Raw genomic sequence first — 115343 nt, forward strand, 5'->3', positions numbered from 1 at the left:
AAGGTTAAGAGGAGAGGTGCAAGCTTTGAATCGAAGCCCCAGTAAACGGCGGCCGTAACTATAACGGTCCTAAGGTAGCGAAATTCCTTGTCGGGTAAGTTCCGACCTGCACGAATGGCGTAACGACTTCCCCGCTGTCTCCAACATAGACTCAGTGAAATTGAATTCCCCGTGAAGATGCGGGGTTCCTGCGGTCAGACGGAAAGACCCCGTGCACCTTTACTATAGCTTTACACTGGCATTCGTGTCGGCATGTGTAGGATAGGTGGTAGGCTTTGAAGCAGGGACGCCAGTTTCTGTGGAGCCATCCTTGAAATACCACCCTTATCGTCATGGATGTCTAACCGCGGCCCGTTATCCGGGTCCGGGACAGTGTATGGTGGGTAGTTTGACTGGGGCGGTCGCCTCCGAAAGAGTAACGGAGGCGCGCGATGGTGGGCTCAGACCGGTCGGAAATCGGTCGTCGAGTGCAATGGCATAAGCCCGCCTGACTGCGAGACTGACAAGTCGAGCAGAGACGAAAGTCGGTCATAGTGATCCGGTGGTCCCGCGTGGAAGGGCCATCGCTCAACGGATAAAAGGTACGCCGGGGATAACAGGCTGATGACCCCCAAGAGTCCATATCGACGGGGTTGTTTGGCACCTCGATGTCGGCTCATCGCATCCTGGGGCTGGAGCAGGTCCCAAGGGTTTGGCTGTTCGCCAATTAAAGCGGTACGTGAGCTGGGTTCAGAACGTCGTGAGACAGTTCGGTCCCTATCTGCCGTGGGTGTAGGAATATTGACAGGATCTGTCCCTAGTACGAGAGGACCGGGATGGACATATCTCTGGTGGACCTGTTGTCCTGCCAAGGGCATAGCAGGGTAGCTATATATGGACGGGATAACCGCTGAAGGCATCTAAGCGGGAAACCCACCTGGAAACGAGTGTTCCCTATCAGAGCCGTGGAAGACGACCACGTTGATAGGCCGGGTGTGGAAGTGCGGCAACGCATGAAGCTTACCGGTACTAATAGCTCGATTGGCTTGATCGTTCTCATTGACTATGCTCATCGCCCGGCGAATGCACCGCATTCGTCCGGTAGTTCGATGAGCCTGACCTTCTGTCCTCACGCGCCATAGGCGCTGCGGACGGCGCGCCGGACAACCGGCGACGCGCTTTGCGCTTGCGGAGCTTTGCTCCGACGGTGCCTCGCGAAAGGTAAGACGTGTTCAAAACCAATCACTGACGACTACTTATTAGTCGCTCAGTGAACCAGCTTCTCACACAAGTTGCGCTTCGCTGACCTGGTGGTTATGGCGGGGTGGCTGCACCCGTTCCCTTTCCGAACACGGCCGTGAAACGCCCCAGCGCCTATGGTACTTCGTCTTAAGACGCGGGAGAGTCGGTCGCTGCCAGGTCTGCTAAACGCAACTCGTGAAAAACGCATGTGCCCGAAGCTGAACAAGCTTCGGAAAGCAACATGCGCAAAATCGACAACAATCTTCTCTGAACGAAACCAACGGCCCAAAGCCGATACAAAGGGCCGCTTCCAAAGCGGCCTTTCGTCTTTAGCGCCCTATATCATGAACACGAGACAAATTGCTTCGCAATTTGCTCGGCAACAATCCGCAAAGCGCAAGCGCTTTGCGTAGCCGCGACAAATCCTACGGATTTGCGCAATCGGTCTTTTGCCAACAGGCAAAAGACCTGGACGGACGACACAAGTGTCGCCTGGATAACGCGGGGTGGAGCAGCCCGTTCGGCCTAAGATCGATCCACCGGATCGATCTCTTAACGGCCTCACCTCGTCAGGCTACGCCTGACATCGCTCCCGGGCACAACGTCCGGAATGAAATATCGCGGGGTGGAGCAGCCCGGTAGCTCGTCAGGCTCATAACCTGAAGGCCGCAGGTTCAAATCCTGCCCCCGCAACCAACGATCCCTGCGATCCACAAAAGCCCCCTCCGCGGGGCTTTTTGCGTTTTTGGGCTTCACCGCTGGCTGCCTGTCCCACCAGTCACATAGTCAAAGCTCACAGGCCCTCGGAAAAATCGCAGCCAGACGGAATAAGTCGGCAGCTCTGTTGTCTACGTTCGTGAAACCGCTCTGCACAACAAGGAGCCCGCATGAACGTCTTTCCTCGAAAAAGATTCCTTCCGCTGTCAGCGTCGATCTTCGTGATCCTGTCCGTTTCCGCGTTGGCCGACGATTCGGCATCGCATCAACACATCACCTCCGCGGTGACCGACGAGACGCCGTTCCTGGCGGAAAACGATGCCGCCATGACGAAGATGATGAACGACATGGCGGTCAGGCCGACAGGTGACGTCAGCAGGGATTTCGTCGAGATGATGATCCCCCATCATCAGGGCGCGATCGATATGGCGCAGGCCTATCTGCGTTATGGCAGCAATGAGCAGCTCAAGCGCATTGCCCAGGAAATCATCGTCGATCAGCAGCAGGAAATCGCCGCGATGCGGCTGGCTCTCGGCGATCCGCTTCCGCCTTCGGAGCCGGCGCCGACACAAGTTTCCCCGCAGAACTCCGTCTCGTCCGGCGTCGGTATGTCGATGACGCCAACGATGGATCCGAACATGAGAATGGGTAACTGAAAGGACCCCGTCATGAAGTCTAGCTTTCTCGCCCTCAGCCTGTTTGCCGGCGCCATGCTGGCACCTTTAACAAGCTCTGCCGGCCAGGCGCCGGGTTCCGCCTCCGATCCGGATATCCCCGTCAGCAGCAAGGATCGCGTCTATGCGGCCGAACAATTCTCCAACACGGTGTCGGTCACCGATCCATCCACCAATAAACTGCTCGGCGTCATCCGTCTCGGGGATCCGCAACCCGGCAATCTGAGCCCGCTCTATCGGGGGCAGGTCCTGGTCCACGGTATGGGCTTTTCGCCTGATCACAAAACACTGGCTGTCGTTTCGATCGGTTCGAATTCGGTGACTTTCATCGACACAGCAACCAATGCCGTAAGGCATACCACCTATGTAGGCCGCTCGCCGCATGAAGCATTCTTTACACCCGATGGCAACGAAGTCTGGGTCACGGTTCGCGGCGAGGATTACATTTCCGTCATCGATGCGCATACCTATGAAGAGAAGCTGCAGATCAAGGTGCCGGCCGGCCCGGGCATGCAGATTTTCTCACCGGATGGCAAATACGGCTACATCTGCTCCTCGTTCAACCCCGAGACCGTTGTCGTTTCCGTCGCCGATCACCAGATCGTCGGTCACATCAAGCAGGAAAGCCCCTTCTGCCCGAACATTGCGGCGACGCCTGATGGCAGGCAAGTCTGGCTCACTCTGAAGGATATCGGCAAGACGCAGGTCTTCGACGCGAAGGCACCCTTTGATCTCATCAAGACGATCGATACCGGGCCGATTACCAATCACGTCAACATCGTGCACAACGCCAATGGCGACTTTGCCTATGTCACCGTTGGTGGCCTCAACCAAGTGAAGGTATACCGCACGGACAATTTCGAACAGGTCGCAACGATATCAGTCGGCAATCTTCCGCACGGCGTCTGGCCGTCCGGCGATGGCACGCGCGTCTATGTAGGCCTCGAAAACGCCGATGCGCTCGCAGCGATCGACACGCTGACGAACAAGGTGATCGCCACCATACCGATCGGCCAGGCGCCGCAGGCCGTCAACTATGTCCCCAACGCAGTCCCCGAGGGCGATGGCATGCAGAACCTCCAACCGCTCGGCGTTGCCGGCCAGGCGGCGCATCTTGCCCTGCGCGCGCTCAAGGCAAAGCAGGGTGGTGTTGCTCCGACCAGTATCTCTCTCTTCGATCAGGGCCTGTCGCAAGTGCTGCAGGCATCGGTGACGGGGCTGGAGCCCAAGAAGCCTTACATTCTTGCGCTCTCCACGCGGGCTGATGGTTCGGGCGATCTTCAGCCGCTGGCTTCGTTCATGACGAACCCGGCCGGTTCGGCGATCGTCAACGCCGTCGGTCCCATCCGGCAGATCGTCCAGAGCAACGAGAAGGCCGAGCGCCGCTATCTTGTTGTCGCCGCAACGGACGAAAAGGGACCCGGTGAAGTCGTCCAGATCGAAGCGAAGTAAATCCCTTCCGCCCGCTGCCTGTGATAGGGTGGCGGGCGAAAGCTCCTGAAGGTAAGCCTCTCATGGGTGACATTCTGCAGCTTGTCGAACCGATGATACCGGCGCTCCGCCGCTATGCCCGCGGATTGCTGAAAGATGCGACGGCGGCCGACGATCTCGTCCAGGATTGTCTGGAGCGGGTTATCGCTCATTGGCACCATCGACGAAACGACGATCCGCGCACCTGGGTCTTCGCGATTCTTCATAATCTGGCTGTCAACCGGTTGAAACAGATGTCGCGTCGTGGCGAGCATCTGCCCTTTGAAAAGCTGGACGAAAGTGCCTTTGCCAGGCAGCCGACGCAGGAAGATAATCTGATGCGCCGCGATATAATTCAGGCGCTGGAGCAGCTTCCGGAAGAGCAGCGCAGCGTCCTGCTACTGGTATCCGTTGAGGATCTGTCCTATTCGCAGACAGCGGCAGTCCTGGCGATCCCGATCGGCACCGTCATGTCGCGCCTGTCGCGGGCGCGCGAGCGGCTGCGGCAGATATTGGAGAATCCGGGGCAGACGGCACAGGGGCCAGTCTCCCATCTTCGGAGAGTAAAATGAGCGTAAAACCGATCACCGAGGATGATCTTCACGGTTTTGTGGATGGTGCACTCGACGAGGCGCGTGAAGCCGAGGTTTCTGTCTATCTCGAAACCCATCCCGAAATCGCCGCGCGGATCGACAGCTACGGCAGCCAGCGGCTTGATTTAAGGGCCGTGCTCAACCCCGTGGCGGAAGAACCGGTTCCAAGCCGCCTGAATCTGGGTCACCTCGTGGAGATGCGTAAGCAAAGCCGACCATCTATCTGGCGCATGGCCGCCGCGGCCGTCGTTCTTCTCGCCGCTGGCGGTTCGGGTGGCTGGATGCTGCATGGCATGTACAGGCAATCGAGTGAGGGCATGGTGGCGCTGGCCGATGAGGCAGTAGACAGCTTCGCGACCTATGCGCCCGACAGGACAAGACCCGTCGAGCTTCGCGCCGACAATACGGCCGAGCTCGTCGACTGGGCGACCGAGCGTATGGGCCGCAAACCGGTGCTGCCGGATCTTTCCAAGTCGGGCTATCGCCTGATGGGCGGCCGAATGATTTCGACATCACATGGCGCTGGACTGATGCTGATGTATGACGATGACCGCGGCACACGTCTTGTCATGCTGACGCGCCCGATGGTCGCCGATCAGAACAAACCCATGGCACCGCATGCGCAGGGCAATGTCGAGGGTTGGAGCTGGGCGTCCGGCGGCATGGGCTATAGCCTCGTCGGTGCCTTGCCGGCCGATACCTTGCATCCGCTAGCCGACGATATCAGGCATCAGACCGAAACCGGTGCCTGAGTTCTGTCATGCCTGAAGCAGGTCGCGCGAAAGTGCGCAGCGGTTGTCTAATCGCGTTTGGTTTTGCGATAACGACATGTATCAAACAAAGACTTAGTGCATGCGTGGGCCGCGTTTCTCGCCGCCGCGCTTTAGAGGCAATCCCATCATGCCTTCGGGTATCTGTTCATCGGCTGCCGGCGCTGCATTATGCAGGCGTAGACGCTCGAGCGCCATGCGAGCAAGCTGGGCATAGGGGATGGCGGCCGGATCGTCAGTGTGGATATCCTGGATCGCGGTCAGAACTGTCTCGGCTTCGGCGAGGCGGCGTGCGGCGATAAGGGCGACACCCTCCTTGTAACGGGCCTGCACCACATGGGGCGCCTGGTCGCCGATGCGGCGGAAGGTCACGACGGCATTCTCATAGAGTTTCAACGCCAATTGTGTATCTCCAAGGCGAAGTGCAATCGGCAGCGGCTCGGCGGTGCGCTCCAGCAATGCCTGATAGGCGGTAAGGGCTTCGGTCAGCTTTCCCCGGTCGAAGAGCAGGTTGGCAAGGCCGAATTCGGCGCCGACATGACCCGGCGAGGATTGCAGGATCTGCGTGAAGACCGTTTCCGCTTTTGCCTTTTCGCCGTTTCGATACATTTCGAGCGCCCGCTCATAAACATATTTGACGCTGCGCGGATGCAGCACGCCGCCCAGATTGCGCCCGTCGCGTGTCCGGAAAAGTGTATAGCTGATCCGCCGCTCGTCAGCGCCGAAGACATATTTGTAGGGTTCGTTTCCGCGCAGGAAATCATAGAACTTGAAGCCGTCCTTGATCGCTCGGCGAATGCAATATCCATGCAGAACGAGGCCTGGAGACGGTGTCTTCCAGTTCTCGTCCCGGCCGGTTATATAGAAGAGGATCGTCTTTTTGGGCCGGTCTACCATGTTGGCGAGAGCGCCGAGCGGCTGTTCGCGGAACCAGAAGACCGGGACATCGAGCGTGCCGCTCCTGAAGCAGTCCATCAGCATTTCACGCGTGGAATTGATGAGCCGCTCCGTCCGCTCCGGCCCTTTGCGCTCCGTCCATCGCGTGCGCCAGAAATCGAAGAGAATGGTGAGGTCCCGGTCAATGGTCTCGGGCGTTGCCATGGTCATCCGGTAGCCCTCATCGCCATCGAGCTTGCGCAGGAAGCGGCGCAGCTTCTGGCGTGTCTGGCTGCTCATCTTGCGGTCCAGATAGTCGTCCCAGCTTGCAGGCAGCGAGACGACCGGGCAGATCGTATTGTCGATATTGTCATGGCTGCTCGGCGCGTTGTCGCGAAACATGACGAGGGGCCCCTGCAGCGCCAGGATCATCTTCTCCCGCCGTTCCGGTGGCCCGCTGAAATGCTCCAGCCTGAGATGCGTCCAGTTCTGCTGTTTGAGGTAAGCGGCGAAGCCGGCGATAGCTTTTTGCTCGTAACCCGGCATGACGATGAGGCCTGTATAATCGGCCGAATAATTCCCGCCCATGACGATTTCATCGTAGAAAAGCCCGCTCTGCTCATCGAGTTTCGTGAGCAACCTCAGTGGCAAAAAGGCGACATAGGGAGCATCCGTCTCCCGCTGGCGCAGTGCGAGGACGAACCACCGGCCGCGGTGCCGCAGAAAGTCTCTCAGCCATGTCCAGGAAAGGAAATGTTGGGCGTCCGGATCGTCTCGATAGACTTGATCCCAGTTGTCGCGAACGGCGTCAAAACCGGCGACGGTATCAATGACATCGATGCGCATGCCCCCTCCCAATACGCCATACCTAATTCGGGAGATTCCAGTCTAATGAGAAACATGGATCTTCAAATAAACCGTCCGGGTGATTCCTTGAGACGAAATGGGATTAGCCCAAGGCAGCCGCTTTAGACAGACAATGTTAGAGCGCTACAATGCGTGGGCTGGCATGGATGAAGGCCCACAGCGCCTTGCTGATATTGACGATCTCGGCAATCGATTTCTCCAGAAGCTCCATCTCTCGGTCATCCATCTGTTCGATCTTGCCGTAGCGGATTTCCTTGTCGTCCTCGACGAGGCGCATGAGTTGCGTGCTGGAGATTTCGCCCTTCTCGTCGAAGGAATAGATGCAGTGATTGTATTTGTTGCGCATCTTCGATTCCTTCTTCAGCCTGGACATGGCAGACAGAACCGCCTTGCGATCCGTGGCAGGCGTCGAAGAGAGCTTTGCGAGGCGCTCGACGAGATCTATGCGCGCGCGCGTCGTGTTGAGTGTCAGGAAGACCACGATCGCCGCCTCCTTCTCCACATTGAGAAGATGGGCGATAATATAGATCAGCAGGCTTTCTGTATTCGTCCAGACATAGTTTAACCGGCCAACACTCAATAAGACATCTGACATAGCCGGCATGCTAAAATCCCTCGGATGAACGCTTATTATACGTAGATCATATCAGATAATTTCTCTAAGTGCTTCGACCATTTCTACGCTTAACGCTCCTTGAATGCGCGTGACATGCTGTCGGCGATCGGCTTGCTCAGATATTCGAAGAAGGTGCGCTCCGAGGTCTGGAGCAGTACCTCCGCCGGCATGCCGGGAACCGGATGGAAGTTGTGAACGCGGGCAATTTCCGAGTCCGGGATCTGTACGCGCACGATGTACACGTCCTTCACGGACATGCCGGCATTTTCCTCAATGGAGTCGGCCGAAACATAGAAGACCTTGCCTTCCAGAACCGGCGTAGTGCGCCTGTTGAGGGCGGTCAGGCGGATTGCCGCCGTCTGCCCTTCGTGAAGCTGATCGATGGAGGTACGCAATACCTGCGCCTCCAGGATCAGCGGCACATGGGCCGGCAGGATTTCCATGATCGGTTTTCCGGTGGTGATGACGCCGCCGGCGGTGTGGTAGTAGGAGCGCACAACCGTACCAGTCACCGGCGAACGGATGACCGTACGCTCCAGAACGCCGGCAGCTTCGTGCAGCTGTTGACGCACGCTGTCGAGGTCGGATTCGGCGGTCTCCAGCGCGTCAAGCGCTGCCTGCTTGTTGGAGTTGACAGCGATGACCGCTTCCTGACGGAATTTGGCGATTTCCGCCTCGCTCTCGTTGAGCTCTCCGTTCAGGCGCGAAATATCGCCCATCGCATCGGCAATGGCGCGCTCGATGGCCAGAAGGTCGGTCTTGCGCATATAGCCGACCTTGACGAGCCGTGCCTTGGAATCCCGCTCGTCCGAGAGCAGCGCCAGTTGCCGTTCGAAGGACTCGCGCTGGCCCTTGTAGCCTTCGAAGCGGTATTCCAGCGACTTGATGTTCTTCTCGATGAGGTTGAGCTGCTCCTCGAGCTTGACCTGCTTGCTGTGGAAGACGACGTTTTGGCTCTGGATGATGGCGTTGATATCGGGGTCGCTCGCCTTTGCCATGACGATGTCAGGAAGCTTGAACTCACGCGATCCCTGTGCTTCGGCCCTGAGGCGTCCAACAACTGCCTCCAGACGCAGCCGCCTCAGCGTCAGCATTCGCTCGTTGGTCAAGGCGGCTGTTTGGTCGAGAGTCACCAGGACGTCGCCCTCCTTGACGATTTCACCTTCGCTGACGAGCATTTCCTTGATGATACCGCCTTCAAGGTGCTGGACGACCTTGTTGTTGCCGGTCGCCACGAAGCTGCCCTGGGCGATGATGGCGGAGGCAAGTGGCGCGGTTGCCCCCCAGTATCCGAAACCGCCGAACGAGCAGAAAAGGACCGTCAGGCCGACAAAGCTGTGCAAACGGATGGAGCGCGGCACGTCGCCATACCATTCGAGCTGCACCGGGCCGGTGGATTCCTGCTTCTTATTTCCCATGGCCGTTACCCTTCGACACGCGGTGTCTGCTGGCCGTTGCGGCCATTGCCCTTGGAGAGTGCCTGGAGGACTTCCATGCGTTCGCCGAACATGGCGACGGTGCCGTCCTTGAGGACCATGATCTTGTCCACGCATTGCAGAAGTGCCGGGCGCTGCGTAATCGTAACTGTCGTGATGCCCTGTTTCTTGGCGTGGATCAGCGCCTTTGCGAGAGCGGCTTCACCCTGTGTGTCAAGATTGGAGTTGGGCTCGTCGAGCACCACGAATTTGGGATCCCCGAAGAACGCGCGTGCCAGCGCGATGCGCTGCTTCTGGCCACCCGAGAGCGGTGCACCATCGGCGGCGACGACGGTCTCATAACCCTGCGGAAAGCCGGCGATCAGCTCATGCACGTCGGCGAGGACGGCCGCTTCATAGATCTGCCGGTCTTCGATGTCGTCGCGCATGCGGCAGATATTGGCCTTGATCGTTCCGGGGAAGAGCTGAACGTCCTGCGGCAGATAGCCGATACTTTCGCCGAACTGTCGCTGGTCCCAGTTGCGCAGATCCATGAGGTCGAGGCGCACATTGCCCGAGGTCGGCAGGATTGAGCCTACCAGCATCTTGCCGAGCGTCGTCTTGCCGGAACCGGAATTGCCGATGATCGCCAGCGATTCGCCTTTCCTCAGTGAGAAGGAGATGCCGTTCAGGATCACCTTCTTCTGTGGCGGCGGAACGAAGAGGATCCGCTCCACATCGAGCCGACCTTCCGGATTGGGGAGGCGCAGGCGCGGGAAGTTGAGCGGCGAGGTGAGCAGCAGGTTCTTGATACGGCCATAGGCGGCAGCCGATCGGTTGAACTGGTGCCAGCCTTCGATTGCCCCTTCGATCGGCGCCAGCGCACGGCCGGAAATGATCGAAGCTGCAATGACCATGCCGCCGGTCAACTCTCCTGACAGCGACAGATGCGCGCCCCAGCCGAGAAGTCCGACCTGCGTGATCATACGGCAAGCCTTGGAAACGCCGGTGAAGATGATGTTTCGATCCTGCGCTTCGACGTGGGATTTCAGCGAGCCGGCGGTTTCCCGGCCCCACATCTTCACCGCCTCGGGGATCATCGCGAGCGCGTTGATGATCTGCGAATTGCGCGACATGGAATCGAGGTGGAAATTCGCGCGGCTGAGATAGCTGTTGGATTCGGCGAACTGTTTTGCCGTGAATTTCTGGTTCAGGTAGGCGATCAGGAACAGCACGGCGCAGCAGACCATGATGATGATGCCGAGATGCGGATGCACCAGATAGACGACGATCACGAAGAGCGGCATCAGCGGCGCATCGAGGAAGGCAATCAGCGTTCCTGACGTCAGGAAGCTGCGCAGAAGCTGAAGGTCCTGCAGGATCTGGTAATCCTTGCCGTTTCCATGCAGCGAGGCGCGGGCGGCCGCACTGAGGATCGGCGCGCCCAACTGGACTTCCAGTTCCACGGCAGTCCGCATCAGGATGAAGCGCCGGACGGAGTCCAGGAAAGCCTGTATGAGGACGGCTCCCAACACCACGATCGAAAGCATCACCAATGTGTCGATGGAACGGCTTGTCAGCACGCGGTCGGAAATCTGGAAGAGGTAGAGCGGTATCGCCAGCAGGAGCACGTTGATGGCGACGGTGAAGACCATCACGATTGCCAGGTTGCGCCTGATGACCGCGATGCCGCGCGCAAGGCTCAAGGCGAAATTTACCGGCTCGCTGCGTTTGTGGAAACCGTTGTTTCCGCCGCCGCCACTACCACCACCGCCGCCGAAATCCGGGTTCCTGCCGCCCCCGCCGCTGCCGGCACGCAGCCGGCGCTCATTTTCTTTCACCGGCCCAGTGTTGCCATCGATCGTCTTGGCGAAGGGAATATCCGGCTTGGCCTTGAACTCGTCGGTTTCACCGGGTGCACGCCGCGCCTCGATACCGGACGTTGCCCGCAGTTCTTCAGCCGGCTGCGGCTTTGTTTCCCGCCCTACGGCATGGACGGATATGTCGTCGCCGGAAAGCCGCCTCTCAGATCGTTCGGTCGGCATCACGGCTTGCGCTTCATCCACTTTCTCTTCAGCAAAAGTCTCGCCAGCCTCGACTTCATGGGGATAGGAAGGCACCTCCCGAGTCAGCTTGCGAAGATGGTCCACTGCATCGTCGATCGCCGAAACGCAGGTCTTGGTCAGAAAATCCTGAGGATTTGCGGCTGTCGAGGATGGCTTGTCGCCACGCAGGTCGAGTGCGCTGGCATTGGCAAAGATCTGTTTTGAGATTTGATTCATCGCCGTCTCTCCCAGGATACGCAGGTCACGCGACCACGGCTTGCATTACATCTGAGGGCTGGGTGGAGGACCATGAAAGGTCATGCCCGCCGTTGATGATGCCATCGCCGCTGTCCGCGCCTTGGGGGCTATCGTCATCGAGAAAGGCGATGACCTCATTGGCAAGTCTCTCGCCAGCCGTCTCGGGCTGGGTGGCATCGTGTTCTATGATCCCGCCCTGGATGAGAATGGCGTCGGAATAGAGCTGACCGGCAACATAGGTGGTCCCGCCGAAGCTGTCATAATCGACGATTTCAGCGATATTGGCGACGATATTGCTGCCTGTATCGATCGTGACCACGGCGTCCTGGTTGTTCTTCAGGAGCTCGGCTGCCGCCCGGGTCACATCGTCGGAATCTCCAAGCACCGCGACCTGCTTGATGATCGTCGTGTCGAAGAGATTGCCGGTGATGTAGAGAACGTTCAGGCCGATATAGCCCTGAAAATTGGGATCGAAGGACAAGCCCTCGGGCATTGTCGGATCACGTTCCTGGATCCCCTTCTCCGCCTCGTGCATATAGTCGGGCATGGTCTCGAAACGATCATTGGCGCCGACATTGTGGATCGCCGCAAGATTCCAGATGAGATCGTTACCGGACTGGATGGTGGCACCATCGTCTACGCCGTCCTCGGCGCGGACCCAGTCGTTGTCGTAGAGAAGTGAAATCTGCGTGATGCTGTTGATATCGTAGACATTTCCGCCGACGATCACCAGATCGTACTGCAGCCCCATTTGGAAGAAGGACGAAAAATTCAGCGTCGTGTTGCCGCCCGTCAGAACCGTCGTTTCCGAGCCGCTCGTCATGACGGTCATGGTGTCGTTGTCACTGACGAAATGATACTGTTCGATCCAGTTTACGAAGGAGACGTCGCCCTCGATGACGCTGACCCGCCAGGCGCCCGGAAAGATGGGGTCGCCATCTGCATCGACCGCCGCTTGCGGCTGCTCGTGTTGGAAAGTGCTGCGTTCGAAGCCTGCAATATTGTAGGCGGCGACACCGGCATTCTCGGCCGCATCGGCTGAGGAATGGAATACCGAGGCGATGTCATCATTGTTGCTGTAGGCATAGACTTGGGTGATAGCGTCGATCTGGTGGTAGTCGCCCATTGCGGCCGTCACGGAAGAGATCACAGCAGTGTTGATGACGGAAACGATGTTCGCGACGAGGTTAGCACCCGCCGTAACCTCCAGGCTGCTTGAGGCAGGATCGTGCTGCTCGATGGATGTCTGGGTTTCGTCGGGTTCCTCCGGTAGTTTGGCCAGCCCCCGGTCCGGCAGCAGATCATCCAGCGCCGGGACCTCCGAAACGAGCTTGCTGTTCATATAGGTTCCGGTGATCTCGTCACTCGCCAGCACGAAATTATGTGCCTGATCATTGGAGCTATCTGCGGGACTGTCGGCCGGCGTTTCGCCCGTTCCGACCGACGTCTGGCCGGAATCCTTCACGGCCCGGATATAGGCCTCCATATCATCGGCGATTTGCTTGACACCCTCGAAGCTGTCGGTCCGTTGCAGGCTGGCAAAGGGAGTGAAGATCGCTGTCTGAGCGCTGAACTCGGCCAGCCGTTCGGTGACGAAGCTCGTATCGCGCGGGGCATGGTTGCCATCCGTCATGTCGAGATAATCGTCGTCAAAGAGAACGTTGATCTGCGTGGCATATCCGACCGCCGATCCGGGACCATTGAAAACGTCCAGCTTTTCCCCGGCCTCGACATCAATGTCCTGCGGGTTGCCGAACCTCGGCAAAGGCACGTCGCGATGGGCGATTTCGGAGAGCTTCTCGATGCTCTCCTCGAAAGGGCGGCCGAACCGGCGGCCCCCGCCATAGACGATCTCATAGCTGACGTTTCTGTAATTGACGTCGGGATCGTAGTCTTTGAGCATGAGATCGGAGGCGAAGGTGGGCGTGGCGGCGACCAGATCGTCAAGCGTCGGATCATTTTCGGCAGGGCCTGTACCCTCCGTCAGTTCCGCGCGCAGCCTCATCTCTTCGGTCGTCGTTTCGAATATGCCGATGAAATGGGCGATGATCTCTGAGAATTTCTCAATTTGCATTGCCTTGGCCCTCCCTATCGAAGAGACGACCGGCCGCGCGGCACCCTTCTGTCGGAGCCGCGCTGTTCGTCAATTCGCACGCAAGCATTTAAACTGCACCGGCCAAAGCCGGTGCAGCCCTTTCTTGTCTTGGAGGTTAGTTTCCGCTGGTATCTTCGCCGACGTCGGAGACATGCGAGTTGCCGCCAATGACGCTGGAGTCCACAGCATTGCTGAGCATGTTCGCGCCCTGGACGAGTTCCAGATGGAAGCCCGAGTTGGCGAGGATTGCGGAAGCATCTGCCGTCGAAGCGCCTGCGACGTCGTCGCCTGTCTTGAGGTCCCAGCCCTTGCCGTCCATATCGACACCGTCAGCACCATGGGCAGTGCCGGCATCCGCACTCAGGTGGTTCTGAGCATCGCTGTTGTTCTGCGCGATGTTCCAGGCCTGATCCTGATCTGCGAGGTGGTTTGCCTGGACAGTGCTAAACACGGAATCGGCGCCCCCGCCGGACAGTGAACCGTTGAGGATATTGTCGATATTGAGGGTGAAGGAGAAGTCATCCCCGATGTCAAAGGTAAGATCATGGCCGGCAACGCCGAGGTTTCCGAAGTCCTTGACATCATCGATGACGGCAAAATCCGTATCCGTCTTGTTGAAGCTGTCACTGGTGTTGAGGCTGTCGGTGGTCGTCTTGGTGTCGGTATCCGTGATCGTCTTGATGTCAGTGTCGATATCCGTCTTCGTGTCGTTATCGCTAACCGCTGTCGTATCGTTATCATTGTAAGACTTGGAATCGTAGCTCCAGTCGTAGTCCGACTTCGTGGTAGTGGTTGTGTCATTGTCGTTGATAGTGGTCGTCTTGGTGTTCGTGTCGTCGTCGGACTTGTAGGACCAGTCGTATTCGTTGTCGCGGTTGTCGCCGTTGTCGGTTTTCACGTCGACGTCAGCCTTGACGTTGATATCTGTGCTGTTGTCGGTGTTGTCGCGATTGTCGCCGTTAGCGATTCCGCCGACGTAACCCGTTGAATCATCATCGATTTCTGTCGAGTTAATGGCGCTGGAAAGGCCGTCGGCCAAGGCGCCCACCTTCACGGTGTCGTCGTCGGAGCCCTGTCCGGGCTTCGGATCATAGGGCATTTCAGTTCCTCCAGGAAAAAAACCGGAGCAGCTTTCGAAATCCCTCTCATCTCAAATGGGATTTTGCTCGCGCTTGCTCCGAGCGTTAACATTGGCAGATGTACTCGATACCTTGTCACCTGCAGTTTCATCGCGATTTGTTGGCCAAATTCTGTATTAGGATCGTGCTTATTCAGTACAAAGACGCACAGATCCGTTCCCGGACTCGATGTGAGCGCGAGCAAAGCAGTCGAACTTCTTTTTGAGTTCCCTCGAAAGAAGACCAAGTATCAAAAACACATGCCGATACTTGATTTTCACGTCGCCGCTTTGGCGACCATTACAAATTGATGGAAAAAAGTGGGTCCCGATAGATATCAATTCGGGCTAAGGCATCTGAAGCCGGTTCATTACTCCAGCTAAGCCAGTGCCGGATCGCAGGCCCGGCGAAAGCTATGTGCGTATTCAGGACGATGTTCCATACCTCGGAATCGGGCGCGTTCGACTGATTGGGATAACGTGAAGTTAAGCTCGAAAGGTTCTCCGTCTTATTTTGAAATATCGTCTGCCCATTATCGCTTTGCTTTCGTATGTCTCGAACTAATACATGGTGCTTTATACCGTGATCTAGTTGAAATACCGCCCGCTAGTATGTTTCTTGTCCGAAATGCAACCACAAAGTAGCAAAAATAAATATAACTTCGTGGTAACTAACCCATTTGGGCCATTTCTTTCCTTTGAAATCCATATTACCATAATTAAGAAATGCCTAAAAGATAAGGCGGCCACATGCCTAGGGGCAATGTTCGTCGGCATGTAATACCGCCATCGCGCCAATGGGAGTAGATGCTCCGAGTTTGAGTATAGTGTAGCGCTAGGGGAGGCGTATATGTTCATGGTTGGGTCGGAAGTAGGAGATTCGGATCAGGCAAGAAGACTGGGTCCGAATGGAGAAACAATTCTGGTAATCGCCAAGGCGGACTTGTTCTCCGAATGCATGGTTGAAGCATTGGCGAAGAAATTCCCGAATTTCGATGTCATAAGCATACAGAGCGCGCAGTCCATATCCGAGAAGGATATCCACGACATGCGGCTTGTCCTGTTCTATCATGTCGCCGGCGCCGAGTTGCACGACGCGATGCAGACCGTTCGAGAAAACCGTCCGGACGCATCCATCGGCCTTGTCGTCGAAGCCATCGACATGATGGAGCCCTATATCAGCCGCCTTGTCGAGGCGCGCGTCATCGATGGCGTCCTGCCGCTCAATCTGCGCCTGGACGTTTTCATGGCGGCGATCGATCTGCTGATGAAGGGTGGCGAGCATTTTCCGTCCGCGCTCCTTGGCCGTCTGTCCAACCGGGCAACGACACAGCTTGAGTCCTCGCTGTACCAGACGAAGTCCGTCGACGCAGCGCGCGCCAATGTGCTGAAGCTTCGCCGCAACAGCATGGCGGCTCTGACGACGCGCGAGGTGCAGATACTCGACCTCATCTGCAAGGGCACGCAGAACAAGATCATCGCCGATAAGCTTCACCTGTCCGAAAACACGGTGAAGGTCCACGTTCGCAATATCTATAAGAAGATGAATGTGAGAAATCGCACGGAAGCAGCCTCACGTTTCTTCAATGACACTTCGGACAGCGGTGATATCTCTGGCAAGTGGCCGCACTAGAGCGCCGTGCGTCCATTCGGACGCACAATGGACGCTCTAACTCTTTGAATCTACACATCAGGCTTCCGAAAATCGGAAGCGATTTTCGGGCCGATGCTGTAGGCCATCAATTCATCAGGGATGAGCGGGCGAAGCAACGCGATTTCTGGCCGAAGCCGCTCGGTGAGCAGATATAGGGTGCAGAGCCGGGATATTCTGTGGCGTTGGCCCCTGTCGGAGTGATAATCTTCCGTTCGACACCATAGGCCAAGGCTTTCGTGGCGTGCGGAACACGCACCACTACGACATTCTTCTCCGTACTTCCGACTGTGGTCGCATCGACGACCGCGCAGGATATAGGCCCGATAGCCGACAGAATAATCGTTGCTGCCAAAGCCAGCGAATTAAGTCTGCATGGCGATGGGCCATGCACTTGGTCATGAGCTGTCATTAGGCACCCCCATTATTTGGGCAATAGTGACGGGCCCTTACAAACCAGTAGCTGGCGGCTCCTCTACATCAGCTCCGTGGCTGAGGCTAGGGCAGCCGGATGAAAAGCTTCGCAGAATAGTCCTTTAAAAAGGATTAATCAAAGGAACGCCAGGGTTTTCTGCAATAGCTATTTGGAATTGTACCCATGTTTTTAAATTGACCTTGGTTGATATCCTCCTATCATTTTGAACATGACTACAATCATCTGAAGAATAACTGGAAGCTTATTCAATCGATACAACTTCATGTTGAAGTTATCCAAGCAGATGAAAGGAAGCCAAAGGATAGAAGGGTCTAGAAAGGCCACACCGCATGGGAAGGAGTTTGTAGTGCGTAGTTTCATTCCCACCGAAGCTTATCAGGAACCTCCATCCGCATCGACATCGTCGCGGCCAAAGACGATACTGGTCAATGGAGGCGCTGGTTTCCTGGGGTCCCATCTTTGTGAGCGGCTTCTCGAGCGTGGTCATCAGGTCATCTGTCTCGATAATTTCTACACTGGCCGCCGCGTCAATATCGAGCATCTGCTGCAGAATACCCGTTTCCGGCTTCTCGAACATGACGTGCGGCAGCCCTATGATGTGGAAGCGTCCGTCATCTTCAACTTTGCTTCACCAGCCTCGCCGCCGGATTATCAGCGCGATCCCGTCGGCACCTTGCTGACGAACGTGCTTGGAGCCGTCAACACGCTGGATGCGGCCCGCCGTAGCGGTGCAACGGTCGTCCAGTCCTCGACATCGGAAGTTTACGGGGATCCACATCAAAATCCGCAGCGCGAAACCTATTTCGGCAACGTCAACCCGATCGGTCCGCGCGGCTGTTATGACGAGGGCAAGCGGTCTGCCGAAACCCTGTTTTTCGATTATCATCGCAAGTATGGCCTCGATATCAAGGTTGGCCGGATCTTCAATACCTATGGTCCGCGCATGCGCCTCGATGACGGACGGGTCGTGTCCAACTTCATCGTTCAGGCGCTCTCCAACACCGACATAACGATCTACGGTGATGGCCGGCAGACCCGTTCCTTCTGCTATGTCGATGATCTCATCGACGGTTTCCTGCGTTTCGCCGATGCTGGCGAAAACTGCGTCGGTCCGATCAATCTCGGCAACCCAGCGGAGATCACCGTGCGGGATCTTGCCGAGATCATTCTCGATCTGACCAATTCACGCTCACGCCTCGTTTACCTGCCGGCCGTCGCGGACGATCCGCAACAGCGCCGGCCGGATATTGCCAGAGCAAGGGAAGATCTGAACAGGTGGCCGACGACGGAGCTGAAGACCGGGCTGAAGCGTACGATAGCCTATTTCGATGCGCTGCTCACCCACAGGCAAGTGGTGGAGGCCGTATGAGATGCCCGGCTACATCCTGGTTACGGGTGGCGCCGGCTTCATCGGCAGCCACATCTGCAAGGCACTTGCGCGCGCCGGTATGGTTCCGGTCACCTATGATAATCTCTCGACCGGACACATTGATAGTGTCCGGTGGGGGCCGCTGATCCAGGCGGACATCGCCGATGGTGCAAGGCTGCGACAGGTCATGGCGGAGTACGCGCCGGATTGTGTCATCCATTGCGGTGCCAACGCCTATGTCGGTGAATCCGTCGAAAAGCCGAGCATCTATTTTCGCAACAACGTCATCGGCAGCCTGACGCTGCTGGACGCCTGCCTCGATCGCAATATCGACAGGATTGTTTTTTCCAGCAGTTGCGCGACCTACGGCATACCGGAGCTGCTGCCAATCAGCGAGAAAACGCCGCAACATCCGGTCAATCCCTATGGCAGAACCAAGCTGATCTTCGAAATGGCGCTGGAGGATTATGCCGCAGCCTACGGCATCCGCTTTGTCGCCCTTCGTTACTTCAATGCCGCCGGCGCCGATCCGGAGGGCCAGCTTGCTGAACAGCACTATCCCGAAACTCATCTGATCCCGCGTGCTCTTCTCGCTGCCAGCGGCCGGATCGGCAACCTCGACATTTTCGGCACGGATTATGAGACCGAAGACGGCACCTGCGTCAGGGATTACATCCATGTCAGCGATCTCTCAGAGGCGCATCTCGCCGCCGTTCGCCATCTCCTGGCCGGCGGCAACTCGCTGAGCGTCAATCTGGGCTCCGGCCGCGGCACGTCGATCGGCGAGATCCTCGATGCCGTCAAACGAAAGACCGGCCACAAGGTGCCGGTGCGCTATCAGCCGCGCCGTGCAGGCGATCCGCCGGCTCTTTTTGCTGATACGAAAAAGGCCCGCTTGGCGCTGGATTTCACACCGGCGCCTTCGGATATCGATACGATCATCCGCACGGCCGGCCCGACTTTCGGACTGGAGGTGATTGCGTGAGCATCAGAGCCGAAACAGACCGCGTATATAGGTCTTCTGCCGCCAAGGCCGAGATGTTCGAGCCTGTCCTTTCCGGCTGGAATCGTGCTGCTTATGGGCTTGGCATCCTCTGCTGGCTGGCGGCGCTCGGCTATTTCTGGCTTTGGTGGGCTCAGCCCATCCACATCGTATCGTGGCCTACATTCCTCCTCGTCACTCTCATTCTTGCATGGGTCACGCTGCTGTCGGCCTACTTCATCCTGATCTTCCTGGATGCAAGACAGGTCAGATCATCTGCAGGCCTGCCGAAGGGCCGCGTCGCGATGGTCGTCACCAAAGCGCCATCGGAACCTTTCACCGTCGTGCGCAAGTCGCTCCTTGCCATGCTCGATCAGAAAGACGTCGAGTTCGATGTCTGGCTCGCCGATGAAGATCCATCCGAAGAGACGAAGAGGTGGTGCGGGCAGCATGGCGTCATGATCTCCACACGCAAGAGCGTGAGCGAGTATCACCGCCCCGTCTGGCCGCGCCGCACGCGCTGCAAGGAAGGCAATCTCGCCTATTTCTATGATCACTTCGGCTATGAGCGCTATGACTTCGTCGCTCAGTTCGATGCCGATCATGTGCCTACGCCGACCTATCTTCGTGAAGTTTTGCGGTCTTTCCGCGATCCCGAAGTCGCTATGTCTCGGCACCCAGCATCTGCGATGCCAATGCGTCCGAGAGCTGGGCTGCCCGCGGCGGACTTTATGCGGAAGCGAGCCTGCATGGCTCGTTGCAGATAGGATATAACAATGGCTGGGCGCCGCTCTGCATCGGCTCCCATTATGCCGTGCGCACGGCCGCACTGCGGGAGCAAGCCGTGGATGGATACGGCTACGATGAAACAGAGCGATTTTCCGGAGTTTCAGGACGTCGTCTATTTCAATGACCGTGATGTACATGCCTGGCCGTTCGAGCTCGGGCGGCCCGATTGGAGGGTTATCGACGACGCAAGCAACTAGAGCAGATCCTGCGATCGATGAATCGATTGTGAGGTGACGCGGCGCAGCGAAGCTGATTCAACATCCACAACGAAGAGGTGGATGATGGCACGAGCACTGAGCGACGATCTTCGATTACGCGTATTGAAAGCGTCTGCGGCTGGCATGTCAGCGCGGCAGGCGGCTGTCCGGTTCGGGGTTGGGATTTCGACGGCAATCCGGTGGATCGCGAGAGCGAAAGACGGCGAGCCGACCCCCCGGCCGCAAGGTTGGAGACGACCGTCGGCTCTCGACGCACACGCGGCTTTCGTTGTCGAGATGATCGACGATCGCAAGGACGTGACGCTGGATGAAATGGTCGAGCGTCTGTGCGTTGAGCGGCAGGTCGGCATCAGCCGGAGTGCGCTCGGTGCTTGGCTGCGAAGCCGCGGGTGGACGTTTAAAAAAAGTCCGCACATGCATTGGAGCAGGATCGACCAGATGTCTTGAAGCGGCGGCGAGCCTGGTTTGATGGCCAGCTCGATCTCGATCCAGAAAAGCTGATCTTTATAGACGAGACCGGTCTGTCGACCAAAATGGCGCGCCTGCGCGGACGCGCAATGCGAGGCGAGCGTTGTCGAGCAGGTGTGCCGCATGGCCATTGGAAGACTATGACTTTCACTGGAGCGTTGCGCCTCAGCGGAATGACCGCCCCCTTCGTCTACGATGGCGCGATGAACGGCAACGTCTTCCTTGCTTATGTCGAACAGGTGCTGCTGCCCACCCTGAAAATCGGCGACGTGGTTATTATGGATAACCTGCCTGCGCACAAAACAGCCGGTGTCCGCGATGCCATCGAGCGCGCCGGCGCCAAACTCATGTTCCTGCCGCCCTACAGTCCTGACTTCAATCCCATTGAGAACGCATTCTCCAAATTGAAAGCCATGTTGCGGGCTCGGGCGGAGCGAAAGATCGACGCTTTGTGGGATGCGGTGGGCGCCTTGATGCCTCGCTTCACGACGGCAGAATGCGCCAACTACTTCAAGGCCGCGGGATATGACCCAGATTAAACAGGATCTGCTCTAGTACTACAGTTGCGGTTTACCGGAAGTCATGATTCACTTCCCGCATTTGGCGGGAGGGAAGTTCAATGTCGGTTGCGGGTTGGTCCGGGTCGGTTCTGGCGTGGCATCGTGAGCTCGATGCCTTGAAGGTGCGGTTGGGCTCGGTCTTTGGTCGCCGAGAATTGCGCGCATCGTGCGGTGCCTTTCTGGATGGGTTGTTGTCGGGAGTAGAGCGCAAGACTGGCTGGCTGATGGCGGAACAGGCAGGACTGGAGCGCCCTTATCGGATGCAATCGCTGCTGGGGCGCAGCCATTGGGATGCTGACGCATTGCGCGATACGGTTCGCGCTTATGCAATAGAGTCTCTCGGTGACGCGGACGGCGTTCTTGTGGTCGATGAGACCGGCTTCCTGAAGAAAGGCGCCCATTCAGTCGGTGTCGCACGACAATATTCCGGCACGGCCGGCCGGATCGAGAACTGTCAGATCGGTGTTTTCCTTGCCTATGCAAGCCGCTACGGTCAGACCCTGATCGATCGGCAACTTTATCTACCGAAGGAGTGGGCCGAGGATGAAGCCCGCCGTGCTTCGGCTCACGTCCCCCAGTCCCAAGCCTTCGCGACCAAACCGGCCATTGCAGCCAAGCTCATTGCCGATGCGCTGGATGCCGGCGTGCCTTGTGCCTGGGTATTGGCGGATGCGCTTTATGGTTCGGATTCCAAGCTGCGCCGGATGCTGGAAAGCCGTGGCCAGCCTTATGTTCTGGCAGTGCGCTCCAATCAATGCCTGCGCTTTGTGCGTGAGCAAGGGATCGAGCAGACCGATCCCGAAACGATGGCTGATGAGTTGAAACCGGAGGTTTGGCAGAGCCATGCAGCAGGCGAAGGTGCCAAGGGTCTTCGGCTTTATGATTGGGCCCGTATTCCTCTCAGCTCTCGCCCGGATCCACAATGGGAGCGCTGGCTTCTGATCCGGCGCAGCCGACGCGAACCCGATGCGCGCGCCTATTACTTTGTCTTTGCGCCCGCCGGTACCGAATTGAGCGAATTGGCGGGCGCTGCCGGGCTGCGTTGGACCGTGGAAGAATGCTTCCAGCGTGCGAAGGACGATCTCGGCCTGGATCATTGCGAAGCGCGATCCTGGCATGCTTGGAAGCGGCACATGACGCTCGTCATGGCAGCCGCTGCATTCCTCGCCAAACTCGGCGCCGATCTACGCCGCACCGCTGCTGGCAAACCGAACGAAACGAGTCCAAACCCGCCAATCGCCGCCTGACCAACACCATGGCCTTCGTGCCCAGCGTCGCAGAGATCCGCTATCTGATCAAACGCCTCCTGCTACAGCCCCCGATTAGAGTTCGCCTCATCTTGGCATGGTCACTCTGGCGACGCAGGCATCAAGCATCCGCAATGCTTTCTCACTACAAAGCAAGGCATCAAACGCAACTGTAGTACTAGGCTTGGGTTACCGAAAAAGACAAGCCCGCCGATGGCGGGCCTCTGCTCCTTCATATGGGTTAGGGTTAACCCTTGATCGTTGCCTTACCCTCTTCGACGAGCTTGGCCGCGGCGTCGGCTACCGAAATGCGCTCGAAGGCGAGCTCGTCGCAAGTTGGACGAAGGACACGCTGGTCGAATTGGGTTGCGCCCATCGGCACCGGCGGCGGATATTCACCGACCTGATCCTTGAGCAGATTCACGTACTTGACCGTTTCCTGCTCGGTCGGATTGAGTTGTGGCAGGATGGCTTCGCGAACCGCCGGCGACATCGGCACCCCGCGTTCCACGCCGAGGATCTTGCCGGCTTCGAGATCGTTGACGAAGAAGCTGATGAACTTCGCGGCAGCTTCGCCCTGCTTGGTCGTGGCGCCCACGCTCCAGATCAGAGCCGGACGGTAGTAATGGCCTGATGGACCGCCCTTCTTCTCGCGCGGCAGCATGGTGATGCCGAGCTTGTTCTTGATGATCAGCTGGTAGCCGATCATCTGGTTGGAATAAGCCATGCCGATGACCGATTTGCCGAGGCCGAGGCAGTTGGTGTCGATGGTGTTCTGGTCGAGCGTCTGCACATCGGCGGCGACGGTACCGCCAGCCTTGCGCAGCTTTTCCCAATAATCGAACCATTCCTTGGCATCGTCGACCGTGAAGCCGAGGCCGACACCTTCCTTGGCGAAAACGCTCTTGCCGCGCTGGCGCAGCCAGGCATCGAACACGTAGTTGTAGCGTGCCGCATAGGGGCCGCCGCCCTTGCCCGAGGACTTGGCGAGTTCAACGGCGAGCTTGGCATACTCATCCCAGGTAAGATCGGGAGTCGGCAGAGGAATGCCTGCCTTTTCGAATTCGACAGTGTCGAAGAACATCGAGAAGGAGTTCAGGCCAAGGCCGACGCCATAAAGCTTGCCATCCACGGTGGTCAGTTTCAGCATGTCGGCGCCGAAGCTGTCGACCTTCAGTGCCGAGGGAACGAATTCATCGAGCGGCAGGCAGGCGCCGCGCTTGGAATAGTCGGAGATCGTACCCGGCTCGAGCTGGAAAACGTCGGCAATCGCGCGGCCGGCCATCTGCGTTGCAAGCTTCGTCCAGTAACCGTCGCCCGAAAGCGATTCACCGACGATGGTGACGCCAGGCGTCTTCGACTGATAGAGCTTGGCGACGTCGAGCGTGCGCTTGGCACGGTCGTTGGAGCCCCACCACATTGCGCGCAGCGAAGCGTCCTCGGCGAATGCGGGGATCGAGCTGCCGGCGCCGAAGGCGAGGCCGGCCGCGGCACCTGCGGTTCCCATCAAGAATGAACGGCGATTGACCTGCATGATTTCCTCCTAATATCCAATGCCCGGTGCCATCCTCCAATGGTCTTTCCGAGCGCTCCGGCCGGTAGAGTACGCAAAAAATTTCTCTTTGCAAGAAATTATGATTATCTTGCAAATTTGCGTAATTTGCATAATCTCTGCCGCTATGAATGAGATCAAAATGACCGAGAGCAAAACCAGACGGCCGCGCCAGGCCGATATTGCCAGCCTGGCCGGGGTTTCCGTTTCCACGGTATCGCGGGTGCTCGCCAATGAGCCCGGTATCAGCGAAAGTGTGCGGCGGCACATATTGAAGGTCGCTGCCGAGCATGGCTATCCCGTGAAAGCCGCTTCGGAAAGTACTCCCGGCGGACTTACTCTGATTGCAAGCGATGGGGCGACCGGCGGCCTCAGTGTCTTCTACGAGTCGATCGTCGAGGGCCTTCGTGCGGGTGCTGCCGATGCCGGCATGTCCTTCGAGGTGCGTCTCGTGCGGGAGGACCGCACGACTCCTGACGTGGTCGGCGAATATCTGCAGACGGCAGAAGCAGAAGGGCTTTTCCTCGTCGGCATCGATCCTAGTGATACGCTGCGGGCTTGGCTCGAAGCGACTGGGGTACCAACTGTTCTCGTCAACGGCACCGATCCGCGTCTGCGCCTCGATGGCGTGTCGCCCTCCAATTTCTTCGGTGCTTTCGAGGCGACAAGCCGGCTCACGAAAGCCGGCCATCGTCGCATTCTGCATCTGACCGGCTCGCATCGTCACACGATCCGCGAACGTGTGCGCGGCTTTGAAGCGGCGATTGCTGCGGTTCCTGGTGCCGAAGGCCGGCTCGTGCCGCTAACCTTCCAGGGTAGCGCCAGCCGCGAGGCGCATGAACGCACGGTCGCGATACTTGCGGAAGATCCAGGTTATACGGCCGCTTTCTGCATGAATGATTTCATCGCTGTCGGCGTTCTTGAAGCTGTCACCGAAGCAGGGCTTCGTGTTCCCGAGGATTTCGCGATCGTCGGTTTCGATGATCTTCCCTGCGCTGTGATGACCAATCCCCGGCTTTCCACCATGCGCGTCGATCGCGCCGCCCTCGGCCGCGAGGCCGTGTCCCTGATGATTTCCCGCTACCGCGACAGGACCGCGCCGGCCCGCCATATCTGCCAGGCGGTCGTTCCCGTTGCCGGAGGCACCGTTCCCGATACCGACAAGCTGTGAGTGATGCCGATGACCTATGATCCCGCCAGCGCCAACCCGCTTGCAGGCAACCCGCTGAAGACACGTACCGACATGATCCGTGCCGTCAACGATCTCTTCGATCCACTGCTGCCCTTCTTCTCCAATGGCAATGCTCGCGTCCGCCTCGATGGCACTGGCGCTCATTTCGACCGAGCCGCTGCCGACCTCGAAGGGTTCGCCCGTCCGCTCTGGGGGCTTGCTCCGCTTGGTGCCGGCAAGAATGATTTCGCCCATTGGCAGCGCTTTGCCGAAGGCTTGGCGAATGGCTGCGATCCCGCCCATCCCGAATATTGGGGCACGGTCAATGCCCGTGACCAGCGCATGGTGGAATTGGCCGCCCTTGGTTTTGCTCTGGCGCTGGTGCCTGAAAAGATCTGGGAACCACTCGACAAGCGCGCCCGCGACAATATCATCGCCTATTTCAAGCATGTCCGGCAGTTCGACTATGCCGACAATAACTGGAAATTCTTCCGCATCTTCGTCGATATCGCCCTCGATCGCCTCGGCGCCGATTTCGACCGCAGCCTGACCAAGCAATATCTTGAAGAACTGGAAGGTTTCTATATCGGCGATGGGTGGTATCGCGACGGCAATATCCGCCGCATCGACCATTACATTCCCTTCGCCATGCATTTCTACGGCCTGATCTATTCCAAACTGGTCGATGACGAATATGCCAAGCGCTACCGCGAGCGCGCCGTACTCTTCGCGAAAGATTTCCGCCACTGGTTTGCACCTGACGGTGCGACCATTCCCTTCGGCCGCAGCCTGACCTATCGTTTCGCCTGCGCCGGCTTCTGGTCGGCGCTCGCCTTTGCCGATCTGGAGGCGCTGCCCTGGGGCGAGGTCAAGCATCTCTGCCTCGCGCATCTGCGCTGGTGGCGGGACAAGCCGATCGCCAGCCATGATGGCGTGCTGACCATCGGCTTCGGCTATCCGAACTTGTTGATGTCGGAAAGTTACAACTCCGCCGGCTCGCCCTATTGGGCCTTCAAGGCCTTCTTGCCGCTCGCTATTCCGGAGGATCACCCCTTCTGGACCGCGGAAGAAAAGCTGCCCGATCAGGCGCCGGAAGTGGTTCCGCAGCGTCATCCGGGCATGGTGATGATGCGTGCCGGCAATGATGTCGTGGCGCTCTCTTCCGGCCAGGAAAACTTGCAGATGCGTTTCGGCACGGAGAAATACGCAAAATTTGCCTATTCGGCCCGCTACGGCTTCAGCGTCGAGGCCGACGAGCGCGCCTTCGCGCTTTCTGCGTTCGACTCCGCACTCGCTTTCAGCGACGACGGCCTGCACTACCGGGTCCGCGAAACGAATGAAGAGGCAAGGATCGCCGGCGATGTTCTCTATTCCCGCTGGTCGGCCTTCAAGGACGTTACGGTCGAAACCTGGCTCGTGCCGTCGGCTCCGTGGCATATCCGCGTTCACCGCATCAGGACGCCGCGCCCGCTGCAGACGGCCGAAGGCGGCTTCGCGATTGCCAGGCGCGATCTCGATGCCGATACGCTTTCTGCCGCGCAGGGCTCGGCCTACGCGATCGGCGAGGCGGATTTTTCCGGCATCGTTGACCTTGGTTCATCGATCAAGCGAAGCGGCCTTGCCCAGAAGGCGCTGCCGAATACCAACATGATCGTTGCCAAGACGCTCGTGCCGCAGCTGCGTGGTGAAATCCCTGCTGGGGAAACAGTCCTGATGACGGCTGTGGTCGCGCTGAACGATCCGGCGGCTGTTTCCGGCGCATGGACCGCGCCGCCGAAAGCGCCCGATATCGCCGTTCTGGAAAAGCTGGTCAAAGACAAGGGTGTCACCGTCAGCGCCATCGAAGCGCCGGGACATATGGCATGAACAAGCCAGCCATCGTCCTTGCCATGCAGCCCTCCCGCACGGAACATATCCTGCCGGAAAAGACCCTTCGCCGGCTGGATCGCATGGGACGTCTTCTCGATGCCGAACCGCTCCAGCGCTTCGATGATGAACGGGCAAAACGCCTGCTGTCCGAGGCGGAAATCCTGATCACCGGTTGGGGTGCGCCCTATGTCGGTCGCGAGGTTCTGGCACTTGCTCCAAAGCTGAAGCTCGTCGTTCATGCGGCAGGAACGGTAAAAGGCATCGTCGACCCCTGCATTTTTGAAGCCGGCATCGCGGTCAGCCATGCGGCCGAGGCCAATGCGGTGCCGGTCGCCGAATTCACGCTGGCCGCGATCATTTTCGCCGGCAAACATGTCTTCCGCTTTCGCGACCTCTATGTTGCCGACCGGCATCGCGACCGGACCTATCCCATGCAGCGCGAGGCCATCGGCAATTATTGCCGCACGGTCGGCATCATCGGTGCTTCACGTATCGGTCGCCGCGTCATCGATCTGTTGAAGCCTTTCGATTATCAGGTGCTGCTATCAGATCCGACCATCGACGCCGATCAGGCGCGCGGGATGGACGTTCAGAAGGTCGAGCTCGACGATCTCATGCGCCGGTCGGATATCGTTTCCGTCCATGCGCCTTCGCTGCCCTCCACCCATCATATGATCAATGCCACGAAGCTGGCGCTGATGAAGGACGGCGCCACGCTGATCAATACCGCGCGCGGTGCGTTGATCGATGAGGTTGCCTTGCTGGCTGTGCTGAAAACCGGTCGTATCGACGCCGTCATCGACGTGACCGATCCCGAAATACCGGGACCGAATTCGGCTTTCTATGATCTGCCCAACGTCTTCCTGACGCCGCATATTGCCGGTGCGGTCGGCCTGGAGCGCGCCCGTCTCGGTGAAATGGCAGCGGATGAGGCTGAACGCTTCGTCAAGGGCGAGCCACTGCTTCACGGGCTCACCCTCGAAAGCCTGGAAAATACTGCCTGAGGCCTCTTACGACGCCTTTAGGGAGTTCGGCGAACCGTCATTGGCAAGCTCCGGCATAAGGTCGGAAATGTTGACGACCTTGCCGCTGCGCGAGCTCGTCAGCGCTGCGATGCCGCAAAGCACGGACATGGCGCCGGCGCGCGTACCGGCCCGCTGCGCGAGTTTGTCCTGCATGTCGGGCTTGAAGATCATGTTGCGCATCCGGTCGTCGCCGCCATAGTGGCCGCCCGAGGAATGCGGCACCTTGATGCGTTCGACCGCTTCCTTGCCATGCGGGAAGTTGCGAATCAGCAGGATCGTGTCTTCCCTCGGCTCTTCCCAGGGCTGCGCCTCATACTGGCGGATCTCGATGCGACCTTTGGTGCCGTTGAAAGCCAGATGATGACCTTCGATCGGCTGGAACGTGTTCAGAGAATAGGAAACATGGACATTGTTGCGATAGCGGATGGAAACGGCCATCGTATCGGGAATGTCGATGTCTTCGCGGAAAACGCAGCCATCGCGGAAATAGCCATCGATCTTCGAGGGATCTTCATAGAGCGTGTCGAGGAAGGGATCCCCTTCGAGATCGAGATAGTAGTCGCAGTCCTGCGTGTGCGAACAGAGCTTGCAGCGCGGGCCGCTGAAGGGTCCCTTGCGGCCGTAATTCTGCAAGTCGGCAAAGGAGGTCACGGCGTCAGGATCGCTATCGAGGTACCAGTTCAAAAGGTCGAAATGATGCGTCGCCTTGTGAACGAAGAGACTGCCGGAATTTTCCGTATAGGCATGCCAGCGGCGGAAATAATCGGCGCCATGCTTGGTGTTGAGGTACCAATGGAAATCGACCGAGGTGACGCGGCCAATCTCGCCGGAATTCAGGAGTTCCTTGATCTTGGCTGCCGTTGGCGCATAGCGATAGTTGAAGGAAACGTCGACCCGGCGGCCGGTACGCTTTTCGGCATCCAGGATTCGGCGAATCTTTTCGACCGTAGTGGTCATCGGCTTCTCGGTGATCACGTCGATACCGGATTCCAAGGCACGCACGATGATATCGTCATGCGTATGGTCGGGCGTGCAGACGATCACCAGATCCGGCTTCTGCTCCGTCAGCATCGCATCGATGTTTTCATAAAGCGGCGCATTGCTGCCGATCATGGTGCGGGCACGCTCGCCGCGCAGCGAATTCTTCTCGACGATCGCAGTCAGGTCGACATGCTCGCGCCAGCCAGCCAAAAGGTCCTTGCCCCACATTGTGGTGCCACGGTTACCGGTGCCGATCAGGGCAAAACGGCGCTTCTCCATCGAATGATTCCTCCTTCATACGTGATGAAACGGATTGGATTTAAAACTAGATCTGGCAGCAGTTCCTGAAGCGCTCGACGCAGGTGGCGATCACCTCGTCGGCGGGACGCTTCCACCAGTTCTCGGCAGAGAAGATTTCGACCTCCTGCGCGCCGAAGAAGCCGGCGGCCTCCACCATCCGTCTTATGCCTTTGAGATCGATCACGCCATCGCCCATCATGCCGCGGTCGAGCAGCATGTCCTTGGTCGGTGCCAGCCAGTCGCAGATATGGTGGGCAAAGATGCGGTTCATGCGTCCGGCGCGGGCAATCTGGTTGGCAAGATCGGGATCCCACCAGACGTGGTAGACATCGACGGCAACGCCGACATCCTCGCCGAGTTGCTCGCACATGTCGAGGGCCTGGCCAAGCGTGTTCACGCAGGCGCGATCGGCGGCATACATCGGATGCAGCGGCTCGATTGCGAGTTTCACGCCCGCAGCCTGTGCATGCGGCAGCACGGCAGCGATGCCGTCAAACACCATCTGTCGGGCAGCGGCGATATCCTTCGAACTGCCTGGCAGACCGCCGACGACGAGCACCAGGCAATCAGCTGAAAACGCTGCCGCCTCATCGATGGCGCGCCTGTTGTCGTCGAGGTTCTTCTGCCAGTCGGCCTCGTTCGCGGCCGGAAAGAAACCGCCACGGCAAAACCCGGTCAGCCTGATGCCGTTCGACTTGACGATCCTCACTGCCTCGTCGAGACCGGCCTTGGCGACCTGATCGCGCCATGGCGCGATCGAGGTGATGCCATGTTTCAGGCAAATATCGACGGCTTCGGCAAAACCGCATTGCTCACGGATCGTCGCAAGGTTGATCGAAAGTCCTTCGACCTGCATGTCATTCTCCTCCCATTGCCGTGCCGGCGATCAGTGAACGCCGTTGACAGCAAGCACGTGTTTCATGCGCGCGGTTGCCATTTCCGGATCGGCGAGAACGCGGGCCTTGTCGGCCAGGCGGAAAAGCTCCGCCAGATGCGTCATAGAACGCGTGCTCTGCTGGCCGCCGATCATCGTGAAATGATCCTGCAGGCCGTTGAGATAGGCGAGGAAGACGACGCCGGTCTTGTAGAAGCGGGTGGGGGTCTTGAAGATGTGGCGCGACAGCGGAACGGTCGGCTCGAGCAGGTCGAAGAACTCGTGGTTGCTCTTGCGGCCGAGTGCCTCGAGCGCAGCGGAAGCCGCCGGTGCGATGGCGTCGAAAATGCCGAGCAGCGCGTCCGAATGTCCCTGCTCGTCGCCGGCGATCAGTTCGGCGTAGTTGAAGTCGTCGCCGGTATACATGCGCACGCCCTTCGGCAGTTGCCGGCGCATCGTCACTTCCTTCTCCTTGGAAAGAAGCGAGATTTTGATGCCGTCGACTTTGGCGGCATTGGCCTCAATCACCTGCAGGCAGGTTTCCATCGCCTTCAGGTGGTCGCCATTGCCCCAATAGCCGGCCAGTGCCGGGTCGAACATTTCGCCGAGCCAGTGGATGACGACGGGTTCCTTTACCTGGCGAAGGATGCGGTCATAGACCTTGATATAATCGTCCGGCCCCTTGGCTGCTGCAGCCAGGGCACGGCTTGCCATGAGGATGATGCGACCACCAGCGGCTTCCACCGTCTCGATCTGTTCCTCGTAAGCCCGGATGATCGTGTCGATCGTCACGTCGGGGCCGGGCGTCAGATGGTCGGTACCGGCGCCGCAGGCAATCTGCGCGTCCTTGCGGGAGGCGGCTTCACCAAGTGCGTGGCGGATAAGCTCGCGGGCCTCCGGCCAGCCAAGCCCCATGCCGCGCTGCGCCGTATCCATCGCTTCGGCAACGCCGAGACCGAGGTCCCAGAGGCGATGGCGGAAAGCGAGCGTGCGTTCCCAGTCGATCGCCGGGGTCAGCCAGGGATCGTTGTCGGCCAGCGGATCGGCGACGACATGGGCGGCGGCAAAGGCGATGCGCGGGAAGCTCTTAGCGTCCCGCTTCTTGAGTTCGATCGGCGTGCCGGTCGGCGTATAGGGGACGATCTTGCCGTCCAGGGGAAGATTGATCGTCGTCACGGCTCAGAACTCCAGCGTGGGAACGTCGAGCCAGCGGCGCTCGGCCCAGGATTTCAGGCCGAGTTCTGCAAGCTGTACCCCCTTGGCGCCGGCTTCCAGGCCATAGGGCCAGGGAGCGTCCTCGACGACGTGACGGATGAACATTTCCCACTGCGCCTTGAAGCCATTGTCGAAGACCTGCGTATCCGGCACTTCTTCCCAGGTCTCGTAAAAATCGATCGTCTGCGGCTGGTCGGGGTTCCAGACCGGCTTCGGCGTATTGACGCGGTGCTGGCTCCAGCATTTGGTGAGGCCCGCGACAGCGGAGCCATGCGTACCGTCCACCTGGAAGGTCACGAGGTCGTCGCGGCGCACGCGCACGGCCCAGGACGAGTTGACCTGCGCGATCACGCCGCCTTCCAGCTCGAAGGTCGCATAGGCCGCGTCGTCGGTGTCGCAGTTATACGGCTTGCCCTGCTCGTCGATGCGCGTTGGAATATGCGTAGCGCCCATGCAGGAAACAGCCCTCACTTCGCCGAAGAGATTGTCGAGCACATAGCGCCAGTGGCACAGCATATCGAGGATGATGCCGCCGCCATCGGCCTTGCGGTAGTTCCAGGACGGACGCTGGGCCGGAACGCCCCAGTCGCCTTCGAAGACCCAGTAGCCGAATTCTCCGCGCACCGAGAGGATCTTGCCGAAGAAGCCGGAATCACGCAGCAGCGCCAGCTTGCGCAGGCCGGGCAGGAAGAGCTTGTCCTGTACCACGCCGTGCTTGAGGCCGGAGGCGCGCGCCTTACGGGCTAGGTCGATCGCAACCTGCAGATCGTCGGAGATAGGCTTTTCGCAATAGACGTGCTTGCCGGCATCGAGCGCCTTGGAGAGCAGCTCTGCGCGCATCAGCGTCGTTCCGGCATCGAAGAAAATGGCGTCATCGGGATTGGCGAGTGCCGCGTCGAGATCGGTCGACCAGCGCTTGATGTTATGCTTGCGGGCAAGCTCCTCCATCTTTCCGCCGTTGCGGCCGACGATGATCGGATCGATTTCCAGTTTCTCGCCTGATTTCAGAGTAATGCCACCTTGATCGCGAAAGGCGAGGATCGAGCGAACGAGGTGCTGGTTGTAGCCCATACGGCCGGTAACGCCGTGCAAAATGATCCCCAAACGTGCCACTTTTTCCTCCCTGGAAGCTTTTATGCGTCGGGAGCGGGCAGTCAGGCCCGGCCCTCCCGAGCCGGTAACTAAACAGTTACTTGATGACAGAAGAGGAATATTGCTGTCAATAGCCAATTCGGTTTTTTGAAAATCAGCGCTTTATCGAAGCGAGCGTGACGTGAACGATATGTCGTTCCCATGCTTCGAGATTGGCAGGCGTGATGAGATCGCGGCCGAAGATCGTCGAGAGCGTGTACTGGTTGGACAGGTAGAAATAGCCGAGCGAGGCGATTGTCAGATAGACCTGCAGCGGGTCGGCGGTCTCTATGAAGACACCCGCTTTCTTACCTTCTTCCAGTACCTGCGAAAGCTCGCCGATCAGATGCGAATGCAATTCCTTGAGCCGCACAGACTGGCGCAGCCAGCGGGCGCGATGCAGGTTTTCCGTACCGAGCAGGCTGAGGAACTCCGGATGCTGCAGGAAGTAGCGCCAAGTGAAGAGGGCAAGTTCCCCAATGCCTTCCTCGGGGCTGCGAGTACCGATATTCAGCGCGCGCTCTGCGGTGCGGATGCTGACATAGGCCTCCTCCAGCACGCGCAGGTAGAGTTGCTCCTTGTCGCCGAAATAGTGGTAGAGCATGCGTTTGTTGGTGCCGGCGCGCTCGGCGATGGAATCGACCCGCGCGCCACCCATGCCGTTTTCGGCAAATTCCCGTGTGGCGGCCTCAAGAATGGCTGCGCGGGTGCGCTCCGGATCGCGTTGGGCGATTCGCTCAGCGGACGGACGCTTGGTCTTCTTTTTTGCGCTCTCCCCAGTGTCGTTCATGCGATTTCCTCTACTTCCCATGTTGCGCTCATAAGGCTTAAGCGGAAGAATGTAAAAAGCCGATTTGGTCAGAGAAACCGGGCCAGCAACACCGCTTGACAGCCCGGATGCTTTGAACATAACTTGTAACCAATTAGTTATTTGTTGCAAGGTGGCTAATTCGGAAGCGTGTGGAGGCGCTTCCTGTTGGGAGGAGGAAACCAATATGTCTTTTCGTGTAAGCAGACGTAATTTCATGGCGGGCGGAGCAACGCTCCTTTCGCTTTCGGCGCTTGGAAACAGCGCTTTTGCCCAGGAAAACCGCCTGCGCCTCATCTGGTGGGGCTCCCAGCCGCGCGCTGACCGCACCAACAAGGTCTCCGACCTTTTCAAGGCGCAGCACAGCGGCGTTTCGATCACCGGTGAATTCCTCGGATGGGCCGATTACTGGCCGCGCCTTGCCACACAGGTGGCCGGGCGCAACGCCCCCGACGTCATTCAGATGGATTATCGCTACATCGTCGAATATGCCCGGCGTGGCGCTCTCGCTCCGCTGGAATCCTATATGCCCTCGAAGCTGCAGCTCGATGATTTCGACCCGGCGCAGATCGAAGGTGGTAAGGTCGATGGTCATTTCTATGGTGTCAGCCTCGGCGCAAACTCGGCGGCGACCGTCATCAACACAGTCGCCTTCAAGGAAGCCGGCATCGACGTGCCGACGAACAAGACGACCTGGGAAGAATTCGGCAAGATCGGCGCCGAAATCACCAAAGCCGGCAAGCGCAAGGGCTATTTCGGCTTTGCCGATGGCAGCGGCGGCGAGCCGCTCTTCGAAAACTATCTGCGCCAGCGCGGCAAGGCGCTGTACACGGCGGATTCGAAGATTGCTTTCACTGCCGAGGACGCTTCGGAATGGTTCGACATGTGGGCCAAATTCCGTGAAGCCGGCGCCTGCGTAACGCCCGACATTCAGGCGCTCTACAAGGATACGATCGATACCAGCCCGCTCACCGTCGGAAAGGCTGCCTGCGATTACGCCCACTCCAACCAGTTCGTTGGCTATCAGGCGATAGTCAAGGACAAACTGATGCTCAGCAACTACATGAGGATCAAGCCGGACTCGAAGGGTGGCCACTACCGCAAGCCTTCGATGTTCTTCTCGGTCTCCGCACAGTCAAAGGTGATCGATCAGGCTGTCGATTACGTCAACTTCTTCGTCAAGAATCCCGATGCTGCCAAGATCCTCGACGTCGAACGCGGCATTCCGGAATCCAAGGCGATGCGTGAGGTCGTTGCCGGCACGCTCGACGAAACCGGTAAGGTCCCGCTCGAATATGTCAGCGGCCTTGGCGATCTCGCCGGCCCGCTTCCGCCCCCGCCGCCGACCGGCGCCGGCGAAGGCCAGGTCGTGCTGCGCACCATCTCTGAACAGGTCGCCTTTGGCCAGCTCAAGCCTGCCGATGCCGGCAAGCAACTCGTGGATGAAATCACGCGAATTCTCGCGCGGGGTTGATCTTATATGACAAATGCGATGCGCACGTCCGCAGGGACGGTAACAGTGGAAAGATATCAGGGGGTACGGGCTGACGGACGCTTCCGGCGCCTCTGGAATGCCAATGCTCCCGGCTATCTCTTTCTGCTTCCCTGGCTCATAGGTTTTTTTGGCCTGACACTCGGCCCGGCCCTGATTTCGCTCTACCTGTCCTTCACCGACTTCGACATGCTGAGGGCGCCGGGTTGGGTAGGAGCGGCAAATTACGTGCGCATCGCCACAGCCGATCCGAAATTCGCATCGGCCATGTCCGTCACGTTGACCTATGTCGTGCTGTCGGTTCCCTTCAAGCTGACCTTCGCGCTGCTCGTCGCACTGGCCCTGAACCGAGGCCTGCGCGGCCTGCCGATCTACCGCGCGATCTTCTACCTTCCGTCGCTTCTCGGCGGCAGCGTGGCGATCGCCGTGCTGTGGCGCCAGCTTTTCGCCAGCGATGGCCTCGTCAACGCCGCACTCTCGCATTTCGGCATTGTCGGCCCGAGCTGGATTTCGCATCCGAGCTATTCGATCTATACGCTGGTCGCGCTCTCCGTCTGGCAGTTCGGCTCGCCGATGATCATTTTCCTGGCCGGTCTGCGCCAGATCCCTCAGGACATGTATGAGGCCGCAAGCCTCGACGGCGCCTCGAAACTCCGCCAGTTCTACAAGATCACGCTGCCGCTTCTGACACCGGTGATCTTCTTCAACGCCGTCGTCCAGACGATCGATGCCTTCAAGGCCTTTACGCCGGCCTTCATCATCTCCGGCGGCACAGGCGGCCCGATCAATTCGACGCTCTTCTACACGCTCTATCTCTATCAGGAAGCCTTCGGCAATTTCCGCATGGGCTATGCCTCGGCGCTCGCCTGGATCCTCGTGGTGATCATCGCGATCTTCACCACCTTCTCCTTCCTGACCTCGCGCTACTGGGTGCATTACGATGACTGAGATGACCGCTTCCGTCACCGCGGCCCGGCCGCCATCGGACATCACCAAACGCAGCCTGCCGGCTTCGATCATCATCCATGCGCTGCTGATCGCCGCCTCTCTGCTGATGCTCTATCCGCTGCTGTGGATGGTGTCCGCGTCGGTCAGGCCGGAAAACGAGATCTTCTCGTCGACCTCGCTTATCCCGTCGGCTGTCGATTTCTCTTCCTATGTGCGCGGCTGGACTGGTCTCGACATCACTTTCGGCCGTTTCTTCTGGAATTCGCTCGTCATCTCGCTACTCGTCGTGGCCGGCAATGTCATCGCCTGTTCGCTGACCGCCTTTGCCTTCGCGCGGCTGCGTTTTGCCGGCCGGAACTTCTGGTTTGCGATCATGCTCGGCACGCTGATGATCCCCTATCACGTGACACTGATCCCGCAATATGTGCTCTTCCTCGATCTCGGCTGGGTCAACACCATCCTGCCGCTGGTCGTGCCGAAGTTCCTGGCAAGCGACGCATTCTTCATCTTCCTCATGGTGCAGTTCTTCCGCGGCATTCCGCGCGAACTCGATGAGGCCGCGATGATGGACGGCTGCAGCGCCTGGCGCATCTACTGGAAGATCATGCTGCCGCTGTCGCTACCGGTTCTGGCGACAGCCGCGATCTTCTCCTTCATCTGGACCTGGGACGATTTCTTCGGTCCGCTGATCTACCTCAACGACATGAACACCTACACGATCCAGCTCGGCCTGCGCACTTTCGTGGACTCCACCAGCGCATCGGATTGGGGCGGACTGTTCGCCATGTCGACGCTGACCCTGGTGCCCGTGTTCTTCTTCTTCCTGTTCTTCCAGCGCCTGCTGATCGAGGGCATCGCCACGACCGGTATGAAGCGTTGATAGATCGGGCGGAAAAGCCAGACAGGAAAGAATGACATGAGCATGAAGACAGTCGCGATCATCGGCTGCGGTATCGGCCGCTCCCACATCGTCGAGGGTTATCTGCCGCATCCGGACAAATTCAAGGTCGTGGCGATCTGCGACCTGAACGAGGAGCGCCTGAAGACGATTGGCGACGAATTCGGCATCGAACGGCGCACGACCTCTTTCGACGAGCTGCTTGCAGACGACAGCATCGACATCATCGATATCTGCACGCCGCCAGGCATCCATAAGGAGCAGGTCATCGCAGCGCTTGCCGCCGGCAAGCATGTGGTCTGCGAGAAGCCGCTCACCGGTTCGCTCGCCGGAGCCGACGAAATCATCGCGGCCGAGAAGACCGCTAAAGGCACGTTGATGCCGATCTTCCAGTATCGGTATGGTGATGGCGTCGAGAAGGCCAAGCGCATCATCGATGCCGGTCTCGCCGGGAAGTTCTACATGGGTTCGGTCGAAACTTTCTGGCGCCGCAAGCCGGAGTATTACGCCGTACCCTGGCGCGGCAAATGGGCTACCGAACTCGGCGGCGTGCTCGTCACTCACGCGCTCCATCTGCATGACATGCTCTTCTATCTCGCTGGCCCTGCCGTCCGCGTTTTCGGCCGCGTGGCGACCCGCGTCAACGAGATCGAGGTCGAAGACTGCGCCTCCGTCAGCCTGCAGATGCAGAACGGCGCCTTCGTCTCGCTATCCTGCACGCTCGGTTCGCAGAACGAAATCAGCCGGCTCAGGCTGCATTTCGAGAACATTACCTTCGAAAGCAATCACGAGGCCTATGCGCCCGGCCAGGATCCCTGGCAGATCATCGCTGCCGACGATGAAGTACAGGCGAAGATCGATGCCGTCGTCTCCGACTGGCAGCCCGTGCCGCTGCGTTTCAACACGCAGATGCTGCGCTTCCATGATTACCTTATGGGCAAGGGTCCGCTTCCGGTGACGAGCGCAGATGCCAGGCGCGCGCTGGAACTGGTGACGGCCATCTACCAATCTTCCGATAGCGGCGCTGATGTCGCCTTGCCGATCGGTCCAGACAGCCCGAAATACGCCGATTGGCGTGCAAGAACCAAATAAGAGGGGATTTCGGAACATGGCAACGAGTGTCGTTCTTCAGAAGGTCGAGAAGCGCTATGGCCAGCTCGACGTCATCCACGGCATCGACCTGACGATCGATCCCGGTGAATTCGCCGTCTTCGTCGGTCCCTCGGGCTGTGGCAAGTCCACGCTGCTGCGCATGATTGCCGGCCTTGAGGAAATCTCCGGCGGCGCGCTGCTGCTCGACAATGAGCGGATGAACGAGGTGACGCCGGCCAAGCGCGGCATCGCCATGGTCTTCCAGTCCTACGCGCTCTATCCGCATATGTCGGTCTACAAGAACCTCGCCTTCGGCCTTGAAACCGCTGGCTACAAAAGGGCCGAGATCGAGCCGAAGGTACGCCGCGCTGCGCAGATCCTGCAGATCGAGAAGCTGCTCGAGCGCAAGCCGAAGGCACTATCGGGTGGTCAGCGCCAGCGCGTCGCGATCGGCCGCGCCATCGTGCGCGAGCCGCGCATCTTCCTCTTCGACGAGCCTCTGTCCAACCTCGATGCCGAACTGCGCGTGCAGATGCGTGTCGAGATTTCCCGCCTGCATCGCAGCCTCGGCAACACGATGATCTACGTGACCCACGACCAGGTGGAGGCCATGACCATGGCCGACAAGATCGTCGTGCTGAATTCGGGCCGCATCGAGCAGGTCGGTGCTCCGCTCGATCTCTACAACAATCCCGCCAACCGCTTCGTCGCCGGTTTTATCGGCAGCCCGAAGATGAACTTCCTTAATGCCAGGATCGAGAGCGTCACCGACACCGGCTCGACGCTCAATGTCTGCGGCAATTCCGTTCAGCTCGGCCGCCGGCTTGCTGGTCAGGCGGGTCAGGACGTTACTTTCGGTATTCGTCCCGAACATCTCTCTTTGGCGGAAGGCGGCACTGGGCTTTCGACCGTCAATGTCGATCTCGTCGAGAACCTCGGCGGCGCCACGATGCTTTACACCACGACGCCGGATAACCAGACGCTGACCATCGCGCTCGATGGTCAGCAGAAGGTCGAGCGCGGCACCAACGTGAAAGCCTCCTTCGATCCGGCCCGCTGTCATGTTTTTGATGCCGCTGGCAAGACAATCTGAATTGGCCGCAACTTGACAGCCGATCCCTCTCAAGCCCATCATTTCCCTGAGGGCTACGAGGGGGTTACGTGTGACGCCTGAAGAGAGGATTCATGCGCTTGGCATCTGGCAAGGCCCGATTGACATAGCCCCGATCACCGGCGGCATTACCAACCGCAATTATCTCGTGAAGGATGGCGCGCTTAGGCGGGTCGTTCGCCTCGGCGATGATATTCCGGTTCATCACATCAACAGGCAGAATGAGCTCGCGGCAAGCCGCGCTGCCCACGCGGCCGGGATTTCGCCCGCCGTGATCCATCACGTGCCGGGCGTGCTGGTTCTGGATTTTATAGATGCCGCGCCGCTTTCGCCTGACGATGTCAGAAAGCCGGAAACGCTTGTCCGTCTCATTCCGCTGATCCGCCGCTGCCACTACGATATGGCCCGCCATTTCCGTGGTCAGGCGATGATCTTCTGGGTTTTCCATGTAATCCGCGACTACATCGCGAACCTGAAGGCCGCAAACAGCCCGCACACACCTTTGCTGGACGATCTCCTGGAGAAAGCCGAGCGTCTCGAAGCAGCGGCCGGTCCCTTCGAAATCGCCTTCGGCCACAACGACCTGCTCGCTGCCAATTTCCTCGACGACGGCCGGCGGCTCTGGCTGATCGACTGGGATTACGCGGGCTTCAATACGCCGCTCTTCGATCTCGGCGGTCTCGCCTCCAACAACGAGTTTTCAGAGGAGGCGGAGTGCCTCATGCTGGAGACCTATTTCGACCAGCCCCTGACGGATGATCTCAGCGGCCGCTACCGGGCCATGAAATGCGCCTCGTTGCTGCGCGAGACCCTATGGAGCATGATTTCCGAGATCCATTCGACCATCGATTTCAACTACGCCGCCTACACGGCCGAAAACCTCGCCCGCTTCGAGCGCGCCTATCGGGCATTTGAACAGGATCATTGAATGACGAAGGAATTACCGAAGACGGCGAAAGCCGTGGTCATCGGCGGCGGCATCATCGGCTGCTCGACCGCCTATCATCTGGCGAAACTCGACTGGACAGATACGGTGCTCCTGGAGCGCAAGAAATTGACGTCGGGCACCACATTCCATGCCGCTGGCCTCGTCGGCCAATTGCGCACCAGCGCCAACATCACCCAGCTTCTGGGATATTCCGTCGATCTCTACAAGAAGCTCGAAGCCGAAACCGGCCTCGGCACCGGCTGGAAGATGAATGGCGGTTTGCGGCTTGCCTGCAATGAGGAGCGCTGGACTGAGGTCAAGCGCCAGGCGACGACAGCCCAGTCCTTCGGCCTCGAAATGCATCTCCTGAACCCGCAGGAGGCCTTCGATCTCTGGCCTCTGATGACCACAGACGATCTCGTTGGTGCTGCCTTCCTTCCGACGGATGGGCAAGCCAATCCTTCTGACATCACTCAAGCGCTGGCAAAAGGCGCGCGCATGGCCGGCGTCTCGATCTTCGAAGATACGGAAGTTCTCGATCTCGAAATCGACAAGGGCAGGATTCGCGCCGTCGTCACGGCGCAGGGCCGTATCGAATGCGAGCGCGTGGTGGTCTGCGCGGGACAGTGGACCCGCAGCTTCGCTGCCCGCTTTGGCGTCAACGTGCCGCTCGTCTCGGTCGAACACCAGTATATCATCACCGATTCCTTCGGTGTGCCGTCCAACCTTCCGACGCTGCGCGATCCCGATCGCCTCACCTACTACAAGGAAGAGGTCGGCGGCATGGTCATGGGCGGTTACGAGCCAAATCCAATTGCCTGGGCTCTGGACGGCATTCCCGATGGTTTTCACTACACGCTGCTCGACAGCAATTTCGACCATTTCGAGCAGATCATGGAACAGGCGCTCGGCCGCGTGCCGGCGCTGGAAAATGTCGGTATCAAACAGCTTCTGAACGGGCCGGAGAGTTTTACGCCCGACGGCAATTTCATCCTTGGTGAGGCACCGGAACTGAAGAATTTCTTCGTCGGCGCCGGTTTTAATGCTTTCGGCATTGCCTCGGCCGGCGGCGCCGGCATGGCGCTCGCCGAATGGGTGACCAAGGGCGAACCGCCCTATGATCTCTGGCCGGTCGATATCCGCCGGTTCGGCCGGCCGCATTTCGATACGGACTGGGTCCGTACTCGCACGCTGGAGGCCTATGGCAAGCATTACACCTTGGCCTTCCCCTTTGAGGAATATGCAAGCGGCCGCCCGTGCCGGAAATCACCGCTCTATGACCGGCTGAAGGCGCAGGGTGCCTGTTTCGGCGAAAAGCTCGGCTGGGAGCGGCCGAACTGGTTTGCCGATCTCTTCGCCAATGAAGAGCCGAAGGACATTTATACCTATGCTCGCCAGAACTGGTTCGATGCCGTCGGCCGGGAACACAAGGCGGTGCGCGAAGCAGCCGTCATCTTCGATCAGACATCCTTCGCCAAATTCGTGCTGAAGGGCAGGGATGCTGAAACAGCCCTATCCTGGATTGCCGCCAACGATGTTGCAAAGCCCGTCGGTTCGCTGATCTACACGCAGATGCTCAACGACAAGGGCGGCATCGAATGCGACCTCACCTGCGCCCGCATCGCCGAAAACGAATATTACATCGTCACCGGCACCGGTTTTGCCACGCATGATTTTGACTGGATTTCGCGCAACATCCCCGATGGCCTCCACGCCGAACTCGTTGACGTTACCTCGGCCTATACCGTGCTCTCGCTGATGGGACCGAATTCCCGCGCGATCCTGCAGGAGATCACGACCAGCGACGTCTCCAATGCCACCTTCCCCTTCGGCCGGGTCAAAACCATCGGTATTGCCGGTTGCCCCGTGCGGGCTCTGCGTATCACCTATGTCGGCGAACTCGGCTATGAACTGCATGTGCCGATCGAATATGCCACCACCGTCTATGACGCGCTCATGGCGACGGACGGACGGTTCGGCCTTGTCAATGCCGGCTACCGCGCCATCGAAGGCTGCCGCCTGGAAAAAGGCTATCGCGCCTGGGGTTCCGATATCGGCCCGGACCATACGCCGGTCGAAGCCGGCCTTAGCTGGGCCGTGAAGATGCGGAAGAACACGCCTTTCAAGGGCCGTGAGGTGATCGAACGCCAGCTTGAAGGCGGCGTGAAGAAGATGCTCGTCTGCCTCGTGCCTGAAAATCCCGATATCGTGCTGCTGGGCCGCGAAACCATCTACCGCGACGGCAAGCGCGTCGGCTGGCTTTCCAGCGGCGGCTTCGGCTACACTATCGGCAGGCCGATTGGCTATGGCTATGTTCGTAACCCAGACGGCGTGACGGAGGATTTCGTTCTCTCCGGCACCTATGAGCTCGATGTTGCTCGTGAGCGTGTGCCTTGCAAGGTCAGCCTCAAGCCGCTTTACGATCCCGAGATGAAGCGGGTGAAAGCCTGAGCCTCGCGGCAGCCAAGGATGGATCAAGTCCAACGAAAGTGTGCGGCGGTTTTACGTCCGAAATTGCAGGCCCAGGGACTTGGACCTCATGAACCCCGCGACAAGCACGGGGTTCATGAGGAAAGGCATCAAAACAGCGGCAGCCTGTCGTCCTGGATCAGGATTTCCAGCTTGTTTGCCACGTCCTCAGTCCAGGCGATATTCCCGGTCAGTGCCTTTGGAAACAGCCCCGGAAGTTTGAACAGCGCTGCTGAAACAGCCCCGCCGTTGCGCGGCACATCCGCGATCAGTGCTGCAATCTCTCCCGCCCGTGGGTCGCGCAATTCGTAGCGTTCGCCATTGCGGTCGACGCCCGTTGCGTAACGCATCCAGGCGGCGACAGCGATCGCGTAGGTCTCCGCCTTGCCACCCTTTGCGAGCGCTTCGGTTGCCGGCTCCAGCAAGCGCTGCGGCAGTTTCTGTGTGCCATCCATGGCGATCTGATAGGTCCGGTGGGCGATCGCCTTGTTTGCAAAGCGTGCTATCAGCTCGTCCGCATAGGCGTCGAGATCGATACCGGGAACCGGGTCGAGCGTTGCCGCCGCCGCGTTCATATGCCGGCGGGCCAGCGCGGCAAGTCCGGCATCGTCCATCACGTCGCGGATAAATTCATAGCCTGCTGTATAGCCAAGATAGGCGAGCAGAGAATGCGCACCATTCAGCATCCGCAGCTTCATCTTTTCATAGGCAGAGACTTCCTCGACCATCAGCGCGCCACGCACCTTTTCCCAGGCTGGCCGCCCATTGGCGAAATGATCTTCGATCACCCATTGCGTGAAAGGCTCTGTCTCGATCGCCGCGAGGTCGGTGCGGCCCGTCAGCCGCTTGGCATCGGCATAGGTCGCATCGGTGCTTGCCGGCGTGATACGGTCGACCATCGTGGACGGGAAGGGCACGTTCGCTTCAATCCAGTCATGCAGGTCGGTATCGATGCGAGAGGTGAATTCCAGTACGAGACGCTTCAGTACTGCGCCGTTGCTCGGCAGGTTATCGCAGCTGAGCGGCGTAAAGGGTGCAATACCTTTCTGACGCCGCCGCGCAAGGCCTTCCACCAGATAGCCGATAACGCCGCGCGGCGCGTGCCGGTTGGCAAGGTCGGCGACGATATCGGGATGCTTGAGGTCGAGCCCGCCCGTTGCCGGATCGAAACCGTAAGCTTTTTCGGTCACGGTCATGCTGACGATGCGGATATCAGGGTCTTCTAGCCGTGCCAGCAGGCCGGTCGGATCGCGTGGCGCCACATGCGCCCCAAGGATCGAGCCGATGACCTGCGCCGTTGTCCCCGACGTGTCGCGGATTAGCACCGTATAGAGCCCGTTCTGAGCGCTCAGATTGTCCGCAACATCAGGCGTGCGCAGGCTTGCCACCTCAATGCCCCAGTCGCCACCTGCAGCTGCGAGCGCGCCATCCGTGAAGGGCGCGAAATGCGCACGGAAGAAGGCGCCGGGGCCAAGATGCAGGATGCCGGCCTTCAGTGCATTCCGGTCATAGGCAGGAAGCTTCGCTGTCGGCGCAAGGCCGGTTATGGTCTGTAGTCTGTCGCTCACAGCTTGTAGGCCTTCTTCGCATTGTCATAGGAGAGTTCGCGCGTCACGATTTCGGCTTCCTTTTTGGAAATCCGGTGCTCGGCCGCAAGCTGCGCCAGGAAGCGGCAAATCTCGCGACGCCAGACATCGTGGCGGGCGGGGATCGACAGGAGCGCGCGCGTATCGTCGTTGAAGCCGGCGAGATTGGCGAAACCGGCTGTCTCCACCACTTGGTCGAGATAGCGGCGGATACCAAGCGGGCTGTCGTGAAACCACCAGGGCGGCCCGATCATCAGGCAGGCCCAATGGCCGGCCATCGGCGCAAGCTCGCGGGCATAGGTCGTCTCGTCGAGCGTGAAGAGCAGGATGCGCAGGCCAGGCGCATGGCCGTATTTCGACAGCAGGGCATTGAGGCCGCCGACCCAGTCGGTGCGCGTCGGAATATCGGCGCCCATATTCGGTCCACGGGTTTCGAAAAGCCCGCGGTCGGTGTTGCGGCGTGAACCGGCATGGATCTGCATCACCATGCCGTCTTCGGCGGAGAGGCCGGCCATTTCCGTCACCATCTGGCCCCGGAAAAGCTCTGCATCAGCAGCCGAAAGGGGTCCCTTCAGCGCCTTGTCGAGCAGCGCCTGCTTTTCGGTAAGCGGCAGATCGGCGGTAAAGGCGGTCGGTACGCCATGGTCGGTCGCCGTTGCGCCGAACTGGCGGAAATAGGCGCGCCGCTTACGATGTGCCTCGATGAGGCCGTCCCACTTGGTGATGTCGCAGCCGGTGATCTCACCGAACTTGATGAGATTGTCGCGGAAGCCGATGGCGTCGGGATCGGTGACGCTGTCAGGCCGGTAGGTGGTGCGCACTTTGCCGATCCAGCCGTCGGTCGCCATCTTCTGATGGTGAGGAAGCGGATCGAGTGCGCCTTCGGTTGTGGCGATCGTCTCGATGCCGAAGCGCTGATGCAGCGCCCGCGGCCGGAACTCCGGAAGTTTCAGCTGCGCATTGATATGATCGTAGAGCGCATCGGCATTCTCAGTCGTCAGCGGCTCTGTACAGCCGAGCACGGCCGACATGGCATGATCGACCCAAAGGCTCGACGGCGTTCCGCGGAAAAGATGGTATTTGGCAGCGAAAGCCCGCCAGATATCCCGGCCGCTTGCCACCGGCTTGCCGTCAAGCCGTGGCACACCGAGCTCATCGAGTTTGGTGCCGGTGCTGTGCAGCATGCGGAAAAGATAGTGGTCGGGAATGACGAGCAGCGAAGCGGCGTCTTCGAAGGCCTTGTCGTCTGCGAACCAGGACGGTTCGGTATGCCCGTGAGGGCTGACGATCGGAAGGGCACGCACCGTCTCATAGAGATCGCATGCTATTGTCCGCGTTGCCGGATCGGCGGGAAAGAGCCGGTCCGGATGAAGAAAGCCATTGCCTACATCCATCAGTTATCCTCCCTGATGGATAAGGGCCTACCCCACAAGACGGGATGCGGCAAGGGCTTTTGGTAACCAAGCGGTTCATTTCGGAATCGTTTTCGTGAGGCCTCGAAACCATTGACGCTTCGGCCTATTTGGGCTTTGGAAATGCCACCTGATTTCCCCGGAGAAAACCGATGTCCGACGAGGCAGCGCGCATCACGAAGCTGGAAGAAATGCTGGCCCATCAGGCAAAGACGATCGATGAGCTTTCCGATCAGCTTGCCGAACAATGGAAAGTCATGGAGCAGACGCGCGCCAAGCTCGATCGATTGACCGAGCGGTTCCTGAGCCTGGAAGAACAATCGCTGGAAGCCCCGGCGATCACCAAGCCGCCGCACTATTGAGCGGTTATGCCGCGCCTGAAGGCCGCCTGCAGCAGGAAAGCGGTTTCGCGGTTTCGCCCTTTGCGATATAGCCCGAAAAGACGAAGCTGAACGAGAGACATCCCATGGCGGCCACCATCCGTTATCACCAAGGCGATATTTCCGCGGCGGATGCCGCCCGTTACATTGGCGCGATCGCGATCGATACCGAAACGCTGGGCCTCGTGCCGCGCCGGGACCGCCTCTGCGTCGTCCAGCTTTCGCCGGGCGACGGCTCTGCCGATGTGATCCGCATAGCGGCCGGTCAGAAGCAAGCGCCGAACCTGACCGCGCTGCTTGCCGATCCGTCGCGCCAGAAGATCTTTCACTACGGCCGCTTCGATATCGCCGTGCTCTTCCATACATTCGGCGTCACCGCGACACCGGTCTTCTGCACGAAGATCGCCTCGCGCCTCATCCGTACCTACACGGATCGCCACGGTCTGAAGGATAATCTGAAGGAGATGCTCGACATCGATATCTCCAAGACGCAGCAGTCCTCCGACTGGGCTGCCGAAACGCTCTCGCAGGCGCAGCTCGAATATGCCGCCTCCGACGTGCTCTATCTGCACGCGCTGCGTGACAAGCTCAACGAACGCCTGATCCGCGATGGCCGTCTGGAGCACGCGACGGCCTGCTTCGAATTCCTGCCGACGCGCGCCAAGCTCGATCTTCTCGGCTGGGAAGAGGCAGATATCTTCGCCCACAGCTAAGGCGCATTTCATCCGACATACCAGCACGGCCACGGACATCGTCCGCGGCCGTTAGCTATTCGTTAAGACGTTTTCGTTAAGATTATTATTAATTTTTATGCACTCGACGGCACAAAAAGTGCCGATGCGGACAGGAGGATCTGCCGGGATGCAAGAGGCCGGATGAGCTCGGTCTCTTTGTAGAACCTGCTTTCATAGCCACTTTGCGAAAGGAGCGTGCCTGTGTTGTCTCCCATTCGTTCAGCGTCCAATGCAAGCCTTTCTTCTCAGGGTCAGACGGCGGCAATCGTTGCCGGCGGCCTCGGCCGTTCGGTGGTCGCCCCCACCCCGGTGAATGCAGTTGAAGCTGCCGACCTCAACGCCGCAATTGCCGGCAAGCTCAATATCCTGCTTATCGCCGCGCGCCAGCGCATGATTGAAGCACTTCTCGACATCATCAATGCGACGGGACGCACGATATCGCTGCAGCGAGGCAAAGGCGAATCCGATCAAGCCTTTGCCACCCGTGTCGCTGATGCCATCCGTCACATGCCCGACGCCGAGATCGATGCGGTCGAGCGCCAGCTTTCCGATGACGGACATAGCCTGCCGCTGAGAATGATCGCCGCAGCCCTCAAGGATCCGACCGGGCCGGAGGCCACCCGTGTCATCGCCTATCTCGAGATTGTCAGCTACAAGGACAGGGATCTTGCGGCCCGCGCCGTTGTCCGCTCTTATCGCCAGAATGATGCTGCCCCGCTGCCCCGCACCGAGCCGCGGCCGGAAATCAAGCTTCAGGGAGAAAACCTGTCTGCGGCACGTCAGTTGGCAGCAAAACCCGTTGAAAGTGCGGCGATACCCGCTGCCGAAGAAATCGTTCCAGCCGAAACAGCTGTTGTCGTGACGACCGATCTAGCCGTTGAGGACCAGCAGGCTGGAAGGCAGCCCGCGACAGCGGCGCATGACGCTTCATCGCAGGCGACCACGCCGAGAGAGACAGAAGAAGTCCAGGTCGCATCGGTAAAGCGGGAAGTGGTCGAGCCGGAACAGGCTGGCCCAGCTCTCGAGCAGCAGACGATCTCTGCCAAGGCCGATCCGGTGATCCCGCGCAGCTGGACCGGCATTGCCAGCTCCATGACCGAACAGGTTTCGCACATGATCGCAACGATCATCCGCGAGCAGGAGGCAACTGTCCTGTTGACGGATACGCCCGTCGAAGCTGCCGTCGAAATCGATGCTATGCTGGACGAGGCCGTCATCAGCGAGGCGACGGAGAGCCTGGTTCGCGCCACCCCAGAAGATGTGGTCGAGCCTGCATCTGCTCAGGCTACCCAGGCTTCTCGCCCGTCCGAGACGGAGATCGCGACAGCCGCCCAGACGGCGCGTCCTGCCAGGGACATTGCCGCTCAGCCGCAGCCGGTTCCTCTCCCGGTAATCGAGACACCCTCATACGTTCCGCTTGCGGCACGTATGCCGGACGGCCTGCCCTATGCCCAGACGCCGTACCAGTTCGCTCGCGACGAATACAAGGCAACCAAGGCCGATGAGCCGCCTCATCGCCAACATGAAAATGGCGGCTCTCAGGATCAGCAGCAACAGCAGCAGGCGCAATCCGGTCAGGACGAAGAGCAGCGGGCCGGCGAAGGAGACGCCCCGCGTGAAGAGCGGCGGCAGCCGAAAATGTTCGATCCCGATCCCTCTACGACGCCGGCAACCGTCGCCGATCCGGTCTATGCCCTCTATCAGCGCATGGTGGGCTGGGAATAATCCGAAGCACTTTCTGCGGGTGCGCATAGCGGAATTGCGTGGGTACAAAGAACTCCAAACAATCCCCCAAACGAAAGAACCCGCCGGATCGCTCCGGCGGGTTCTTCATTTCTAAGGGATCAGCGAAGGATTATTCGCCGCCGCGGTTCTTGAGAGCCGCGCCGAGGATGTCGCCAAGCGACGCGCCCGAGTCGGACGAACCGAACTGAGCAACGGCTTCCTTCTCTTCCGCGATTTCCAGAGCCTTGATGGACAGCATGATCTTGCGGTCCTTCTTGGAGAAGTTGGTGACGCGGGCGTCGAACACCTGGCCGACCGAGAAGCGCTCAGGGCGCTGCTCGTCGCGGTCGCGGGCGAGGTCGGCGCGACGGATGAACGAAGTGATGTCCTCGTGGTTGACGAGCTTCACTTCGACGCCGCCGTCGTTAACAGCGATGACTTCGCAGGAAACGACCGCATTCTTGCGCAGGTCGCCGGAAGCAGCGGCTTCGCCGACTGCATCCTTGCCGAGCTGCTTGATGCCGAGCGAGATGCGTTCCTTTTCGACGTCGACGTCGAGAACGACAGCCTTGACGACATCGCCCTTGTTGAACTCCTCGATGACCTGTTCGCCCGGACGGTTCCAGTCGAGGTCGGAGAGGTGAACCATGCCGTCGACATCGCCGTCGAGGCCGATGAACAGGCCGAATTCGGTCTTGTTCTTGACTTCGCCTTCGACTTCAGTGCCGGCCGGATGGCTGCGGGCGAATGCTGCCCACGGGTTTTCCAGCGTCTGCTTGAGCCCGAGCGAAATACGGCGCTTGGACGGATCGACTTCGAGAACGACGACTTCGACTTCCTGGCTCGTGGACAGGATCTTGCCGGGATGGACGTTCTTCTTGGTCCAGGACATTTCCGAGATGTGGATCAGGCCTTCGATGCCCGGCTCCAGCTCGACGAATGCACCGTAGTCGGTGATGTTCGTGACGGTACCGGAGATCTTCTTGCCTTCCGGATACTTGGCCTGGATGCCATCCCACGGATCGGACTCGAGCTGCTTCATGCCGAGCGAGATGCGGTGGGTTTCCTGGTTGATGCGGATGATCTGAACCTTGACCTGCTGGCCGATGTTCAGGATTTCCGACGGATGGTTCACACGGCGCCATGCCATGTCGGTGACGTGCAGCAGGCCGTCGATGCCGCCGAGGTCAACGAACGCACCGTAGTCGGTGATGTTCTTGACGACGCCGTCAACAACCTGGCCTTCTTCGAGGTTCTGAACGATTTCAGAACGCTGCTCGGCACGGGATTCTTCCAGAACCGTACGGCGCGAAACCACGATGTTGCCGCGGCGCTTGTCCATCTTGAGGATTTCGAAGGGCTGCGGGTTGTGCATCAGCGGCGTGACGTCGCGGATCGGGCGGATATCGACCTGAGAGCGCGGCAGGAAGGCGATCGCACCGTCGAGGTCGACCGTGAAGCCGCCCTTGACCTGGTTGAAGATCACGCCTTCGACGCGCTCGCCAGCTTCGAATTTGGCTTCGAGCTTGATCCAGCTTTCTTCGCGGCGAGCCTTTTCACGCGACAGAACTGCTTCGCCCAGCGCGTTTTCGATGCGCTCGACGTAAACTTCGACTTCGTCGCCGACCTTCAGCGAACCGTCCTTGGCACGTGCGCCGAATTCCTTGAGCGCGATGCGGCCTTCGACCTTCAGGCCGACGTCAACAACGGCGACATCCTTTTCGATGCCCGTGACGATACCCTTGGTAACATAGCCTTCGGCCAGATCGTTCTTGGCAAAGGACTCTTCGAGAAGGGCCGCGAAATCCTCGCGAGAGGGAGTTGCTACTGACATAAAATCTCCTGCGTGGCCTTCGATAGCGTTAAGGCTCACGTATGCGCCGGTTGGTTCGTGTTGAACGGGCCTGAACCCAGTCCGCCTTCTTTCACGAAGGCAATCCGGCGCTTGGACGGAATTTCAGGCTACTTTTGCATTGCCTCCGCGCTTGAAGCACGGAAAGCCGCTTATTTTTAGGCATTTCGGCTCAAGGCAGCGTCGATGATCGACCTGGCAGCTTGAAACGCGGCCTCTATACTCATTTCCGACGTGTCAAGCAAGTGCGCATCGACTGCCGGTTTCATCGGGCTGTCCGCCCTGTTCATGTCGCGATCGTCGCGCCGTTTTACGTCCTCGAAGATCGCATCGAAGTCCGCCGCGCCGCCCTTGCCGATGATCTCGTCATAGCGGCGTTTTGCACGCACTTCCGGCGATGCCGTCACATAGAGCTTCACCGGTGCCGCAGGGCAGACGACGGTGCCGATATCGCGCCCGTCGAGAACCGCCCCCGGCGGCCTCTCGGAAAACCGCCGCTGCGCCGCGACCAACGCCCGGCGAACTGCCGGCATCACCGCAATCTTCGAGGCGGCTTCGCCGATCTCATGTCTCGACAATATATCGCGATCGAGCCCGGCCAGTTCAACCTCGCGCGCCATCTTTTCAGCGATCGTCTCGTCGTCGAGCGGCAGGCCGGCGTCGATGAGCGCCTTGGCGACCGCCCGATAGGTGAGGCCGGTATCGAGGTGGTGGAAGCCGTATTGTTCGGCGATCCCTCGCGAAAGGGTGCCTTTGCCTGCCGCGGCAGGGCCGTCGATGGCGATGATGAAGCTGTCGCTCATGAAATCATTCCGTGCCGAGGCCGCCGTAGCGGCGCACCAGTTCCTGCATTTCGGCCTGCTCTGCCATCTCGGTGAGGCCTTTGGCAACACCCTCGCCGCAGCGTTCCCTTCTCTGATGCGCCGGCATCGAGATGGAGCAGCACGGAGTTAACGATCAATTCGGAGGCGCCCGCCGTAATCAGCAGGCCAAGCGGGTACGCGCGCATCAGCGCGTGCTGCACATTGAGATTGTCTTCGCGGAAATGTGGCGGCTGGTACATGTCAGGCCTGCTCGATCCCTGCCCCGAGACCTTCCATCAGATCCATGAACTGCGGAAAGCTGGTTGCAATCATGCTGCTGTCATCGATGCCGACAGGATGCTCCGAAGCCAGTCCCATGACAAGGAAGCTCATGGCGATACGATGGTCGAGATGCGTGGTGACATGCTCGCCGGCAGCATTGCCGAGCCCCTTGCCATCCGGCTGGCCGGTAACGGAAAGCCAGTCATTGCCTTCCTCGCAATCGACGCCGTTGAGCTTCAGCCCGTCAGCGACGGCCGAGAGCCGGTCTGACTCCTTGACCCGCAGTTCCTGCAGACCGTTCATCACTGTTCGGCCCTTGGCAAAGGCGGCAGCGACGGCAAGTACCGGATATTCATCGATCATCGATGGTGCACGTTCTGCCGGCACGCTAATGCCCGTCAGTTCGGAGTGGCGCACGTGCAGATCCGCCACATCCTCGCCGCCTGCAAGGCGCGGGTTGAGGATCTCGATACCGGCGCCCATCTCCCGCAGCGTCAGGACCAGTCCGGTTCTCGTCGGGTTCATCAGCACATTGGAGACGATGACGTCCGAGCCCGGCACCAGCAAAGCCGCCACGAGTGGGAAAGCAGCGGAGGAGGGGTCGCCGGGCACGTCGACGATCTGGCCGGTCAGCCTGCCGCGGCCTTGCAGCCGGACCGTCCGCCTACCGCCCTTGTCGGTCTCGACCGACAGTTCCGCGCCGAAGCCGGCCAGCATCTTTTCCGTATGGTCGCGCGTAATCGCCGGCTCGATAACCGTCGTCACACCCGGTATATTGAGGCCGGCAAGCAGCATCGCTGACTTCACCTGCGCCGAGGCGACGGGCAGGATGTAGCGGATCGGGGCCGGCGTTTCCGGCCCGCGCAGCATGACCGGCAGGCGGTCGCCCTCCGCGGCCTTCACTTGCACGCCCATGCGGCGCAACGGATCGAGCACGCGGCTCATCGGCCGCCGAGAGAGCGAGGCGTCACCGGTGAAGACGGTGTCGAAATCATAGACGCCTGCAAGGCCCATGGTCAGGCGCGCGCCGGTGCCGGAATTGCCGAAATCGAGCGGAACCTCCGGCGCAAGCAATGCGCCGTTGCCTGTTCCGTTTATGATCCAAACGCCGCCTTCCCTGCGGATCACGGCACCCATAGCCTGCATCGCCTTCCCGGTATTCAGTACATCCTCGCCTTCGAGGAGCCCGGTAATGCGCGTTTCCCCCGATGCCAGCCCGCCGAGCATGAGTGCTCGATGCGAGATCGATTTGTCGCCGGGAATGAGAATGGTTCCGGAAAGCCCGGAGGATCTGCGGGCGCTGGCCGGCTTCAATGCAGAACCCTGCGACATGGGCTAGTCCCTTGCAAAGGCAATTTTCGGGCCGCTCACACCTCGGCGCCGGGATATTTTTCTGGCGGGCCTTGCGGCAATCGCGGCTGGTTAGCACAAACTTGCCGAGCGGTCATCCGGAATGCCGGACAAACGCCTGAAGTGCCCCATGAAGTTTAGCTTTGACACGGGAAGCCGTAGCGATTAAGGGGACCGGCTTATAAATTCCGAATAGAACGCCGGTTTGACGGCATTTGCCGAATCTCGCATTCGGCCATTCTCATGAGGCTTATAGTGGCAAAAGCGGAACTTGGAACCAAGCGCACCGATCCGGAAACCGGCAAGAAGTTCTACGACCTGAACCGGGACCCGATCGTCTCCCCTTACACCGGTAAATCCTACCCCCTGTCCTTCTTCGAAGAAACCTCGGCAATCGCCGAAGTTCAGGATGAGGACGAGGTTGCCGAAGTCGATACCGAAAACACCGAAGTCGAACTGGTTTCGCTCGAAGATGCCGAAGATGGCGCGTCTGGCGACGATATCCCTGACATGGGTGACGACGATGTCGAAATCGAAGGCGATGACGACGATACCTTCCTCGAAGCCGATGAAGATGACGAAGATGACGACATGAGCGACATCATCGGCGTCACCGGCGACGAAGACGAAGTCTGATCGAACGAATACCGGCCCGGATGACAAAAATTTTTCGGGCCGGATCTTTTAGGCTTGCCATCTGCGAAAACCGCAAGTAATAAGCCGCCACTCCAGAGGGAACGCCCTCCGGACCATCCCAGGACCGGCGCAGGCCGGGCCACCCTGATGGGGCTATAGCTCAGCTGGGAGAGCGCTTGCATGGCATGCAAGAGGTCAGCGGTTCGATCCCGCTTAGCTCCACCAAACCCTCCAATGCGGTTCAATAAACACCTCAGGTCAACATAACTGACATTTTTCGGTGATTCCTCCGTCGCCGCTTTGCCAGCGGCTGAAAGCGGGTTTTTATATTGGTCGTCGAAGTCAACCGATTCGACATTTCCCGGACCCGAAGCATGACACGAGCAAGACGCCGCCGCATCATCAGAACCCGTAGGACCGCGACTGGACTTGCGCTGGTCGGTGCGATTTCCTTTCTCGCCGGAATGACGGATGCGACCGGTTTGTTTCTGACCGGCGACTTCGTTTCCTTTATGACCGGCAATACGACGCGGGCGGCACTGGCGCTGAGCAGTGGCGATGTCAGGCACGCCGCCGTGCTGCTGTCTGCCATCATTGTCTTCGTGCTTGGCAATGCCGCCGGCATCGTCGTCGCCCACCGGGCCGAACGACGCATCTTCGTCGTGCTCTGCTGCGTCAGCCTCATGCTGGCGCTGGCCTCGATGATGACGCCGCAGGATCTGTTGATGACACGTTTCTATATGATCGTTGTCACAATGGGCATGGTGAATGCGGCGGTCGAGCATATAGAAGGACTGCCGATCGGCCTGACCTATGTGACCGGCGCGCTGTCGCGCTTCGGCCGCGGCATAGGCCGCTGGATCATCGGCGACCGGCGCCTCGACTGGACGATCCAGATCGTGCCGTGGGGCGGCATGGTGCTCGGCGCCATCAGCGGTGCCCTCATGACCCGTCTTGTGGGCGCGCAGGCGCTGTGGCTGGTCTCCATCTTCGCGATGGCGCTGGCGATTGTCGCCCTGTTTATTCCCCGCCCGCTGCAGCGGCGGTTCAATCAAAAGATCGCAGCTCCCCAACCACATCCTGTGCACACCAGGTAACGGCAATCATTGCAGTCGTTCTCGAATTGGATAGGAAGGCCAGACGCTATCAGGCGAGGAGTTGAACCTGTTCGTATTTTCGAAGCTCGTCTGGATCTTTGGCCGTACCTTGCCGGCCGCACCTCGGCACTCTTTCCGAGCTGAGGACTATTTCTTGGAGATGGTGACGAATTTCGTGCCGCGCACGCGGGTGGTGACGACACAGGGGGCGCCGCCGGTGCGATCGCAGAAGCGCGGACTCATTTTCATAGCGAGCACCATATTGCCAAAGCGCTGCACGAAGTCGTAGCCGAAGATCTGCGCGGTCGCGATCATGAAGTAGCCGCCTTCGGCCACTTGCAGATAGAAATTATAGGTGCAGCCGTCTTCATTGCACTGCGGACCCTTCTGGCCGTCGCAGGTGAGTTCGCCCTCGTTGACGACCGCGTCCATCAGCCCGTCATTGTTGATATCCTGGCGGATGAGGAAGCCGTCACCGAAGGATGCTTCCGTGCATTGTTCCTGGAAATGCTTCTTCTCGTAGATCTCCGGATCGGAGATCAGCGATTGCTGGGCGAAGGCCGCAACCGGCATGACCAGCAGCAAAACGACGTTCAGGAGTACGGGCAGCAGCTTCACGGCTTTCCTCTTTTGGATAAAGGCTCTCTGGCCTTTCATTCTCTATGCGCCGCCTTGCGCCGCCCTTGCCGCGATGATTCAGTGTGCTTCGTTCGCCGGTTTGGAGGCTTCGATGTCATTGCTCGTCTATCTCGATTATGCTGGCATTGCCCTCTTTGCCGCAACCGGCGCGCTGGCCGCCTCGCGCAAGCAACTCGATCTGATCGGCTTCCTGTTTTTCGCGATCGTAACGGGGACGGGCGGCGGCACGGTGCGCGATATAATTCTCGGCCGCGTGCCGGTCTTCTGGGTGTTGAACCCATTCTATATCGTCATCTGTTGCATCGCGGGTGTCGTCGTCTTCTTTACCGCCCATCTCCTGGAATCGCGCTATCGCCTGCTGATCTGGCTCGATGCGGTCGGCCTTGCCGCCTATTGCGTGCTTGGCGCCGCCAAAGGGCTGGCCGCCACCGGCTCGCCGACGATCGCCATTGTCACCGGCGCCCTGACGGCGACTTTCGGCGGCATCCTGCGCGATCTCCTGGCAAACGAACCATCCGTGCTGCTGCGCCCGGAAATCTACGTGACGGCGGCTCTGGTGGGATCCGGTGTCTTTACCAGCGTCAATGCGCTAGGCGCTGAGATATATATCGCGTCGGCCTGCGGGGTCTTGGCAGCCTTTGCAGTGCGTGGCGGAGCCCTGTGGTTCGGCTGGACATTCCCGACCTACAAGCACCGACCCGGCCGGCATCCCGATGATGTAATGTGATATCAGATCTGCTTCTGCCGCAGGCGGATCACCACGTCGACATGAGCAATTTCCATGCCTTCGGGCGGGGGCGGCAGATTGTCGATGGTCAGATTGCTGATCGGAATATCGAGCACCTCGTTTTCGCCTTCGACAAAAAAGTGATGGTGGTCGGAGACATTGGTGTCGAAATAGGTCTTGGCGCTCTCGACGGCGAGGACACGGATCATGCCGGCTTCGGTGAACTGGTGCAGCGTATTGTAAACCGTCGCGAGCGAAACCGGTACGCCTGCAGCAACAGCCTCCTCGTGCAGTTCCTCGACGGTCAAATGCCGGTCCCCTTTGGCGAACAGGAGATCGCCAAGCGCAACGCGCTGGCGGGTGGGACGCAGGCCTGCGCTGCGCAGCCTTACCTCAATGGCGATCGGGGCTTCACCCGTCATTGACACCAACTCCGGTTATTCTGGCGAAAAGCAATCATGTTTGTTCAAAGCGATATAACTTTTGCGCAAAAGCCTTTCAATAGTTCAATGGGGACAAGAGCCTTCGAAAGGCCGCAAAAACAGGCTTTTCACGCAATTAGGTCTGGTCGCGGCCTTGGCCTTCCTGTATGCGACCACCAAATACTGGCTCAGGCCCGGTCCGGAACCAAGAAATGAAGTCGCCATGCTTGCGCTTCATTTTCTGGTGAACTTGGACTAAAGACACACATCCATCGCCAAGAACGCGGGGGGAAACAGAGATTTATGACGACCAGACAGTCCAGCTACTCGTACGAAGAACTTATCGCCTGCGCACATGGTGAGTTGTTCGGGCCTGGCAATGCGCAGCTGCCTTTGCCGCCCATGCTGATGGTTCATCGGATCACGGATATCTCTGAAACGGGCGGCGCCTTCGACAAGGGCTATCTGCGGGCCGAATACGATGTTCGCCCGGACGACTGGTATTTCCCCTGCCATTTCGAAGGCAATCCTATCATGCCCGGCTGCCTCGGCCTTGACGGCATGTGGCAGTTGACCGGCTTCTACCTGGGTTGGCTCGGTGAACAGGGCCGCGGCATGGCGCTCTCGACCGGCGAAGTGAAGTTCAAGGGCATGGTCCGCCCGCACACGAAGCTGATTGAATACGGTATCGACTTCAAGCGCGTCATGCGTGGCCGTCTGGTGCTTGGCACTGCCGATGGCTGGCTGAAGGCGGATGGCGAAACCATTTATCAGGCGACCGATCTTCGCGTCGGTCTCTCGAAAGACAAGACGGCCTGAAAACCGCATTTCGAGCGGCTTACGAAAACAACAAGGGTTTGATCAGATGAGACGGGTAGTTGTCACGGGTCTGGGTGTCGTGTCTTCGATCGGAAACGACGCGGCCGAAGTCACCGAATCCTTGCGGCAGGCAAAGTCGGGTATTTCTTTCTCCAGCGATTTCGCCGAACACGGCTTCAAGTGCCAGGTTTGGGGCAGTCCCAAGCTCGGCGCGGACAAGCTCGCCGAACTGGTCGATCGCCGTGCGATGCGCTTCCTGTCGCAGGGCGGTGCCTGGAACCACGTTGCCATGAAGCAGGCGATCGCCGATTCCGGTCTGGAAGACAAGGAATACAGCGAAAACGAGCGTGTCGGCATCATCATGGGCTCCGGCGGTCCGTCTACACGCACACTCATCGAGGCGGCCGAGATCACCGTCAAGAACAACAGTCCGAAGCGCATCGGTCCCTTCGCCGTACCGAAGGCTATGTCATCCACCGCTTCCGCAACGCTTGCCACCTGGTTCAAGATCCATGGTGTCAACTATTCGATCTCGTCTGCCTGCTCGACCTCCGCGCACTGCATCGGCAATGCCGTGGAAATGATCCAGTGGGGCAAGCAGGACATGATGTTTGCAGGCGGCCACGAAGACCTCGATTGGACGATGTCGAACCTCTTCGACGCGATGGGCGCCATGTCTTCCAAGTACAACGATACGCCGGACACGGCCTCGCGCGCCTATGATGTCAGCCGCGATGGTTTCGTCATTGCCGGCGGCGCAGGCGTGCTCATCCTTGAGGAGCTGGAACATGCCAAGGCGCGCGGGGCCAAGATCTATGCAGAAGTCGTCGGCTATGGCGCGACTTCCGATGGCTATGACATGGTCGCTCCCTCAGGCGAAGGCGCGATCCGCTGCATGCGTCAGGCGCTCGCCACGGTAAAGGGCGATATCGACTATATCAACACGCACGGCACCTCGACGCCGGTCGGCGACAGCAAGGAAATCGGTGCGATCCGCGAAGTCTTCGGCGACAAGCTCCCGCATATCCAGTCCACCAAGTCGCTGACGGGCCATTCGCTCGGTGCTGCCGGCGTGCAGGAATCGATTTATTCGCTGCTGATGATGCAGGAAGGCTTCATCGGCGAAAGCGCGCATATCAAGGAACTCGACCCGGAATTCGAAGGTGTGCCGATCGTTCGCAAGCGCATCGATAATGCCAAGATCGACCTTGCCCTCTCCAACTCCTTCGGCTTCGGCGGCACCAACGCCACGCTCGTGTTCCAGCGCTACAACGGATAATAACAATGACCGGAATTATGCAGGGTAAGCGCGGCCTCATCATGGGCGTCGCAAACAACCATTCGATCGCCTGGGGGATTTCAAAGGCGCTCGCTGCACAGGGCGCAGAACTCGCTTTTACCTTCCAGGGCGATGCCCTTGGAAAGCGCGTCAAGCCGCTTGCAGCCGAACTCGGTTCCGATTTTCTGCTGCCCTGCGATGTTGAAGACATCGCTTCGGTCGATACGGTCATCGACACGATCAAGGAACGCTGGGGCAAGCTCGATTTCATCGTCCACGCCATCGGCTTTTCCGATAAGAACGAGCTGAAGGGCCTCTACGCCGATACCACGCGCGAAAATTTCAGCCGCACCATGGTCATTTCCTGTTTCTCCTTCACGGAGATAGCCAAGCGCTGTGCACCGCTGATGGAAGATGGCGGCACGATGCTGACGCTGACCTATAACGGCTCCACGCGCGTCATCCCGAACTACAATGTCATGGGTGTCGCCAAGGCCGCTCTGGAAGCCTCCGTGCGCTATCTGGCCGCCGATTACGGTCCGCGTGGCATCCGCGTCAATGCCATTTCCGCAGGCCCGATCCGGACGCTTGCCGGCGCCGGCATTTCCGATGCACGCGCCATCCTGTCGTGGAACCAGCGCAATGCACCGCTGCGCAAGACCGTCACCATCGATCAGGTCGGCAGCTCCGCGCTGTATCTGCTTTCGGATCTCTCGACGGGCGTGACCGGCGAAATCCACTTCGTCGATGCCGGTTACAACATTACCTCCATGCCGACGCTGGAGACGCTGCGCAAGGCAGACGTCGAGTAAGGCCGGATAGGCTTCAAATGAAGAAGGCGGCCACGTGGCCGCCTTCTTCATTTGCGTGCCCACAACACCTTGAAGCGGGCATTGCGGCAGGTTTCGCCACTATCCTTGAAATGTTCCGCAAGCACCGGTTCATAGGGCAGGCCACGATTGGCGACCAGCATCAGCCGCCCGCCGCCGCGCAATGCGGAAGCCGCGGTCTTGATCATTGCCTGGCCAAGCGAAGGCTCCGCCGCGTGACCTTCATGGAAGGGCGGGTTCATGATGACGAGATCGTATTTGTCCCGCACCTGCTCGCCTGCCAGATCGTGCCAGAAGAAGCGCACAGGCGCGCCTGGGCAGTTCTCCGCCAGATTGGCCTTGGCGGCCTCCAGGGCCTCGTAGTTCGCCTCGTAGAGGTCGAGGCGGGCAAGGTTCGGAGACTTCTGTGTCAGCTCGACGGAAAGATAGCCCCAGCCGGCGCCGAAATCGGCCGCATCGCCGGTAAAATCGGTCGGCAGGCGTGAGGCGAGAAGCTGTGAACCGGCATCGAGCCGATCATGCGAGAACATGCCGGGCGAGGCGATGAAGCGGCCTTCGACGCGCACAGGCGATTTTCCGAATTTCAAAACGATCTCGCTGACATCGGCCGGCCGCCCGAACCAGAAGGCGACGCCATGATATTTCGGCATGTGTTCGGTATCGAGGCCGAAGCCTTCCACACGCTTGCGCAGCGGCTGGATACCGTCTTCCTTGCCACCGGCGACAAGGATCAGGCCGCCGGCCTTCACGCTGGAAAGGGCAGCGGCGATATTTGCCTCGTTCTCGCCCTTGTGTTTGGTACAGAGCACCAGCGCGGCATCATAGTCCTCACCCTCGATCTCCGGCTTGGCCTCAATGCGCTGCGCCAGAAGCTGCCTGTAGAGCGGTTTGAAGCCCTGTACGGCATCCAGGGATGCGGCAAAGCCGTCGGGCAGCGCAAAGCCTGCCTCTGCGCCGAGGAAGAGCACACGCTCGCCTTCGCCGGGCGAAGCTAGCGTTTCGCTGACAAAGGGATGGAAGAGGGTTTTAAGCGTTTCGCGGCTCATGATCTGGTCCCGTCATCTGGAGCAATTCCAGGAAAAGTGCGCAGCGGTTCTCCGTCCGCAATTGCGCAAAGGTCGAATACAAAAAGGGCGCGGAAATAGTCCCGCGCCCGGATATCAGAGGGGAAGACGCGGCTTATTCGGCCGCTTCTTCCTTCTTCTTGTCGCCCTTTTGGGCGGCCGGGATTTCCTGCCCGGTTGCCTGATCGACGACCTTCATGGACAGGCGAACCTTGCCGCGCTCATCGAAGCCGAGCAGCTTGACCCAGACCTTGTCGCCTTCCTTGACGACATCCTGGGTCTTGGCGACACGTTCGGAAGCAAGCTGCGAGATATGGACGAGACCGTCGCGGGCGCCGAAGAAGTTGACGAAGGCGCCGAAGTCGGCGGTCTTGACAACAGTGCCTTCGTAGATCTGGCCAATTTCCGGCTCGGCGACGATCGAGTGGATCCACTTGCGGGCCGCTTCGATTTCCTTGCCCGAGGAGGAGGCGATCTTGACGGTGCCGTCATCCTCGATGTTGATCTTCGCGCCGGTCTTTTCGACGATTTCGCGGATGACCTTGCCGCCGGAGCCGATGACTTCGCGGATCTTGTCGACCGGAATGTTCATGACTTCGATGCGCGGTGCGAATTCACCGAGCTGGCCGCGGCTTTCGGTGATGGCCTTCGCCATTTCGCCGAGAATGTGGGCGCGACCGCCCTGGGCCTGGCCAAGGGCGACCTTCATGATCTCTTCGGTGATACCGGCGATCTTGATGTCCATCTGCAGCGAGGTGATACCGTCGGCAGTACCTGCGACCTTGAAGTCCATGTCGCCGAGGTGATCTTCGTCACCGAGAATGTCGGAGAGGACGGCGAAGCGATCGCCTTCCAGGATCAGACCCATGGCGATGCCGGCGACCGGCTTCGCGAGCGGTACACCTGCATCCATCAGCGCCAGCGAGGTGCCGCAGACGGTGGCCATCGAGGACGAGCCGTTCGACTCGGTAATCTCGGAGACGACGCGCAGCGTGTAGGGGAACTGTTCGGCCGACGGCAGCATCGGACGGATGGCGCGCCATGCGAGCTTGCCATGACCGATTTCACGGCGACCCGGGGAACCCATACGGCCGGTTTCGCCAACCGAGTAGGGAGGGAAGTTGTAATGGAGCAGGAAACGCTCCTTGTACATGCCCGTCAGGGAATCGACATACTGCTCGTCTTCGCCGGTGCCGAGGGTGGCAACCACGATCGCCTGCGTTTCACCGCGGGTGAAGAGCGCCGAACCGTGCGTGCGTGGCAGAAGACCGACTTCCGAAACAATCGGACGAACGGTTTCGAGGTCGCGACCGTCGATGCGGCTCTTGGTGTCGAGAATGTTCCAGCGGACGATCTTGGCCTGCAGGTGCTTGAAGATCGCGCCGACTTCTTCGGCGGTGTAGCGGGCTTCGCCTTCTTCGGGGAGGAAGTGCGCCTTCACCTTGGCCTTCACAGCGTCGACGGCGGCGTAGCGGTCGGCCTTCTGGGTGATCTTGTAGGCTTCGCGAAGTTCACCTTCGGCAAGGCCGAGCATTTCGGATTCGAGAGCGGAGTAGTCTTCCGGCTGGAAGTCACGCGGCTCCTTGGCGGCAACTTCCGCGAGCTTGATGATCGCGTCGAGAACCGGCTGGAAGCCCTTGTGGCCGAACATGACGGCGCCGAGCATGACGTCTTCCGGAAGTTCCTTGGCTTCGGATTCAACCATCAGAACGGCATCGTAGGTGCCGGCAACGACGAGGTCGAGGCTCGATTCATCCATCTCGTCGAGATGCGGGTTGAGAACGTATTCGCCATTGATGTAGCCGACGCGTGCGCCGCCGACCGGACCCATGAAGGGAACGCCGGAAAGCGTCAAAGCAGCGGAGGTCGCGACCATGGACAGGATGTCTGGGTTGTTCTCGAGGTCGTGCTGGATGACGGTGACAACGACCTGCGTGTCGTTCTTGTAACCCTCCGGGAAGAGCGGGCGGATCGGGCGGTCGATCAGGCGGGAAACGAGGGTTTCGTTTTCGCTCGGACGGCCTTCGCGCTTGAAGTAGCCGCCGGGGATCTTGCCGGCCGCATAGGTCTTTTCCTGATAATTGACCGTAAGCGGGAAGAAGTCCTGGCCGGGCTTCGGAGCCTTGGCGGAAACGACGGTCGCGAGAACGACGGTTTCGCCATAAGTGGCGAGTACGGCGCCGTCAGCCTGACGGGCGATCTTTCCGGTCTCGAGCTTGAGCGGGCGGCCTGCCCACTCGATTTCTACTTTATGTGTATCGAACATGTCTTGTCCTTCAATGCGGCCAGTGCGCCTTCTCCATCAGGAGCAGCGCAGGTCGTCCGCAATCAGTGTGACGTATCACGGGCAAGACAACGGGAAGCTTCGGGCGGACGATTTCCTTGGGAAACCGGGCCAAAGCTCTCGCGAAACTCTGGCCGAAAGCATCCGGCAATCCTGCCCCATGACAGGTCAACGGTTGGTCTGGCAGAACCGGCCCATCCGGGTCTGCCGTATTTCCATCACGCAGATAGCGCGCGCCTGGAAAATGTCAGCGGGAGACGCACTCCCGAAAAAGCATCCGGCGGGCAAAGAGCTTCGCCCGCCGGATAATCATTAGCGGCGGATACCCAAGCCGGTAATCAGCTTGGTGTAGCGGCCTTCGTCCTTCTTCTTGAGGTAGTCAAGAAGCGAGCGGCGGCTGGAAACGAGCGTCAGCAGACCACGGCGGGAATGGTTATCCTTCTTGTGGTCCTTGAAGTGTTCGGTCAGGTTGTTGATGCGCTCGGTGAGGATCGCAACCTGTACTTCCGGAGAACCGGTATCGCCTTCGGCGGTCGCATATTCCTTGATCAGCGCAGCCTTGCGCTCAGCAGTGATCGACATCGGACAATCCTTTCTATGAGAGGAGTTTAAGTCGCCAAAAGCCGGGATGTCGTCCAGCCTTGGCCGCGAATGCAATTGGGGATAGCCCAATGCTGGCGCTGCCTATAAACCAAATAAGCAGCGATGGAAAGAGGGGTCTCCTGTAGCGGCTTCAGCGGCCCGCCATGGCATCCCGGATCATGGTGCCATATCCCTCGGGATCCTGCAGCATGGCGAAATGGCTGGCGTCCTTCAGGATGACGAGCTTTGCGCCGGGAATTTCCTTCGCCATCAACTCCGTGTGGTCGAGCTTTACGGCCTCGTCATGATCGCCGATCGCGAGCGTGACCGGTACTGTGATCTTTCCAAGATCGGCTGTCGTCCAGGCGGGCTGTGTCGCCCACATTTGCGAGATCTGGGTGACGAAGGCGTCGTATTCGTTCGGCGTCGGCGACAGCTTCCTGTAATATTCGCCGGCGACATTGATGTAGTCGTTGAAGGTCTTGTTGCTCATGACGTCGGACTTCACGCCGTCGGTGGTCACGTTTGCCGCCTGGGCGATGACGCGCGTGAGTTTCTCCGGATATTTCATTGCCATGTCGATGCCGATGATGCCGCCGTCCGACCAGCCGACCAGCGTCACCTTGCCGATTTTCAGATAGTCGAGAAGTGCTGCATAATCCGATGTCATCAGGTCATAGCCGAACGGCTGCTTGCTGCGCGTGGAGCGCCCGTGCCCGCGGCTGTCGGCAACGATGACGAGGTGATCTCTAGCGAAATCGGCGACCTGATGGCCCCAGACATCGGCATTTCCAAGCCCTCCATGAATGAAGAGGATCGGGTCGCCCTCGCCGTATTCGGCGTAATACATCTTGATGTCGTTGACATCGGCCATGCCGCTCGCTTTCGGCGCCGGCATGGGAGGAAAGGCCGGAAGTTCGGCCCAGCGCTCGGCAGATTGAACGCCGGCAGCCGTCAGAAGCAGTGAAAAGAACGTCAGTATTCCGATTGCAATTCTGCGCATATTCTTCCCCTTCAACGGGCCGTTACGGCCCGCGGAAAAACATATCGCATTGCTGTCTTCTGACAATTGCCATTGTTCCTGCAACAGCCGGACGGCCTAGGCAAAAACGCGCTTCGGCCGGAATTCGCCCTGTCCGATCTCGCCGATCGCGATTAGCCTGCCGCGTGCCGTCGCATAGGCTTCGCTTTCGGCAACCGGTGCATCGCGGCCCCGCACCAGGATCGGATTGCCCATCTTCAGCCGGTGCGCTTGGTCATCGCTGATAACAAGGTGTGGCAAGGCCGATAGCGCTTCGCAGGTATCGATCAGCAGGGCGTCGAGCGCGGCAAGACGCTCATCGATGTCTTCGATCTCTTCAAGCGCGGTGAGTTTTGCAAGCGGCACCATCGTCTCCTCGGCGAAAGGTGCTACGAAGGTACGGCGCAGGCCGGAAATATGACCGTAGCAGCCGAGTTCGCGGCCAAAATCGCGGGCAAGCGCCCGCACATAGGTACCCTTGCCGCATTCCACCTCGAAATGCGCCGTATTGGCATCCGGGCAGGCGAGAAGCGTCAGACGATGAACCTCGACTTCGCGCGAAGGGATCTCGACCGCCTCGCCGTCGCGCGCCAGATCGTAGGCGCGCTCGCCCGCGATCTTAATGGCGGAAAACTGCGGCGGAACCTGGCTGATCGTGCCGATATAGGCAGGCAGGATGTCGCGGATCTGCTGCTCGCTCGGGCGCTTGTCGGAGCTCTGCGTAACCTCGCCCTCGAGGTCGTCGGTCGCCCGCTCCTCGCCCCAACTGACAGTGAATTCATAGATCTTGCGGCCGTCCATCACATAGGGAACGGTCTTTGTGGCATCGCCGAGCGCGATCGGCAGCATGCCCGAAGCAAGCGGGTCGAGCGTACCGGCATGGCCGCATTTCTGCGCCTTGAAGAGCCACTTGATCTTGGAAACGGCTTCCGTCGAGCCGAAATCCATCGGCTTGTCGAGGATCAGCCAGCCGGAAATCGGGCGGCCCTTGGGTTTGCGTGGTTTGGACATCGGTGTCTTCTGTTATTCGTCGTCATTGTCGAGATCGCGGCTCACCTCGGGCGAGCGCAGCAGGTCATCGATCTTCTTGTAGTTATCGAAGCTGGTATCGTCGCGGAAGCGCACTTCCGGCATGTATTTCATCTGCCGGAGCTGCGGGCCGAGCCGGCCGCGGATGAACTTCGCGTTGCGGTTCAGCGCATCGATGACGATCGTGTGGTCGGAAACGCCGAGCGGCGTCACAAAGGCCGTTGCGATCTTCAGGTCGGGCGACATGCGCACTTCGGAGATCGAAATTACGGTCGCTTCGATGATGTCGTCGCGGACTTCGCCACGCTGCAGCACCTGAGTGATCGCTGCGCGAACCTGCTCGCCGACGCGCAGCATGCGCTGCGATGGTGCCGAGGTTGTGGGTCTTGTTGCCATTGTTCTTTATCCCAAAAGGATCGGGCGCCGGACTGGATCATCCGGCGCCCGCCCAAGATTTCAATCGTGGCCCGATCAGAGCGTGCGTGTGATGTGCTCGACGCGGAAGCACTCGATGACGTCGCCGACACGCATATCTTCGTAGTTCTCGAAGGCCATGCCGCACTCCTGACCCATCGGCACTTCGGCGACTTCGTCCTTAAAGCGCTTGAGTGTCTTGAGCTTGCCTTCGTGCACGACGACGTTGTCGCGGATGAGGCGAACGCCCGCGCCACGCTCGACCTTGCCTTCGACGACGCGGCAACCCGCGACCTTGCCGACCTTGGTAATGTTGAACACCTCCAGGATCTCGGCATTGCCGATGAAGGTCTCGCGGCGCTCCGGCGAAAGAAGACCCGACATCGCTGCCTTCACGTCATCCACGAGGTCGTAGATGATGTTGTAGTAGCGGATCTCGATCCCCTCGCGCTCGGCGAACTGGCGTGCCTGCGTATTTGCACGAACGTTGAAGCCGATGATGGCAGCGCTCGATGCTTCTGCAAGCGAGATGTCGGACTCGGTGATGCCACCGGCGCCCGAATGAACGATGCGAGCACGAACTTCGTCGGTGCCGAGCTTTTCCAGCGCGCCGGCAATGGCTTCGATTGAGCCCTGCACGTCGCCCTTGATCACCAGCGGGAATTCCTTGACGCCCGTGGCCTGTAGCTGCGTCATCATCTGTTCCAGCGAACCGCGCTGTCCCGACAGGCGGGCAGCCGCCTTGTCGCGGGCAAGACGCTGACGATATTCCGAGATTTCGCGGGCGCGGCTTTCGTTCTCGACGACCGCAAACTTGTCGCCTGCCTGCGGCGTGCCGGAAAGACCGAGAACTTCGACCGGGGTCGCCGGACCGGCTTCCTTCACATGGTCGCCCTTGTCCGTCACGAGGGCGCGCACGCGGCCCCAGACGTCGCCGGCAACGATGATCTGGCCCGGACGCAGCGTGCCCTTCTGGACAAGCACCGTCGCAACCGCACCGCGACCGCGGTCGAGCTGGGCTTCGATAACCGTGCCTTCCGCTGTCCGGTTCGGATTGGCCTTGAGGTCGAGAATTTCGGCCTGCAGCAGGATCGCCTCGAGCAGCTTGTCGAGGTTCTTGCCGGTCTTGGCCGAAACTTCGACGTCGAGCACTTCACCGCCCATGGACTCCACGAAGACTTCGTGCTGCAGAAGCTGGTTGCGAACCTTCTGCGGATCGGCCTCGTGCTTGTCGACCTTGTTGATCGCCACGATGATCGGAACACCGGCCGCCTTGGCGTGGTTGATCGATTCGATCGTTTGCGGCATCACACTGTCGTCAGCCGCGACCACCAGGATCGCGATGTCGGTAGCCTGCGCACCGCGGGCACGCATCGCCGTAAAGGCGGCGTGGCCGGGAGTGTCGATGAAGGTGATCTTCTGGCCGTTCTGCTCCACCTGATAGGCGCCGATATGCTGCGTGATGCCACCGGCTTCGCCGGAGACCACGTTGGCATGGCGGATGGCGTCGAGCAGCGAGGTCTTGCCGTGGTCGACGTGGCCCATGATGGTGACGACAGGTGGGCGCGAAACCAGTTCGTCCTGTTCGTCGGACACGTTGAAGATGCCGAGTTCGACGTCGGATTCGGATACACGCCTGACCGTATGACCGAATTCGCCGGCGATGAGTTCAGCGAGGTCGGCGTCGATGACGTCGCCCGGCTTCATCATCTGGCCTTCCTTCATCAGGTACTTGATGACGTCAACGGCACGTTCCGACATGCGTTGCGACAGTTCCTGGATGGTGATGGTTTCGGGCAAAACAACTTCGCGGGAGATCTTCTCGCGCGTTTCCTGCATCTGGCTGCGGCGGAATTTTTCCTGCCGGCGGCGCATGGCCGAAAGCGAACGCCCGCGTGCGTTGCCGTCGTCGTCGACGTCTGCAGTCGTCACGGTCAGCTTGCCGCGGCGGCGGTCTTCCTCACTCTTCGGGCGGGTTGTCACGGGCTTTGCGGGCTCCGGACGAACCGGGCGGCCGCGGACCGGACCGCCGCGCGAAGCACCGCGTTCCTCGTCTTCGCCGTCAGTCCGGCGACCACGAACGCCTGCCGGTGCACCTGGCGCAGGCCGGGCGGTTGAGGGCGACGGAGCGGTTTCCGGACGGCGAGCGGCCGGTGCGGATGCAGGTTGATGCGGACGCGGAGTTTCAACTCGTGCTTCCGCCGCAGGAGCGGCAGGTACCGGTGCTTCGGCCACGGCCGTTGCTGCGGCCTCGGCCTGGCGTGCAGCCTCTTCGGCAGCGCGCAGCTTGGCCTCTTCCGCTTCGGCAGCCTGACGTGCTGCCTCTTCGACGGCGCGGCGCTCTTCTTCCTCGGCGCGACGGATGGCGTCCTGTGCGTCACGGACCTGCGCTTCGGCAAGCGCGCGGCGGCGGGCGTCCATTTCCTCAGGCGAAAGATGGTTCAGCACCACGGGGCGCGGACGATCCTGCTGGCGCGGCGGCTGGTAGGATTGCTGCGGACGCTGGTTGGTCTGCTGCGGGCGCTGGTTGTTCTGGCCGCCGGGTTGTTGAATACGCGGGGCCGGAGCCGGCTGCTGCGGGCGAGCCTGCAAGGGCGCCGGCGCCGGTTCGGGCGCGCGCACCGGAGCTGCGGGAGCAGGCGTCATCGGCTTTTCGTCTTCAGGGCGCATCGGGCGCCGTTTGCGGGTCTCGACGACGACCGCCTTGGTGCGACCGCGACCCATATCCTGGCGAACGGTACCCTGGCTCATCCCTGATGGTTTCAAGGTGAGGGTCTTCTTCCCCGTTACGCTGAGTGTCTTGTCGTCGTTGCTATCGGTCATTCGTTCCCGTTCCTTCGGACAGGGAACGATGAAGCCATCAGACCCTGTCAATCACATACAATCGGTCAATGATATTGGGGCCGGCTTCCGCCGGTGACCGCATCATTGTTTTTGCTGGCCAGCGCCGCCCGGTGCCCGGGACTGACCGCCGTTACGGTACTGTTCGAGCATCTTTGCGCGCTTCACTACACCTTCACCTGCCTGCCCTGCAAGCACTGCGGCATGGATAAAAGCATTATGGCCCATCACCCCTTCCATTTCGCTCTCCGAGAAGAGACGGAAAGAAGGTATTTCTTCCTCGGTTTCCATTCCGAGGTGCCAGGCCTTGCGGGCCTGGTCGATTTTTCTCACGCCATCGGCGGCCGCATCCGTCGAATGGAACACCGCAAGCGCAGCCCCGCTGCGGATCGCGGCATCCACCTTGGCCGAGCCGGTGACGAGCTGGCCCGCCTTGCGCGCCATGTTCATCATCTGCAGGAGCTGCTGTAGAAACAGCCACTCCACGCGTTCGCCGAGGTCATCGGCTGCCTTCACATCGGCCTTGAGCGCGCGGGCAAAGAGCTTCTTCGCCACCGCTCTCTCGACCAGCGACCGGTCGATCTTCACCCAGCAGCCGCGTCCCGGCAGCTCGCGCTTCAGGTCGGGCACCACCGTCCCGTCAGGGGCGGCCACGAAGCGGATCAGCTCATCCGGCGATCCGCTTTCGCGTGTTGCGATGCACATGCGGCCGTTCACGTCGTAACCTTCGAGATCATCGTCCTCAGGAGATGTGTCCGGCATCACCGTCATTATGCGTCCTGCTCGGCAGCGGCATCGGCTTCAACAGCCTCCGCGTCCTTCGCAAGGTCTTCCTCGGTGATCCAGCCGGCGAGCAGGCGGGCCTGCACGACCATCTGTTCGGCTTCGACACGCGAAATGTCGAACTTCGAGAACAGACCCTCGAACTTCTTCGTCTCGCCATTCTTGCGTTCGGTCCAGCCCACGAGATCGTCGGCTGCACAGCCTGCGAAGTCTTCGATCGTCTTGATGCCGTCCTCGCCGAGCGCGACCATCATCTGGGCGGTCATGCCGTCGATCTGGCGCAGCTCGTCGGAAACGCCGAGAGCCTTGCGCTTCTCGTCCATTTCCGCCTCGAGCTTCTCGAGAAATTCGCGGGCGCGGGTCTGGATTTCCTGCGCCGTGTCTTCATCGAAGCCGTCGATCGAGGAGATTTCGTCGAGATCGACGTAAGCCAGTTCCTCGACGGCGGCGAAACCTTCCGAAGCCAAGACCTGGCCGACCATCTCGTCGACGTCGAGCGCGTCCATGAAAAGATTAGTGCGCTCGTTGAATTCCTTCTGACGGCGCTCGGACTCTTCGGCTTCCGTCATGATGTCAATGTCCCAGCCCGTCAGCTGCGAAGCGAGGCGGACGTTCTGGCCGCGACGGCCGATGGCGAGCGAGAGCTGCTCGTCCGGAACAACCACTTCGATGCGTTCCGCATCTTCATCGAGAACGACCTTGGCGACTTCAGCCGGCTGCAGGGCGTTGACGACAAAGGTCGCCGGGTCCTGCGACCAGGGAATGATGTCGATCTTCTCGCCCTGAAGTTCTCCAACGACGGCCTGGACGCGCGAACCGCGCATACCGACGCAGGCGCCGACCGGATCGATCGACGAGTCGTTCGAGATTACGGCGATCTTGGCGCGGGAACCCGGGTCGCGGGCAACCGACTTCACCTGGATGATGCCGTCGTAAATTTCCGGTACTTCCATGGTGAAGAGCTTCACCATGAACTGCGGATGCGTACGCGACAGGAAAATCTGCGGACCGCGCTGCTCGCGACGGACATCATATACATATGCACGAACACGATCGCCATAGCGAACGTTCTCGCGCGGGATCATTTCGTCACGGCGGATGATGCCTTCGCCGCGGCCGAGGTCGACGATGACGTTGCCGTATTCGACGCGCTTGACCGTGCCGTTGACGATTTCGCCGACGCGATCCTTGAATTCGTCGAACTGGCGGTCACGCTCGGCTTCGCGCACCTTCTGCACGATCACCTGCTTGGCCGACTGTGCGGCGATACGGCCGAAATCCATCGGCGGCAGCGGATCAGCGATGAAGTCGCCGATAGCGGCGTCCGGGTTGCGATCGCGGGCCAGTTCCAGCGGGATCTGCGTGGAATAGTCTTCGGCCTTCTCGACGACTTCGAGCAGGCGCTGCAGACGGATTTCACCGGTCTTCGGGTTGATGTCGGCGCGGATATTGGATTCGGTACCGTAACGGGAACGCGCCGCCTTCTGGATGGCATCGGCCATCGCGGCAAGCACGATCTCGCGGTCGATGACCTTTTCGCGCGCCACTGCATCTGCGATCTGCAGAAGTTCGAGCCGGTTTGCACTGACTGCCATTGTTCTGTTTCTCCGTCCTTGACTACCCGGGTTCCCGTCCCTGGAGCTTACGTTGATCGGTTATTCTTCGTCGTCCGCTTCGTTCTGGTTCGCAGCCTGTGCTTTAGCCAGCTTGTCGGCGCGCAGTGCATCGCGGATCAGATCGTCGGTCAGAATGAGTTTGGCATCGCTGAGCGCCGTGAAGGGGATGGTGACCTTCTGCTCTTCGCCGTACGCAACCTGATCGCGTTCGATCACGAACCCATCGGCGTCCGCTTCGACGATCTTGCCGCGGAAGCGTTTGCGATTGCCGATCATGATCGACGTTTCGCACTTCACGAGATGGCCTTGCCAGCGGACGAAATCAGACTTCCGCACCAGAGGGCGGTCGATGCCCGGCGAAGACACTTCGAGATGATACTCTTTATCGATCGGATCTTCCACATCGAGCACAGGAGAAATCGCCATGGAGACCTGCTCGCAGTCCTCGACGGTCATCGTGCCATCGTTCTTCTCGGCCATGACCTGCATCGTCATGCCATTCTGATTGAGCATGCGGACGCGAATGAGGCGGAAACCGATGTCGACGAGCACGGGTTCGATAATGTCGGCAAGACGCTGGTCAAGCCCAGTCTCGGTGATCAGCCGTGGCTCATGTTGATTGTCTGCGTTTGTCAGATCCGACAAGCGGTGCGCTCCCTGCGATTTCTGGCATTCGGGGTGATCGCGCTAATAAAAAAGAGCGGGTCCTTGCGGCCCACTCTTCATCGTACGATCAAGAATTTGAGTGCCATATAGTCCTGTTTTTTAGAAATTGCAAGGTCGGAGGCGATTCCACCTCTTCCGCTCCCGCAAGTGCGAGCTAACCTATGGCGAGCATTTGTCTTCCGCTTATATTGCTATCGAAGCATGACGATAAAAGCGGGGGAACGTGGCCTATACATCATCGACATTTGCGCCATTGCGGCATGAGACCTACCGCACCATCTGGTTTGCGAGCCTCGCCTCGAATTTCGGCGGCCTGATCCAGGCCGTCGGTGCCGCCTGGATGATGACGGCCATCACTTCGTCCGAGGACATGGTTGCGCTGGTCCAGACCTCGACGGCGCTGCCGATCATGTTATTCTCGCTGATCTCGGGTGCTCTCGCCGACAATTATGATCGGCGCCGGATCATGCTGACGGCGCAATCCGCGATGCTCGTGGTCTCGATCCTGTTGACGGCCTGCGCTATCCTCGGCTGGGTTACACCCGGATTGCTTCTCTTCTTCACGTTTCTCATCGGCTGCGGTACGGCGCTCAACAATCCCTCCTGGCAGGCCTCGGTTGGCGACATGGTGCCGCGTGCCGATTTGCCGGACGCGGTCACGCTGAACAGTATGGGTTTCAATATAACCCGCAGCGTCGGTCCGGCAATCGGCGGCGCCATCGTTGCGGCGGCCGGTGCGGCCGCGGCCTTTGCAGTGAACGCTTTGAGCTACGTTGCGCTCCTCTATGTGCTGTTCCGCTGGCGGCCGAGCACGCCTGCTTCGACACTGCCGCGCGAAACACTCGGCAGCGCCATTTTTGCCGGCATGCGCTATGTCTCCATGTCGCCCAACCTCGAAAAGATCCTCCTGAGAGGGCTGCTATTCGGTATCGGCGCGAGTTCTATCCAAGCGCTGCTGCCTGTCGTCGCGCTCGATCTCGTCTCTGGCGGGCCGCTGACCTATGGTTTCATGCTCGGCGCCTTCGGCATTGGCGCGATCTGCGGTGCCATCCTGAGCACCAGGCTGCGCGAGATGTTCTCCAGCGAGACGATCATCCGCCTGGCCTTTTCAGGCTTTGCATTCAGCGCTGTGATCGCAGCTCTCAGCTCAAGTGCCGTGCTCACCTCGGTCGGGCTGCTTGTGGCCGGTGCCTGCTGGGTTTCGGCACTTTCGCTCTTCAACATCATCGTCCAGCTTTCGACGCCGCGCTGGGTGGTCGGCCGCGCTTTGTCGCTTTACCAGACCGTCACCTTCGGTGGCATTGCCGGCGGAAGCTGGCTCTGGGGTGTTGCCGCCGATCGGTATGGTCTTTCGAACGCCCTGCTGATGTCGGCTGCGGTCCTGCTGTTTGGAGTCCTGATCGGCCTGCGCTTTTCCATGCCGGCTTTCGCCTCGCTCAATCTCGATCCGCTGAACCGCTTCATCGAGCCGGCTCTCGGCCTCGATATCACGCCGCGCAGCGGCCCGATCGTCATTCAAGTATATTACCAGATTGCCGATGACGACTTGGCCGAATTCATGACGCTGATGGAAGAGCGCCGCCGCATCCGTATCCGCGACGGCGCCCGCAACTGGGCGCTGATGCGCGATCTTGAAAATCCTGGTCTCTGGACGGAAACCTATCACACGCCGACCTGGGTCGAATATATCAGGCACAATCAACGCCGCACACAGGCCGATGCCGAAAATACTGACCGGCTTCGCGCTTTGCACCGCGGCGACGGGCTGCCGCATGTTCATCGCATGATCGAGCGACAGGCCATACCGCCGGTCGATGACGTCTTTCACAAGGCGCCGATCGATCTGCACCATTGAGGTTGAGCATGCACGCCTTCCGAAGTGCACGCGCGTAGAGTCTCCGTTTCTATGAGAAGCTCGGCTTCGTGGCCAGCACGGGGACTGGAGCGTAACCTGTAAAGCGCTGCCAGAACGTCATTCTGCTGCCTATTTCAGCTTGCCTTTCATCGATGCCTCGGGAAAGCAGGTCGGCTCCATGCCGTTCTTTTCCTGCCACTGGCCGATAGAGCGACGCGTCTTATAGCCCGGCAACCCGTCCGATCCGCCGACATCGTATCCCTGCCGCTCAAGCGCCTTCTGCATCGTGGCGACATCCGAGCGCAGCATCTTGCCGACATCGCCCCATTTTCCCTGGAAGGCGCCGGAGCCGAGGGCGATGCGGTCGGCAAGGTTGCCTATATAGAGGGCATAGAGGTCGGAGTTGTTATATTCCTTGATGATGTAAAAGTTTGGCGTGACGATGAATTCCGGCCCGTCGCGCCCGGCTGGCACCAGCATCATGCCCTGTGCCTTCAACTCTGCGGATGGAAAGCCCTTGCCGGAAATACGTTTGATGCCGAGTGACGCCCAGTGGGAGAGCGGCTTGGCAAGATCAGGCCCTTCCTGTGCGCAGGAGACGGCTTGCGGGATCGTCACCTCGAACCCCCAGTCGCGGTCACGCTGCCAGCCCTTTTTCGCGAGGAAATTGGCGATCGAAGCGAGCGTATCGGGAACCGAGGTCCAGATGTTGCGATGTCCGTCACCATCGAAATCGACGGCATATTTCAGATAGCTCGTCGGCATGAATTGCGGCTGGCCAAGCGCGCCCGCCGACGATCCCTTGAAGTCTGCAGGGGTCACGTCGCCGCCGTCGAGAATATGCAGAGCGGCGATCAGCTCCATGCGGAACATGTCCTTGCGCGTCGACATGAAGGCCTTAGTCGCTAAAATCTCGACGGCGGAATTTGGGATCTTCGCCACGCCGAAGCCCGTCTCGCGTCCCCATATCGCCAGCACGATCGACCCCGGCACGCCATAGGTCTTTTCAATGCGGCGGAGCGTCGAGGCATATTGCGAAGCAAAACCGCGCCCGGTCATCGCGAGCCGCTTCAACCGATCCTCGTTGAAATAGGGGCCAGGGGAGGAAAATTCGGCCTGGGTCTGCTTCTGCTCCTTTGGCGGCGGAAAGCCGGGAGGGGCGAGATCGGTCAAAGTCCAGTTCAGTTCGACGCCGGCAAAAGCGGCGCGGAAGGTTTTTTCCGATATGCCGTTCTTCTTCGCGTCCGGCCAGAGATCGGTTTGAATCCATTTTTCGAACTGCACTTCGACATCAGCTTTCGAAGGTGCTGCGGAAACTGAGGTGGAAAGCGCCAACAAGGCGGCGCCTGTCAGAAGAAGCCGGCCGAAGAAACCCGTCGTCATATATCCCCCTAGATTGCCGTGCGCGCTCGAAGTGCCGCCGACAGCGTACCCTCGTCGAGATAGTCGAGCTCACCCCCCACGGGCACGCCATGCGCCAGCCGTGTGATCTTCACGTTGAGATCGGCAAGCTGGTCGGTGATGTAGTGCGCCGTCGTCTGTCCCTCGACAGTCGCATTCACAGCGATAATGATTTCCTTGACGCCCCCCTCGCCGACGCGATTGATCAACCCACGGATATTAAGGTCGTCAGGCCCCACGCCATCGAGCGGCGAGAGCGTGCCACCGAGTACGTGATAGGCGGCGTTCAGTGCGCCGGCGCGCTCCAGCGCCCAGAGGTCGGAGACATCCTCGACGACGATGATGACGGATTGGTCGCGCTGCGCATCGGTGCAGACGGTGCAGGGATCGACGGTATCGACATTGCCGCAGCGCGAGCAGATCTTGACCTTGTCATAGGCCTCACCCATCGCATGCGACAGCGGACCGAGAAGCTGGTCTTTCTTCTTGATCAGATGCAGTGCCGCCCGCCGCGCCGAACGCGGCCCGAGGCCCGGCACTTTCGCCAGAAGCTGGATCAGTTTTTCAATTTCGGGGCCGGTGACTCGCTTTGCCATGCGCCGTTCTTAACTGATATGGAACGAAAACGGAATCGCCGAAGGATCGCTGCGCCCATGAAAATCCTTGCCGTCTGTCGCGGCGCAGCCGGGAGGCTGCCTGGAAAAACCTACAAGACCGGTATTTTCAAGCATGCCGTCAGCGGCGGCGTCATGGTCGATGCCGAAGGTCTCGTCGGCGATGCCATCTGCAATAGGAAACATCACGGCGGCATCGATCAGGCCGTCTATTTGGAGGGTTTGATCAGCCTCGACTGGTGGGCGAAGGAATTCGGACATCCTGTCGAGCCTGGCACCTTCGGTGAAAACCTTGTCATTGAGGGGTTGGACAACCGAGATGTCGCCGTTGGCGACCGGTTTATCGCCGGCGAACTGATCCTTGAAGTGACGTCCTGCCGCATTCCCTGCGCCACCTTCGCAGCAAGGATGAACGATCCGAAATTCGTCAAGCGCTATACCAAGGCGGCACGTCCCGGCATCTATTGCCGCGTGATATCAAATGGGATCGTGGAAGCCGGAATGCCGGTCGAGTATGAGCCATTTCCGGGCGACCCAGTCACGATGCCGGAAATGATGGAAACCTTCGGACGCCGGCTTTCAACCGCAGACCGCGAGCGCTATCTGGCAGCGCCCGTTCATTACAAGCTGCGAGCTGAGCTGGAAGCACAGCAATAGTTCAGCGCACAGCGATCGTGACGGCGGCCCCCGCCATCGTTCCGGCACTCACCCGGTTGGCGATACGCACCGCGCGCCGGCTCTTCAGGAAGCCACGCGCCTTTGCGGCAAGGAACATCCAGCTGAAATCGACGACGGCCAGAACGACGAACAGCGTGACGACGAGTTCGGCCCAGCCTGCGAGCGAGACCGAGGGGATATCGATGATCGACGGCAGAAGTGCCACGTAGAACATCATGATCTTCGGATTGCCGAGCGCAATCGCCAGGCCGGTGAAAAACATCCGGCCACGCGAACGTTCCTGCGGCAACTCTTCTTCCTCGACCTCGGCCTTGGCAACCCACATGCGCCAGGCGAGATAGAGGAGATAAAGCACGCCCAGCCATTTGATGACGACGAAGACGTGGTAGAAGCTTTCGGCGATCGCCGACAGGCCGGCAATGGCGCAGGTCAGCCAGATCGCATCCCCGGCCCACATGCCAAACAGGAAAGGCAGCACGTCACGCGCGCCTTTCGAGATGACGCGGGCGACCAGCGCCGCAACGCTCGGCCCCGGTGTCCCCGCGGCAATGAATAGAGCGCCGGCAAAAACCAGCAACGTCGTCAACGTCATCATCTCCCGTCTCCTCTTCCGGAGTCAGTCGGGTACCGGACCCGTCGACGAAATTAGAACGGCAGCTTGAAACCGGGCGGAATCGGCAGGCCGGCGGTCAGCGCCTTGGTCTTTTCGGCGGCGATGGCTTCCGCCTTGTCCTTGGCATCCTTGTGAGCGGCAACGATCAGGTCTTCGAGGATTTCGACGTCGTCTTCCTTGAAGAGCGAAGGATCGATCTTCACGCTCTTCAGTTCGCCCTTGCCGGAGATGATGACGGTGACGAGCCCGCCGCCTGCCTTGCCTTCGGCCGTCAGCTCGGCGATTTCCGCCTGCATCTGCTCCATCTTGGCCTGCATTTCCTTGACTTTGCCCATCATGCCCATGATGTCGCGCATCGTCTTCTCCTTCTTGAAATCAGAATTCTATATCGTCGCCGGGCAGGATATCGCCCTCTTCGGATTCGGCGGTGGCAGGCGGCTTGACCTCCTCCGCTTCCTCTTCCGGTGTCGGCGCCCGCACGCGCACGTCGATGATCTTGGCGCCCGGAAACTGGGCGAGGATTGCAGCGACATCAGGATCCTGACGGGCATCGCTGACGCGCTGTTCCTGCGCCTTGGCTTCCGCCTCCACCATCGTCGGTCCGCCTTCCTCGCGGCTGGTGCTGACGATCCAGTGGATTCCGGTCCATTCCTTGAGCTTGACCGCAAGCTCGTTGAGCAATGTGCCTGGTGCGCCTTTGGTGAGGTTTACGTCCAGTCGACCGGGCTCGATGCGGACTGGGCGCACGAAGTTGCGCACCAATGCCTTCAGCTTGACGTCACGTTTTTCGGCAGCGAGGTCGACGATATCGCTGATCGAATTGACCGGTACGAGCGGCTTCGGCGCTTCCGCGGGCTTCGTCTCGACCCGGCCGATGTTCTGCGGCTCCGGATTGGGCACGGCACGCAACATGGCGGTCGGCCCTGATGGTTGCGGCCTCGGAACAGGTTCCGGAGCCCGCGCCTGCACGTTTGTCTGATAGGGAACGCGCGTGCCGCCGCCATTGCCCGAAGGCACGGGCGAGAGCGGTCGTGACGCACCGCCTTCATTGGAAAACTCCGCTAGCCGCCGCGCCGCGTCTTCCGGTGCTGGCAGATGCGCCGCATGCGCCAGTCGAATCAACACCATCTCGGCGGCGCCTGCCGTGCGAGAAGAGTTTTCGGTTTCCGGAATGCCCTTCAGCAGCATCTGCCATATGCGCGAGAGCGTGGTGACGGCAACTCCTTGCGCGAATTCCGCTGCCTTGGTGCGTTCGACTTCGCTGAGCGAGGGGTCGTTTGCCGCATCAGGCACATATTTCAGCCGCGTCACCAGATGCGTGAAATCGGCGAGATCCGTCAGCACCACGACCGGGTTGGCCCCGGCCTCGTACTGGCTCTGGAACTCATTGAGCGCGCTTGCGACATCGCCGCGTACGATATGCTGGAAGAGATCGACGATGCGGGCACGGTCGGCGAGGCCCAGCATGCCGCGCACGGCTTCTGCCTGCACCACGCCGCCGCCATGGGCGATCGCCTGGTCCATCAGCGACAGGCCGTCGCGGGCCGAACCTTCCGCAGCGCGCGCGATCATCGCCAGCGCATCCGGCTCCGCCTCTATGCCTTCCTTGGCAGCGATCGTCGAAAACAGGCCGACGAGATCGGACGCGCTGATACGGCGCAGGTCGAAGCGCTGGCAGCGCGAGAGAACGGTGATCGGAACCTTGCGGATTTCCGTCGTCGCGAAAATGAACTTCACATGCTCCGGCGGCTCTTCGAGCGTCTTCAAGAGCCCGTTGAAGGCTGCCGTCGAAAGCATGTGCACTTCGTCGATGATATAGACTTTGAAGCGCGCCGAAACCGGCCGGTAGCGCACCTGCTCGATGATCTCTCTGATGTCGTCGATGCCGGTATGCGAGGCGGCGTCCATCTCGATCACGTCGACATGGCGGCCTTCCATGATCGCCTGGCAATGTTCGCCGGGCACACGAAGATCGATCGTCGGCTTGTCGATATCGGCCGTCTTGTAGTTCAGCGCCCGCGCGAGGATGCGCGCTGTCGTCGTCTTGCCCACACCGCGAACGCCGGTCAGCATATAGGCCTGCGCAATGCGGCCCGTCTCGAAGGCGTTGGTGAGCGTGCGGACCATCGGCTCCTGGCCGACCATCAGGTCCGTGAAATCCTTGGGGCGGTATTTGCGTGCCAGCACCCGGTATCCGGTGCCCGTCGAGGCGGCATCTTGTGATTGTCGCTCGGTGTCGCTCATCGCCCTGCTTGTGCCCGGAAATGTCGGGCTTCTTGGAAGAGAAGGTGGGAGGCTGGCACGATGACCCGTGCCGGGCTCGTTAGGGCTGCTTCCTTCCGGACCTGACCCGGTTGGCGAGTGGCTCGTCCACCACCAACCTCCCGGATGCACATATCGGCAAAAACGTCATCAAAAGCAAGCCAAGCTCCAAAAAAACTGCTAGTCCACTGGAAAACATGAGGAGAATGCCCTTGAGCGATTTCGTGCTCGACCCCAGGCTCGAAAACGACAGCACCAGCATCATGGTGATCGGCCTGTGCGATGTCAGGCTATCGAAGGATGCTCGCTGGCCCTGGCTGATCCTGGTGCCGCGTCGGGCAGAGATCACGGAGATCTTCGAGCTGACCCCGCTCGATCAGGTGCTGCTCACTTTTGAGATCGAGCTCGTCTCTGCTGCGCTCAAGAAGGTCACCGGTGCGACAAAAATCAATGTCGGGGCACTTGGCAATATCGTCCGCCAGCTTCATGTTCATATCATTGCGCGTTCCGAAGGTGATGCGAACTGGCCGGGGCCTGTCTGGGGTTTTGGCAAGGCCGAGCCTTACGAGGACGGAACAAGAAACGAATTCATAGCAAAGCTGCGGGAAGCCCTTTCACCATGAGTCATTCGCTTTTCGATTCGGATGTGCCGCATCCGGAACCCAGCAATCTCACCGCCTTTGCCGCCAACGACCTGAACCGAGACAGCGAACATCGCGACGAGGGCTCGGTCGAGAAGGCGCTCGCCCGCGAAGGCACGCATATTTTCGCCTTCGCCAAGGACAAGCTGGTTTTGAAGCATGACGGCCAGGTGCTCGATCCGCTCTTTGCCCGCTACGAGCTTCAGGAGTTGAAGCCGAACTGGGACGAGACCGTGCTGCTCGGCTATCGCAAGACCGGTGAGCCGCGCCTTGCCGTGCCGGTGGATGTCGATGTCGAGGACATGGCGAGTCAGTACAAGCCGGTCGACGGCCGTTCGCTCTTCCGAGACGAACTGGTCGATGAGATATTGCTTGGCGAGTTTGCGCAGGCTGCGAGCCTCATCCGCTGGAACAGCGACAACCGTTTCTGTGGCCGCTGCGGTTCGGGGATGGAAATCCATATCGGCGGCTACAAGCGCGTCTGTACCGCTTGCGAGCACGTGATCTTCCCGCGCACCGACCCCGTGGTCATCATGCTGACGATCGATGAGGAGCGCGATCTTTGCCTGCTCGGCCGCAGCCCGCATTTCGCGCCGGGTATGTATTCCTGTCTGGCGGGCTTCCTGGAGCCCGGCGAGACCATCGAAAATGCCGTTCGTCGCGAAACCCTGGAGGAGTCCGGTATCAAGACCGGCCGCATCCGCTATCATGCCTCACAGCCCTGGCCGATGCCGCACTCGCTGATGATCGGCTGCTATGCCGAGGCGAAGTCGCGCGAGATCCACCGCGACGAAGCCGAACTCGAGGATTGCCGCTGGTTCACCCGCGATGAAACCATCGAAATGCTGGAACGCCCAGGCGTCAACGGCAAGGCGCCGCCGCCGAAGGGTGCGATCGCCCATCGCCTGATGCGCGACTGGGTGGAGTGGAAACGCTGAGCAGGGGCAGGAAGGGTGCGGATGATCGTCACCCAGCCCAGCCAGTCTGCATGAGGGTATAATCATGGTCGCCCGCTCCGAACGGCTGCTGAACCTGCTTCAGACGCTCCGGCGCTACCGGCGGCCGGTTACCGGCACTGTGCTCGCCGAGGAAACCGGTGTCAGCCTGCGCACCCTCTACCGCGATATTGCCAGCCTTCAGGCGCAAGGCGCCATGATCGAGGGCGAGGCCGGCATAGGCTATGTGCTGAAACCCGGTTTCATGCTGCCGCCGATGATGTTTTCCGAGGAAGAGCTGGAAGCACTGGTGCTTGGCTCCCGTTGGGTAGCTCGCGCCGCCGAACCGCGTCTCGCTAGTGCCGGTGCCGACGCTCTGGCAAAGATCGCCGCCGTGCTGCCGCCCGACCTACGCGATATGGTCGATTCCGCCACACTTTTTGTCGGCCGCAAACGACAGGATGAGGACAAGGCAGATGTCTCGGCCATCCGCAAGGCGATCCGTCTGGAGCGTATCCTAGAACTGCATTATGGAGACGAACAGGGACGTATCTCCCGCCGCCGTATCTGGCCCTTCGCGCTCGGCTATTTCGAGCATGTGCGCATCATCATGGCCTGGTGCGAACTGCGTCAGGATTTCCGTCATTTCCGCACCGATCGCATCATCGATATGACGATCCACGACACGCGCTATCCGCGCCGCCGCACTGTGCTTCTGAAGGAATGGCGGGACACGCAGGATACTCCGATCGAGCACTAACGCTACTGCCATAAACTGTCAGCAGGAAGCGCTATTATCAGTACCAGTCCAGCAGGAAAGGAGTACTGATCATGGGAATGTCTCAAGTTGTTCAATATGCCGGCCGTCGTACTTCCGCCGAAGCCGGAAAGACCCTTCGCTCTCGTCTGGTGCGCCTGTTTGCGGATCGGTTCGTAACGCCGTCGTTGCGCTGTTCGCGACTTGATCTCGAAACCATGCCGTCATGGCGCAAGCGCGATCTCGGACTAATGGACGGTCAGGACTGGCGTGTTGGCGATGATCTCTTCCGCTGAGACCGCACGCCGGCACTATCGATATTCTTCCCGGTAACGAAGCGGCGCTCCAGCAGCGCCGTCATAGGAGAGCTGCTGCCACAAATTGACAGCAGCAGCTTTCGGCCGGGCATCTTTCAACCCCAATGGAGAGCCGAAATGGCCAGCCCCAATCTCATTATCCTCTATGTCAAGGATCCCGTCGAAAGCGCCGCCTTCTACCGCAATATCCTGAGCCGTGAACCGGCCGTGGAAACGCCGAATTTCGTCGCCTTCCCGCTCGATGGCGGCTTCACCCTCGGCCTCTGGCGCCGTAGCAAGGTCGAGCCTCAACCGTCTGCCATCGGCAATCGTGGCGAGGTTGCCTTCATGGTTGATGGCGAAAACGCCGTCGCCAGGCATTACGAAGACTGGCGCAATCGCGGCTTGCCCGTCGCCCAGGAATTGACCGAACTCGACTTCGGTCCGACCTTCGTCGTGCTGGATCCGGATGGGCACCGGTTGCGTGTTTGTGAGCCGGATAAATAAATAGTGGATCATGCTTGAAAAACCTCTCCGGCCTCTGCGCCGGAGAGGTTTTGTTGCGTTGCTGGCCGCAGCGCCTAAAGAAGTCCCCGCATCGGATGGCCCTTGTAGACACCGAGGATGCGGACCTTCTCGGAGAAGAAGCGCAGTTCTTCCAAGGCCCGGCGTACATTCGCGTCGTTCGGATGGCCCTCGATGTCGGCATAAAACTGCGTCGCTACAAATTTGCCGCCGAGCTGGTAGCTTTCGAGCTTCGTCATGTTGATGTTGTTTGTCGCAAAACCGCCGAGCGCCTTGTAGAGGGCGGCCGGAATGTTGCGGACGTTGAAGACGAAGGTGGTGACGATCTTCTCGTCGCTGGCCGAGCGTTCTGCCCATTCCTCATCGCGCGACAGCACGACGAAGCGCGTCACGTTGTTTTCCGTGTCCTCGACATTCTCGGCGATGATATCGAGACCGTAGAGATCGGCGGCAAGGCGTGGCGCAAGCGCCGCCATGGAGCGGTCGCCGGTTTCCTTGACGAGCTTGGCAGCCCCTGCCGTATCGCCGGCGATCACGGGCTTCCAGCCATTGGCGCGAACGATTTTGCGGCATTGGCCAAGTGCGTGGATATGGCTGTGCACGGTGCGGATCTCGTCCTTCGTCACACCCGGCAGTACCATCAACTGGAAGCGGATCGGCATGAAATATTCGCCGATGATGTGCAGGCGTGATTCCGGCAGCAGGTGGTGGATGTCGGCAACGCGGCCCGCGATTGTGTTTTCGATCGGGATCATGCCGATATCGGCATCACCATTGTCGACCGCCGTGAAGGCATCCTCGAAGGTCTGGCAGGGCAGCGGCTCCATGGTCGGAAACATGTCGCGGCTCGCCATGTCGGAATTGGCGCCGAAGTCGCCCTGGAAGGCGATCCTGTTGGTTTTGATGTTCATGAAGAAAATCCGTCAGTTGGCCTTCGCGGACAGAATGCGCCGCGCCTTTTCGAGGTCGGCTGGAGTATCGACACCGAGCGGAACGGTGTCAACGATCTCGACATCGATGCGCATGCCGGCTTCGAGTGCCCGCAACTGCTCCAGTGATTCGCGCTTTTCGAGCGGCGATGGACCAAGCGAGACGAAACGCTCGAGTGCGCTACGTCGGTAGGCGTAGAGCCCGATATGGTGATAGAGCGGCCCTACGCCGTAAGGCGCGGTCGTGCGGGTGAAGTAGAGCGCACGCAGACGGCTGTCGGACAGCGGTGAACCGACGATTTTCACAATCTGCGGCGCAGTCTTGTCTTCTTCGTTATCGATTTCGGTCGTCAGCGTTCCAATATCGACAGCCTCGTTCTCAAGAGGACGCAAAGCTGCACGCACCGTTTCCGGCTCGATCGTCGGCAGGTCACCTTGGACGTTCACGACGATTTTGACTTTCCCGTCTGGATCGACCTTGTTCAGCGCCTCAAAAATGCGGTCAGAGCCAGACTGATGGTCTTGGCGTGTCATGACCACTTCAAAGCCCGCCGCGGCAACGGTATCGAAAACCTGCTGGTCGTCGACGGCAACAACCACCCGGCCGATCGCCGCTTCCTGTGCCCGTTTCGCCACTTGGACGATCATCGGCAAACCGCAAATATCGGCCAGCGGCTTGCCCGGAAGGCGGGTAGAGGCCATGCGTGCGGGGATCAGCACCAGCACTTCATCTAATTTTGAATCAGTCATTGTTCGGGCCTTCTAATCCGGGCTGAAAAGTGGCAAAAAGTCTCACGCACAAGACCATTTAGACAGTTGCAACGAATAGCCAAAAGACATAGGTTCCGCGCAATTTCAAGATGGTCCGGTTTCTGGTCTGCCGGCTGCAAGGGGAGCATTGCAGATGAATTCATACGTCAATACGGCCGTGGGAGCGCTGCTGGGAACGATCTTCGTTCTGATGTCGGTCTCCATTGCCTCCGAGGGGATCTTCCATTCGGAAGCGCCGGAGAAGGAAGGTTTTGCCATCGTCGCCGAGGAGGCACCCGCCGCCGGCGGTGAAGGCGCACCTGCTGCTGTTGCCGTTCCGATCGCAAAGCTTCTTGCCAGCGCTGACGCCAAGGCCGGCGAAACCGTATTCAAGAAGTGTCAGGCCTGTCATGACGGCACCAAAGGCGGACCGAACAAGGTCGGTCCGAACCTCTTTGGTGTCGTAGACCGCCCGATCGCCTCGCATGAAGGCTTCGCCTATTCCTCTGCCATGAAGGACTTCTCCAAGGGTGGCAGCGAACATTGGACCTTCGAGAACCTCAACAAATTCCTGCTGGCGCCGAAGAAGGACGTTCCAGGCACTGCCATGGGCTTTGCTGGTCTGCCCAAGGATCAGGATCGCGCCAACGTCATCCTCTATCTGCACACGCTGGCAGATTCACCGGCTCCGCTGCCGGATCCGAATGCTCCGACTGCAACGCAGTAAGAACGACGAGTTTTTTCCGAGAAGAAGCCCGGTCAAAAGCCGGGCTCAGACCGCTGACAAACCCGTCGATTTTGTCGGCGGTTTTTTGTCGGAACGCCCGGTGAAGTGACGTTTTGCCGATGAGGTTGGTCTGATGAGAATTACGGCTGTCTGGCCTTATCCCCAGGCTGGCTTTGGGGTCTTGGTCAGCGCTATGGTGATCTTCTTGATGTTCTGGGCGGCAGCGGCCAGCAGGCATTGGCAGCGGACTCTGACGAGGCCTCGGAAGCGGGCGTAGCGGTGGCCGTGAAGTTGTTTGGCGTCGGCAAAGGAACGTTCGACGGTCTCTTTTCGCCGCTTATAGATTGCCTTGCCCCAGGGTGTCTTTCTGTTGGCATCTGTTCGTTCTCGGGCGTCTTGCCAGACATGGCGGGTGATGGTGCGCTCAGCCTTGGCATTGGACGTGCAGGAGGCAAGCAGCGGGCAGTTTCGGCAGATGGCAGGATCGGAGCGGTAGTGCTTGTAGCCGTTGCGGTCGGTGGTGGCATAGGTCAGCAACTGGCCCTCGGGGCAGCGATAGCCGTCCGTCTCGGGCTCGAACACGAACTTCGATTTGCGCATCATCCCGTCCTTGGGTGGGGTGGGATTGCGATAGCCGGTGACGCCGAGGATTTTTCTGTCCTCCAGTCCCTTGGCGATGCCTGATGTCGCATAGCCCGCATCGAGCCCGACCGCGCCGACATGCAAGTCGAAGCGGTCGCGCTGCCGGTCCAGCCGCTCCAGGTAGACGATCGAGTCATGCACATTGGCCGGCGTCACATGCGTGTCGGTGATGATGGCATGGCGACCATCGACGGTCCGATGATCGAGATAAAAGAAGCCCTTGGGCTTGCCGTCGCGCACCATGTAGCCGCTTTCAGGGTCGGTGCGGCTGACCTTGGTTTCCTTCACCTCGGGCTCGCGCGCCTTCTCCTTCAGCGGCTTCTGGCCATGCGCGGCCCGTTCGGCCTCGATCGCCCGGTCAAGATCGGCCCAGTAATCGGCCCGCGATTTCTGGAGCATCTCAAGATCATATTTGCCCTTGTTGGCATTGGCCTTCAGATGCGTGGAATCCGTATACAGTACCGTGCCGTCGACCAGGCCGTGCCGGATCGCCTGCTTCACGATCGCATCGAAGATGTCCTGGACCACGGACGTATCGTTGAAGCGGCGGCGACGGTTTTGCGACAGCGTCGAGGCATCGAAGACCGGCTCAGTCAGCTTCATCCGAAGGAACCAGCGATAGGCGACATTGACCTCGATCTCGCGCACCAACTGCCGCTCCGAGCGAACCCCGAACAGGTAGCCGATGAACAGAGCCTTGAACATTAAGGTAGGATCGAGCGGCGGACGCCCGTTGTCGGCGCAGTAGAGCCCGGCAACACGATCATGGATGAAGGAAAAGTCGATCACCGCATCGATCTTGCGAAGCAGGTGATCCTTCGGCACCAGGCTGTCGAGCGTCACCATCTCGAGAGCCGTTTGTTCGGGAGCAGGTTTCTTCAACATGTCCCAGTGAATCACAAACCCCTGGCTGTGGCCAGGGGTTTGTCAGCAGTCTGAGCCCGGTCAAAAGCCGGGCTTTTTGCTGCCTCAGGCGCCGAGAACATAGGCCCAGAAGGAAACGGTGATGGCGCCGAGCGCTGTGGTCACCGTGATCGTCGACGCGGCAAGGCTGTGGCCGACGCCAAAGCGGTTGGCGATCAGCCAGGCATTCACCCCTGTCGGCACCGACGAGGTCAGCACCAGTGCCGCCGCCCATTCGTTGCTGAGGCCGAAAAGATGGCTTGCTGCCCACACACAGCCGGGCAGCAGCAGCAGCTTGAAGGCTGAGGTTGCGCTGGCGATCCCAACATTGCCGGAGACTCCGTATTTCCGCAGCGCCATACCGAGCGAAATCAGCGCCGCCGGACCGGCCGTGCCGGCGATCTGCCCCACGACGGAGCTGATCGTTGCCGGCATGGTCAGGCCTGACACGTGAAAGACGGCACCTGCTGCAATGCCGATAACGAGCGGATTGTGCAGCAGATTCAAGCCGATTTGTTTCAATACCAGAGTAATGCTTCGGTCGCTCTTGCCGGAAATCTTGCGTTCGGCATGTTCCATCATGATGGTGCCGGCCACCATCATGATCGGCAGATGCACGGCAAGCAGGATGGAAAGGGCGACAAGCCCTTCGCTGCCCACGGTGCGCTCGACCAGCGGCAGGCCGATGAAGATATTGTTGGCGAAGGCCGAGGATACGCCGGCGAGCACGCCGATTCGCTCGTCGCGCCCGAAGAAACGCGTGGCGACGATGTGCCCGGCCGTCCATGTCACCGCGACGCCGGAGAAATAGACGATCCAGAGCCGGAAAGGCGATGCGCCATGGAAATCGGCTTCGGCGATGGTGCGGAAAAGCAGTAGGGGCACGGCGATCTTGAAGACGAACTCGCTCAAGCCATCGCCGACATTTGTGGTCAGCACCCCGACGCGGACGATCAGCCAGCCGATGAGAATGAGAAGGAAGATCGGAAGAACGTCGAAGATGATGGCTGACATAAACTGCTGCTCGGCGAGGATTGCAGAGGTCTAGCAGCAAATTGCCAGCCATGACAAATGCCATGGGCGCAATATCTTTCGCGCTGCAACAAAAAAACGGGCCGAGCCCGCTTTTCCGCATCCGGACCTTGCCGGATAGCCGGTAGCGATGCTGCCAGTTCATCCGTGGTCAGCGTCGTCCCGGTATGACTGAAGGGATCATCCCTCCCATATCGGCCATGCGAGATACCTGCATGCCGGTTTTGCCAACACTGTTTTTAGGCGGGCAAGGTGACAGCGGCATGACGGATAAACGGCAATTTTACGAAGACTTAGAGCGTGATCTGCTCTTTATCCTTTCAATGCCGGCAAATTTCGCTAAGACCGACTACCGGCTATCACAAATCCGGGACTTCCCATTTCATGACAAAATTCGATGTTCTGACAGTCGGCAACGCAATCGTCGATATCATCGCCCGTTGCGACGACCAGTTCCTCATTGACAACAAGATCACCAAGGCGGCGATGAATCTCATCGATGCCGACCGTGCCGAACTGCTCTATTCCCGCATGGGTCCGGCGCTTGAAGCGTCCGGCGGCAGCGCCGGCAATACGGCCGCCGGCGTTGCAAGCCTCGGCGGCAAGGCCGCGTATTTCGGCAAGGTCGCGGAAGATCAGCTCGGCGAGATCTTCGCGCATGATATCCGTGCCCAGGGCGTCCATTACCGGACTAGGGCCAAGGGCACGTTCCCCCCGACCGCGCGTTCGATGATCTTCGTCACCGATGACGGCGAACGCTCGATGAACACCTATCTCGGCGCCTGCGTCGAACTCGGGCCTGAAGATGTCGAAGCAGATGTCGTGGCCGATGCCAAGGTGACCTATTTCGAAGGTTATCTTTGGGATCCGCCGCGCGCCAAGGAGGCGATCCTTGATTGCGCCCGCATCGCCCATGAGAACGGCCGCGAAATGTCGATGACGCTCTCCGACAGCTTCTGCGTCGATCGTTATCGCGGTGAGTTCCTGGATCTCATGCGGTCGGGCAAAGTCGATATCGTCTTCGCCAATCGTCAGGAAGTGCTGTCGCTTTACGAGACCGACGATTTCGAAGAAGCGCTGAACAAGATCGCCAAGGATTGCAGGATCGCCGCCGTGACCATGAGCGAGAACGGTGCCGTGATCCTGAAGGGCAACGAGCGCCATTACGTGGATGCGATCAAGATCAACGAAGTCGTCGACACGACCGGCGCCGGCGACCTCTTCGCCTCTGGCTTCCTCTACGGCTACACCCAAGGCCGCACCCTGGAAGATTGCGGCAAGCTCGGCTGCCTTGCCGCCGGCATCGTAATCCAGCAGATCGGCCCGCGGCCGATGAGGTCGCTGTCCGAAGCCGCAAAGGAGGCAGGCCTTATTTAAAAGCCTCGCCCGGATAGGCACCCCAGATTTCCGACTGCGCCACCCAGCCCTCGGCGCCGTCGGTCTTTGCGAAGCACCACTCTCCGCTGCATTCACCGATCGTGATCATCACGCCGGGTTCCAACTTGGCGACGATGCTGGAAGACGGCTGCGCTTCGCGGCGGAGGTTGACATAGACGCTCTTGCCCTTGCCCTTCATCCACGGCGCGGCGATAGCGGCGCGCTGGCCTGACAGCAGCGACTGATTGACCCAGCCCTCGGTGCCGTCGGCATCGCGGATACGGCGCCAGTTGTCATATTCCTGGATGATTTCGACCGGCAACCCAGACTTCAGATAGAGCCAGGAAACGGCGTAATCCGTTCCCGGGCCGATACGCAGGTTGACGCGCTTGGACTTCAGCGTCACGAATCGCGGCAGCGGCAGGCCGCTCGGCCCCTTGGCCGCCTGGGCTTGGGCAAATTCGATGCTGCCTGCCGACACGGCAATAGCAATCGCCAGGACGAGGCAGGACTTCAGAACAGTGCGACGCATGGAAGCTTCCATTGGCTCGAATTCGAAGCAGGCCTTGCCTGCTCGTTTTCCGGGATTCCCCGGTCGCCTCGCGAGTTTTGTTTGTCTTCGCGTGCGGGTCTGGTAGAAAATGCCCGGAACAGGGAAATGATCGCCCAACTTGGTTAAAGACCTCTGAACAAGGCACCGCAAGCCGCTATGACGACGAAGAAAAAACCCAAGGTCTACATAACCCGCAAGCTGCCCGATGTCGTCGAAACCCGCATGCGCGAGCTCTTCGATGCCGAGTTGAATATCGATGACACGCCGCGATCCGCCCTCGAACTTGCCGAAGCCGTCAAGAACTGTGACGTGCTCGTTCCGACCGTAACGGACCGGATCGACACAGCCCTCATCGATCAGGCCGGGCCGCAGATGAAGCTGATCGCCAGCTTTTCGAACGGTACCGATCATATCGATGTCGAAGCCGCCGCCCGCAAGGGCATCACCGTCACCAATACGCCGAATGTGCTGACCGAGGACACTGCCGACATGACCATGGCGCTGATCCTCGCCGTGCCGCGCCGGATTGGCGAAGGTGCGCGCGTGCTGACCGACAGGCCCGGCGAATGGGCCGGCTGGTCTCCCACCTGGATGCTCGGCCGTCGCATGCATGGAAAGCGCATCGGCATCGTTGGCATGGGCCGTATCGGCACGGCTGTTGCGCGACGCGCCAAGGCCTTCGGCCTGTCGATCCATTATCACAACCGTAAGCGCGTCAATCCGGCGACGGAGGACGAATTGGAGGCGACCTATTGGGAAAGCCTCGATCAGATGCTCGCTCGCGTCGACATCGTCTCGGTCAATTGCCCCTCGACACCAGCGACCTTCCATCTGCTCTCGGCACGACGCCTGGCGTTGCTGCAGCCGACCGCCTATCTCGTCAACACCGCCCGCGGTGACGTGATCGACGAGGCGGCTCTCATCAAATGCCTGCGAGAAGGAAAGATCGCCGGCGCCGGCCTCGATGTTTTCGAAAACGAACCTGTCGTCAATCCGAAGCTGGTGAAGCTCGCCAACGAGGGCAAGGTCGTGCTGTTGCCACATATGAGTTCGGCGACGATCGAGGGACGTGCGGAAATGGGCGACAAGGTCATCATCAACATCCGCGCCTTCATGGACGGTCACCGGCCGCCGAACCGGGTGCTGCCCGGACGGTGAGGCCTCCCACCTCAGCCGGCAAGCGCTTTCCGCATCTCGATAAATGTCACGCGCGTGAAGCCAGGATGGGACTTCTCTGCGGTCTTGACAAAGCCCCAGGCGGCGAAGGTCGAGTGATTGCCGACGAGTTCTATCCGCGTCTCGAGCCTTAATGCCGAAAGGCCGAGATCGCACGCCGTCTTCTCGGCGATATCAAGCAGGCGACGGCCGACGCCTTTGCCTTGTGCCGATGGCAGAACCGCAAGCTTTCCGACATAGAGGCAGTCCGTCTCCGGGCGCAGGAAAATGCATCCGGCAAGCCGTCCGTCATTCTCCACGGCATAAGCAATTTCCACCCTTGTTTTCTCCACCAGCGATTCCACCGTCAGGCGGATTGCGGAAGAGGGCGGATCGATGCGGCCTTCCATATAGGCGAAGGATGCGAGAACGAGATCAAGCAGCTCATTCCAGCGGGCAAAGCCCTCATCGATGCGAAAAGGCGTCATGCGGTCTTGCTCTGCCTCGCGCGCCGGCGCTTGTAGCGGATCGTATCGAAACGGGCCGATAGCGCATCATAGAGCAGCAGCCGGCCGATCAGCGGTTCACCTGCACCGGTAATGAGCTTGATCGCCTCCATGGCCATCAGCGTGCCGATAACGCCCGTGAGTGCACCGATGATCCCGGCTTCCGCGCAGGCTGGGATCAGTCCGGTCGGTGGTGCTTCGGGAAAAAGGTCGCGATAGCCGGGATTGGCCGTACCGTCTTCGGCAGTCTCATAGGGTTTCAGCACGGTCAGCGATCCGTCGAAGCGGCCGACTGCACCGGTGACGAGCGGGATGTGCGCTTCCTCGGCTGCATCGGCAGCCGCATATCGTGTGTCGAAATTATCGGAGCCGTCGATCAAGAGATCGAAGCCCGAAAGGTGTCGGCGCGCAACGTCTGCCGAAAAGCGCTCGGTGAACCGGATGATCTTGATATGCGGGTTCAGTCGCGTAATCGCTTGCGCTGCACTCTCCGTCTTCAGCTCGCCGATCGTGCCGGAATCGTGGATAACCTGCCGCTGCAGATTGGAAAGGGAAACGCGGTCGTCATCGGCAATACCAAGCGTGCCGACGCCTGCGGCGGCCAGATATTGCAGGATCGGCGCACCAAGCCCTCCGGCGCCGATCACCAGCACGCGCGCGGCCTTCAGCTTCTGCTGACCCGCGCCACCGATTTCCGGCAGCAGGATATGACGATGATAACGCGCAATTTCGTCCGGGCCGAGAGGTTCCATAGGTCTGATGCTATCACGCCCCGAACCGGCAGGAGAAGCGCTATCGCTCATTCGAAAACCCTTCCGTCGGCAACCGTGAAAAACTGTGCCCGCTCGCCAAGTGCCGCAAACATCTGATGGTCCGTTCCTGTCATGAAGGCCTGGCCGCCGAGCCCATCTATGAGGTCGAACAATGCAGCACGGCGCCCCTCGTCGAGATGGGCGGCGATCTCGTCCAAGAGCAGAACCGGCGCATGGCCCGTGAGATTGCCGACGAGCCGCGCATGGGCAAGCACAAGGCCCACCAGCAGGGCCTTTTGCTCACCGGTCGAGCAGCGCGCTGCTCCCATCTGCTTCTCGCGATGATGCACGATGAGATCGGCGCGATGCGGCCCCTCCAGTGTGCGTCCGGCGCCGGCATCGCGATAACGGTTGGCGGCGAGCGTTGACGCATATTCGTCTTCCAAGTCGACCGAAGGCCTGGAGAACTGGCCGTCCATAAAGCCCGAGAGCTGCAGCGATGCTGACGGGAAGGGGGAGGTCTCGCGGCATTCTTCGATCAGCCGCGTCAGCAGGCCGAGCATTTCCTGCCGCGCGAGCGCCATGGCGATGCCGAGGCTTGCCATCTGCTCCTCGATACCGGAAAGCCAGGACGGATCGAAACGGCCTTCGTCGAGCAACTTGTTGCGGCTGCGCATGGCACGTTCGAAATCGCTCGCCCGCTTGCCATGTTCAGGGTCGAGCGACAGCACCAGCCGGTCGAGGAACCGCCGGCGGTCGGACGAGCCGCCGGTAAAGAGCCCATCCATGGTCGGAGTCAGCCAGAGTACGCGCAAATGGTCCGTCAGCTCGTCGATCGTTTTCGCGGTCGTTCCATTGATGCGCAGCCGGCGCGTGGTCGTCTCGTCGCTGGCATCGATCCCGGTGCCGATCTCGACATCGCCTTCCATGCCATCGAGTTCGGCAAAGATAGAAAACCCACCCGTCGCATGCACGCGGGTGATGTCGCCATAGGCGGCGCGGCGCAGCCCGCGTCCGGGCGAGAGGAAGGAGACAGCCTCCATGAGGTTGGTCTTGCCGGCGCCGTTGTCACCGGTCAGCACCACATGCCGCCCGTCGAGCGAAAGCGAGGCCGATGCGTAATTGCGAAAATCGGTCAGCTTCAGGCGGGAAAGGGAAACCTTGTGCGGCATCGGATATCCGGAATCATTAGCGCTGACAGCTAAGCCGAAGCCGCACGGATATCAAGGCTGAGAGCTGCTTATGTCTCTAATGCCTGCGAGGGACGGGAGCCTCCAGCTGCGCTTCGGCCTCTGCAATCGCCTTTTCGATCCAGTAGAGAAGATCCGGCCGGTTTTCTATCGAGCCGCGCAAGGATTTCAACGAGTCGAGGATCATCGTCAGCCTCTGGCGGCGCATATCGATGACGATACTGTCGGCATCAGATTTCCCGGTGGGAGAGGATATCATCGCAGTATTCGAAGCCTCATGTCGGATGCGTCTTAGGGGGTCGGCGCGACTAACTATCGCCGATGCAATGAAGTCAACTAAAGGGTGTTCAATTTTTTGCGATATCGCCGTCAAGTGATCAAATGAGGAGTAAAGGTTGTATAATGTTCAATGAGACAACTCTTTAGGCGGTATAATGCCAAAAAAAGTCGGTTGAAATTTGCAACTTCCGGGTTGAGATATTCAGCTGACGCTATATGGTAAATAAAGGGTTTATCGGGAGAGAATGCTGCAGTGCCAGATCCGGTTGATATCATTGTCGGTCGCAACGTGAGACAACTTCGCGCTCGCCGACGTGTTTCTCAACTGGAACTCGGTGAAGCGCTGGGCCTTACATTCCAGCAGATTCAGAAATACGAGAAGGGGACGAACCGCGTCTCTGCCAGCAAGCTGCATCAGATAGCGGTCTTCCTTGGAGTGGATATTTCCGAGCTTTTCGAAGGTGCCGGCATTTCCCAGTTCACCAATCGTGTTGAGCTGAGCCCCGAGGCTTATGAGCTGGCGGTCAGCTATGACAGGTTGAGTTCGTCTGCGGGCAAGCAGGCAGTCAAGACGATCCTCAATCTCATGAGCGGTCAGGCAACCGAAAACGCTGCCTGAAGCGTTCCAAACATCCTTGAAACTATCGAGATTCAGTGAAGCTCGCGCTCGTGCAGCGCAACGAGCAGGGCATCCTGTGTCTGATGGCCGGCATGATAAAGGTCGATCGCGATGCTGGCGATCGAAAGGCCCTGCTGGCTGCGGAGCTTGATATTGCGTTCGGCGCACCACGTATAGAGCGCACCTGCCAGCGCATCGACATCTTCGGACAGGCAGTTGGAAAAGTTCGTTGCCGACATGGATATACCCTCTGTTAGTCCCGGACTGCGGGCCAAAGACAGTATGGAATTCAGGAACTTGCAAGCATCATCCGGTCTCTGCGTTAACACAAGACATCTGTGTGCCGGCCTGCGTCCCGGCCTGATACATGTGTCCCGGATTGGGGCGCGCACGAAAAAAGCCGGAGGCGGAACCCTCCGGCTTTTGTAACCTTGAAAGATATCGAGATCAGCCCTCGAAGAATTCCTTCATCCGGGCAAAGAAGCCCGTCGATTCCGGATTGTTCTCCTTGGAGGAGAGCTGCTCGAATTCCTGCAGAAGCTCGCGCTGGCGCTTGGAAAGCTTCTGCGGCGTTTCGATCTGGATCTGGATGTAGAGATCGCCTGTCTGGCTGGAACGCAGCACCGGCATGCCCTTGCCCTTCAGGCGGAATTGTTTGCCCGCCTGCGTACCCTCGGGAACGGTGACACGCGACTTGGTGCTGTCGAGCGTTGCCACATCGAAGGTGCCGCCGAGCGCTGCCGTCGTCATGGAGATCGGCACGGCGCAATAGAGATCGGCTCCGTCGCGCTGATAGAACTCATGCGGCTTCACCGACAGGAAGATATAGAGATCGCCCGCCGGGCCGCCGCGCATGCCGGCTTCGCCTTCGCCCTGCAGGCGAATGCGGGTGCCGTCCTCGATGCCGGCAGGGATGTTAACCGAAAGCGAACGCTCTTCGGTCACACGGCCCTGGCCGTGGCACTTCGGGCACGGATCGGGAATGATCTGACCGCGACCATGGCATGTCGGGCAGGTACGTTCGATCGAAAAGAACCCCTGTGCTGCGCGCACGCGGCCCGAACCCTGGCAGGTGCCGCAGGTCTTCGGTTGCGTGCCGGGCTTCGCGCCGGAGCCAGAACAGACGTCGCAGGTAATCGACGTCGGAACGCGGATCTGCGCCGTCTTGCCGGAGTAAGCCTCTTCCAGCGAGATTTCCATATTGTAGCGAAGGTCGGCGCCGCGTTCGCGGCCGCCCGAAGAGCGTTGCCGTCCACGGCCGCCGCCCATCATCTCGCCGAAAATATCCTCGAAGATGTCGGAGAAACCGCCACCGGCAAATCCGCCGCCGCCGGGACCGCCCATGCCGCCATGCTCGAAGGCCGCATGGCCGTAACGGTCGTAGGCAGCGCGCTTCTGCGGGTCCTTCAGCGTTTCGTAGGCTTCATTGATTTCCTTGAACTTGCGTTCGGCGTCTTTGTCATCCGGGTTCTTGTCCGGATGGTATTTCATTGCCAGCTTGCGGAAGGCGCTCTTCAGCTCTTTTTCATCCGCCGTCTTGGCTACACCCAGAGTTTCGTAAAAGTCCGCTTTTGCCAATTTAAGCCCCGGAAATGGATTTCCGGCTGCCATGGTGAGCAGCCGGATGTCTATCGTCTAGCAAAGGCCGCCAGCCCACGATTACGCGGACTTCTTGCGGTCGTCGTCCTTGACTTCTTCGTAGTCGGCATCGACGACATTGTCATCCGCAGCCGAAGCGTCGGTAGTGCCGCCTTCGGCCTGCTGGGCTTCATAGATCGCCTGGCCGAGCTTCATGGACACTTCCATGAGCGTCTGGGTCTTGGCCTTGATGTCTTCGGCGTCGGCTTCGGTTGCTTCGGTCGCGGACTTCAGAGCGGCAATCGCGTCGGAGATTGCAGTGCGGTCGGCTTCGGAAACCTTGTCGCCGTAATCCTTGAGCGACTTCTCCGTGGAATGGATCAAGCTTTCGGCCTGGTTCTTGGCTTCCACGCCTTCGCGACGCTTCTTGTCCTCGGCGGCATGCGATTCGGCATCCTTGACCATCTTTTCGATGTCGGCGTCGGAAAGACCACCGGAAGCCTGGATGCGGATCTGTTGTTCCTTACCGGTGCCCTTGTCCTTGGCCGAAACCTGCACGATGCCGTTCGCGTCGATATCGAAGGTGACTTCGATCTGCGGAACGCCGCGCGGTGCCGGCGGCAGGCCAACGAGGTCGAACTGGCCGAGCAGCTTGTTGTCGGCAGCCATTTCACGCTCGCCCTGCGAGACGCGGATGGTGACGGCCTGCTGGTTGTCGTCGGCAGTCGAGAAGGTCTGGCTCTTCTTCGTCGGGATCGTCGTGTTGCGTTCGATCAGACGGGTGAAGACACCTCCGAGCGTTTCGATGCCGAGAGACAGCGGGGTCACGTCGAGAAGCAGAACGTCCTTGACGTCGCCCTGCAGAACGCCGGCCTGGATGGCTGCGCCGAGAGCAACGACTTCATCCGGGTTGACGCCCTTGTGCGGTTCCTTGCCGAACAGCTGCTTGACGACTTCCTGGACCTTCGGCATGCGGCTCATACCACCGACGAGAACGACTTCGTCGATCTCGGCTGCAGTGACGCCGGCATCCTTGAGGGCTGCTTTGCACGGAGCGATGGTGCGCTGAACGAGATCGTCGACCAGGCTTTCGAGCTTGGCGCGGGTCAGTTTCAGGGTCAGGTGCTTCGGACCGGAAGCGTCAGCCGTGATGAACGGCAGGTTGATTTCGGTCTGTTGCGAAGAGGACAGCTCGATCTTTGCCTTTTCGGCAGCTTCCTTGAGGCGCTGCAGGGCGAGCTTGTCGTTCTTCAGGTCGATGCCGTTGTCCTTCTTGAACTCGGCAACGAGATATTCGACGAGGCGCATGTCGAAGTCTTCACCGCCGAGGAAAGTATCGCCGTTGGTTGACTTCACTTCGAAGACGCCGTCACCGATCTCGAGGATCGAGATATCGAAGGTACCGCCGCCAAGGTCGTAAACGGCGATCGTCTTGCCGTCCTTCTTGTCAAGGCCGTAGGCGAGCGCTGCAGCGGTCGGCTCGTTGATGATGCGCAGCACTTCAAGACCGGCGATCTTGCCGGCATCCTTGGTTGCCTGACGCTGCGCGTCGTTGAAGTAGGCGGGAACGGTGATGACGGCCTTTTCGACCTTTTCACCGAGATAGGACTCGGCGGTTTCCTTCATCTTCTGAAGGATCATCGCGGAAATCTGTGCGGGCGAGTAGCCCTTGCCGTTGGCTTCGACCCAGGCGTCGCCATTGTCACCTTTGACGATGGTGAAGGGAACGAGGTGCTTGTCCTTCTCGACGGTCGGATCTTCGTAACGGCGGCCGATGGGGCGCTTTACGGCGAAGAGTGTGTTCGTGGGGTTGGTGACCGCCTGGCGCTTTGCCGGCTGGCCGACGAGGCGTTCGCCGTCATCGGAAAATGCCACCATGGAAGGGGTCGTACGCGCGCCTTCCGCGTTCTCTATGACCTTTGCGTCTTTGCCGTCCATGACTGCGACGCAGGAATTTGTCGTTCCAAGGTCGATACCAATTACTTTTGCCATGTCATTCTCTCCTTGAAGCAAGCTGTCGGAACCCCGGTAAGGCATTTCCCTGACAGCCCCTTACGGGATGGGTCTACTAAGATTACGCAATCGTGATTGCGGTGATGCGGCGTATATAAGGAGCGGATTTCTGGACTGCAAGGCGAGAAATGACCCGGAATCCAGCAAAACGAATGTGTTGCATTCAATTTTTACAGTAGCCGGAAAAGGGTCTGCTTTGCACCGTCGAACCACGCAAATCTTGCATGCCGAGCCTTGCGCAGGACGTGCTCCCGAAAGGCCTTCATATCCCGTTCCAATACTGTCTACTGCCCCATGATGAGATCGAGCAGGGTCGTGCGTCGCGGCTGCGCCCCTGACGTTGCTTGCGGTCCGCCCACATCACCGGGCGGCACCATGTCGTCGTAACCGCCGCCGGCAACATCGGCGGGCGGCACAGGTCCGCCATTCACCGGCGTCACCGCCCGCGACTGTCCGGGCGCCGGCGGATAACGGTTCAGGTCGGCATTCCCACCAAAAACGCCGGAAATGATGCTGCCGACCGTCGAAGGCTGCTCGGGAGCCGGCTGAGCCTGCGCCATCGGCTGGCCGTTGCCGAGGTCGGTGCCAGGGTTGGCGCCAGAGTCGGGGAGTGTCTGGCCCATGCCGAAGAGCGGCGCTGGAGAAAGCCCCTTATGCGCGGCGACCATGAATTCCTTCCAGGCTTTGGCCGGAAGCCCTCCGCCGGTTACCTTCTTCATCGGCTTGCCGTCGTCATTGCCGAACCATACGCCTGTCGTCAGGTTGCTGGTGAAGCCGACGAACAATGCGTCGCGTGAGTTTTGCGTCGTGCCGGTCTTGCCGGCCGCCTGCCAGCCGGGAAGCTTGGCGCTCGAGCCTGTGCCGCCGTTGATGACGCCCATCATCATCATGTTCATTTCGGCGACGATCTGCTCGGATAACACGCGGGGCGGATTGTCGTAGGTGTTCTCGTAAAGCACCTTGCCATCAGTGGTGGTCACCCGGCGGATCACATGCGGCGTCGCTTTGTAGCCACCGTTCATGAAGGCGGCATAGGAGGATGTCAGCTCCATGAGCGACACTTCCGAGGTGCCGAGTGCGATAGAGGCATTGGGCTGTAGGTCTGATTCGATGCCGAGACGATGCGCGAGCTTGATCACCTGATCCGGCCCGTCATACATCACGAGCTGGGCGGCCACCGTGTTCAGTGACTTGGCGAGCGCGGTGCGGAGCGTCACTTCGCCGTTGTATTTCTTCTCGTAATTTTCAGGCGTCCAGTCGCCGATGCGGATCGGCGCGTCGTTGAAGACGGAATCCGGCGTCAGGCCTTTTTCAAGTGCGGCGGCATAAACGAATGGTTTGAAGGAGGAGCCTGGCTGGCGTTTGGCCTTGACGGCGCGGTTGAACTGGCTCGTCGCATAATCCCTGCCGCCGACAAGCGCCCGGATCGCGCCCGTGCCGTCGATCGAGACGAGAGCTGCCTGCGACGCATCGAACTTGCCGCCCTCTTTGTCGAGCACGTCGACCAGCGACTGCTCGGCTTTCTTTTCGAGCGTCTTGTCGATGGTCGTGTCGACGATGACGTCTTCCTTCACGTCGCCGACCAGCCCCTGCAGCTCGTCCATCACCATATCGGCGACGTATTGCCCGGCGCCCGACCAATAGCTTCGGGCAGAAGCCGGCGTCTGTGACATCGCCGTCTTGATTTCGTCCGCGCTGATATATCCCTGATCGCGCATCGCCCGCAGCACGACCTGCGCGCGGGCGTTTGCCGCCTCCGCATCGCGTGCCGGGGAAAGTCGCGATGGTGCCTTCACGAGACCCGCAAGCAGTGCAGCTTCGCCGAGGTTCACGTCGCGCGCCGACTTGTTGAAATAGCGGCGGGCCGCCGCTTCAACGCCATAGGCATTCGAGCCGAAATAGACCCGGTTCAGATACATCGCAAGGATCTGGTCCTTGGTGTATTTCTGCTCCAGCCAGAAGGAGAGCAGCACTTCCTGCACCTTGCGCTCCAGCGTGCGGTCGGGCGAGAGGAACAGGTTCTTGGCAAGCTGCTGCGTCAGCGTTGAGCCGCCCTGGATCGGCTGGCCCGTCAAGTTGTTGATGAAGGCGCGCGCAAGTCCGAACGGATCGACGCCGAAATGCGAATAGAAACGACGGTCCTCGATGGCGATGACGGCTTCCGGAATATAGGGCGACATGTTCTCCAGCGAGAGTGCTTCGCCGCCGGTCGCGCCGCGATTGGCGATCACGCTGCCGTCCACGGCGGTGATCTTGACGTTGGGCGGCCGCTCTGGGATTGCCCAGGTGCTGGCGCTCGGCATGCGCGAACCATAATAGAACACGAGCCCGGCAACACCGATGCCGGCCCAGATGCCAAGCACGATGCACCAGTAGACGACCCTGCGCAGGAATGCGAACAGGCCGCCGCCTTCGCGTTTCCGAGGCTCGGGACGGCGCTTCGCCGATGCGCGGCGGGGGGCGGGAGATTTTGATGTACGTTTGGAGCCGTGCCGCCCGTCGATGCGGTCGTCGGCATCGAGCGCGAATTCGTCATCCTCCTCACGCCGCCCACGGCCGTTGAAGGACGGTTCGATCCTGTCGTCTGATCTGCGTCTGGCTACCATCGTGGAGCGGTTGACCCTTGTTATAAGACCGCGCCCCAGAGCAACGGTTTTATTCGACTGAACTGTAAATGCGGCGAATTAACGGGCTGTTAAGAACAACACCAATACGGCCAAGTACCCCGCCTGGTTGTTTTTTCTCCGTTAACCAGCCGCGAGTTCCCGCATGGCCGCAATTCGTTGAGACCGTCACAAAACCGACACATATCGCCACGACGTCCGCCCGTCCCGGAAGCGGACGCGCTCCACGCAGCGGCGAGCCGGCTGAAGATCTCCTTGGCTCCTATGCGGAGATGCGCGACCTGCTGGCTATCCAGCGTCGCACATCTTCTGGCTGGTGAGGGAACCAATAGGCTTCGCGGTAGTTTTATCAGAAGCGGGACATACCCCTCACGTCCCGCTCAGATCGGCCGTCTCCCCTCAACACGCGCCGATCAATATCAGGCCCGGCGTATCACGAGATACGTCGGGTCCTTTTCTTTAGGGACGATAGGGGCCGCGATCGCGATAATAATAGTCCGGCCCGCGGCGCCAGCGGTCGCGATCATGATAGAAATCGCGGTTGCGGTAATAGCGGTCCCAATATGGGCCGACGCTGAATGTCACTGTCGGAATACCGAGCGGACGGTAATATTGCGGGCCGACATAGATCCGACGCCGCTCATAGGTCGCCTGGACATATTGGCCGGAAACCCAGCCGCGGCCTCCATAGAATTCCACATCGCACCAGGGCGTATCGGCAAGGCAGCCGCGGATTTGCAGCGGCGTGCCGTTTGGAATGACGGCGACGGCAGGATAGCGCGTGCTCGGGCCGGCACGCATGTTCACGTTCGCAGTCGAAATGCCCTGCGCCGCTTCGGCAATGGCAGGCGCCAGCAGCAAGAGACCACCCGCGACAATTTTCAGAAGAATATGTTTCACCTTTTACTCCTCGCGATGAACGACGGACGCCGGGCGTCGGGAGCGACATTTCCCCGGCGGGGCAAAGATAGAGCGCCTGCGGCGCAGGTCACGCAGCGCAGGTTTCACTTTGTCTTTCAAAGGCTTATAGGGGCGTTCGGATGAACGAAGCTTGAACGGCGGTCAAGCTTTTATTCGGGGCCTTGAAATGTAAAAGGCGGCTTCCGATATAAGGTTCAAGAAATCGCAGCCCGGAAATGTTGTGCGCCCTGTCGGTGATACCGTTTCCGAGATCTGGTTGGATGGATCGTTTACCGGTCGTTAATCCTTCAGGATCACTCTGGCTGTGCATTATCTGCTTCTCCTTTGACCACGGATGTACTGGCACTGAGATGAGGCGGATAACGGAAGGCCGGTTCGAACCGGCCTTTTTGTTGGCAGATTTCGGATGGCGTGCCGCGCGAGAGCGCGGGCACGCCTTTTTCGTTTCAGGCCTTCAGTGCAGTCAGGATACGCACCCAGGAGCGGATGCCCTTGTGGTAGGAGGCAAGCTCGTATTTCTCGTTAGGCGAATGGATGCGGTCGTCGGAGAGACCGAAGCCGACGAGCAGGGATTCCATGCCGAGCATCTTCTGGAAATCGCCGACGATCGGGATCGAGCCGCCCATGCCGATGACGACGGCAGGCTTCGGCCATTCATCCGAAAGCGCGGTCCGCGCCTTGGTCAGAACAGGCGAGTCATAGGAAAGATGGATGGCCGGCGAGGCGCCATGCGGATGGAACTCGACCGAGCAGTCGGCCGGGATCTTCGAGCGAACGTAATTGCGGAAGCTTTCGCGGATCGCTGCCGGATCCTGTGTGCCGACGAGGCGGAAGGAAACCTTCGCCGATGCCTTGGCGGCAATCACGGTCTTGAAACCTTCGCCGGTATAGCCGCCCCAGATGCCGTTGACCTCGGCCGTCGGCCGAGCCCATGTGAGTTCCAGGACCGAGCGGCCCTTTTCGCCCGAGGGGATGGAGAGGCCGACTTCGCCGAGGAAGCTTTCCGCCGACTTGCCGAGCGCTTCCCAGGATGCCTTGATATTGGAGGGTGTTTCTTCGACGCCGTTGTAGAAACCGTCGAGCGTGATGCGTCCGGTCTCGTCATGCAGGCCGGCAAGTGCTTCCACGAGAATATGGATCGGATTGGCGGCAGCACCGCCGAAAAGGCCGGAATGCAGGTCGCGGTCGGCAGCCGTCACCACGACTTCCTCGCCGACAAGACCACGAAGGGCAGCCGCGATTGCCGGTGTATCGCGATCCCACATGCTGGTGTCGCAGACGAGGGCATAGTCGGCCTTGAGTTCGGCAGCATTGGCTTCGAGGAACGGCTTCAGCGACGGCGAGCCGGATTCTTCCTCGCCCTCGAAAAGTATGGTGACGCGGCAGGGAAGGGCGCCATTGATTTCCTTGTAGGCGCGGCAGGCTTCGACGAAAGTCATCAGCTGACCCTTGTCGTCGGCAGTACCGCGGCCGGTCAGGATCTTGCGGCCATTGCCGGCGTCCTTGACGGCGGGATCGAAAGGATCGTTTTCCCATAGCTCGATCGGATCGACCGGCTGCACGTCATAGTGACCGTAGAACAAGACGTGGGGCGCATCAGCCGAGGCGCCTTCATGATGGGCGACCACCATCGGATGGCCGGGCGTGTCGCGAACCGAGGCGTCAAAGCCCAGTGTCCTCAGATAGGCGGTGAGCCACTCGGCTGCCTTGCGGCATTCGGCCTTGTAGGCCGGATCGGTCGAGATCGACTTGATGCGCAACAGCTCAAACAGCTTTTCAAGGCTTGAATCGAGATTCCGGTCCGCACGCGCAAGGATAGGATTTAGTTCGGTCATTTCCGACTCCTTCTGGAATTCCGCCGGACGATAGACCCAATTGGCTGTGGTTTCGAGCGTCAAATTTCAGGGTGTTATGTTGGCGCTAAATGCTACAATAAATGAAGTGGCGGCGCCTAATGCAAGTTACGGTTATTTAGAATACTCTAAATAATCTCGCCCAGACTTTCGAGGTGGCGAATGTTCTCTGTCATTGCCTGCATCAGGGATAATCATGACTGGCGGCTGGTTATCGCAGCGGTGATTGTCTGCCTCGTCGGCAGCCTGACGACCATGCTCCTTCTCTTCCGTGCCCAGGAATGCGATGTCGGCCAGCGAGAGTGGTCACCGGGAAATGCTGCTGATTGCCAAGGATGAGAGACAGATCCGTGTCGAGGTCGCCACACGGCCGATCGCTTATCGCGGACGCCATTGCGATGTTCTCGTCGTTCGTGACTCGCTCAGCGCACGCGCACCGAAGAGAGGATCGAGCATCTGCCAATCACGATGTTTCGACAGGCGCCGCAGGTCGCTGAGCTGGAGTTGGCGCAGATTGCAGACATGCCGAGGCGAAGGTAATAAAGCGTAGCCGCCGCCCAGGGCGATTCAGAGTGCCTTTGCGTTGTTGATGAGGCGCCGGATATATTCCAGCATCAGCTCCCGTTCGAAGGCCCGGAAGCCCTTGAATAGGGCAAGATCGGCCTCGCGCGCCGTGTCGATGGCTTCCGTTTCCATTGCCTTGGCTTTCTCGCTTAGGAAGATCAGCTGGGCGCGCTTGTCGGTGGGGTGAGGGCGACGCTCGATCAGCCCGTCACGCGCCATGCGCGAGAGCGTGTTGGCCATCGTCGCCTGCTCGATATCGACGCGCTCCAGAAGCTGCTTCTGGGTCAGCCCGTCTTCGGCCCAAAGCTCCAGAAGTATCGGGAACTGGCCGGGAGAAAAGCCGAGCCCTGCCGCGCGCTGATGCAGCGAGCGGGCAAAACCCTTGGCCAGCTGGCTGGCAAGGTAGGCGCCGGATTCCATTCGATTAAATCCCATGATTGTAAGTTAGGCTCAAAATCGTGCAGTAGACAATGCAACAAATCGCATACGATCCATCAAAACATAGGAACGAAGCTCTTAATTTTTGAGTGCTGCAGCGAATGGCCGAAAACTAAGCCGCCACGGCCTGGAGGAAGGCCATGGCGGCTTGAAAATGAGGACAAAGGCCCGGAGAGGGGGATGAGGCCTTTGTCCAAGCCTGACGCGGGCGGGGGACAAGCCGGCTATCAGACCCGCGGCGCGATCAAACGCCGGTAAGCCAGATTTGTGATTGAAATTGTGGTTTTTCAAGGGAAAGGGAAAAAACCGCCTATTACAAATTGGTAACAGTTTGGTGAGGCGGAATCTTTTTGCACAACCAAGTTTATATGGACCTCGAAGAACCGCCGCGCTATCCATGCTGCCATGAAAAAAGGCGATCATCTCTTCCTTGTCGACGGTTCGGGCTTCATCTTCCGGGCCTTTCATGCATTGCCCCCGCTGACGCGCAAATCCGATGGCCTGCCGGTCGGCGCCGTCTCGGGTTTCTGCAACATGCTTTGGAAGCTGCTGAGGGATGCACGCAGCACCGATGTGGCCGCCACGCCGACCCATCTCGCCGTCATTTTCGACTATTCGTCGAAGACCTTCCGCAAGGATCTCTATGACGCCTATAAGGCGAACCGTTCGGCACCGCCCGAAGAGCTGGTGCCACAGTTCGGCCTGATCCGCGAGGCGACGCGCGCCTTCAATCTTCCCTGCATCGAGACGGAAGGTTTCGAAGCCGACGATATCATCGCCACCTATGCCCGCCAGGCCGAAGCCGTCGGCGCCGACGTGACGATCGTCTCCTCCGACAAGGATTTGATGCAGCTCGTCACGACCAATGTCCACATGTATGACAGCATGAAGGACAAGCAGATCAGCATCCCCGATGTCATCGAGAAATGGGGTGTGCCGCCGGAAAAGATGATCGACCTGCAGGCCATGACCGGCGATTCCGTCGATAATGTTCCGGGCATTCCGGGCATCGGTCCCAAGACGGCCGCCCAGCTTCTCGCCGAATATGGCGATCTCGATACCCTTCTCGAGCGTGCCCACGAGATCAAGCAGGAAAAGCGTCGCCAGACGATTCTCGAAAACATCGACAAGGCAAAGCTCTCCCGCGAGCTGGTGCGCCTGCGCACCGACGTGCCGCTGGAGCTTGACCTCGACGCGCTCATCCTGGAGCCGCAGAACGGCCCCAAGCTGATCGGCTTCCTGAAGACCATGGAGTTCACGACGCTGACGCGCCGTGTCGCGGAAGTCTGCAATTGCGATGCCAGCGAGATCGAGCCTGCTTTCGTGAAGATCGAATGGGGTGCGGAAGCGCATGGCCCGGATCTCGATGCAGCCGAGCCGGAGCCTGTCGCGGGCACTATCCCTGACGTAGGTGGCGAAGCCGTCGCGGTTCCGCCGCGTGCAAAGGCGAAAACTGCGGTCGAAGGCATGTTTGCGCCGGCCGATCTTGCCAAGGCGCGGGCAGAGGCTTTTGCGACCCTGCCGTTTGACCATTCCTCCTATGTGACGATCCGCGACCTGGCGACCCTCGATCGGTGGATCGCCGACGCGCGGGACACCGGCCTCGTCGCCTTCGATACGGAAACGACCTCGCTCGATGCCATGCAGGCCGAGCTCGTCGGCTTCTCCCTGGCGATTGCCGATAATGCGACAGACCCAACCGGCACACGCATCCGCGCCGCCTACGTGCCGATCAGCCACAAGACGGGAGTCGGTGACCTGCTCGGCGGTGGGCTCGCGGAAAACCAGATCCCGATGCGCGACGCGCTATCGCGGCTGAAGGCGCTGCTGGAGGATGAATCGATCCTCAAGGTGGCGCAGAACCTGAAATACGACTACCTGCTGATGAAGCGCTACGGCATCGAGACGAAGAGTTTCGACGATACGATGCTGATATCCTATGTGCTCGATGCCGGCACGGGCGCGCACGGCATGGACCCCTTGTCTGAAAAATTCCTCGGACACACACCGATCGCCTACAAGGATGTTGCCGGCTCCGGCAAGTCCAACGTCACTTTCGACCTCGTGGATATCGAGCGCGCGACCCACTACGCCGCAGAAGACGCCGACGTGACGCTGCGCCTCTGGATGGTGCTGAAGCCGCGCCTTGCCGCTACTCAGCTGACGCGCGTCTATGAGCGTCTGGAACGTCCGCTCGTGCCTGTTCTGGCGCGCATGGAAGAACGTGGCATCACGGTCGACCGCCAGATCCTGTCGCGCCTGTCGGGCGAACTGGCTCAAGGGGCAGCCAGGTTCGAGGATGAAATCTATCAGCTTGCCGGCGAGAGGTTCAACATCGGCTCTCCCAAGCAGCTCGGCGACATCCTGTTCGGCAAGATGGGCCTTGCCGGCGGCAGCAAGACCAAGACCGGCCAATGGTCGACCTCGGCAAGCGTGCTGGAAGACTTGGCGGCGGCCGGCTTCGAGCTGCCCCGCAAGATCGTCGACTGGCGCCAGCTCACTAAGCTGAAGTCCACCTACACGGATGCGCTTCCGGGTTACATCCATCCGGAAACGAAGCGGGTGCACACCTCCTATTCACTGGCATCGACGACGACAGGCCGCCTTTCCTCCTCTGAGCCGAACCTTCAGAACATTCCGGTCCGCACCGCCGAAGGCCGCAAGATTCGCACCGCCTTCATTTCATCGCCCGGCCACAAGCTGATCTCGGCCGACTACAGCCAGATCGAGCTGCGCGTGCTCGCCCATGTCGCTGAGATCCCGCAGCTCGTGCGCGCTTTCGAAGACGGCATCGACATCCACGCCATGACCGCCTCCGAAATGTTCGGCGTTCCCGTCGAGGGCATGCCGGCCGAGGTGCGCCGCCGCGCCAAGGCGATCAACTTCGGCATCATCTACGGCATTTCCGCCTTCGGTCTCGCCAACCAGCTTTCCATCGAGCGCTCGGAAGCCGGTGACTATATCAAGAAGTATTTCGAGCGTTTCCCCGGCATCCGCGATTACATGGAAAGCCGCAAGCAGATGGCCCGCGACAAGGGCTATGTCGAGACGATCTTCGGCCGCCGAATCAATTATCCGGAAATCCGCTCGTCCAATCCTTCGGTCCGCGCCTTCAACGAACGTGCTGCCATCAACGCACCGATCCAGGGTTCGGCCGCTGACGTCATCCGGCGCGCGATGATCAAGATCGAACCGGCGCTCGCCGAGGCAGGCCTTGCCGATCGGGTGCGCATGCTCTTGCAGGTGCACGATGAATTGATCTTCGAGGTCGAAGACGAGGATGTCGAAAAGGCGATGCCAACAATCGTTTCGGTGATGGAAAATGCCACCTCGCCGGCCCTTGAAATGCGCGTACCGCTTAGGGTCGACGCACGCGCCGCCACCAATTGGGACGAGGCGCATTAAGGCATGTCGCGCAAAACTGCGCAGCGGTTTTGCGGCAACGGCATGCGAAAACGAAAGCCGAAGTGCGGCAAGCGGATCTGAAAGATCGCGCCGCGCTTTAGGTGCTTCGTGAGATTACCCCAAAGATTTTTCCTGAAGACTCAAATCTCTGAAACCAATGGAGTTTCCTCTTTTTGGCCGTCCCGCAACGGAACGGCTGGAAGGAACTTATTAACCTTCATTTCCTATCCGGAAGGATGTCCGAATTTACCAAGCGTGAGTGAGTAGCTGTCGCATGCGTTTTCCCAGAACCAATTTGACGGATGCCGGAGATTTCTCGTCCGGACTGGAAGCTGAACATCCCGTGGAAAATGCCCCCGTGGAATATGAAGGCGAAAAGCCGGTGCCGCCGCTTTGGCAGAGCAATTTCTCGCTCGCCCCGAACGTCCGCTTCACCCGCACACCGGAAACGCTGATCAGCAAGCGCCGCGCCCCGGAAGAGCCTGTTCGCGAGGAGATCGTCGTCGTTGCTCCTCCTGTGCCGCAACCTGCGCCCCCACCGCAATCCCCGGCCGCACAGCAACCAATGCCGATGCGAGGGCCGATCACGGTCAACGTGCCCTTCGATATCTATCTTCCGGAAGTGGTCGAGCCGGTCATCGACCAGCAGACGGAAGCACAGCCGCAGCCGGTTACCGCCGCATCCGTGGAAACCACGCTGCGCGCCGCATCGGAGCTTTCCTCGATCTCGGATTTCGCTTTCTGGGAAGTCATGGCTTTTGAGGAGACGGACGCCGAGCCGTCACGTGCGCCAATGATCAACCTGTCGCAGGCCGAACCCGAAACGATCACCTCGCGCTTCCGCATCATGGAATGGCGTCCCGGCCGGCATAATCCTGCACCGGTAACACCACGCGCTGCCCCGCCCTCCGCCGCTGCACCCGTCCGGGCGGCTCGTCCTCCGGTAGCCGCAGCACCCCTGAGTCGGCCGCCGGCCCGCCCTCCGCTTGCCGGGACTGCTGTCGTCCAGCCACCCGTTGCTGAGCAGCCAGCCGCGCAATCGCCCTTTACCCAGGCCGCGCCGGTCATCCAGCCGACGCAGCCGCAGGCCGAAGTGCTGCCCGTGGCGCGCGTCGAAATCGCCGCCGCTGCCCCGTCGCCGCTTCGTCCGGCCCGCATGATCGTCGAAAAAGTCGATGCATCCGGCTACGAATTCCCGCCGCGCGCCCTGCTGCAGGAGCCGCCGGAGCGGCTTGGCGAGATCATGTCGCAGGAAACGCTGGAGCAGAATGCCGGCCTTCTCGAAAGCGTGCTGGAGGATTTCGGTGTCAAGGGCGAGATCATCCATGTCCGCCCTGGTCCTGTCGTCACACTCTATGAATTCGAGCCGGCGCCCGGCGTAAAATCATCTCGCGTCATCGGCCTTGCCGATGATATTGCCCGATCCATGTCGGCACTGTCTGCCCGTGTGGCTGTCGTTCCCGGCCGCAACGTCATCGGCATCGAACTGCCGAATGCGACGCGTGAAACCGTCTATTTCCGCGAGATGATCGAAAGCGACGATTTCGACAAGAGCGGCTACAAGCTGGCGCTCGGACTCGGCAAGACGATCGGCGGCGAACCCGTGATCGCCGAACTCGCGAAGATGCCGCATCTGCTCGTTGCCGGCACGACCGGCTCGGGCAAGTCCGTTGCCATCAACACCATGATCCTGTCGCTGCTCTACCGCATGACGCCGGAACAGTGCCGCCTGATCATGGTCGATCCCAAGATGCTGGAACTCTCCGTCTATGACGGCATCCCGCACCTGCTGACGCCCGTCGTCACCGACCCCAAGAAGGCTGTCATGGCGCTGAAATGGGCGGTGCGCGAGATGGAGGAGCGCTATCGCAAGATGTCGCGCCTCGGCGTCCGCAATATCGACGGCTATAACGGCCGCGTCTCCCTGGCCCGTGAAAAGGGCGAGACCATCCATATCATGGTCCAGGTCGGCTTCGACCGGCAGACCGGTGCGCCGATCGAGGAGCAGCAGGAACTGGATCTCGCGCCGATGCCGTATATCGTCGTCATCGTCGACGAAATGGCCGACCTGATGATGGTCGCCGGCAAGGAGATCGAAGGCGCAATCCAGCGTCTCGCACAGATGGCGCGTGCTGCCGGCATCCATCTCATCATGGCAACCCAGCGCCCGTCAGTCGATGTCATCACCGGCACGATTAAGGCGAACTTCCCGACCCGCATTTCCTTTCAGGTGACTTCGAAGATCGACAGCCGCACGATCCTCGGCGAGCAGGGCGCCGAACAGCTGCTCGGCCAGGGCGACATGCTGCATATGCAGGGCGGCGGCCGCATTGCTCGTGTCCACGGCCCCTTCGTTTCCGACGCGGAAGTCGAGAAGGTCGTGGCACATCTGAAGACGCAGGGCCGGCCGGAATATCTTGATACCGTCACGGCCGGCGAGGACGAAGAAGCCGAGGATGAAGAGGACGGCGCCGTCTTCGACAAGAGCGCCATGGGCGCTGAGGATGGCGACGAGCTTTACCAGCAGGCCGTCAAGGTCGTCATGCGCGACAAGAAGTGCTCGACGTCCTACATCCAGCGCCGTCTGGGCATCGGCTATAACCGTGCCGCCTCGCTGGTCGAGCGCATGGAGAAGGAAGGGCTGGTTGGCCCGGCAAACCACGTCGGCAAACGTGAAATCGTCTCAGGCCGCGGCGATAACGAATAATCGGAGCGCGGCTGGTTACTGCTCCTCAGAAGCCAGCCGCAGCGTCTCCAACACGAAGTCGCGCTTGCCTCCGGTATAATAATCCCAATCGTCATTTGCCTCGCCCATGAGCTTCAGCTTGAGGGCGGCATAGGCGTTCGCTCTTTCTGGATGGGAGCGGAGATAATCCCGAAAAGCGATCCGGTCTCGCAGCACGGCATTGTCCGCCGAGCAGAGATAGAGCCGGGCGCCGTGTGAGCCTTTGCCGCTGGTGAAGGTCCAGGTCTGTTGCTGGTATTTGTCGCCGTGAAAGGTGAAGGCGCCAAGCGATTGCGCACGCTCGATCGCCTCGGGAAGGGCATCCGCGCTCGCAAAGGCGGCGTGCAGGTCGATCTTTGGCTTGGCGGCCAGTCCGGGGACGGATGTGCTGCCGACGTGATGAAAGACGGGATGGAGACCGGCGAACAACGGCTCGAGCTCGCCGACGATCCGACGGAAGAGAGACGGCCATTCCGGGTCATAGTCGACGACGCGAATGGCCATTCTCATATCCTTATCTTGTTCAGGCGATTTCCTTCAGGAATCCGTCCAGGAGATCGATCATCTTGCGCTCGGCCTCCTCAAGCGAATCGCTATTGTCCAATTCCACGACATCATAATCGCCACGCACTGTCAGCGGGCCGCGAGCAAGACGGGCCATGATATCCTCATGCGTCTCGCGGCCGCGAGCCTCCAGGCGGCCGGCCAGCACTTCCGGGCGGGCCGTCACATTGATGACCTTCAGCCGCGGGAAGGCGGCCTGGAAACGGTGTAGCGCCGAACGCGAACCGTTCGCAACGACAATGTGGCCCCTGGCGAGCGAGACGGAAACTTCTGCCGGAATGGCGTATTTGAGACCATGCGCCTCCCACCACACGGCAAAGGCGCCGGACTGCTCCATCGATGCGAATCCCGCATCCGAAACGGCGAGGTGATCCTCTCCGCCGGCATCACCTTCACGAGTGATGACGCGGCGGGCAAAATGCACGTCCTCCCGACGATCGAAATGCCGGGCCGCAAGGTTCATCAGCGTGTCCTTGCCGGCCCCGCTCGGACCGACGACGACGACCATGATGCCGCGTTCGGCACCGGCGCCCGGATGGGGCTCGTGTGACATCATCATGCGACACGGCGTCCTTCGCGCCAGACGGAACGCGTCACCGGCACGCCATGCGAACGGTGAACGCGGACGAGATCGGCACGTAGGCCGGTTTCGATGCGGCCGCGATCGTTGAGACTGACGGTGCGTGCTGGTGTGGCCGTGACCATCGCGATCGCCTTCGACAACGTAATGCCCTCAACCTCGTCGGCAAGAATGAAGGGCGCATGCAGCAGGCTAAGCGGCACATAGTCGGACGAAAGCACGTCGAGAACCCCGAGCTGCGCCAGATCACGCGCGGCGATATTGCCGGAATGCGATCTGCCGCGCACGATGTTCGGTGCGCCCATCAGAACGCTCATGCCGTTTTCATGCGACAGCCGGGCTGCGTCAATGCTGGTCGGGAATTCGGCCAGGCGAACGCCGTTTTCGATCGCCTCATCGACATGGGCAGATGTGGCATCGTCATGACTTGCGACGGTGATGCCGCGTTCGGCGCAGACCTTGGAGATTGCGTCCCGATTGGGCGTTGAATTGCGATCGGACTCGGCGATGCGTCTGGCGCAGAAACGGGCGAACTCCTCGTCCGTGAGACCGCGCTTCTTCTGATAATAAAAGATGTACTGGTCCATTGTCTGGAACTGGCGCTGGCCGGGCGCATGGTCCATCAGCGAAACGAGACGGACATAGGGATCGTTCTCGAAATCGGCGAAGTGCTGCAGCACATTGTCGGCTGAAACCTCGCAACGCAGATGGATGAGGTGTTCGGCACGCAGGCGCCCTTCCTTCTCGGCGGACTGGATGGCATCGGCCATCTCGCGCATCTCGCCGTGCTCGAAACCGCCGTCTTCGTCAGCGCCCATGCGCAGGCAGTCGAAGACCGTGGTGATGCCTGAGGTGACGATCTGCGCATCGTGGGCCTGGATGGCCGCCGTCTTGTTCCAGCGGATCCCAGGACGCGGTGAATAGTGGCCTTCCAGATGGTCCGTATGCAGCTCGACGAGGCCGGGAATGATGTAATCGCCCTCGAAATCCTCGCCGGCTAATGAACTGCCTTCCGAAATATCGGCGATCCTGCCGTCACGGATCAGGATAGAGCCCGAAAGGATATCGTTCTGGAGAACGATACGGGCGTTTGAAAGAACGGTTTCTTTGCTCATATCAGAAAATCTTTCAGCTTCTGGCGCCAGCAAGAGGCAGCCATGTGTGGACTTTGAAAGGCGCGCCGCGCACCTCTTCGCTAAAGACGGCAAGGCCGGAAATGTGAAGCGGCCTGCCGGTGAAAGCTGAGAAACGCTCCGTCAGGATCGCTTTCATCACTTCCGCGCGCTCTTCCGGCACCTGGCCGGTCAGCGTCATATGGAAGCCGAAGTCATCCATGACATATGGATAGCCCCAGCGCATGAGATTATTGCGCTGGCTCTCGGAGAGTCGTTCCGGTTTGCGCCTGATAATATCGGCCTCGGAGAGTGCTGCCCGGAATGGCTCGAAAGACTTTACCACCTTTGCCGCGAAATCCTGAAGCGGTTGGTGCAACGAACCCGGCACAAGCGCGAAGAAGCGACCAAGCTGGCCGAGCACCAGTTCCGGGATGTCGAAGGCCGGCGTGTTGGCGACGAAATCTTCGACAACCGTCATCAGATCCTTTTCGGTCACGGAGGAGGCAAGCTCGAAAGGCGCCTTGATCGTCGCATGGAAGCCATAGCGGCGCGGATCGGCCGTCAGTTCGAATTGTTCATGAGCCGGCAGCGTCTCGTATTCGGGTGCAGGATAGGTCTCGCCGGTAAAGGCATTGCGGCCGAGCCAGACAGAGGCAGCATCCGTCAGGGAATGATCCTTAGACGGCGAAAAATAGAGAGCGTAGCGCAAGGCTTTTATCCTGGAGATCGTCCGAACGGGGAGCGCAATGTGCATTGATTTGGCGGCGAACCGCAAGCACGCTCCGGCTAAAAGATTTCCATGACAGAATGATGATGACGGCAGGCCGTCATCATCTTTTGATCGGGCTTAGCGGCCCGCCTTGGTGCCCATCAGACGATGGCGCAGCGCATTCGATGCGGTATCGAACAGGAACACGACGATCAGGATCAGGATGACCATGTAGGCGACGTTTTCCCAATTGGAATTGGTGCGCATGGCCTCCCAGAGCTTGAGACCGATACCGCCGGCACCGACGGCACCGATGATCGTCGCGCCGCGTACGTTCGATTCCCACTGATAGAGCGTTTGGCTGACGATGACGGGAACGATCTGCGGCATGATGCCGTAGCGATGCACCAGCACGGTCGAGGCGCCCGTCGACTTCACGCCTTCACGCGGTTTGTTGTCGATATTCTCGAGGCCTTCCGAGTAGAGCTTGCCGAGTGTGCCGGTCTCCGTCAGGAAGATGGCGCCGGAACCGGCGAGAGGGCCGGGGCCGAAGGCGCGTGTCAGGAAAAGCGCCCAGATCAGCATGTCGACCGAACGGAGGAAGTCGAAGAAGCGCTTCAGGGCCTGGTTCAGAAACCTGTTTGGCGTAATGTTGCGCGCTGCCATGAAGGCGAGCGGGAAGGCCGCGAGCGAACCGAGCAATGTGCCAAGGAAGGCCATCACGATCGTCTGGAACAGCTTGGTCCAGACATCGCCGTGCTGCCATTCGCTATTGTTCCAGATATTGTCGAAAGCGAGCGACAGGTTCGACTGGTCGGGATGGATCCGCGGGCCGGAGACGATGAGACTGATAACCTCGCTTGCCTGCTTGTCGAAGAAGGGCGACTGTGTATCGAAGATGAAATTCGCCCAGCCGATGAAGCGCTTGCGCACCTTCACACGATCGACGGAAATGCTGACATCCCCTGCAAAGCCGAGATTGGCGAGCACATTGTCGTCATAGACCGTCATCCAGTTCGGAACTGGACCGACGACCTTCGGCGCGCCGCTGGAAACATCGACCGGCACCGTCATGCCATGGGCAACGATCGTCGTCTGGCGCTTGCTGACCGTCACCGTGCGACCGCTGCCGCCGACGAGGACGGTGATGCTGCCATCTGTATTGGTTTTCAGCCAATCCGGATGCGGATCGTCGCCAAGCGGCGAGAAGCGCGGATAGCGCGTCTGGATCGTGCCATCGTCCTGGATACGGAATTCCGGCTGCACGTCATAGCTGATCCACTGGCTCATATAGATGCCGAAGCGTTCCCAATGGGCTTCGGCAATGAGCTTCGGCAGGTCGAAGAACCAGACGGCATAAATGCCGTAAAGAATGGTCGTAAGCACGATCAGAAGGCCGCCGAAACGCTGGCGGAAGGACCGGTGGAAATATTCCGGATAGCGCGCTTCGATCTCATGCATGCGGTTTGCGTCGATGACCGTCATGGCCGCCTCAATGTTGCAGGAAGAAGGCGTGTTCGCCGACGAGACGGCGGCGCAGCCAGGCGGAGAACTGGTCGACCGCGACGATCGTCACGAAGAGCAGCAGCACGAGCGCCACGGTCTTGGCGCCGAAACCACGGGAGATGGAAAGCTTGAGCTCTTCACCGATACCGCCGCCGCCAACGGCGCCGATGATGGTCGATGCACGTACATTGATCTCGAGGCGCAGCAGCGCATAGGACGCATAGTTCGGCATGACCTGCGGCAGGGCGGCGAAACGCACGCGCTCCAGCCAGTTCGCGCCGACGGCCCGCATGCCTTCGTCCGGTTTCATGTCGATGTTTTCGGCGACTTCGTAGAAGAGCTTGCCGAGTGCGCCGATCGTATGGAGCGTGATCGCGATGATTGCTGCCACCGGTCCGATCGAAAGGATCGCCGAAAACAAGCCGGCAATGACGATTTCCGGGAAGGCACGCAGGAATTCCATGATGCGCTTGGTAAAGATGCGCAGCGGCCAGTTCTTCGTCAGATTGCGTGCAGCAAAGAAGCTGAGCGGAACGGCGAAGATGAAGGCGATGATGGTCGAAACGAGCGCGATGTTGATCGTGACGATCATCAGCTCGAAATACTCAGGGATGTAGAAGCTGCCCCAGACATAGACGCGGCCATTGGCGAAATTGAATTCTTCGCCACCCTTGTCATTCGGGCTCGCAATATCGAAGAGCGCGCGCCAGACATCGGTCCAGTCTTTCGGGATAAGCCAGCTCAAGAAGTCGAACAAATGCGGCAGGCGGTCGAAGAAGTGACCCGCATTGCTCTCGTCGGCAAAGCGTACGGAGCTGACGAAGGCGGCGATGAGGATCACTAGGCCAAGGGCGGTGTAGAAACGCCGCCTGGCGATCATCCTGTCCCAAGCAGTGGCGATTTCCTTCGTGCTCGGCATCGGCACATGCGGCTGTGTATCGGCAATAGTCATGAACGCCTCGCCTACTGCATAATTCCTTGAATCGGGCTCGATTTAAGGATGAAATTATGCAGCAATTTGAAGTGCTACAGCGTCCTTTGCGCGTCTGACGCGCGGCGCTGTAGTCACAAGAAAAGGGCGGCCGTCGCCGGCCGCCCCGCATACGGATGGCGCAATCAGCCGCCGATAGCAGCCTTACGAACCTCTACGACAGCGTTGTAGAAGTCGTGCTTGACCGGGGCATAGCCCTTGTAGTCGCCGCCTTCGATAGCAGCGAAGCACTTGTGGTCCTTCTCCGGAAGAGCCGTGAAGAAGGCGGTGAGCTTCTTCTGCCATTCTTCGCCGAGAGCGTTGCGAACGACGAGCGGGCCGTTCGGGATCAGCGGCGAACGCCATACTTCAACGAGCTTGTTCGGATCGACGGCGCCCTTGTCGACTTCCTTGCGGAAGGTACCGGAAGTGTAGCCGTCCTTGAAGTCGCCGATGCCCGAGCTATCGTCAACAGCAACGTCGACCTTGCCGTCGTAAGCAGCGAGGAGGTTATTCTCGTGGCCGCCGTTGAACTGGGTGGAAGCGAAGAACTTGTCGTTCGGCATGCCCGTGTCCTTCGGGATCTGCGTCAGCGG

General features: G+C 59.8%; 99 protein-coding genes, 2 tRNA genes, 2 rRNA genes, 1 other RNA gene and 4 pseudogenes (2 of these 108 running past the window's edge). 47 read left to right on the forward strand and 61 right to left on the reverse strand.

All coding sequences use genetic code 11. The features are described 5' to 3' along the window. From KQ933_RS19890 to KQ933_RS19920, 7 genes are all read left to right on the forward strand, one after another. A 23S ribosomal RNA gene (locus tag KQ933_RS19890) occupies positions 1–1033 on the forward strand (it extends 1854 nt beyond the left edge of the window). A gap of 252 nt (positions 1034–1285) precedes the next feature. After that, positions 1286–1400: ribosomal RNA gene (gene rrf / locus KQ933_RS19895) — 5S ribosomal RNA — on the forward strand. Positions 1401–1840: 440 nt separating this feature from the next. Further along, a tRNA-Met gene (locus KQ933_RS19900) sits at positions 1841–1917 on the forward strand. Between the two features lie 191 nt (positions 1918–2108). Then, positions 2109–2594 (forward strand): DUF305 domain-containing protein, encoded by a 486-nt coding sequence (locus KQ933_RS19905; RefSeq protein ID WP_216756444.1) that lies wholly within the window; start codon positions 2109–2111, stop codon positions 2592–2594. 12 nt (positions 2595–2606) lie between these two features. Next, positions 2607–4064, forward strand: coding sequence for a YncE family protein (locus tag KQ933_RS19910; protein ID WP_216756445.1), 1458 nt, complete (start codon positions 2607–2609; stop codon positions 4062–4064). A 62-nt stretch (positions 4065–4126) separates the two neighbouring features. Further along, positions 4127–4654 carry an RNA polymerase sigma factor gene (locus KQ933_RS19915; RefSeq protein WP_216756446.1) on the forward strand — a complete coding sequence of 176 codons (528 nt, stop codon included), beginning with the start codon at positions 4127–4129 and terminating at the stop codon, positions 4652–4654. Further along, the gene (locus KQ933_RS19920; protein WP_216756447.1) at positions 4651–5427 is read left to right on the forward strand and encodes an anti-sigma factor; all 777 of its coding nucleotides are present in this window, start codon (positions 4651–4653) and stop codon (positions 5425–5427) included. Before KQ933_RS19915 ends, KQ933_RS19920 begins: the two co-directional genes overlap by 4 nt. A 93-nt stretch (positions 5428–5520) precedes the next feature. Here KQ933_RS19920 and KQ933_RS19925 read toward each other — a convergent pair whose 3' ends face one another. The 6 genes from KQ933_RS19925 to KQ933_RS19950 form a co-directional block, all read right to left on the reverse strand. After that, positions 5521–7167, reverse strand: a complete 1647-nt coding sequence (locus tag KQ933_RS19925) for a GNAT family N-acetyltransferase (RefSeq protein WP_216756448.1) — start codon at positions 7165–7167, stop codon at positions 5521–5523. A gap of 136 nt (positions 7168–7303) precedes the next feature. Next, on the reverse strand, positions 7304–7792 hold the full coding sequence (locus KQ933_RS19930; protein ID WP_216756449.1) for a hypothetical protein: 489 nt from the start codon (positions 7790–7792) through the stop codon (positions 7304–7306). A gap of 80 nt (positions 7793–7872) precedes the next feature. Continuing rightward, on the reverse strand, positions 7873–9222 hold the full coding sequence (locus tag KQ933_RS19935; RefSeq protein WP_216756450.1) for an HlyD family type I secretion periplasmic adaptor subunit: 1350 nt from the start codon (positions 9220–9222) through the stop codon (positions 7873–7875). A gap of 5 nt (positions 9223–9227) precedes the next feature. After that, complete coding sequence (locus KQ933_RS19940; RefSeq protein ID WP_216756451.1) at positions 9228–11501, reverse strand: type I secretion system permease/ATPase; 2274 nt, start codon at positions 11499–11501, stop codon at positions 9228–9230. Positions 11502–11526: 25 nt separating this feature from the next. Next, a complete protein-coding gene (locus KQ933_RS19945) occupies positions 11527–13596 on the reverse strand; it encodes a hypothetical protein (RefSeq protein WP_216756452.1) in 2070 nt (689 codons plus the stop codon). Positions 13597–13732: 136 nt separating this feature from the next. After that, positions 13733–14716 (reverse strand): MSCRAMM family adhesin SdrC, encoded by a 984-nt coding sequence (locus tag KQ933_RS19950; protein ID WP_216756453.1) that lies wholly within the window; start codon positions 14714–14716, stop codon positions 13733–13735. An 868-nt stretch (positions 14717–15584) separates the two neighbouring features. On the opposite strand from KQ933_RS19950, the gene KQ933_RS19955 reads away from it, so the two are divergent. Beyond that, complete coding sequence (locus tag KQ933_RS19955; RefSeq protein ID WP_216756454.1) at positions 15585–16367, forward strand: response regulator transcription factor; 783 nt, start codon at positions 15585–15587, stop codon at positions 16365–16367. A 106-nt stretch (positions 16368–16473) separates the two neighbouring features. Here KQ933_RS19955 and KQ933_RS33490 read toward each other — a convergent pair whose 3' ends face one another. After that, positions 16474–16797, reverse strand: a complete 324-nt coding sequence (locus tag KQ933_RS33490; RefSeq protein WP_253958260.1) for a hypothetical protein — start codon at positions 16795–16797, stop codon at positions 16474–16476. Between the two features lie 382 nt (positions 16798–17179). Here KQ933_RS33490 and KQ933_RS19960 point away from each other — a divergent pair, with 382 nt between their 5' ends. From KQ933_RS19960 to KQ933_RS19985, 6 genes and pseudogenes are all read left to right on the forward strand, one after another. Further along, on the forward strand, positions 17180–18190 hold the full coding sequence (locus tag KQ933_RS19960; RefSeq protein ID WP_253958336.1) for a UDP-glucuronic acid decarboxylase family protein: 1011 nt from the start codon (positions 17180–17182) through the stop codon (positions 18188–18190). A gap of 1 nt (position 18191) precedes the next feature. Next, the gene (gene galE / locus KQ933_RS19965; protein ID WP_216756456.1) at positions 18192–19175 is read left to right on the forward strand and encodes a UDP-glucose 4-epimerase GalE; all 984 of its coding nucleotides are present in this window, start codon (positions 18192–18194) and stop codon (positions 19173–19175) included. A 53-nt stretch (positions 19176–19228) separates the two neighbouring features. Continuing rightward, positions 19229–20010 (forward strand): annotated as a pseudogene (locus KQ933_RS19970) (N-acetylglucosaminyltransferase); the annotation flags it as partial. 1 nt (position 20011) lies between these two features. Beyond that, positions 20012–20158 (forward strand): annotated as a pseudogene (locus tag KQ933_RS19975) (glycosyl hydrolase family 5); the annotation flags it as partial. An 84-nt stretch (positions 20159–20242) separates the two neighbouring features. Continuing rightward, positions 20243–21186 (forward strand): IS630 family transposase gene (locus KQ933_RS19980; RefSeq protein ID WP_216758956.1). Its coding sequence is split into 2 segments (ribosomal slippage): positions 20243–20579 and positions 20579–21186, totalling 945 coding nucleotides; the frame shifts between segments, so codons are not numbered across the junction. 80 nt (positions 21187–21266) lie between these two features. Next, a complete protein-coding gene (locus KQ933_RS19985; protein WP_216755009.1) occupies positions 21267–22454 on the forward strand; it encodes an IS701 family transposase in 1188 nt (395 codons plus the stop codon). Between the two features lie 247 nt (positions 22455–22701). Here the strand turns inward: KQ933_RS19985 and KQ933_RS19990 are convergent, their stop codons facing one another. Continuing rightward, a complete protein-coding gene (locus KQ933_RS19990; RefSeq protein WP_216756457.1) occupies positions 22702–23988 on the reverse strand; it encodes an ABC transporter substrate-binding protein in 1287 nt (428 codons plus the stop codon). Positions 23989–24148: 160 nt separating this feature from the next. Between KQ933_RS19990 and KQ933_RS19995 the strand changes: the two genes are divergently transcribed. The 3 genes from KQ933_RS19995 to KQ933_RS20005 are packed head-to-tail and all read left to right on the forward strand — an operon-like array spanning position 24149 to position 28050. Then, positions 24149–25177 carry a LacI family DNA-binding transcriptional regulator gene (locus tag KQ933_RS19995; protein WP_216756458.1) on the forward strand — a complete coding sequence of 343 codons (1029 nt, stop codon included), beginning with the start codon at positions 24149–24151 and terminating at the stop codon, positions 25175–25177. Between the two features lie 9 nt (positions 25178–25186). Continuing rightward, entirely contained in the window at positions 25187–27043 is a 1857-nt protein-coding gene (locus KQ933_RS20000; protein WP_216756459.1) for a DUF2264 domain-containing protein, read from the forward strand. Continuing rightward, positions 27040–28050 (forward strand): hydroxyacid dehydrogenase, encoded by a 1011-nt coding sequence (locus KQ933_RS20005; RefSeq protein ID WP_216756460.1) that lies wholly within the window; start codon positions 27040–27042, stop codon positions 28048–28050. The genes KQ933_RS20000 and KQ933_RS20005 overlap by 4 nt, the downstream gene beginning before the upstream one ends. Positions 28051–28056: 6 nt before the next feature. On the opposite strand, the gene KQ933_RS20010 is transcribed toward KQ933_RS20005, so the two are convergent. The 5 genes from KQ933_RS20010 to KQ933_RS20030 form a co-directional block, all read right to left on the reverse strand. Continuing rightward, positions 28057–29331: a Gfo/Idh/MocA family protein gene (locus KQ933_RS20010; protein ID WP_216756461.1), complete on the reverse strand. Its 1275-nt coding sequence runs from the start codon at positions 29329–29331 to the stop codon at positions 28057–28059. 46 nt (positions 29332–29377) lie between these two features. Further along, positions 29378–30208 carry a sugar phosphate isomerase/epimerase gene (locus KQ933_RS20015; RefSeq protein WP_216756462.1) on the reverse strand — a complete coding sequence of 277 codons (831 nt, stop codon included), beginning with the start codon at positions 30206–30208 and terminating at the stop codon, positions 29378–29380. 30 nt (positions 30209–30238) lie between these two features. Continuing rightward, entirely contained in the window at positions 30239–31402 is a 1164-nt protein-coding gene (locus KQ933_RS20020) for a dihydrodipicolinate synthase family protein (RefSeq protein WP_216756463.1), read from the reverse strand. Positions 31403–31405: 3 nt separating this feature from the next. Beyond that, positions 31406–32554 carry a Gfo/Idh/MocA family protein gene (locus KQ933_RS20025; RefSeq protein WP_216756464.1) on the reverse strand — a complete coding sequence of 383 codons (1149 nt, stop codon included), beginning with the start codon at positions 32552–32554 and terminating at the stop codon, positions 31406–31408. Between the two features lie 133 nt (positions 32555–32687). Beyond that, positions 32688–33362 (reverse strand): TetR/AcrR family transcriptional regulator, encoded by a 675-nt coding sequence (locus tag KQ933_RS20030; RefSeq protein WP_216756465.1) that lies wholly within the window; start codon positions 33360–33362, stop codon positions 32688–32690. Positions 33363–33567: 205 nt separating this feature from the next. On the opposite strand from KQ933_RS20030, the gene KQ933_RS20035 reads away from it, so the two are divergent. From KQ933_RS20035 to KQ933_RS20065, 7 genes are all read left to right on the forward strand, one after another. After that, positions 33568–34854, forward strand: coding sequence for an ABC transporter substrate-binding protein (locus tag KQ933_RS20035; protein WP_216756466.1), 1287 nt, complete (start codon positions 33568–33570; stop codon positions 34852–34854). Between the two features lie 6 nt (positions 34855–34860). After that, positions 34861–35820, forward strand: coding sequence for a carbohydrate ABC transporter permease (locus KQ933_RS20040; RefSeq protein WP_216756467.1), 960 nt, complete (start codon positions 34861–34863; stop codon positions 35818–35820). A 1-nt stretch (position 35821) separates the two neighbouring features. Continuing rightward, positions 35822–36700, forward strand: coding sequence for a carbohydrate ABC transporter permease (locus KQ933_RS20045; RefSeq protein WP_183729131.1), 879 nt, complete (start codon positions 35822–35824; stop codon positions 36698–36700). Between the two features lie 36 nt (positions 36701–36736). Then, complete coding sequence (locus tag KQ933_RS20050) at positions 36737–37810, forward strand: Gfo/Idh/MocA family protein (RefSeq protein ID WP_216756468.1); 1074 nt, start codon at positions 36737–36739, stop codon at positions 37808–37810. A gap of 16 nt (positions 37811–37826) precedes the next feature. Further along, positions 37827–38903 carry an ABC transporter ATP-binding protein gene (locus tag KQ933_RS20055; protein WP_216756469.1) on the forward strand — a complete coding sequence of 359 codons (1077 nt, stop codon included), beginning with the start codon at positions 37827–37829 and terminating at the stop codon, positions 38901–38903. 70 nt (positions 38904–38973) lie between these two features. Beyond that, positions 38974–39849 (forward strand): choline/ethanolamine kinase family protein, encoded by an 876-nt coding sequence (locus tag KQ933_RS20060; protein ID WP_216756470.1) that lies wholly within the window; start codon positions 38974–38976, stop codon positions 39847–39849. Continuing rightward, positions 39850–42300, forward strand: coding sequence for an FAD-dependent oxidoreductase (locus tag KQ933_RS20065; protein ID WP_216756471.1), 2451 nt, complete (start codon positions 39850–39852; stop codon positions 42298–42300). Positions 42301–42428: 128 nt separating this feature from the next. Here KQ933_RS20065 and KQ933_RS20070 read toward each other — a convergent pair whose 3' ends face one another. Both KQ933_RS20070 and uxaC read right to left on the reverse strand, forming a co-directional pair. Next, positions 42429–43886, reverse strand: coding sequence for a mannitol dehydrogenase family protein (locus KQ933_RS20070; RefSeq protein WP_216756472.1), 1458 nt, complete (start codon positions 43884–43886; stop codon positions 42429–42431). Then, complete coding sequence (gene uxaC, locus KQ933_RS20075; RefSeq protein WP_216756473.1) at positions 43883–45298, reverse strand: glucuronate isomerase; 1416 nt, start codon at positions 45296–45298, stop codon at positions 43883–43885. Before uxaC ends, KQ933_RS20070 begins: the two co-directional genes overlap by 4 nt. Before the next feature lie 170 nt (positions 45299–45468). Here uxaC and KQ933_RS20080 point away from each other — a divergent pair, with 170 nt between their 5' ends. The 3 genes from KQ933_RS20080 to KQ933_RS20090 all read left to right on the forward strand — a co-directional run bounded on the left by KQ933_RS20080 (position 45469) and on the right by KQ933_RS20090 (position 48155). Beyond that, a complete protein-coding gene (locus KQ933_RS20080) occupies positions 45469–45678 on the forward strand; it encodes a SlyX family protein (RefSeq protein ID WP_112542868.1) in 210 nt (69 codons plus the stop codon). 104 nt (positions 45679–45782) lie between these two features. Continuing rightward, the gene (locus tag KQ933_RS20085; RefSeq protein ID WP_216756474.1) at positions 45783–46409 is read left to right on the forward strand and encodes a ribonuclease D; all 627 of its coding nucleotides are present in this window, start codon (positions 45783–45785) and stop codon (positions 46407–46409) included. A 222-nt stretch (positions 46410–46631) separates the two neighbouring features. After that, positions 46632–48155 (forward strand): hypothetical protein, encoded by a 1524-nt coding sequence (locus tag KQ933_RS20090; RefSeq protein ID WP_216756475.1) that lies wholly within the window; start codon positions 46632–46634, stop codon positions 48153–48155. A gap of 130 nt (positions 48156–48285) precedes the next feature. Here KQ933_RS20090 and rpsA read toward each other — a convergent pair whose 3' ends face one another. From rpsA to aroA, 5 genes and pseudogenes are all read right to left on the reverse strand, one after another. Beyond that, positions 48286–49989, reverse strand: a complete 1704-nt coding sequence (gene rpsA, locus KQ933_RS20095) for a 30S ribosomal protein S1 (RefSeq protein WP_028757934.1) — start codon at positions 49987–49989, stop codon at positions 48286–48288. Between the two features lie 176 nt (positions 49990–50165). After that, on the reverse strand, positions 50166–50810 hold the full coding sequence (cmk, locus tag KQ933_RS20100; protein ID WP_216756476.1) for a (d)CMP kinase: 645 nt from the start codon (positions 50808–50810) through the stop codon (positions 50166–50168). A 4-nt stretch (positions 50811–50814) separates the two neighbouring features. Continuing rightward, positions 50815–50937 carry a hypothetical protein gene (locus KQ933_RS33755; RefSeq protein ID WP_301925040.1) on the reverse strand — a complete coding sequence of 41 codons (123 nt, stop codon included), beginning with the start codon at positions 50935–50937 and terminating at the stop codon, positions 50815–50817. Then, positions 50906–51070, reverse strand: a pseudogene (locus KQ933_RS20105) (FMN-binding negative transcriptional regulator); the annotation flags it as partial. The pseudogene KQ933_RS20105 and the gene KQ933_RS33755, both read right to left, overlap by 32 nt. 1 nt (position 51071) lies before the next feature. Continuing rightward, a complete protein-coding gene (gene aroA, locus KQ933_RS20110) occupies positions 51072–52424 on the reverse strand; it encodes a 3-phosphoshikimate 1-carboxyvinyltransferase (RefSeq protein ID WP_216756477.1) in 1353 nt (450 codons plus the stop codon). A gap of 273 nt (positions 52425–52697) precedes the next feature. Between aroA and KQ933_RS20115 the strand changes: the two genes are divergently transcribed. From KQ933_RS20115 to KQ933_RS20125, 3 genes are all read left to right on the forward strand, one after another. Then, complete coding sequence (locus KQ933_RS20115) at positions 52698–53078, forward strand: TIGR02300 family protein (protein WP_216756478.1); 381 nt, start codon at positions 52698–52700, stop codon at positions 53076–53078. 149 nt (positions 53079–53227) lie between these two features. Continuing rightward, a tRNA-Ala gene (locus tag KQ933_RS20120) sits at positions 53228–53303 on the forward strand. 149 nt (positions 53304–53452) lie between these two features. Next, complete coding sequence (locus tag KQ933_RS20125) at positions 53453–54175, forward strand: YoaK family protein (protein ID WP_216756479.1); 723 nt, start codon at positions 53453–53455, stop codon at positions 54173–54175. Between the two features lie 147 nt (positions 54176–54322). Here the strand turns inward: KQ933_RS20125 and KQ933_RS20130 are convergent, their stop codons facing one another. After that, the gene (locus KQ933_RS20130; RefSeq protein WP_216756480.1) at positions 54323–54832 is read right to left on the reverse strand and encodes a hypothetical protein; all 510 of its coding nucleotides are present in this window, start codon (positions 54830–54832) and stop codon (positions 54323–54325) included. A 73-nt stretch (positions 54833–54905) separates the two neighbouring features. On the opposite strand from KQ933_RS20130, the gene KQ933_RS20135 reads away from it, so the two are divergent. Continuing rightward, positions 54906–55541, forward strand: a complete 636-nt coding sequence (locus KQ933_RS20135) for a trimeric intracellular cation channel family protein (protein WP_183727433.1) — start codon at positions 54906–54908, stop codon at positions 55539–55541. 2 nt (positions 55542–55543) lie between these two features. On the opposite strand, the gene irrA is transcribed toward KQ933_RS20135, so the two are convergent. Beyond that, complete coding sequence (irrA, locus tag KQ933_RS20140; protein WP_183727435.1) at positions 55544–55963, reverse strand: iron response transcriptional regulator IrrA; 420 nt, start codon at positions 55961–55963, stop codon at positions 55544–55546. A gap of 303 nt (positions 55964–56266) precedes the next feature. Between irrA and fabA the strand changes: the two genes are divergently transcribed. Genes fabA through fabI form a run of 3 tightly spaced genes read left to right on the forward strand, consistent with a single transcriptional unit; the run spans position 56267 to position 58873 of the window. Further along, the gene (gene fabA / locus KQ933_RS20145; RefSeq protein WP_007814145.1) at positions 56267–56782 is read left to right on the forward strand and encodes a 3-hydroxyacyl-[acyl-carrier-protein] dehydratase FabA; all 516 of its coding nucleotides are present in this window, start codon (positions 56267–56269) and stop codon (positions 56780–56782) included. A 46-nt stretch (positions 56783–56828) separates the two neighbouring features. Then, positions 56829–58061: a beta-ketoacyl-ACP synthase I gene (gene fabB, locus KQ933_RS20150; protein ID WP_216756481.1), complete on the forward strand. Its 1233-nt coding sequence runs from the start codon at positions 56829–56831 to the stop codon at positions 58059–58061. 5 nt (positions 58062–58066) lie between these two features. Next, complete coding sequence (fabI, locus tag KQ933_RS20155; RefSeq protein WP_183727439.1) at positions 58067–58873, forward strand: enoyl-ACP reductase FabI; 807 nt, start codon at positions 58067–58069, stop codon at positions 58871–58873. Positions 58874–58920: 47 nt separating this feature from the next. Here fabI and KQ933_RS20160 read toward each other — a convergent pair whose 3' ends face one another. The 10 genes from KQ933_RS20160 to rimP all read right to left on the reverse strand — a co-directional run bounded on the left by KQ933_RS20160 (position 58921) and on the right by rimP (position 71170). After that, positions 58921–59937 (reverse strand): class I SAM-dependent methyltransferase, encoded by a 1017-nt coding sequence (locus KQ933_RS20160; RefSeq protein ID WP_216756482.1) that lies wholly within the window; start codon positions 59935–59937, stop codon positions 58921–58923. A gap of 133 nt (positions 59938–60070) precedes the next feature. Continuing rightward, positions 60071–62221: a polyribonucleotide nucleotidyltransferase gene (gene pnp, locus KQ933_RS20165; protein ID WP_216756483.1), complete on the reverse strand. Its 2151-nt coding sequence runs from the start codon at positions 62219–62221 to the stop codon at positions 60071–60073. 330 nt (positions 62222–62551) lie between these two features. Beyond that, positions 62552–62821 (reverse strand): 30S ribosomal protein S15, encoded by a 270-nt coding sequence (rpsO, locus tag KQ933_RS20170; RefSeq protein WP_113428004.1) that lies wholly within the window; start codon positions 62819–62821, stop codon positions 62552–62554. A gap of 151 nt (positions 62822–62972) precedes the next feature. Then, positions 62973–63824, reverse strand: coding sequence for an alpha/beta fold hydrolase (locus KQ933_RS20175; protein WP_216756484.1), 852 nt, complete (start codon positions 63822–63824; stop codon positions 62973–62975). A 96-nt stretch (positions 63825–63920) separates the two neighbouring features. Then, positions 63921–64853, reverse strand: coding sequence for a tRNA pseudouridine(55) synthase TruB (truB, locus tag KQ933_RS20180; RefSeq protein ID WP_216756485.1), 933 nt, complete (start codon positions 64851–64853; stop codon positions 63921–63923). A gap of 12 nt (positions 64854–64865) precedes the next feature. Beyond that, entirely contained in the window at positions 64866–65267 is a 402-nt protein-coding gene (gene rbfA / locus KQ933_RS20185) for a 30S ribosome-binding factor RbfA (protein ID WP_216756486.1), read from the reverse strand. Between the two features lie 75 nt (positions 65268–65342). Beyond that, positions 65343–68108: a translation initiation factor IF-2 gene (gene infB, locus KQ933_RS20190; protein ID WP_216756487.1), complete on the reverse strand. Its 2766-nt coding sequence runs from the start codon at positions 68106–68108 to the stop codon at positions 65343–65345. A gap of 102 nt (positions 68109–68210) precedes the next feature. Continuing rightward, positions 68211–68897, reverse strand: coding sequence for an RNA-binding protein (locus tag KQ933_RS20195; protein ID WP_216756488.1), 687 nt, complete (start codon positions 68895–68897; stop codon positions 68211–68213). Then, positions 68897–70504 carry a transcription termination factor NusA gene (gene nusA / locus KQ933_RS20200; protein ID WP_216756489.1) on the reverse strand — a complete coding sequence of 536 codons (1608 nt, stop codon included), beginning with the start codon at positions 70502–70504 and terminating at the stop codon, positions 68897–68899. The genes KQ933_RS20195 and nusA overlap by 1 nt, the downstream gene beginning before the upstream one ends. Positions 70505–70564: 60 nt before the next feature. After that, positions 70565–71170 carry a ribosome maturation factor RimP gene (rimP, locus tag KQ933_RS20205; RefSeq protein ID WP_216756490.1) on the reverse strand — a complete coding sequence of 202 codons (606 nt, stop codon included), beginning with the start codon at positions 71168–71170 and terminating at the stop codon, positions 70565–70567. Between the two features lie 244 nt (positions 71171–71414). Between rimP and KQ933_RS20210 the strand changes: the two genes are divergently transcribed. After that, complete coding sequence (locus KQ933_RS20210) at positions 71415–73046, forward strand: MFS transporter (protein WP_216756491.1); 1632 nt, start codon at positions 71415–71417, stop codon at positions 73044–73046. Positions 73047–73175: 129 nt separating this feature from the next. On the opposite strand, the gene KQ933_RS20215 is transcribed toward KQ933_RS20210, so the two are convergent. Both KQ933_RS20215 and recR read right to left on the reverse strand, forming a co-directional pair. Further along, a complete protein-coding gene (locus KQ933_RS20215) occupies positions 73176–74429 on the reverse strand; it encodes a lytic murein transglycosylase (protein WP_216756492.1) in 1254 nt (417 codons plus the stop codon). Between the two features lie 8 nt (positions 74430–74437). Then, entirely contained in the window at positions 74438–75043 is a 606-nt protein-coding gene (gene recR, locus KQ933_RS20220) for a recombination mediator RecR (protein ID WP_112564905.1), read from the reverse strand. Positions 75044–75100: 57 nt separating this feature from the next. Between recR and KQ933_RS20225 the strand changes: the two genes are divergently transcribed. Then, entirely contained in the window at positions 75101–75718 is a 618-nt protein-coding gene (locus KQ933_RS20225; RefSeq protein WP_216756493.1) for an MOSC domain-containing protein, read from the forward strand. A gap of 1 nt (position 75719) precedes the next feature. On the opposite strand, the gene KQ933_RS20230 is transcribed toward KQ933_RS20225, so the two are convergent. The 4 genes from KQ933_RS20230 to ffs all read right to left on the reverse strand — a co-directional run bounded on the left by KQ933_RS20230 (position 75720) and on the right by ffs (position 78737). Beyond that, positions 75720–76331 (reverse strand): LysE family translocator, encoded by a 612-nt coding sequence (locus KQ933_RS20230; protein ID WP_216758957.1) that lies wholly within the window; start codon positions 76329–76331, stop codon positions 75720–75722. A gap of 53 nt (positions 76332–76384) precedes the next feature. Beyond that, a complete protein-coding gene (locus tag KQ933_RS20235; RefSeq protein WP_216756494.1) occupies positions 76385–76708 on the reverse strand; it encodes a YbaB/EbfC family nucleoid-associated protein in 324 nt (107 codons plus the stop codon). Between the two features lie 19 nt (positions 76709–76727). Then, positions 76728–78596 (reverse strand): DNA polymerase III subunit gamma/tau, encoded by a 1869-nt coding sequence (locus KQ933_RS20240; protein ID WP_216756495.1) that lies wholly within the window; start codon positions 78594–78596, stop codon positions 76728–76730. A gap of 44 nt (positions 78597–78640) precedes the next feature. After that, positions 78641–78737: signal recognition particle sRNA small type (gene ffs, locus KQ933_RS20245), an RNA gene on the reverse strand. Positions 78738–78826: 89 nt separating this feature from the next. Here ffs and KQ933_RS20250 point away from each other — a divergent pair. The 5 genes from KQ933_RS20250 to KQ933_RS20270 all read left to right on the forward strand — a co-directional run bounded on the left by KQ933_RS20250 (position 78827) and on the right by KQ933_RS20270 (position 81750). After that, the gene (locus tag KQ933_RS20250; protein WP_183801169.1) at positions 78827–79237 is read left to right on the forward strand and encodes an HIT domain-containing protein; all 411 of its coding nucleotides are present in this window, start codon (positions 78827–78829) and stop codon (positions 79235–79237) included. Then, complete coding sequence (gene nudC, locus KQ933_RS20255) at positions 79234–80193, forward strand: NAD(+) diphosphatase (protein ID WP_216756497.1); 960 nt, start codon at positions 79234–79236, stop codon at positions 80191–80193. Before KQ933_RS20250 ends, nudC begins: the two co-directional genes overlap by 4 nt. Positions 80194–80254: 61 nt before the next feature. Beyond that, positions 80255–80950, forward strand: a complete 696-nt coding sequence (locus KQ933_RS20260) for a YafY family protein (protein ID WP_216758958.1) — start codon at positions 80255–80257, stop codon at positions 80948–80950. A 71-nt stretch (positions 80951–81021) separates the two neighbouring features. Then, positions 81022–81243 (forward strand): hypothetical protein, encoded by a 222-nt coding sequence (locus KQ933_RS20265; RefSeq protein ID WP_216758970.1) that lies wholly within the window; start codon positions 81022–81024, stop codon positions 81241–81243. A gap of 138 nt (positions 81244–81381) precedes the next feature. After that, on the forward strand, positions 81382–81750 hold the full coding sequence (locus tag KQ933_RS20270) for a VOC family protein (RefSeq protein ID WP_216756499.1): 369 nt from the start codon (positions 81382–81384) through the stop codon (positions 81748–81750). A gap of 74 nt (positions 81751–81824) precedes the next feature. On the opposite strand, the gene KQ933_RS20275 is transcribed toward KQ933_RS20270, so the two are convergent. After that, complete coding sequence (locus KQ933_RS20275; RefSeq protein ID WP_183727476.1) at positions 81825–82679, reverse strand: prephenate dehydratase; 855 nt, start codon at positions 82677–82679, stop codon at positions 81825–81827. A 12-nt stretch (positions 82680–82691) separates the two neighbouring features. Continuing rightward, on the reverse strand, positions 82692–83447 hold the full coding sequence (locus tag KQ933_RS20280) for a 3-deoxy-manno-octulosonate cytidylyltransferase (RefSeq protein ID WP_216756500.1): 756 nt from the start codon (positions 83445–83447) through the stop codon (positions 82692–82694). A gap of 154 nt (positions 83448–83601) precedes the next feature. Between KQ933_RS20280 and KQ933_RS20285 the strand changes: the two genes are divergently transcribed. After that, positions 83602–84174, forward strand: coding sequence for a cytochrome c family protein (locus tag KQ933_RS20285; protein WP_216756502.1), 573 nt, complete (start codon positions 83602–83604; stop codon positions 84172–84174). Between the two features lie 156 nt (positions 84175–84330). Here the strand turns inward: KQ933_RS20285 and KQ933_RS20290 are convergent, their stop codons facing one another. Beyond that, positions 84331–85701, reverse strand: coding sequence for an IS1182 family transposase (locus KQ933_RS20290; RefSeq protein WP_216755122.1), 1371 nt, complete (start codon positions 85699–85701; stop codon positions 84331–84333). An 84-nt stretch (positions 85702–85785) separates the two neighbouring features. Further along, positions 85786–86733, reverse strand: a complete 948-nt coding sequence (locus KQ933_RS20295; protein ID WP_216756504.1) for an AEC family transporter — start codon at positions 86731–86733, stop codon at positions 85786–85788. A gap of 402 nt (positions 86734–87135) precedes the next feature. On the opposite strand from KQ933_RS20295, the gene KQ933_RS20300 reads away from it, so the two are divergent. Next, positions 87136–88128, forward strand: coding sequence for an adenosine kinase (locus tag KQ933_RS20300; RefSeq protein WP_216756505.1), 993 nt, complete (start codon positions 87136–87138; stop codon positions 88126–88128). On the opposite strand, the gene KQ933_RS20305 is transcribed toward KQ933_RS20300, so the two are convergent. Continuing rightward, the gene (locus KQ933_RS20305; RefSeq protein ID WP_216756507.1) at positions 88121–88660 is read right to left on the reverse strand and encodes an SH3 domain-containing protein; all 540 of its coding nucleotides are present in this window, start codon (positions 88658–88660) and stop codon (positions 88121–88123) included. The two genes, KQ933_RS20300 and KQ933_RS20305, sit on opposite strands and share 8 nt — an antisense overlap. Before the next feature lie 177 nt (positions 88661–88837). On the opposite strand from KQ933_RS20305, the gene KQ933_RS20310 reads away from it, so the two are divergent. Continuing rightward, positions 88838–89839, forward strand: a complete 1002-nt coding sequence (locus KQ933_RS20310) for a D-glycerate dehydrogenase (protein WP_216756509.1) — start codon at positions 88838–88840, stop codon at positions 89837–89839. 11 nt (positions 89840–89850) lie between these two features. On the opposite strand, the gene KQ933_RS20315 is transcribed toward KQ933_RS20310, so the two are convergent. The 4 genes from KQ933_RS20315 to KQ933_RS20330 all read right to left on the reverse strand — a co-directional run bounded on the left by KQ933_RS20315 (position 89851) and on the right by KQ933_RS20330 (position 92543). Continuing rightward, positions 89851–90324 carry a GNAT family N-acetyltransferase gene (locus KQ933_RS20315; protein WP_216756510.1) on the reverse strand — a complete coding sequence of 158 codons (474 nt, stop codon included), beginning with the start codon at positions 90322–90324 and terminating at the stop codon, positions 89851–89853. After that, on the reverse strand, positions 90321–91145 hold the full coding sequence (locus KQ933_RS20320; RefSeq protein ID WP_216756512.1) for a molybdopterin-synthase adenylyltransferase MoeB: 825 nt from the start codon (positions 91143–91145) through the stop codon (positions 90321–90323). Before KQ933_RS20320 ends, KQ933_RS20315 begins: the two co-directional genes overlap by 4 nt. Next, on the reverse strand, positions 91142–92266 hold the full coding sequence (gene recF / locus KQ933_RS20325) for a DNA replication/repair protein RecF (protein WP_216756514.1): 1125 nt from the start codon (positions 92264–92266) through the stop codon (positions 91142–91144). Before recF ends, KQ933_RS20320 begins: the two co-directional genes overlap by 4 nt. 76 nt (positions 92267–92342) lie before the next feature. Then, positions 92343–92543: a hypothetical protein gene (locus KQ933_RS20330; protein ID WP_216756515.1), complete on the reverse strand. Its 201-nt coding sequence runs from the start codon at positions 92541–92543 to the stop codon at positions 92343–92345. Between the two features lie 273 nt (positions 92544–92816). On the opposite strand from KQ933_RS20330, the gene KQ933_RS20335 reads away from it, so the two are divergent. Then, a complete protein-coding gene (locus KQ933_RS20335; RefSeq protein WP_216756516.1) occupies positions 92817–93182 on the forward strand; it encodes a helix-turn-helix domain-containing protein in 366 nt (121 codons plus the stop codon). 32 nt (positions 93183–93214) lie between these two features. Here KQ933_RS20335 and KQ933_RS20340 read toward each other — a convergent pair whose 3' ends face one another. The 7 genes and pseudogenes from KQ933_RS20340 to KQ933_RS20370 form a co-directional block, all read right to left on the reverse strand. Next, a complete protein-coding gene (locus tag KQ933_RS20340) occupies positions 93215–93421 on the reverse strand; it encodes a hypothetical protein (RefSeq protein WP_183727500.1) in 207 nt (68 codons plus the stop codon). Positions 93422–93629: 208 nt separating this feature from the next. Further along, on the reverse strand, positions 93630–94760 hold the full coding sequence (gene dnaJ, locus KQ933_RS20345) for a molecular chaperone DnaJ (protein WP_216756518.1): 1131 nt from the start codon (positions 94758–94760) through the stop codon (positions 93630–93632). Between the two features lie 81 nt (positions 94761–94841). Then, complete coding sequence (dnaK, locus tag KQ933_RS20350; protein WP_216756520.1) at positions 94842–96752, reverse strand: molecular chaperone DnaK; 1911 nt, start codon at positions 96750–96752, stop codon at positions 94842–94844. 305 nt (positions 96753–97057) lie between these two features. Next, complete coding sequence (locus KQ933_RS20355) at positions 97058–99379, reverse strand: transglycosylase domain-containing protein (protein ID WP_216756521.1); 2322 nt, start codon at positions 99377–99379, stop codon at positions 97058–97060. Between the two features lie 495 nt (positions 99380–99874). After that, positions 99875–100297: pseudogene (locus tag KQ933_RS20360) on the reverse strand (SH3 domain-containing protein); the annotation flags it as partial. Positions 100298–100764: 467 nt separating this feature from the next. Next, a complete protein-coding gene (locus tag KQ933_RS20365) occupies positions 100765–102153 on the reverse strand; it encodes a dipeptidase (protein WP_216756524.1) in 1389 nt (462 codons plus the stop codon). Between the two features lie 585 nt (positions 102154–102738). Continuing rightward, positions 102739–103155 (reverse strand): MarR family winged helix-turn-helix transcriptional regulator, encoded by a 417-nt coding sequence (locus tag KQ933_RS20370; RefSeq protein ID WP_216756525.1) that lies wholly within the window; start codon positions 103153–103155, stop codon positions 102739–102741. 423 nt (positions 103156–103578) lie between these two features. On the opposite strand from KQ933_RS20370, the gene polA reads away from it, so the two are divergent. Both polA and KQ933_RS20380 read left to right on the forward strand, forming a co-directional pair. Then, positions 103579–106578: a DNA polymerase I gene (gene polA / locus KQ933_RS20375; protein ID WP_216756526.1), complete on the forward strand. Its 3000-nt coding sequence runs from the start codon at positions 103579–103581 to the stop codon at positions 106576–106578. A 274-nt stretch (positions 106579–106852) separates the two neighbouring features. Then, entirely contained in the window at positions 106853–109285 is a 2433-nt protein-coding gene (locus tag KQ933_RS20380; protein ID WP_216756528.1) for a DNA translocase FtsK, read from the forward strand. A gap of 15 nt (positions 109286–109300) precedes the next feature. On the opposite strand, the gene KQ933_RS20385 is transcribed toward KQ933_RS20380, so the two are convergent. From KQ933_RS20385 to phnD, 7 genes are all read right to left on the reverse strand, one after another. Beyond that, the gene (locus KQ933_RS20385) at positions 109301–109813 is read right to left on the reverse strand and encodes a GrpB family protein (RefSeq protein WP_216756529.1); all 513 of its coding nucleotides are present in this window, start codon (positions 109811–109813) and stop codon (positions 109301–109303) included. A gap of 13 nt (positions 109814–109826) precedes the next feature. After that, positions 109827–110423, reverse strand: coding sequence for a phosphonate metabolism protein/1,5-bisphosphokinase (PRPP-forming) PhnN (gene phnN, locus KQ933_RS20390; protein WP_216758959.1), 597 nt, complete (start codon positions 110421–110423; stop codon positions 109827–109829). Continuing rightward, positions 110423–111562, reverse strand: coding sequence for an alpha-D-ribose 1-methylphosphonate 5-triphosphate diphosphatase (locus KQ933_RS20395; protein ID WP_216756531.1), 1140 nt, complete (start codon positions 111560–111562; stop codon positions 110423–110425). Before KQ933_RS20395 ends, phnN begins: the two co-directional genes overlap by 1 nt. Before the next feature lie 13 nt (positions 111563–111575). Then, positions 111576–112271: a DUF1045 domain-containing protein gene (locus tag KQ933_RS20400; RefSeq protein WP_216756533.1), complete on the reverse strand. Its 696-nt coding sequence runs from the start codon at positions 112269–112271 to the stop codon at positions 111576–111578. 138 nt (positions 112272–112409) lie between these two features. After that, positions 112410–113756 carry a phosphonate ABC transporter, permease protein PhnE gene (phnE, locus tag KQ933_RS20405; protein WP_216756534.1) on the reverse strand — a complete coding sequence of 449 codons (1347 nt, stop codon included), beginning with the start codon at positions 113754–113756 and terminating at the stop codon, positions 112410–112412. 7 nt (positions 113757–113763) lie between these two features. Next, complete coding sequence (phnE, locus tag KQ933_RS20410; protein WP_216756536.1) at positions 113764–114729, reverse strand: phosphonate ABC transporter, permease protein PhnE; 966 nt, start codon at positions 114727–114729, stop codon at positions 113764–113766. 164 nt (positions 114730–114893) lie between these two features. Beyond that, a protein-coding gene (gene phnD / locus KQ933_RS20415; RefSeq protein WP_216756537.1) for a phosphonate ABC transporter substrate-binding protein crosses the window boundary here: on the reverse strand, positions 114894–115343 show its 3' end. It continues 459 nt past the right edge of the window; 450 of the gene's 909 nt are visible here — the last part of the coding sequence; its start codon lies off the right edge, out of view; it ends in the stop codon at positions 114894–114896.

The sequence above is a fragment of the Rhizobium sp. WYJ-E13 genome, assembly GCF_018987265.1.
Taxonomy (GTDB): Bacteria; Pseudomonadota; Alphaproteobacteria; order Rhizobiales; family Rhizobiaceae; genus Rhizobium.

Excerpts from the sequence above, each read along its gene's own strand:
- KQ933_RS20285 (WP_216756502.1), top strand. The coding sequence starts at position 83,602 with ATGAATTCATACGTCAATACGGCCGTGGGAGCGCTGCTGGGAACGATC.
- nusA (WP_216756489.1), bottom strand. The coding sequence starts at position 70,504 with ATGGCAGTCAGTGCAAACCGGCTCGAACTTCTGCAGATCGCAGATGCA.
- KQ933_RS20385 (WP_216756529.1), bottom strand. The coding sequence starts at position 109,813 with ATGAGAATGGCCATTCGCGTCGTCGACTATGACCCGGAATGGCCGTCT.
- KQ933_RS20055 (WP_216756469.1), top strand. The coding sequence starts at position 37,827 with ATGGCAACGAGTGTCGTTCTTCAGAAGGTCGAGAAGCGCTATGGCCAG.
- galE (WP_216756456.1), top strand. The coding sequence starts at position 18,192 with ATGCCCGGCTACATCCTGGTTACGGGTGGCGCCGGCTTCATCGGCAGC.
- KQ933_RS20320 (WP_216756512.1), bottom strand. The coding sequence starts at position 91,145 with ATGAGCGATAGCGCTTCTCCTGCCGGTTCGGGGCGTGATAGCATCAGA.
- rpsO (WP_113428004.1), bottom strand. The coding sequence starts at position 62,821 with ATGTCGATCACTGCTGAGCGCAAGGCTGCGCTGATCAAGGAATATGCG.
- cmk (WP_216756476.1), bottom strand. The coding sequence starts at position 50,810 with ATGAGCGACAGCTTCATCATCGCCATCGACGGCCCTGCCGCGGCAGGC.
- irrA (WP_183727435.1), bottom strand. The coding sequence starts at position 55,963 with ATGACGGGTGAAGCCCCGATCGCCATTGAGGTAAGGCTGCGCAGCGCA.
- KQ933_RS20380 (WP_216756528.1), top strand. The coding sequence starts at position 106,853 with ATGCGTTTTCCCAGAACCAATTTGACGGATGCCGGAGATTTCTCGTCC.
- fabB (WP_216756481.1), top strand. The coding sequence starts at position 56,829 with ATGAGACGGGTAGTTGTCACGGGTCTGGGTGTCGTGTCTTCGATCGGA.
- recF (WP_216756514.1), bottom strand. The coding sequence starts at position 92,266 with ATGCCGCACAAGGTTTCCCTTTCCCGCCTGAAGCTGACCGATTTTCGC.
- KQ933_RS20235 (WP_216756494.1), bottom strand. The coding sequence starts at position 76,708 with ATGCGCGACATCATGGGCATGATGGGCAAAGTCAAGGAAATGCAGGCC.
- infB (WP_216756487.1), bottom strand. The coding sequence starts at position 68,108 with ATGACCGATAGCAACGACGACAAGACACTCAGCGTAACGGGGAAGAAG.
- dnaK (WP_216756520.1), bottom strand. The coding sequence starts at position 96,752 with ATGGCAAAAGTAATTGGTATCGACCTTGGAACGACAAATTCCTGCGTC.
- KQ933_RS20000 (WP_216756459.1), top strand. The coding sequence starts at position 25,187 with ATGACCTATGATCCCGCCAGCGCCAACCCGCTTGCAGGCAACCCGCTG.
- KQ933_RS33755 (WP_301925040.1), bottom strand. The coding sequence starts at position 50,937 with ATGCCGGCGCATCAGAGAAGGGAACGCTGCGGCGAGGGTGTTGCCAAA.
- KQ933_RS20035 (WP_216756466.1), top strand. The coding sequence starts at position 33,568 with ATGTCTTTTCGTGTAAGCAGACGTAATTTCATGGCGGGCGGAGCAACG.
- KQ933_RS20310 (WP_216756509.1), top strand. The coding sequence starts at position 88,838 with ATGACGACGAAGAAAAAACCCAAGGTCTACATAACCCGCAAGCTGCCC.
- KQ933_RS20045 (WP_183729131.1), top strand. The coding sequence starts at position 35,822 with ATGACCGCTTCCGTCACCGCGGCCCGGCCGCCATCGGACATCACCAAA.
- rpsA (WP_028757934.1), bottom strand. The coding sequence starts at position 49,989 with ATGTCAGTAGCAACTCCCTCTCGCGAGGATTTCGCGGCCCTTCTCGAA.
- KQ933_RS20050 (WP_216756468.1), top strand. The coding sequence starts at position 36,737 with ATGAGCATGAAGACAGTCGCGATCATCGGCTGCGGTATCGGCCGCTCC.
- KQ933_RS19955 (WP_216756454.1), top strand. The coding sequence starts at position 15,585 with ATGTTCATGGTTGGGTCGGAAGTAGGAGATTCGGATCAGGCAAGAAGA.
- KQ933_RS20195 (WP_216756488.1), bottom strand. The coding sequence starts at position 68,897 with ATGACGGTGATGCCGGACACATCTCCTGAGGACGATGATCTCGAAGGT.
- KQ933_RS20295 (WP_216756504.1), bottom strand. The coding sequence starts at position 86,733 with ATGTCAGCCATCATCTTCGACGTTCTTCCGATCTTCCTTCTCATTCTC.
- KQ933_RS19915 (WP_216756446.1), top strand. The coding sequence starts at position 4,127 with ATGGGTGACATTCTGCAGCTTGTCGAACCGATGATACCGGCGCTCCGC.
- KQ933_RS20040 (WP_216756467.1), top strand. The coding sequence starts at position 34,861 with ATGACAAATGCGATGCGCACGTCCGCAGGGACGGTAACAGTGGAAAGA.
- uxaC (WP_216756473.1), bottom strand. The coding sequence starts at position 45,298 with ATGGATGTAGGCAATGGCTTTCTTCATCCGGACCGGCTCTTTCCCGCC.
- rbfA (WP_216756486.1), bottom strand. The coding sequence starts at position 65,267 with ATGGCAACAAGACCCACAACCTCGGCACCATCGCAGCGCATGCTGCGC.
- KQ933_RS19935 (WP_216756450.1), bottom strand. The coding sequence starts at position 9,222 with ATGGGAAATAAGAAGCAGGAATCCACCGGCCCGGTGCAGCTCGAATGG.
- KQ933_RS20030 (WP_216756465.1), bottom strand. The coding sequence starts at position 33,362 with ATGAACGACACTGGGGAGAGCGCAAAAAAGAAGACCAAGCGTCCGTCC.
- KQ933_RS20005 (WP_216756460.1), top strand. The coding sequence starts at position 27,040 with ATGAACAAGCCAGCCATCGTCCTTGCCATGCAGCCCTCCCGCACGGAA.
- KQ933_RS19925 (WP_216756448.1), bottom strand. The coding sequence starts at position 7,167 with ATGCGCATCGATGTCATTGATACCGTCGCCGGTTTTGACGCCGTTCGC.
- KQ933_RS19990 (WP_216756457.1), bottom strand. The coding sequence starts at position 23,988 with ATGCAGGTCAATCGCCGTTCATTCTTGATGGGAACCGCAGGTGCCGCG.
- KQ933_RS20080 (WP_112542868.1), top strand. The coding sequence starts at position 45,469 with ATGTCCGACGAGGCAGCGCGCATCACGAAGCTGGAAGAAATGCTGGCC.
- KQ933_RS20160 (WP_216756482.1), bottom strand. The coding sequence starts at position 59,937 with ATGAGCCGCGAAACGCTTAAAACCCTCTTCCATCCCTTTGTCAGCGAA.
- KQ933_RS20215 (WP_216756492.1), bottom strand. The coding sequence starts at position 74,429 with ATGACGACGGGTTTCTTCGGCCGGCTTCTTCTGACAGGCGCCGCCTTG.
- KQ933_RS19995 (WP_216756458.1), top strand. The coding sequence starts at position 24,149 with ATGACCGAGAGCAAAACCAGACGGCCGCGCCAGGCCGATATTGCCAGC.
- KQ933_RS20230 (WP_216758957.1), bottom strand. The coding sequence starts at position 76,331 with ATGACGTTGACGACGTTGCTGGTTTTTGCCGGCGCTCTATTCATTGCC.
- KQ933_RS20175 (WP_216756484.1), bottom strand. The coding sequence starts at position 63,824 with ATGCGCAGAATTGCAATCGGAATACTGACGTTCTTTTCACTGCTTCTG.
- truB (WP_216756485.1), bottom strand. The coding sequence starts at position 64,853 with ATGTCCAAACCACGCAAACCCAAGGGCCGCCCGATTTCCGGCTGGCTG.
- KQ933_RS20015 (WP_216756462.1), bottom strand. The coding sequence starts at position 30,208 with ATGCAGGTCGAAGGACTTTCGATCAACCTTGCGACGATCCGTGAGCAA.
- KQ933_RS20330 (WP_216756515.1), bottom strand. The coding sequence starts at position 92,543 with ATGATATCCTCTCCCACCGGGAAATCTGATGCCGACAGTATCGTCATC.
- fabI (WP_183727439.1), top strand. The coding sequence starts at position 58,067 with ATGACCGGAATTATGCAGGGTAAGCGCGGCCTCATCATGGGCGTCGCA.
- KQ933_RS20340 (WP_183727500.1), bottom strand. The coding sequence starts at position 93,421 with ATGTCGGCAACGAACTTTTCCAACTGCCTGTCCGAAGATGTCGATGCG.
- KQ933_RS19950 (WP_216756453.1), bottom strand. The coding sequence starts at position 14,716 with ATGCCCTATGATCCGAAGCCCGGACAGGGCTCCGACGACGACACCGTG.
- KQ933_RS20010 (WP_216756461.1), bottom strand. The coding sequence starts at position 29,331 with ATGGAGAAGCGCCGTTTTGCCCTGATCGGCACCGGTAACCGTGGCACC.
- nudC (WP_216756497.1), top strand. The coding sequence starts at position 79,234 with ATGAGTCATTCGCTTTTCGATTCGGATGTGCCGCATCCGGAACCCAGC.
- fabA (WP_007814145.1), top strand. The coding sequence starts at position 56,267 with ATGACGACCAGACAGTCCAGCTACTCGTACGAAGAACTTATCGCCTGC.
- KQ933_RS20065 (WP_216756471.1), top strand. The coding sequence starts at position 39,850 with ATGACGAAGGAATTACCGAAGACGGCGAAAGCCGTGGTCATCGGCGGC.
- KQ933_RS19940 (WP_216756451.1), bottom strand. The coding sequence starts at position 11,501 with ATGAATCAAATCTCAAAACAGATCTTTGCCAATGCCAGCGCACTCGAC.
- phnE (WP_216756534.1), bottom strand. The coding sequence starts at position 113,756 with ATGACGGTCATCGACGCAAACCGCATGCATGAGATCGAAGCGCGCTAT.
- KQ933_RS20355 (WP_216756521.1), bottom strand. The coding sequence starts at position 99,379 with ATGGTAGCCAGACGCAGATCAGACGACAGGATCGAACCGTCCTTCAAC.
- phnN (WP_216758959.1), bottom strand. The coding sequence starts at position 110,423 with ATGATGTCACACGAGCCCCATCCGGGCGCCGGTGCCGAACGCGGCATC.
- KQ933_RS19930 (WP_216756449.1), bottom strand. The coding sequence starts at position 7,792 with ATGCCGGCTATGTCAGATGTCTTATTGAGTGTTGGCCGGTTAAACTAT.
- KQ933_RS33490 (WP_253958260.1), bottom strand. The coding sequence starts at position 16,797 with ATGACAGCTCATGACCAAGTGCATGGCCCATCGCCATGCAGACTTAAT.
- KQ933_RS20275 (WP_183727476.1), bottom strand. The coding sequence starts at position 82,679 with ATGAACATCAAAACCAACAGGATCGCCTTCCAGGGCGACTTCGGCGCC.
- KQ933_RS20315 (WP_216756510.1), bottom strand. The coding sequence starts at position 90,324 with ATGACGCCTTTTCGCATCGATGAGGGCTTTGCCCGCTGGAATGAGCTG.
- KQ933_RS20290 (WP_216755122.1), bottom strand. The coding sequence starts at position 85,701 with ATGTTGAAGAAACCTGCTCCCGAACAAACGGCTCTCGAGATGGTGACG.
- KQ933_RS20270 (WP_216756499.1), top strand. The coding sequence starts at position 81,382 with ATGGCCAGCCCCAATCTCATTATCCTCTATGTCAAGGATCCCGTCGAA.
- KQ933_RS20130 (WP_216756480.1), bottom strand. The coding sequence starts at position 54,832 with ATGAAAGGCCAGAGAGCCTTTATCCAAAAGAGGAAAGCCGTGAAGCTG.
- KQ933_RS20225 (WP_216756493.1), top strand. The coding sequence starts at position 75,101 with ATGAAAATCCTTGCCGTCTGTCGCGGCGCAGCCGGGAGGCTGCCTGGA.
- KQ933_RS20365 (WP_216756524.1), bottom strand. The coding sequence starts at position 102,153 with ATGACCGAACTAAATCCTATCCTTGCGCGTGCGGACCGGAATCTCGAT.
- KQ933_RS19920 (WP_216756447.1), top strand. The coding sequence starts at position 4,651 with ATGAGCGTAAAACCGATCACCGAGGATGATCTTCACGGTTTTGTGGAT.
- pnp (WP_216756483.1), bottom strand. The coding sequence starts at position 62,221 with ATGTTCGATACACATAAAGTAGAAATCGAGTGGGCAGGCCGCCCGCTC.
- aroA (WP_216756477.1), bottom strand. The coding sequence starts at position 52,424 with ATGTCGCAGGGTTCTGCATTGAAGCCGGCCAGCGCCCGCAGATCCTCC.
- KQ933_RS20395 (WP_216756531.1), bottom strand. The coding sequence starts at position 111,562 with ATGAGCAAAGAAACCGTTCTTTCAAACGCCCGTATCGTTCTCCAGAAC.
- KQ933_RS19905 (WP_216756444.1), top strand. The coding sequence starts at position 2,109 with ATGAACGTCTTTCCTCGAAAAAGATTCCTTCCGCTGTCAGCGTCGATC.
- KQ933_RS20280 (WP_216756500.1), bottom strand. The coding sequence starts at position 83,447 with ATGACTGATTCAAAATTAGATGAAGTGCTGGTGCTGATCCCCGCACGC.
- KQ933_RS19985 (WP_216755009.1), top strand. The coding sequence starts at position 21,267 with ATGTCGGTTGCGGGTTGGTCCGGGTCGGTTCTGGCGTGGCATCGTGAG.
- KQ933_RS20085 (WP_216756474.1), top strand. The coding sequence starts at position 45,783 with ATGGCGGCCACCATCCGTTATCACCAAGGCGATATTTCCGCGGCGGAT.
- KQ933_RS20135 (WP_183727433.1), top strand. The coding sequence starts at position 54,906 with ATGTCATTGCTCGTCTATCTCGATTATGCTGGCATTGCCCTCTTTGCC.
- recR (WP_112564905.1), bottom strand. The coding sequence starts at position 75,043 with ATGGCAAAGCGAGTCACCGGCCCCGAAATTGAAAAACTGATCCAGCTT.
- polA (WP_216756526.1), top strand. The coding sequence starts at position 103,579 with ATGAAAAAAGGCGATCATCTCTTCCTTGTCGACGGTTCGGGCTTCATC.
- KQ933_RS20305 (WP_216756507.1), bottom strand. The coding sequence starts at position 88,660 with ATGCGTCGCACTGTTCTGAAGTCCTGCCTCGTCCTGGCGATTGCTATT.
- KQ933_RS20240 (WP_216756495.1), bottom strand. The coding sequence starts at position 78,596 with ATGAGCGACACCGAGCGACAATCACAAGATGCCGCCTCGACGGGCACC.
- KQ933_RS20125 (WP_216756479.1), top strand. The coding sequence starts at position 53,453 with ATGACACGAGCAAGACGCCGCCGCATCATCAGAACCCGTAGGACCGCG.
- KQ933_RS20370 (WP_216756525.1), bottom strand. The coding sequence starts at position 103,155 with ATGGAATCCGGCGCCTACCTTGCCAGCCAGCTGGCCAAGGGTTTTGCC.
- phnE (WP_216756536.1), bottom strand. The coding sequence starts at position 114,729 with ATGACTATTGCCGATACACAGCCGCATGTGCCGATGCCGAGCACGAAG.
- KQ933_RS19945 (WP_216756452.1), bottom strand. The coding sequence starts at position 13,596 with ATGCAAATTGAGAAATTCTCAGAGATCATCGCCCATTTCATCGGCATA.
- KQ933_RS20300 (WP_216756505.1), top strand. The coding sequence starts at position 87,136 with ATGACAAAATTCGATGTTCTGACAGTCGGCAACGCAATCGTCGATATC.
- KQ933_RS20265 (WP_216758970.1), top strand. The coding sequence starts at position 81,022 with ATGGGAATGTCTCAAGTTGTTCAATATGCCGGCCGTCGTACTTCCGCC.
- KQ933_RS19910 (WP_216756445.1), top strand. The coding sequence starts at position 2,607 with ATGAAGTCTAGCTTTCTCGCCCTCAGCCTGTTTGCCGGCGCCATGCTG.